Genomic DNA, 110,492 nt, shown 5'->3' with positions numbered 1-110,492 from the left:
CCGCCCGAGAGGTTTCGCGCATAAGCCTCGGCCTTGTCCGACAGGCCCACCAGTTCGAGAATCTCGTCCGTCCAGCGCTCGGATTTCGGCACGCCATAGAGTCCCGCCTGCATCTCCAGCGCCGCGCGGGGCGTGAAGAACGGATCCATGTTCAGCTCCTGCGGCATCACCCCGATCGCGGCGCGCGACTGGCGCGGGTTCACGTCCTGATCGAAACCCCAGATCACGACGCGCCCGTCGGTTTTCTTCACCAGCCCGGCAAGAATGTTGATCAGCGTCGACTTGCCCGCCCCGTTCGGGCCGAGAAGCCCGAAGATCGACCCCGCAGGGATCGACAGGTCGAGCCCTTTCAGTGCTTCTTTCGGTGCCTGCTTCTTGCCGCCTGCATAGGTTTTGCGCAGCCCGGTGACTTCGATTGCCTGCTGTTCCAACTTGCCCCGCCTTTCGCGATTGCTAGAATGAAGCCCAGATTTCAGGGCGCGGTTTTCGTGCCTTATATATACGGAGCATCCATGACTGCCACCCATTCGCCCAATGCCCCCGACGCACCCGAGACCGAGGTCGTCACCACCTGGAAGGTTGCCTGCGACGGCGGCGAGGGGGCACTCGGCCATCCGCGCGTTTGGCTGTCGATCCCGCGGGACGCCGGTTTCGTCGAATGCGGCTATTGCGACAAGAAATACGTGATCGACCGCGATCACGCGCATGACGATCACTGAACCTGTCTGAGTCGACAGGGAAGGACGGCGTTCAGCCGTCCTTTTTCTGTGCCGCGCGTTTCATGCGTTCAAGCAGCGCAGCCTTCGGGTCCTTCTTGCTGAAAGGCGTCTTGTCGGTGCCGTAGGCGTTATGCTCGGCATGTTTGGGCGTGTTCTTCGGCGGCTTCGCGCCGCCCATCTTGGAATAGTCCATAGCTCAAATCCTTTACGGTTGCCGCTTGAGATGGGGGATTTCGGGGGCTCTGGCAAGGGGCGCCACGCGTATCGCTCGGCGCGGCCGACCAGCCCGGGCCGCGCCCGACCTTCCCCCGGGAGGGCGCATTGGTGATGGAGCCCACAGTCTCTCTGCCCTACGGGCTTGCGAAATGAACTGCTCAAACCAGACGACAGCGAAGCGCGCACCCAAAGCTCGGGCGCGGCCCTTCACGCTGAGCGGTCGCCGATCCTCTTTCCCTCTGCACCCCCCTGTGGCACAACCGGGGCCAACGCGCGAAGGAGGGCTCCGCAATGGCATTCGGCAAAGGCTGTCACCTGCATCTGATCGACGGTTCGGCCTTCATTTTCCGCGCCTATCATGCGCTTCCGCCGCTGACTCGCAAATCCGACGGGCTGCCGATCGGGGCGGTCTCCGGATTCTGCAACATGCTGTGGAAATACATCGAGGACGCCAAGGGCTCCGACGCGCCGACCCACGCAGCCGTGATCTTCGACAAGGGCAGCCACACCTTCCGCAACGACCTCTACGATCTCTATAAGGCAAATCGCGACGAGATGCCCGAGGAACTGCGCCCGCAGATCCCGCTGACACGCGAGGCAACAAAGGCGTTCAATATCGCCTGCGAGGAACTGGCGGGCTACGAAGCCGACGACATCATCGCGACGCTCGCCCGGCAGGCCCGCGAGGCCGGCGGCCGCGTCACGATCATCTCGTCGGACAAGGATCTGATGCAGCTCGTCGGCGGCGGGGTCGAGATGTTCGACGCGATGAAGAACCGCGCGATCGGTGTCGAGGAGGTCGAGGCGAAGTTCGGCGTCGCCCCCGAGCGCGTGATCGACGTGCAGGCGCTCGCAGGCGACTCGGTCGACAACATCCCCGGCGCGCCCGGCATCGGCGTGAAGACGGCGGCGCTTCTGATCAACGAATTTGGCGACCTGGAGACTCTGCTCGCACGTGCCTCCGAGATCAAGCAACCCAAGCGCCGCGAGACGCTGATCGAGAAGGCCGAGCAGATTCGCCTCTCGAAGCAGCTGGTAACTCTAGACGATCAGACCCCCATCGAGTTCACGCTCGACGATCTGGAAATCCGCGAGCCCGATGTCGATACGCTGATGGGCTTTCTCAATGAGATGGAGTTCCGCACGCTGACCCGCCGCGTGGCCGAGAAATTCGGCGCCGAGCCGCCGCCCGCGCCCGTCGTCACCGACGTACCGGCAAGCCATGTCGACCCCGCGCCGGAGGTGGACCAGCCGCCCTTCGATCCCGACAGCTATGTCTGCATCCGCGATGCCGAGACACTGACGCAGTGGCTGGATGAGGCCCGCGCCAAGGGCTGGGTCGCGGTCGACACCGAAACCACGTCCCTCAATGACATGAAGGCCGAACTGGTGGGCGTGTCGCTGTGCACCGAAGCGGGCAAGGCGGCCTATCTGCCGCTCGCTCATATCTCCGGCGGCGATGATCTTTTCGGCGGCTCCGAACGTGTCGCCGGCCAGATGGACTTCAAGGAGGCGCTGGCGCTCCTCAAACCCGTGCTCGAAGACCCGGCGATCCTGAAGATCGGCCAGAACATGAAGTATGACTTCAAGATCTTCGCCCGGCTCGGGATCCGCGTGGCGCCGATCGACGACACGATGCTGATGTCCTACGCAATGTTCTCGGGGCTGCACGGCCACGGGATGGATACGCTCTCGGATCGCTATCTCAATCATCAGCCGATCCCGATCAAGGAACTGATCGGCACCGGCAAGAGCCAGATCACCTTCGACAAGGTCGAGATCGAGAAGGCTACCCGCTACGCCGCTGAGGACGCCGATATCACGCTGCGCCTCTGGCAGCAGTTCAAGCCGCGGCTGCATCGCGAACGCGTCACCACCGTCTACGAGACGCTGGAGCGTCCGATGGTGCCGGTGCTGGCCGATATGGAAATCGCGGGCGTGAAGGTCGACGCCTCGGTGCTGTCGCGCATGTCCAACGCCTTCGCGCAGAAGATGGCGCAACTCGAAGACGAGATCGCCGAGATCGCGGGCCAGCCCTTCAATGTCGGGTCGCCGAAACAGCTGGGTGAGATCCTGTTCGACACGATGGGCGTCGAGGGCGGCAAGAAGGGCAAGACCGGGGCCTACGGCACGGGCGCGGATGTGCTCGAAGACGTGACCACGATGGAAGACACCAACCCGCAGGCCGCGCGGCTGGCGGCACGTGTGCTCGACTGGCGGCAGATCTCGAAGCTGAAATCGACCTACACGGATGCGCTGCAGACCCATGTCCATCCCGAAACGGGCCGCGTCCATACCTGCTACTCGATCGCGGGCGCGAATACCGGACGTCTGGCCTCGACCGATCCGAACCTGCAGAACATTCCCGTGCGCTCCGAGGAAGGCCGCCGCATCCGCGAGGCGTTCGTGGCGCGCGAGGGCTGCAAGATCGTCTCGCTCGACTACAGCCAGATCGAATTGCGCATCCTCGCCCATGTGGCGGATCTTCCCGAGATGCGCGAGGCCTTCAAGGAAGGACTGGACATTCACGCCGCGACTGCCTCGGAGATGTTCGACGTGCCGCTCGACCAGATGACGCCTGAGATCCGCCGTCAGGCGAAGGCGATCAATTTCGGCGTGATCTACGGGATTTCCGGCTTCGGCCTTGCCCGCAACCTGCGCATCCCGCGGGCCGAGGCGCAGGGCTTCATCGACCGGTATTTCGAACGCTTCCCCGGTATCCGCAAATACATGGACGACACGGTGGCCTTCGCTAAGGAGCACAAATACGTCCAGACCCTGTTCGGACGTAAAATCCATACGCCCGATATTGGCGCGAAAGGCCCGTCGGCGGGCTTCGCCAAACGCGCCGCGATCAACGCGCCGATCCAGGGGGCTGCGGCCGATATCATTCGCCGCGCGATGGTGCGGATGCCCGAGGCGATCGACGGTCTCCCGGCCCGGATGCTGCTACAGGTGCATGACGAACTGATCTTCGAGGTCGAGGACGCCGCGATCGACGACCTGATCAAGACCGCCCGGGCCACGATGGAAGGCGCGGCGGAGCCGGTGATGAAGCTCTCGGTGCCTCTCGTCGTCGACGCGGGGCAGGGGGAGAGCTGGGCCGCCGCTCACTGAGCCGCGGGTTGACGCACGAGGATATTGGTCACGCGCCGCGCCAACGGCGCGACCAGCAGCACCGAAGGATAGGCGAACATCCAGCTCGAGAGCCAGCTTGCCGCCCAGAGCGCCGGAAAGTCCTCCACAAGCCCCGTCGCCCGGTAGGTCGCCACGCCCGAGACCAGAAATGACATGATCCCCGACAGGATCAGGCTGAAGACGAAATGGGCATAGCGCGCGGGGATCATCGGGTCTCCTTCTCGGGTCGGAAAATTCTCCGCTCGCATTTTGGTGATTGAACGTGAGGAAGCAACGCACAAACCTGTGTGCTGATCCGCGCGAACGAGTTGTCTCGCATTGACCCCGCCGCCGCGCAATGTTGAGACTGCGCATGCCTCCGGCGGGGATATTTGGACCAAGCCGAAAATGCGGGCATCGCGTTCGACTTGGCCCCAACATCCCCTGCGGAGCGTCCCAACCGCGCCTCAGGCGCCGAGATTCGAGAAAAGCGCCCATGCCCCACGATCATCACCACCACCACCATCTCGACGCCGATACGAGCGATAACCGTGTGCTCTGGGCGGTGGTCGTCAATGTCATCCTGACGGTCGCGCAGGTGCTGGGCGGGGCGATCGCTGGCTCGATGGCGCTGATCGCGGACGGGGTTCATAATTTCTCCGACGCGGCGGCGCTGGTGCTGGCCTTCGGGGCGCGCAAGCTGGCCAAGCGCGGCGCGGATGCCGCGATGAGCTTCGGCTGGTCGCGCGCCGAGGTCATCGCGGCCTTCGTCAATTACATCGCGCTGATCCTGATCTCGCTCTGGCTGATCGTGGAGGCGGTCGGGCGGATGATCGATCCGCCTCAGGTCGATGGCTGGATCGTGGTCTGGCTCGCGACGCTGGCGCTGATCGTCGATCTGGCGACGGCGGCGCTGACCTATGCGCTCTCCAAGCACAGCCTGAACATCCGCGCGGCTTTCCTGCATAATCTGGCCGATGCCGGGGCGTCGGTCGCGGTGATCGTGGGCGGTGTCGTGATCCTGCTCTACGACTGGAAGATGGTCGATCCGATCCTGACCATCGGCATCTCGCTCTTCATCCTGTGGCATGTCGCCACCGATCTGAAACCGGTGCTGCGCATCCTGATGCTCGGTGCGCCGCCCGAGAAGGACAGCACCGAGGTACGCCGTGCGCTGGGGGATGTCGAAGGCGTCGAGGGTGTCCACCACGTCCACCTGTGGCAGATCGACGAGCGGCGCGTCTCCGTCGAGGCGCATCTCGTGCTGGCGGAGGGGCGGAATTACGCAACCGTCATTGCGCGGGCCAAGGATATGCTGGCACACCAGTTCGGCATCCATCATGCTACGCTGGAGCCGGAAAGCGCGGATCTGGGCTGCGCCGACCACAAGGCACATGACGACCACGCGGCTCGCGATCACGACCATGCTCATGAGCACGGGGCGCACCCCGCGCATTGAGCGCGGGGCCTAGCTTAGCCAGTCCAGACTTTCCGGTGTGCTGCCCTTCGGCATGTACTCCGCCGAGACGTAGCCATCATAGCCTGCCGCATCGAGCGTCGCGAAGAAGCCCGCGAGATCGCTTTTGCCCGAACCGGGCGCGCCCCGGTCCGGCGCATCCGCGAATTGCACATGCGCCGCGCGATGCCCGTGCGCGGCCCAACAGCCCGCCAGATCGCCGGTCAGCATCTGCGCGTGATAGGCGTCGAATTGCAGATGTAGGTTCGGGGCAGCGACCGCGTCGAGCACTTCCGCCGCGAGATCGAAGCTGTCGAGGAAATAACCGGGCATGTCGGTCGGGTTGACCGGCTCGATCGTCAGGACCCGTTTCGGCGCGCGCGCCGTCGCCCATTTCAGGTTCTCGATATAGGTCGCACGGGCCTCCGCGCCCTCTGCCTTGCCCGCCATGATATGGATGACGCGCGGCTTCAGGATGTCGGCGAAGCGCATCGCGCGGTCGAAATCGCGGCGGAAGCGCGCTTCGCTGCCCGGTACCGCGGCGAAGCCACGATCGCCGCCGGTGTAATTCGGCGGCGGCACGTTCATCAGCACGAAGCTCAGGTCGTGACGGATCAGTTCGTGGCGCATCTCTTGCGCGGAAGCGTCGTAGGGAAACAGCACCTCGACCGCGTCGAAGCCGGCTTTTCTTGCCGCTTTGAAACGATCCATGAAAGGCAGTTCGGTGAAGAGGAACGTCAGGTTCGCGGCGAACTTCGGCACATCACAGCTCCGCGGCACGCATGATCGGGAAGAAGCTGCCAGCCGAGATCACACCGGTCCAATCTTCGCCCTCAAATTCGCGGGTCACGGCGAGATCGACGAGCCGGTAAAAGCTCTTGCGGTCGATCAACGCCTCCAGTCCGCGGCGCACATGCAGATAGGGGCGGGGCTCGCCATCCTCGCTATGTTCCACCCGGATCGCGTGGTCTGCATCGGCAAGAACCACGTCGCCCACATTGGTCGTGAAGCGAATCGACTGGTCGTCGCCCTCGCCCTCAGCGGTGAAATCGACGGCGATGAACGGCGCGTCCTCGACCCGGATGCCCACCTTCTCGACCGGGGTAACGAGATAGTATTTCCCGTCCTCCAGTTTCAGAATCGATGAAAACAGTCGCACCAGTGCCTCGCGGCCGATCGGCGTGCCAAGATAGAACCACGTCCCGTCGCGGCGGATCTCCATATCGAGGTCGCCGCAGAAGGGCGGATCCCACAAATGCACGGGCGGCGGGCCCTTTTTGCTGGCTTTCTTGGCTGCATCCGCAAGCCCATCTGCCGTGGGGGAAGAGGTCGAAACTGTCTGTTTGTGATCCGTCATGCAAATTTGGCCGTTGGTCGGAGCGTGGTTATCTGCTTTGCTGGCAAGATAGGCATCAACGGGGAGAATGTCATGGCCGAGCCCGAAAAGCTGATGGAAGATATCGAACGACTTGGCGGCAAGCTCGCACAGGCGCGCGCCTCGATCGACCGGCGATTCATCGGGCAGGATCAGGTGGTGGAGCTGGTTCTGGCGGCGATGCTGTCCGGGGGGCACGCGCTTCTGGTCGGCTTGCCGGGCTTGGGCAAGACGCTTCTGGTCGAGACGCTGTCGACCGTGATGGGGCTGGGATCGAACCGCATCCAGTTCACGCCGGACCTGATGCCCGCCGATATTCTGGGCTCCGAAGTTCTGGAAACGGCGCCCGACGGCAGCCGCGCGTTCCGCTTCCTCGAAGGCCCGGTCTTCTGCCAGCTTCTGATGGCGGACGAGATCAACCGCGCCTCGCCCCGGACTCAGTCCGCGCTCTTGCAGGCGATGCAGGAACGCGAGGTAACCATCGCCGGCGAGCATCGCCCGCTTGGCCCGCCCTTCCACGTTCTCGCCACGCAGAACCCGATCGAGCAGGAGGGCACCTATCCACTGCCCGAGGCCCAGCTCGACCGTTTCCTGGTTCAGATCGACGTCGATTACCCGGATCGCGAGACAGAGCGCTCGATCCTGCTGGCGACCACCGGTGTCGCGGCGGAGGGCGCGCATACCGTCTTCACCCCGGCCGAACTAATCGAGGCGCAGGGGATCGTGCGGCAGATGCCCGTGGGCGAGAAGGTTGTCGATGCGATCCTCGATCTGGTGCGGCTCTGCCGTCCGCGCGAGGCTGAGGCGCCCGACTTCATCCGCGATGCGCTGGCCTGGGGACCGGGGCCGCGGGCCGCGCAGGCGCTGATGCTGACCGTTCGGGCGCGTGCGCTTATCAATGGCCGACTGGCGCCGACGCTGGACGACGTGCAGGCAATGGCCCGCCCGGTGCTGATCCACCGCATGGCGCTGAGCTTCGCGGCCCGCGCCCGGGGCGAGACGTTGGGCGACCTGATCGACCGCGCCGTGGCAGAGGTCACCGGGCCGCGCGCCGCCGGGGCCGCCGCTTGAGCGTGACCTCCGATACCACAGCGTCGGGGCCCGCCCCCGCGCTGAGCCTGCGCCGCGAGGCGGAAGGGGCAGCCTCTGCGCTGCCTCCGCTGCTGGTCGCGGCGGAGCAGTTGGCGGCGACCGTTCAGATGGGGTCACATGGGCGCAGGCGCGCGGGATCGGGCGACGAATTCTGGCAATACCGCCCCGCCCATGCGGGCGACGAGCTGCGCTTCGTCGATTGGCGGCGCTCGGCGCGCTCGGATAGCCAATATGTGCGCCAGCGCGAATGGCAACTGGCGCAATCGGTGCATCTGTGGGTCGATGATGCGGCCTCGATGCGCTTCACCGGGGCCGAGAGCGGTCGCAACGCCCGCGTCACCAAGTCCGAGCGCGCGCGGGTGTTGGGCCTCGCGCTCGCGGTGCTGATGGTGCGCGGCGGTGAGCGCGTGGGGCTGACCGGCCCTCTCGCACCACCACGGCCCGGGCGCGCGCAGCTGATGGAGCTTGCGGGCCTTCTGTCGCGCGAGGCGGGCGTGCAGGATTACGGCGCGCCCGAAATCGCGGGCGTCACGCCGCAATCGCGCGTGGTGCTGCTGTCGGATTTCTTCGGTGATCTCGGCCCGATCGAGGCAGCGCTGGGGCGTCTGGCGGATCGAGGCGTGTCGGGCGTGATGATGCAGGTGCTCGATCCGGACGAAGAAGCCTTTCCCTATGATGGGCGCACGATCTTTCAGTCAATGACCGGCGCGCTGGTCCATGAGACGCGCAAGGCTGGCGATTTGCGTGCGCGTTATCTCGACCGGCTGGCCGCACGGCGCGATCAGCTCTCCACGCTTGCGCGCAGCGCGGGCTGGCAGTTCTCAACCCATCACACGGGCGATCCGGCGCAGGTGGCGCTGCTCTGGCTCTATTCCGCGCTCGAAAGGGGGCGCTGATGTGGATGCTCGGCCCCATCGGCTTCACCGCGCCCTGGCTTCTGCTGGGGCTCGCCGCGTTGCCGATCATCTGGCTGATCCTGCGCGCGGTACCGCCCGCGCCGATCCGCAGGCGCTTTCCGGGCGTCGCGCTGCTTTTGGGCCTCAAGGACGAGGAAGTGCAGGCCGCGCGCACGCCGTGGTGGCTGCTGGCGCTCCGTCTTCTGGCGCTGGCCGCCGCGATCATCGGTTTTGCCGGGCCGGTCCTGAACCCACAGCGGGTCGTGCCCGGAACCGGGCCGCTCCTGATCGTGGTCGACGGTAGCTGGGCCTCTGCCCGCGATTGGTCGCGCCGGGTGGAGCGGATGACGGCGGCGCTGAAGGACGCGCAGCAGGCGGGCCGTCCGGCAGCTGTAATTTCGCTGGCCGATCCGCCGCCCGCACAGGTGAGTTTCACGGATGCGGGCGCGCTGATCCAGTCGCTCCCCGGCATCCAGCCGCAGCCTTGGGCGCCGCAGAACTTCGACGCCGCAAACCTGCCGGGCGGGAATTTCGAGACGCTCTGGCTGTCTGACGGGTTGGCCCGCGACGGCCGGGCCGGTGTTCTGAGCGCGCTGGAGGCGCGCGGTCCGGTCAAGGTCTGGCAGCCGCAACTGCCGGTTCTGGCGCTGGGCGCGGCCCGGATCGAGGATGGCGCGCTCGTCGTGCCCGCGCTTGCCTCCAGTATTCCGCCCAACCCGCGCGATGTCGCCGCTGTAGGGCGCGATCCGGCGGGTGTCGAGCGCGAGCTGGCGAGCCAGCCGCTTCAGTTCACCGACAGCCGCGAAACAGAGCTGCGTTTCGATCTGCCGCCCGAGCTACGCAACCGGATTACCCGGATCGAGGTCACGGGCATGCGCTCGGCCGGTGCGGTGAGCCTGACCGATGACGCGGTCAAACGCCGCAAGGTCGCGATCCTCTCGGGTGCGCGCGACCGCGAGGGGCTGGAGCTGCTCTCGCCCACGCATTACCTGCATCAGGCGCTCGCCCCGACGGCGGACCTGATCGAGGGCACGCTTGCCGACGTGCTGACCGCCGATCCGGACGTGATCATCCTCGCCGATATGGCCGATTTGCCCGAACAGGCTAAACTGCAGGAATGGGTCGAGAAGGGCGGGCTGCTGATCCGCTTCGCAGGGCCGCGCATGGCCAATGCCAATCTCGACGCCGACATGTTGCTGCCGGTGCAGCTGCGTGCCGGAGGCCGCTCGCTGGGCGGCACGATGAGCTGGGGCGATCCGCGCGCGCTGGCGCCCTTCCCGGAAAACTCGCCCTTCACGGGGCTGACGGTGCCCGACGACGTGACGGTGAAGGCACAGGTCATGGCCGAGCCCGCGCCGGACCTGAGCGAACACACGATCGCCGCGCTGACCGATGGCACGCCGCTCGTCACCCGCGCCAAGATGGGGCAGGGGGCGGTCGTACTGTTTCACGTCACCGCGAATGCCGAATGGTCGACCCTGCCGCTGTCGCTGCTGTTCCCGCAGATGCTGGAACGGCTCGCGGTCTCTGCCCGGCCCGCCGCGCCGGAAGAGGCTGATCTCGCGGGCCAGACCTGGGTGCCGCAGAAGCTGCTCGACGGGTTCGGGCGGCTGCAGGATGCAGGCGCCGCCGCAGGTGTGCCGGGCGAGGAGCTGGCCAAGGCCGAGCCCGGGCCGAAGCTGCGCCCGGGCATCTACACCGCCGAGGATCGCTCGGTCGCGCTGAACGCCCTGCCGCGCGGCGCGACGCTTTCTCCCGCGAGCTGGCCTGCGAATGTCCCCGTCGAAGGGGCTTTCGAACAACGCGAAATGCCCTTGAAAGGCTGGCTTCTGGGGGCTGCGCTTGCGGCGCTTCTGCTGGACATCCTCGCGACGCTGGCGCTCTCGGGCAAGCTCTGGGGGCCGCGTGCGATGAAGGCCGCCGCTTTCGGGGCCGCCGTGATCCTCGCAAGCTTCGCGCCGCCGCAAGCCCATGCCGAGGATATGGATCCGGCGCGCGCGATCGAGGCTGCGTCCAACGTGGTTCTGGCCGCGATGCCCACCGGCGATGCCGAAGTCGACAGGGTTTCGATGGCGGGGCTGAAGGGCCTGTCGCAGGTTCTCAACCGGCGTACCACGGTCGAGCCTTCCGCGCCGATGATGGTAGATCTGAAGAACGACGATCTGGCCGTCTTTACGTTCATCTATTGGCCGATCACGGCAGATCAGCCTGCACCGAGCCCGATGGAATATGCCAAGCTGAACCGCTACCTGCGCGGCGGCGGGATGATCCTGTTCGACACGCGCGACGCCGATATCGCGGGCTTCGGCGAGGCGACGCCCGCAGGCAAACGTTTGCAGGCGCTGGCCGCGCCCTTGGACATTCCGCCGCTCGCGCCGATACCGGATGATCACGTACTGACCCGCACCTTCTACCTTCTGCAGGATTTCCCCGGTCGCTATGATGGCACGATCTGGGTGGAGGCTCCGCCAGCCGATGCCGAACGCGCCGAGGGGATGCCGTTTCGCAACCTCAATGACGGGGTGACGCCGGTGGTAATCGGCGGTAACGACTGGGCCTCGGCCTGGGCCGTCGACGATCGCGGGATGCCGATGTTCCCGGTGGGGCGCGGCCGCACCGGCGAGCGTCAGCGCGAAATCGCGGATCGCTTCGGGGTGAACCTGATCATGCATGTGCTGACCGGCAACTATAAATCCGATCAGGTCCATGTGCCTGCGCTTCTCGAAAGGCTGGGGCAATGAACGGGCTGTCGGTAATCTTCGCGCCGCTTCTGCCATGGCCTGTGATCGCGGGCGCGGCCGCTGTGGCGGCCGTTCTGCTGGCGCTGGCGCTCTGGCGCGGGCTTAAGGGCTGGGCGCTGCGGGCCTTGGCCGCGCTGGTGCTGCTGGCCGCGATCGCGCAGCCCTCCTTGCAGCGCGAACAGACCACGCCACTGTCGAATATCGTTTTGCTGGTCGACGACCGGTCCTCCTCGCAGAAGCTCTCGGATCGCGGGCAACAGACCGACCGCGCCGTGGCACGTCTGCAAGCGCAGCTCGATGCGATGCCTAATGTGGAGACGCGCCGGATCACCGTTCCGGACGGGGCCGACAATGCCGGCACCGAGCTGGGCGCGAGCCTCGCTGAGGCGCTGGCCGCCGAGCCGCGCGCCCGGGTCGCGGGGGCGCTGATGGTCACCGACGGGCAGTCCCATGACGCGCAGCTTGCCCCCGATCTGCCCGCGCCGCTGCAGGTGTTGCTGACCGGCAAGCGCAGCGACTGGGATCGTCGTATCCTGATCGAGACCGCGCCTTCCTTTGGCATTATCGGTGAGGAAACCGATATCCGTCTCAAGGTCGAGGATATGGGCGCCGTTCCCGAAAGCGCGGGCGGCGTGGCCGATCTGACGATCTCGATCGATGGCAAGGACCCGAAAAGCTACAAGGTGCGCACCGATCGCGATCTGGAACTGCCGCTGACGCTGACCCATGGCGGGCAGAACGTGGTGCAGTTCACGCTTACGCCGCTGGATGGAGAGCTGACCGACCGCAACAATGTCGCGACCGTGCAGATCAACGGCGTGCGCGACCGGCTGCGGGTGCTTCTGGTCTCGGGTCAGCCCCATGCGGGCGAGCGGACGTGGCGCAACCTTCTTAAGTCGGATGCGGGCGTCGATCTCGTGCATTTCACCATCCTGCGTCCGCCGGAGAAACAGGACGGCGTGCCGGTGACGGAGCTGTCACTGATCGCCTTCCCGACGCAGGAGCTGTTCGTCGACAAGATCGACCAGTTCGATCTGATCATCTTCGACCGCTACGGCGCACGGGGTATCCTGCCGTCGGCCTATTTCGACAACATCAAGGATTACGTCGAGCGCGGCGGCGCGATCCTCGTGGCCGCCGGTCCGGAATTCGCAACCGTCGAGAGCCTCTATCAGACGAGCCTTGGCGACATCATGCCCGCGCGCCCCACCGGCCGCGTCATGTCGGAAAGCTTTCTGCCGCGCCCGACCGATCTGGGCCTGCGCCACCCGGTGACCGCCGGGCTGGAAGGGGCACCTGCGCCCGAGGGCGAGGATACGGCCGCCGAGAAAGACGGCCCGCATTGGGGGCACTGGCTGCGCCAGATCGAACTGACGAACCCCACCGGCGAGGTCGTCATGTCCGGGGCCGAGGGCAAGCCGCTACTGGTGCTATCGCGCGAAGGCGAGGGGCGGGTGGCGCTTTTGGCGTCCGATCAGGCGTGGCTCTGGGATCGCGGCTATGACGGCGGTGGGCCACAGCTCGAATTGCTGCGCCGCATCGCGCATTGGGAGATGAAAGAGCCTGAACTGGAAGAGGAGGCACTCTATGCCGAGATCGATCCCGGCGCGCTTTCGATGCGGATCATCCGTCGCACGATGGAAGATACCGCGCCGCCGGTGACCGTGACGCTGCCCGATGGCTCGACGCAGGAAGTGCCGCTGACCGAGACCGCGCCGGGTCGCTTCACCGCGCGCTGGACCGCGCCCGAGGCAGGGCTCTACCGGCTCAAGGACGGCGATCTGGAGCGGGTGGTGGCGATGGGCCCCGCCAGCCCGCGCGAGTTCGAACAGACGATTGCCAGCGGCGATCCCCTCGCTGCTGTGGTCGATGCGTCGAATGGCGGCGTGACGCGGCTCGAAGACGGGGTGCCCGATATCCGCGAGGTGCGTGCGGGGCGACCCTCGGCAGGGCGCGGCTGGATCGGCATCACGCCGCGCGGCGCGACGGCCACCACCGATATCCGCGTGCAGCCGCTGATGCCCGCCTGGGTCTGGCTGCTCCTCGCAGCGCTGCTGACCGTGGGGGCATGGCTGATCGAAGGGTGGAATCGGCGCAGCGGTGGCGGCGGGCCGAGCGAAGCGTGACCCAAGCGGGGATTGCCCGGAGACCGCTCCGCGTGTAGCAGGTGTTAGCGGTATCGGAACGCGAAGACGGAGGAGAGGCCCCGATGATCCTGAGCTGTGGTGAGGCACTGATCGACATGCTCCCGCGCGAGAGCGCGCAAGGCGAGCCGGCCTTTGCGCCCTATCCCGGAGGAGCGGTGTTCAATACCGCGATCGCGCTGGGGCGGTTGGGGGCGCGCTCGGGTTTCCTGTCGGGGCTGTCGGAGGATCTGTTCGGGCAGATGCTGGTCCACTCACTCTCTGATAGCGGCGTCGATGCGGGGCTCTCGGTCCGCTCGGACCGGCCCACGACGCTGGCCTTTGTGACGCTCACCGACGGCCATGCGAGCTACGCCTTCTACGACGAGAATACCGCGGGTCGCATGCTGAAGATCGAGGATATGCCTGCGATCCCGGCAGAGGTGAAGGCGATGTTCTTCGGTGGCATCTCCCTGCCGGTCGAGCCCTGCGGCGCGGCCTATGAGGCGCTGATGCTGCGCGAGGCGGAGAGCCGCGTGACGATGATCGACCCGAATATCCGTCCCGGTTTCATCCGCGACGAGACGGCCTATCGCGCGCGGCTTGAACGGATGTTCGCCGTGGCCGATATCGTGAAGGTCTCGGACGAGGATCTGCGCTGGATCGAAGGGCCGGGCACCATCGCCGATCTCGCGCGCGGGCTGCTCGCCAAGGGGCCGAAGCTGGTCTTCGTCACCGAAGGCGCGACCGGCGCGCATGGCTTCTCGAAGCACTGCGAGGTGTTCGTGCCTGCGCGCAAGGTCGAGGTAATCGATACGGTCGGCGCAGGCGACACATTCAACGCTGGTGTTCTGGCGGCGCTGGATCGCGCCGATGCTCTCGACAAGCGCAAGCTTGCAGGAGCCGAGGAAGAATTGATCTCCGACTGCCTCAAGCTGGGCGTGGCCGCCGCTGCGGTCGTCGTCAGCCGGGCAGGGGCCAACCCGCCCTGGTCGGACGAGCTGGCATGAGGGCGCTGGTCCAGCGGGTCTCCGAAGCCTCGGTCACCGTCGACGGCAATCGCATCTCCGAAATCGGGCCCGGCCTTCTGATCCTGTGCTGTGCGATGCAGGGTGATGACGAGAAAGTGGCCGAGAAACTGGCAGAGCGGGTCTCGAAACTGCGCATCTTCAAGGACGAGGCGGGCAAGATGAACCGCGCGGTGGGTGATATTGGCGGCGCCTGTCTGGTGGTCAGCCAGTTCACGCTGGCCGCTGACACCTCGCGCGGCAACCGCCCCGGTTTTTCTGCTGCCGCACCGCCCGAAGAGGGCGATCGGCTGTATCGGCATTTCGCCCGGCACCTCGAATCTCTGGGCCTGCCGGTCCAGACCGGGGCGTTCGGCGCGGATATGAAAGTGGCGCTTCTGAACGACGGGCCGGTCACGATCTGGATGGACAGCGCCGACCGTCCGTGAACGTCGCTGGGGCAGTCTTGCTCCCCTGAAAATCGCGGGCTATTGCAGGCCATGGCCAAGCTCTACTTCCATTATTCCACGATGAACGCGGGCAAGAGCACGATCCTCTTGCAAGCCTCCCACAACTATATCGAACGCGGGATGGAGACGTTCCTCGTGACCGCGCGGCTCGACAATCGCGCGGGCGACGGGCGCATCGCGAGCCGGATCGGCATCGGTGCGGAGGCGGCCTGTTTCACCGAAGAGACCGATATGTTCGCGCTGATCGAGAAGCGCTTGGCGGACGGCCCCTGCGCCTGCATCTTCGTGGACGAGGCGCAGTTCCTGACCGAGACGCAGGTCTGGCAGATCGCCCGCGCGGTCGATGACCTGCGCGTGCCGGTGATGTGCTACGGGTTGCGCGTGGATTTTCAGGGCAAGCTGTTCCCCGGCTCGGCGGCGCTGCTGGCGCTCGCCGACGAGATGCGCGAAGTCCGCACGATCTGCCATTGCGGCAAGAAGGCCACGATGGTGGTGCGGATGGGCCCGGACGGACAGGCGCTGCGCGATGGCGATCAGGTGCAGATCGGTGGCAACGAGACCTATGTCAGCCTCTGCCGCCGTCATTGGCGCGAGGCGATGGGAGAGGCCTAAGCCTCAGATCTTCTCGACCACGACCGAGCCCACCGAATAGCCCGCCCCGAAAGAACAGATCAGTCCGATCTCGCCCGGTTTGAAATCGTCGGAATATTTCGAAAACGCGATGATCGAGCCGGCAGACGACGTGTTGGCGTAATCCTGCAGGATATTCGGCTGCTCGCCCGGCTCGGGATCGCGGCCAAGAACCTTCTTGCCGATGAAGTCGTTCATCGATTTGTTCGCCTGATGGAGCCAGAGGCGGTGCAGGTCCTCGGTCGCCACGCCAGTCTCGGTGAGGTGGTCGTGGATATGGCCCGCCACCATTGGCAGCACTTCCTTGAAGACCTTACGGCCCTCCTGCATGAACTGCATGTCGCGGCGGTCGGCCACGCCATCGGGCCGGGTGCGGCGCAGGAAGCCGTTATTGTTGCGGATGTTGTTCGAGAACTCCGTCGCGCAACGGGTGGAACGGATCAGGAAGCCATGTGGCGCATCCTCGCGCCGTTCGATTAGTGTCGCGGTCGCCACATCGCCGAAGATGAAATGGCAATCCCGGTCGCGCCACTCGAGATGGCCCGAGGTGATTTCGGGGTTCACGACCAGCGCGCGCCGCACGGAGCCGGTGCGGATCATGTCGGCGGCGGCCTGAATGCCGAAAGTGGCCGAGGAACAGGCGACGTTCATATCGAAAGCGAAACCGCCCGCGCCGAGAAGCTTCTGGATCTCGATCGCGATGGCGGGGTAGGCGCGTTCCATGTTCGAGGCCGCGCAGATCACCAGATCGACGTCCTCGCCCGTGCGGCCCGCCATCTTCAGCGCCTTGTGGCAGGCATCGAGCGCGATTTCCGCCATGATGCCGGGCTCTTCATCCGAACGCTGGCGCAGGCGCGGATACATGCGCGTGGGGTCCAGCACGCCTTCCTTGTCCATCACGTAGCGCTGCTCGATACCGGAGGCTTTCAGGATGAACTCGACCGAGCTATGCGGCTTGGCCTCGATCTCGCCTGCGGCAATGGCCTCTGCGTTCTCGGCGTTGAACAGATCAGCATAGGCGTTGAATGCTTCAACCAGTTCGGCATTCGTGATGACGTGTTCCGGCGTATAGACCCCGGTCCCGGTAATGACGGCTTGATGCATCGGATCCTCCTTGGCAGAGCCTCCCGCCAAGGAGGTGAAAGGTCAAGACGACACGCGATTGGGCGGCGTGTTGCCGTCACGAAAGGCGATGAGATTGTCGACCGCCATGTGGCCCATGTCGTCGCGCACCTCAAGAGCGGCGGTGCCCAGATGCGGAAGCAACGTGACGTTATCCATCTCGCGCAGGGCCTCGGGGACGTCGGGCTCGCGCTCATAGACGTCAAGGCCCGCGCCCGCGATCACATTGCCCTGCATCGCCGCCACCAGTGCCGCCTCGTCGACGATATCGCCGCGAGCGATATTGATGAGATGCGCATGCGGCTGCATCTTCGCGATCTCGGCGGCGCCGATCAGGTGATGCGTGGCGGGGCTCGCCGGCACCGCGATTACCACGAAATCGGAACTGGTGAGCAACTCGTCCTGGCTCAGATGCGTCGCGGGGAAGCCCGGGTCGACGGGGGTGCGCTTGGTGTAAGCCACCTCCATGCCGAAGCCGAAATGGCAGCGTTTCGCGATCGCCGTGCCGATGCGGCCCAGACCGATGATCCCGACTTTCTTGCCCGAGACGTGCTGGCCTAGGAATTGCGTCGGCGTCCAGCCGGTCCACTCGCCGCGCCGCACGAACCGCTCGCCCGCCGAGGCGCGCCGTGCGCTCATCAGGATCAGCATCATCGCGATATCGGCGGTGGCGTCCGTCACCGCGCCCGGCGTGTTGGTCACCGTGATGCCCTTCGCCTCGGCGGCGGCCACGTCGATATGGTTATAGCCGACCCCGAAGTTGGCCACGATCTTCGCGCGCGGGCTGCCCTCGAAGGCCGCCGCCGTCACCTTGTCGCCAAGCGTGACGAGAAGCGCGTCATACTCGGCCAGAGCCGCGCGGGTTTCCTCCTCGGTCATCGGCGCGGCCCCGTTGCGGAAGGTCACGTCGAATTCGCGCGCCACGCGGGCCTCGACTTCGTCGGTCAGCTTGCGGGTCACGAGGAGCTTCATCAATACATCCTCCCGCCGATCGGGACGTCCTTGTCGGGCGTCAGCAGCACGACCTCGCCCGCCTCGTCCGGCACGCCGAGCACCAGTGCCTCGGACATGAACGGCCCGATCTGGCGCGGCGGAAAGTTGACCACGCCGAAGACCAGCTTGCCGACCAGCTCCTCGGGCGCGTAATGCACCGTGATCTGGGCGGAGCTTTTCTTCACGCCGATCTCCGGGCCGTAATCGACCCAGAGCTTGATCGCGGGCTTGCGCGCCTCGGGGAAAGGCTCGGCCTGCGTGATCCGGCCGCACCGGATGTCGACCTTCATGAAGTCGTCGAAGGAGATGGTCATTTCCCCAGCTCCCGGTTGCGCGCGATATTCGCGGCGACCGCTTTGCGCATCAGGGGCGGCATGCCGGTCTCGGGGTCCATCAGAACCTCGAGCGCCGCTGCCGTGGTGCCGCCGGGCGAGGTGACGTTCTCGCGCAGCTTCGACGGGCTCTCGTCGCTATCCTCGGCCAATTGCCCCGCGCCGCCGACGGTCGCCTTGGCGAGCCGCAGCGCCAGGTCGGGATCGAGCCCCTCGGCCTCGCCCGCTGCCGCCATCACCTCGATCAGGTGAAAGACATAGGCCGGGCCCGAGCCGGAGACGCCGATTACCGCATCCATCTGGCCCTCGTTGTCGAGCCGCACGACCTGACCCACGCCGGTCATCAGCGCATCTGCCGTGTCCAGATCGTCGCTCGTCGCGTTCGGATTGCCGACGATCGCGGTCACGCCACGGCCGATCGCGGCGGGCGTGTTGGGCATGGCGCGCACCAGACGCGCCTGCTTGCCCAGCATCTTCTCGTAGCCCTCGATGGTGATCCCCGCGGCGACGGTGACGAACAGAGTATCGCCTTCGGCCATGGCCGACAGCTGCGGCAGCGCGTCGGCCATCATCTGCGGCTTCACCGCGACGAGGACGACAGCCGGGTTGTCGGGCAGTTCGGCGTTGAGATTCACGCCGGACTCTTTCAGCCAGTCGGATGGATTCGGATCGACCACCCAGACCGAAGCTGCGGGCAGACCGCCCTTCAACAGCCCCTGAAGGATCGCGCCGCCCATGCGTCCGCAGCCCAGAATGACGAGGCCGCGGTCGGAAATGTTATCAAAGCTCATGCTTCCCCCTTTGGTTCGGGGGGAGATTAGGCGCGCCCGTAGGCCTCCGCAATGGCCACCTGCATCGCGTCTTCGGGAGTGCGCTCGCCCCAGGTCGCCAGCTGGAAAGCCGGGTAGAACCGCTCGGAGGACACGACAGCCGCGCCGATCAGCCGGTCGATCTGCTCCGGCCCGGGCATCTGCCCGCCCGTTAGCACCAGCCCGTGCCGCCAGACCATCAGCCGCTGATCGGGCCAGAAGGTGAAGGCGCCGGTCCAGACCCGGTCGTTGATGCGGTTGAGAAGCTCGTAGAGCGCGCCCTCACGGGTCGCGGGCGGGTCCATCTCGAAAGTGGAGATCAGCCGCAGGGTTTCATCCATCGGCGACCAGGCGAGGGTGATCGAGTAAGTCCGCCACTGACCCTCGACCGCCATTGCGATCTGGTCATCGGTAACCCGGTCGAATTCCCATTCATGGGCTTCGGCCAGCGTCTCGACGATGTCGATTGGGTGGAGTTCCTCGGCGTACAGATAGTCTTCGCTCAGTGCCATGCTCGTATCCCCCTGCCTTTTAGATGCCCGGAGTGCAGCTCCCCTAGGGCTTGTCGGCTTTACAAGGAACGGCGGTAGCAGCCGCCTTTCCCTACAACATATCGTGTAGGCAGGTTTGCGTTCTGTAAAGCAATTTGTGGTGGATAAGCCGGGCGGGTGCCACGAAATCTGGGGATAGTTCATCCACAAAGCGGGGCCATTGTCTGGCTCTCTTCCGCTAAGTATTTGAGATCGCTTTGAAACGCAAAAAGCGCCCGAAGGTCGGGCGCTTTTTGAGGCGGTTTGGTGGAGCCTAGGGGGATCGAACCCCTGACCTCGTCATTGCGAACGACGCGCTCTCCCAGCTGAGCTAAGGCCCCGTACCGTGGCGTGGTATTTCGCGCAAGGCGCGGGCGTTGTCAAGCGGCCCGCCCGCGCCGCACGCTAAAATTTCTGCCGATCCGCTTTATGCGGGCACCGAGATTTTCGACTTCACGAAATTGACCAGATCGCCTGCCGGGCGCGCCCCTGCGGCACGGGCGACCTCGCGGCCTTTCGCGAACAGGATGAAGGCGGGAATGCCCTGAATCCGGTAGCGTTGAGTCGCGGTAGGGTTCACCTGCGTGTTGATCTTCGCGAGCCGCACATGCGGTGTCAGCTTCTCTGCGGCCATGTTGAACTGCGGCGCCATCGCCTTGCACGGGCCGCACCACGGCGCCCAGAAATCGACCAGCAGCGGCAGGTCGTCCTTCTCGGCCTTGGCGAGCGTCTTGAAATCTACTTCCGTCACCTTGTGCGAAACGAGCCATCCGCCGCAGGTGCCGCATTTCGGGTTCGCGCCCAGCTTCTCGGCGGGGACGCGGTTGGCCTGTCCGCAATCGAGGCAGGTCACACGATAGCTTTGAGAGGATTGGGTCATGTCACCCCTCCTTTACATTGGGTTGAAAGATATATCGGGAACCCACTTCGGCTTTGCAAGGAGACGACATGACGCGCTGGAAAGAGCTGAGCCCCGAACGCCAGATGGATCTTCGCGCCGCCTATGACATCGAAATGGCGCGGCAGACCAATACCTGCTCGATTGACGAGAAGATTGCGCGCTTCGCCGAATGGCTCGCGCCGCAGGGCGTCGCCTTCGGGATGGAAGACTCGGCAAAAGGCTGATCTCTCAGCGGCCCTTCAGGTAGAAGAACACGCCCGCCACGATTAGTGCAGCAATCACCGCCAGTGCGATCTTCCATGCCGACCACGGGCGATCCCCGCGCACGCGGCCCGTCTGGGCGTTGACGACGAAGCGGTAGGAGCGGCCGCGGAACTTGTACGCGGCGGTCCAGATCGGTAGCAGGATATGCTTGAAGGTTTCGGCCGAAAACTGCGGGTCCATCGCGCCGATCCGCTGCTCGTCGCCGCCGATATCGCGACGGATGTCGGTCTGGATGACGCGGATCATCTCTGCCTGCGCGGCATGATGGCCCTCTTGCAGTTGCACGGTGTAGCCCTCGGCGGTGAAGCCCGCGAGGTAATCGCGCCGGTAGGGTTCGAGTGCCGTCAAATCCCAAGGGCGCAGCGCCTGCACGTACTCGGGCGGCAGCGAGCGCGCGGCGTAGATCACCACATCGTCGAAATCGCGCGCGACCTGACCCGAGACCGGGGTCCAGCGGATGCGGCGGACCTGCTCGGTGCGGGGGCCCTTGTCGGTCTGCACCGTGCGCGTGACGTAGTAAGCATCGCCGCGCTGCCCGGAATAGCGCGTGCGGGTGGCGGCATCGAAGGTCCAGAAGGGCGCGTAGATGCCGGTCATGCGCCGGCCCTTGCGGGCATATTGCGACAGTCCGTTGGGCGCGAACCACAGCGAGCCGAGCCATTTCGAGAGCGCCGCGCGCGCCTGCTCCTCGGTCAGTTGGAAGGGGAGCACGCCTTGCGGCTTGATCAGCCGCGTCGTGCCGGTATCGACCACCACCGGCGTCGCGCAGAACGGGCATTCGGTCGCGTGCTCGCCATTCTGCAGCTCGATCGAGGCGCCGCAATTGGGGCAGGAGACGGTGCGGTGCTCCTCCATCTCCTGCGCGGGCAATTCGCGGGTCAGCGCATCGTCGAGCGGCAATTCGCGCAAACGGGCCTCACCGCGCCCGGTGGCGGAGGGAATGTCCTGCACATGGCCGCAGTGGTCGCAGACGAGCCGCGTCTGGCCCGGCGCAAACCGCAGATCAGCTCCACAGCTTTCGCAGTGATAGTGGCTCTCGCCGCGTGGGTCGGCAGGGGCGGCAGCTGCGCTCCGCCCCACTTTCGGGAAACCCAGCATCGGATCAGCTCGCAGCAGGCGGGGGCGGCGGCGGTGCGATGGTGAAGAGCTGCGCCAGTTCGGTCACGTCCTCGGCGCGCATCCAGCCGTTCTGACCCGGCGTCCAGACGAGACTGTCACGGGTGAGCGAGCCTTCCGAGACCATGCGTCCCAGATGGCCGCGCCCGAAGGGCCCCTGCGTCTGGCCGTTGACCGCGAGATGCCAGACCTTCTCGACCGGCGGCGGGGGAGGGGGCGGCGGTGCGGCGGCGGCGGGTTGTTGGCCCATCTGCCCCCACGGCCCCATCTGCTGACCCATCGCCATGCCCATGCCCGCGCCCATTCCGGCCCCCATCGCCGCGCCCATCCCGGCGGAGGCGCCCGAGCCCGGCTGCCCCATGGCCTCCGCGGCATTATATTGCATGTAGCGGTTCAGATCGCCCACGATGCCCATCGAGGTGCGCTTGTCGAGAACCGCCTCCACCGCTTCGGGAAGTGAGACGTTCTCTATGTAGAATTCCGGCAGCTCCAGCCCGTAATTCGCAATGGTGGGTGCGATCGCCTTGGTGATCACCTTACCCATGTCCGCGGTGTTCGCCGCCATGTCGAGGACCGGGATGCCCGAGCTGGCGATGGCGCGCGAAAACTCCTGCACGATCACGTTGCGCAGCTGGTAGCTGATCTCGTCCGAGGTGAACTCGCCATCGGTGCCGACGATCTCGGTCAGGAACTTGCCCGGATCGGTGACGCGCATCGAATAGGTGCCGAAGGCGCGGATGCGCACCGGGCCGAATTCGGGATCGCGCGCCATGACCGGGTTCTTCGTGCCCCATTTGAGGTCATTGAACCGCGTTGTGTTGACGAAATAGATCTCGGACTGGAAGGGCGATTTGAACCCGTGATCCCAATGCTGAAGCGTCGTCAGAATCGGCAGGTTGTTCGTCTCCAGCATGTAGAGGCCCGGCCCGAAGATATCGGCCAGCTGCCCCTCATGGACGAAGACGGCGGCCTGCCCTTCGCGCACGGTCAGCTTGGCGCCGTATTTGATCGCATGGCCCTCACGTTCGAACCGCCAGACCATCGTGTCGCGGGTGTCGTCGGTCCAGCCGATGACGTCGATGAATTCGCCCGAGAGGAAATCGAGAATGCCCATGGATGCGGTTCCTTCTTGGTTCTCAGCTTGCGCCGCCCAGCAATTCGGCGGCGATGGTGGTGACGATCGGGCGGGCCTCGCGCTCGGTCATGCCGGGCTTCAGGCGCGGATCGTAAAGCATCTGCAGCAGCAGCTCGTCATGCTTGGTCAGCAGCGAGAATTCCTCGTCATCGTTGAAGATCGAGGGACGCGCGCGCGGATAGTCATTCGCGAGGCCGAGCCCCTGAGCCAGCTCCTCGTGGATACAGCTGGTGCGCAGTTCCGGCGGGTGCTCGCCGCGGATCACCGCGACCGCGTCGGTATAGATCGGGCTGTCGCCCTCCGAGAAGGCGAAGACGACACAGTAGGTGGACAGCGGCAGGTTCGTGATCGCCTCGACTGAGCTTTCATCGATCCCCGGCACGAGTTGTCGCAGGCGCGGGCCGATTGCGCGACGCTCGTCTTCGTTGAGGAACAGCACGTGGAAATTGCCGCCATGCTTTACAACGCTGACCGGATGGCGCGAGGCGCTCGCGAGCTTGCCCGCATAGGCGCGCACTTCGGCGACATCCGAGGCGCGGTCGGCCTTGGGTATCGAAGCGCCGAAATCGACGTCCATCCGAACCGGTTTCTCCCAGCGCCGCAGCCGAGAGGGCGTCTGGCGGGCGACGAACCCGCCGCCCTGCGCCGCGTATTCGTCGTAGAGCGCGATATGGATAAAGTTCTGCACCAGTTGGCGCTGGTTGAACGGTGCATCGCGCGGCGCGACATCGGTGCGCAGCTGGCCGCGGCTTTCCATCTCGGCGGCGGTCTTGGCGAAATATGCAGACATCTCTCGCGACAGCGCGCTCTGCTCGGTGACCTTGGAGCGGTCGAGATCGGCTGGCGCGCTGGGCGGGCGCGCGGTCTTGTCCGGTGCGAGCGGCGAGCCGCCCAAGCCCGGCGTGCAGGCCGAAAGGGCCAGCGCCGCCAGCCCTGCAAGAACCGGGAAGGCCGCACGCATCCGCATCATCCCGCAGCTCCGCCGGCCTGTGCGGAGGATTTCGCCGCCGACAGGGTGTTGCGCAGCTTGTCTTCCATCTCGATCAGTTCCTTCTCGGCATCGGCCCGCTTGCGCTTGCCTTCGTCGGCGATGCGCAGGCTGTCTTCGATCGTGGCGACCAGATCGGCATTGGCCGCTTTCACCGCCTCGATGTCGAAAACGCCGCGTTCCATTTCGGTGCGGATCTCGGCATTGGCTTCGCGCAGGTTCTTGGCGTTGGCGATCAGCAGGTCGTTGGTGAGGTCATTCGCTTCGCGCACGGCGCCCGCCGCCTCGCGCGAGCGCTGGATCGTGACCGCCTGCGCCAGCTGAGTCTCCCAGAGAGGCACCGTGTTCACCAGCGTCGAGTTGATCTTGGTCACAAGGCTCTTGTCGTTTTCCTGGACCAGCCGGATCGAAGGCAGCGACTGCATCGTCACCTGACGCGTCAGTTTCAGATCATGCACCCGGCGTTCCAGATCGTCGCGCGCGGCGCGCAGATCGCGGACTTCCTGTGCCTTGAGTACTTTCTGATCTTCGGAAGCGGCTTCCATCTCTGTTTCTTTTGCAGGGATTTCCTGCGTGTCGAGCTGGGCCAGCTTTTCAACGCCCGCTGCAATGTAGAGGGCGAGCTCGTCGTAGAAATGCAGCGTCTTGTCGTAGAGCATATCGAGCGATTTGATGTCCTTGAGCAGGTTATGCTCGTGGCTCAGCAACTCGTCGGTGACGCGGTCGATCTGGCCCTGCACCTCCTCGAAGCGGGCGACAAAATTGCCAAACGGAGCGGCGCGGCCCAGCAGTTTCTCCCACCAGCTGCGCTTGCGGCGTACATCGAGTTCCGACACCGAGAAGCCGCGGATCGTGGTGACGATCTGGCGCAGGCTGTCCCCGGCGGGGCCGACATCCTTGTTCTTGACGCCCGAGAGCATTTCCTGGCTGATCGATTGCAGATCGGTCTGCGCGCGCGAACCGAAGCGGACGATCGAATTCGTGTCGCTCATGTCCAGCTCGGCCATGCGCTTGCGGATTTCCTCGGCGGTTTCCGGCGGAGCCTGATCGAGCGGGGTCACCGCCTCTGCCGGGCCCGGCTCGGGCAGCAGGGAGCCGCTGACACCTTCCACTTCGGTCATCAGCTCGGTCGCCTTCTGGCGGGTCGTCTCGGTCATCTCAGGGCCTCCTTGCGCCTGTCGGGACAGGTCCCGGGGTCACGTGTCACGTCACGCCTCGTCATGTCTTTCGGGTCGTCGGCACGACCCCTTCGCGCGCCAGCCGGTCGCGCAGAACGTCGATCTCGATTTCCAGCCCTTCGCGGCCGTCCTCCAGCATCTTCCTGGTGCGCGCGGTGAAATTCGCCTCCAGATCATCCAGCAGCGCCGCGTAATCGTCGCGTGCGGTCTGATCGCGGGTGTTGCGCCACAGGTCGGCGAACTTGATCGTCGCGTCGCGCGCGCCCTGCAGATAGACCGTCATGTAGCGCCGCGCCTGCGCCAGATCGCCGGGGTCTTCCTCGACCGCGCGGAACAGATCGCGGGCAGTGGTGGCGAATTGCTCGACCCGGCCGATCAGGACACGCTCGCCCGAGGGGGTGATCGCCTTGCGCATCTCTTCCAGATAGGCCTCGCCCTCCTTGACCACGCGGGCGACGCGCTCTTGCTGAAATTCGTCGACGCCGTCCATCCCCTTGTCCTTCAGCGGATCGAGACCGAAGGCCACGAGCGAGACAACGGTGCCGATCGCGCCGATCCCGGCGGCTCCGATCACACCGAGGCCGGGCGCTTGTGCGCCGATGGCGAGGCCCAGCCCATAGGCGACCGAGCCCAGAATCTTCCGAGGAAAGGCGGGCCGCTTGGCTGAGGCGCGGGCGACATAGGCGAATTCCGCCCGCAGCCCCTCGCGGATCGTCCAGGCGGCGCCCGCGATCAGCGCGAAAGCCGCGAGCGCGCGGGCCAAGGTGAGGGGCCCGCTGCCGAAAGCGCTCAGCAGAAAGGGCAGGGCGGCGGCCACGATCCAGAACGGACGGCCTTCCTGGGGGTGGCGAGCATCGGGACGGCGATGGGGAGGTATGCTTCGGGGATCGTGCAGGTCGGGCCCGCTGGCCGGGCCTTGGGGCGAGTATTTTCCGCCATAGCGTTGAGCCATCACACGCTCCCGGTGAACGCGACCGACAGCGTCAGCGCGATCATCAGCCAGAAAGCGATTCTTTTTTGCGCTTCGCGCGACATCGCCAGCCCCTGCCATCGGACGCGAATTCCGGCGTCCTGATAATATTTTATAAGCAGGCTGGCGGGTCTATGCCAGAGAGACGGTGTGAAATTCGCGTAAACCCGCCGAGGAAAAAAGTGAGGGGAAAACCACGGCGGTTTTCCCCTCACTCAAAGCGTGTTTTCGCCGGTCAGTCGCGGTTGCCACCACGCGGCTTGCCGCCGAAGGGCTTGCCGCCGGGTTTTCCGCCCGGCTTGGCGCCATGCGACTTGAAGCCGCCGGAACGTGCGGGCCGATCGCCGCGCGCGTCGCCGTGGGATTTGAACCCGCCCGAACGCGGTTTCCCGCCCGGTTTGCCACCATGCGATTTGAATCCGCCCGAGCGGGGCTTGTCGCCGCCACGGTCGTCGCGGTCCCGGCTGAAGCGCGCCTTGTCGCCGAACTTCCCACTGGGCTTGCCGCCGAACTTCCCGCCGGAGCGGTCATCGCGGTCGCGGTTGAAGCTGGGCTTGTCGCCACGCGGCCCACGATCCGGACGGTCTCCACGATCCTTCGAGAAACGCGGACCCCGATCGCCGCGCTCGCCTTCATCGCGATGCGACTTGAAGCCACCGGCCCGCGGCTTGCGTGGCCCGTCGCGGAACGGGCGATCCTCGCGCCCGCCCTCTTCGCGGTCCTTGCGGAAGCGCGGTTTGTCGTCGCGGCTACCCTCGTCGCGGTCCCGGTTGAAGCGCGGCTTGTCGCCACGCGGCCCGCGATCCGGGCGGTCGCCCCGGTCCTTCGAGAAGCGCGGCCCACGATCGCCGCGCTCGCCCCGATCTCCGCGGTCGCCCTCGTCACGATGCGACTTGAAGCCGCCCGTGCGCGGCTTGCGCGGACGATCCTCACGGCCGCCTTCGTCACGATCCTTGCGGAAGCGCGGCTTGTCATCGCGGCCGCCGTCATCGCGATCCCGCTTGAAGCGCGGCTTGTCGCCCCGGTCCTTGCGCTCGCCGCGCTCCGGGCGATCCCCACGCTCCTTGCGCTCGGGCTTCGCTTCGCCGCCCACCGGCTTGTCGTCGAGCAGGCCGCCCAGCTGGTCGCGCAGCATCTTGCGCTTCACTTCCATGACGTCGCCTGCCTTCATGTCCATCAGGCGGAACGGACCATAGCTGATCCGGATCAGGCGGTTCACCTGGAAGCCGATCTCGGTCATGGCGCGACGGATTTCGCGGTTGCGGCCTTCACGGATGCCCACGGTCAGCCACGCATTCGCGCCCTGCTGACGGTCGAGCGAGACCTCCATCGGCAGGAATTCTTCGCCGTCGATGGTTATGCCTTGGCGCAGCGGCTCGAAGCTCTGCTCGGTCGGGCGGCCATTCACGCGAACGCGGTATTTGCGCAGCCAGCCGGTCTCGGGCAGTTCCAGACGGCGCTTGAGGCCGCCGTCATTGGTCAAGAGCAGCAGGCCTTCGGAGTTGAGGTCGAGACGGCCCACGTTCAGCACGCGCGGCATGCCTTCGGGCATTTCGTCGAAAATCGTACGGCGGCCCTGTTCGTCCTTCTCGGTCGTGACCAGACCCAGCGGCTTGTAGTAAAGCCACAGCCGCGTCTCCTGCGGTGCGTCGATCGCCTTGCCGTCGATGGTGATCTTGTCCGAGGCCGCCACGTCGAGTGCGGGCGAGTCGATCTGCTTGCCGTTCACCGCGACCTTGCCGGCGAGGATCATCTTCTCGGCGTCGCGGCGCGAGGCCACGCCGGAGCGCGCGATCACCTTGGCGACGCGTTCTTTCGCACCGGACTTATCGGCGGATTTCGGGGCGGAATTTTCGGGAGCGTCGGTCATGTCCGGTTCCTTCTAGGGGAGGGGGCGCGCGAGTCGCTCGGGCGCGAAAGACCGCGATCTACACCTTTCCGAGGCGCGTGGGAAGCGTCTTGATAAGCGCGGGTTTGCAGGCGATGAAGAGCCATGGAATTCCGGTCTTTCATGCAACAGGCGCTGGCAGAGGCGCGCGAGGCGGCCAAGCGCGGCGAAGTGCCCGTCGGCGCGGTCGTCGTCTCCCCTGACGGTAGGGTGGTGGCCTCTGCGGGCAACCGCACGCGCGAGCTGGGCGATCCGACGGCCCATGCCGAGATTCTCGCGATGCGCGACGCCTGTGCGCAGATCGGCTCGGAGCGGCTGCCCGGTTACGACCTCTATGTCACGCTCGAGCCCTGTCCGATGTGCGCCTCGGCGATCTCTCAGGCCCGGATCGCGCGGCTCTATTATGGCGCGGCCGATCCGAAATCGGGCGGCGTCGCGCAGGGGCCGCGCATCTTCGCGCATCCGCAGAGCCACCACGTGCCGGAAATCTACGACGGCATCGGGGCGGCGGAGGCCGAGGCGCTCCTGAAGGATTTCTTCGCAGCGCGCCGCTGAGCCTCGCCCGTCTGGACGCGTCTACTTTCATGTGGCATATCAAGCGTATCGCAGGCCCGAGGGGCCGCGATCCCCTATATCGAAGACGACCAGAAGGAGCGGGAATGCGTTCGGCATTGCGTCTGCGCGAAGGTGGCCTTGCGGCCTATCAGCAAGAGATGAAATGGGTCGCGCTCGCCCTCGGCATCGCCTCCACCATTGCCATCGTGCAGAACTGGTACCCGCTCAACCTGTTTCTCAGCCTGCCATTCTGCCTGATCTGGGCCTATCACGCCTGGCTGCATACAGAGCGCCAGCTGAAATATCTCAACATCATGTTCACCGGTTTCTACCTCTACGGGATCGCGCGCTATTTCCTGATGTCGCAGGGGCAGGGCTGAGGCGCGGGTCTTGTAACCCCGTCGGCCAGCGGGGATAGTCGCGCAAGACATTCGGGGATGATTTCATGAGCGACGAGAACGACAAGATACTCGAACAGGCGCGCCAGTTCATCGAGGCGATCCCGCATTCCCGCGCGCTGGGCATGCAGATGGACGAGATCCGCCCCGGCTGCGCGACCCTCTCGATGCCCTATGACACGCGCTTCGTGGGCGATCCGCGCACCGGCGTGATCCATGGCGGCGCCGTCTCGGCGCTGATGGATACCTGCGCGGGCGCCGCCGTGATGAGCCATCCGCAGGCGGGCGCCTCTACCGCAACGCTCGATCTGCGCATCGATTACATGCGCCCCGCCACGCCCGGCCAGCGGATCACCGCGCGGGCCGAATGCTATCACGTCACCCGCTCGGTGGCCTTCGTGCGTGCGACCACCCATGACGAGGACGCGGAGCGCCCCGTGGCGACTGCCACCGGTGCCTTCACCGTCTCGCGCCCCGACAAACCCAAATCGGAGGGCCAGGCATGAGCCGTCCCAAGCCCGAACCCGTCCAGCAGGTCAAGCAGCGCCGTGACGGCGCGCTCAAGATGCTCGTCGAGGGCATTCCTTACGCGCAATTCCTCGGCATCGGTTTCGACCGGCGCGGCGACGAGCTGACCGGTGTTCTGTCCTATGATGACAAGCTGATCGGCAACCCGATGCTGCCCGCGATCCATGGCGGGGTGACGGCGGCCTTTCTAGAGGTCACCGCGATCATCGAGCTCAGCTGGTCCTACCTCTGGGACGATATCGAGGCGGGGCGGATCGATTTCGACGCGCTGACGCCCGAGAGCCTGCCGCGGCTGCCCAAGACGATCGACTTCACGGTGGATTACCTGCGCTCCGGCCTGCCGCGCGACGCCTATGCGCGGGCGCGGGTCAACCGCTCGGGGCGGCGTTACGCCAGCGTCCATGTCGAGGCGTGGCAAGACAACCGGACCCGGATCTTCGCGCAGGCGACCGGACACTTCCTGATGCCCGCGCGGGACGATACCTCCGCCAATGGCTGAGATTACCCATGCGCGGGTCCTGAAGATCGCGCTGCCCATCGTCCTCTCGAACGCTACGATCCCTATCCTCGGCGCGGTCGACACGGCCGTCGTCGGCCAGATCGGCCTGCCCGCGCCGATCGGGGCGGTGGGGATCGGAGCGGTGATCCTGTCCTCGCTCTACTGGATCTTCGGCTTCCTCCGGATGGGCACAACGGGGCTGGTGAGCCAGGCGCATGGGACGGGCGACACGGGCGAGGTGTCCGCCGGGCTGATGCGCGCGCTGATCATTGCGGGGATCGCCGGGCTGAGCCTCATCGTGCTGCAACTTCCGCTGTTCTGTGCCGCTTTTCAGCTTGCCCCAGCGAGCGACGAGGTCGAGGGTCTTGCCCGCGACTACCTGCAGATCCGCATCTGGGGCGCGCCGCTGACGATCTCGCTTTATGCCTTCACCGGCTGGTTGATTGCGCTGGAGCGCACGCGCGGGATCCTCTTGCTGCAGGTGGCGATGAACGCGTTGAACGTCGGGCTGGATCTTCTGTTCGTTCTCGGCTTCGGTTGGGGCGTGCAAGGCGTAGCCGGCGCCACGCTCATCTCCGAAATCGGCGGTGTGCTGCTGGCGCTTTGGCTGTGTCGCGCTGCCTTTGGGGGAGGGCTGTGGCGCGCGCGCGCGATCTTCGACCGCGTGAAACTGGCGACTATGGCGCGGGTGAATACCGACATCATGCTCCGCTCGATCCTGCTGCAGGCGAGCTTCACCTCCTTCCTGTTCCTCGGCGCGGGGCAGGGCGATGTGACCCTCGCGGCCAATCAGGTGCTGCTGCAATTCCTGCAGATCACGGCCTTCGCGCTGGACGGGTTCGCCTTCTCCGCCGAGAGCCTCGTGGGGCAGGCCGTGGGCGCGCATTCCGCGGCACGGCTGCGCCGGGCGAGCATCGTGTCCTCGCAATGGGGGATCGGTGGCGCGCTCGTGCTGGGCGCGGTCTTCCTGCTTGCAGGCCCCGCGATCATCGACCTGATGACGACCGCGCCGAATGTCCGCATCGAGGCGCGCGACTACCTGATCTGGATCGCTGCCGCCCCGCTGATCGGGGGGCCGGCCTGGATGCTCGACGGCATTTTCATCGGCGCGACCCTGACGCGCGAGATGCGCAACGCGATGGTCGTCTCGGTCGCGATCTACACGGTGGCGCTATTCGTGCTGATCCCGCTTTTCGGCAATCACGGGCTCTGGGCGGGGCTGATGATCCTCAACGCCACGCGCGGCCTGACGATGGGCCGGCTCTATCCCCGGGCCGAGGCGAAAGCTTCATCCGGGTAGAGGCGCGGCCCCTCTGACTGCGCCCCGCCTCTCCCTTCCCCTTGGGAGAAATATCCCGGGGGAGAGGGCGAAGCCCGAGGGGGCAGCGCCCCCTTCAGACAGTATCCAGGTAAAGCTCGGTCTGTTCCTGATCCGAGAGCTCCGCCATGTAATGCAGCTCCTGCCGCTTGGTCATGGCGAAATTGGTGATCAGTTCGCGGTCGAAGATGCGCGGCATGATCTCGCAATTCTGGAAGGCGTCGATCGCCTCTTCCCAGTCGGTGGGCATCTGCGGCAGGTCGAGCGCATAGGCGTTGCCCTTGATCGGCTCGGGCGCTTCCATCTTGTCTTCGATCCCGATCAGCGCCGCGCCCAGGATAGCGGCGATCATCAGGTAGGGGTTCACGTCGCCGCCCGCCACGCGATGCTCGATCCGGCGCGCCTGCGGGCCAGAGGCCGGGATACGCAGCGCCGAGGTGCGGTTCTCGTAGGCCCAGGCGATCCCAGTTGGCGCATGGGCGTCGGGCACCAGCCGGTCATAGCTGTTCTCATGCGGCGCGAAGATCAGCGCCGAGCCCGACATCGCAGCCAGGCAGCCGGCGACCGCGTGGCGCATCTGATCCGAGCCCTGCGGCGTGCCGTCGTTGAAGATGTTGTTGCCCTCGGCGTCGAGCACGGAGAAATGCATATGCATGCCGTTGCCGGGCCATTCATCGTACGGTTTCGCCATGAAGGACGCGGCGAAACCATGCGCGCGTGCCAGCCCTTTCACCAGCATCTTGAACAGCCAGCTGTCATCGGCGGCCTTCAGCGGGTCGGGTTGGTGGCTAAGGTTGATCTCGAACTGGCCGGGACCCGCTTCGGAGATCGCGGTATCGGCGGGAATATCCATCGCCTCGCAGGCGTCGTAGAGCTGGCTGAAGAAAATGTCGAACGCGTCGAGCGCGCGCAACGATAGCACCTCGCCGCCGGTGCGGCGTTTACCCGAGCGCGGCGAGGGCGGCACCCGCAGGGTCTTGCCGCTATCGTCGATCAGGAAGAATTCCAGCTCGGTCGCGACCACGGGGGTCAGCCCCAGAGCCTTGTAGCGTTCCACGACGCGGGCCAGCGCCTGCCGGGGATCGCCCGCATAGGGCGTGCCGTCCATGTGGAACATCCAGATCGGCAGCAGCGCCGTCGGCGCCGAGAGCCACGGCATCGGCAGGAAGCCCCGCTCTGTCGGCATCAGAAGGCCGTCGGCATCGCCGGACTCGAACACAAGCGGGCTGTCTTCGACATCCTCGCCCCAGATGTCGAGGTTCATCACCGAATAGGGAAAGCGCGTCCCTTCGGTGAAGACCTTATCGGCGAAGCGGGCTGGCAGGCGTTTGCCGCGCGCCACCCCGTTGAGATCGGCCGCCGCCACGCGGATCGTGCGAACGTCGGGATGGTCGTGCAGCCAGTTCATGTGTCACCTGATAATCTGCGGCCTGAACCGGAAGCGCTTGCGGCTTTCCTGCGGCAGATGGCGGTTCAGGCGGCGGTTGATCACCCCGAAGACCGCGATGACGCAGAGCGTGAGCAGGATGAAATAGAACGCCGCGATCGGGTAGGGGATGAAGGGATTGAAGGTCTTGTCCGCGAAATATTTCGCGTAATAGAGCGCGTCGCCCTCCTGCCGGAACGCCGGGAAGCCCGAGAAGAACACGAGCGTGGTGGCGTGGAACAGGAAGATCGCTTCGTTGGTGTAGGACGGCCAACCGAGCCGGAGCATCGTCGGCCATGTCACGCGGCGGAATTTGGTCCAGCCGGTCATGCCATAGGCGTCCGCGGCTTCCATGTCGCCTTTCGGAACCGAGCGCAGCGCGCCGTAGAAAATCTCGGCGGCATAGGCGGAGGTGTTGAAGAACAGCACGATCAGGGCGCCTGCCCAGGCCCGCGTGATCCAGTCCGTCGCGACCGTGATGCCGAGGATCGGGAAGCCAGCCCGGGGCAGCATCGCGAAGGCCTCGTAGGCGAGGAAAAACTGGATGAAGAGCGGTGAGCCGCGGAACAGGAAGATGAACCAGTCCGCGGGTTTGCGGAAAATTGCACGTTCGGAGTTCTTCGCCACTGCCAGCGTGGTCGCGAGGAAGAAGCCCGCCAGAAGCGCGAGGATGCCGAAATAGAGGTTCCAGATCATCCCCGAGCCGATCAGGGTGAATTGCTGGCACATGGTGAAATCGGAGCGCGGCAGCAGCCGCTCGCCGATGCCCACGGACCGCAGACCGTAATCCGCGATGGTCTGAATGCAGCTCATGCGCCCGCCTTTCTCAGCGCTTCACCGGCAGCCGTGGCCTGCCCGAAGGAGAGGCGGCGGTTGATGCGCGCCAGCACGATCTCGGAGAGCTTGGTCATCACCAGATAGAAGACCAGCAGCGCGAGGAAGTAGTAGAGCCGCCAGTCGGGGTGTGGATAGGAGTAGATCTGCGACTTGGTCGCGCCGAGTTCGCGCGCCCAGTAGACGATATCCTCGATGCCCAGAAGGAACAGCAGAGGCGTCGCCTTGATGAGGATCATCCAGAGGTTCGACAGTCCGGGGATCGCATAGGCCCACATCTGCGGGATCAATACGCGGCGGTTCACCTGCGCGCGGGTCATGCCGTAAGCCTCGGCGGTCTCCAGCTGCGCGCGCGGCACGGCCTGCATCGCACCGAACAGCACGTTCGCGGCGAACGCCCCGTAGACGATGGAGAAGGCCACCACGGCCAGCGCGAAGCCATAGGCCTCGTGGTAGAATTGTGGGGAGGTACCGAGCGGGATTTTCGCCGCGGCACAGACGTGGAACTCGTTGCCCGTCCAGGCGGGGCCGGGGTCGGGGCAGATTGCGCGCGATTTCAGGTATTCGAGCCCCTGGTCCATCGCGATCGGCACGAAGAGGAAGAAGATGATATCCGGCACACCGCGCACCATCGCGATATAGCCGCGTCCCAGAAGCTTCAGCGGTGCGAGGGTAGACCGCGCGGCGAGCGCGCCCCCGAAACCGAAGATCAGCGCCACCGGCGCCGTCACGGCCAGCAGGATCAGCACGATCCCAAAGGAGCCATAGAACATCATGTGCTTGCCCGTTGTCAGGTAGCACAGAAGCCAGGAAAGCCCGTGAAGGGCGGAAGGATCGGAACAGCTGTTGAGCATCTGGATCGGTCGGGGGGCGCGCCGCGTGACCCGCCCCCCGCTTTCTGGATCAGTTTTTGAAGGTCAGCGCTTTGTCGCCGAAATACTTCTTGATCATCTCGTTGAGCGAGCCATCGGCCTTCATTTTCGAGATCCCGTCATCGAGCTTGTTCTTGAGCTCGGTGTCGGACTTGCGCAGGCCGATGCCGATGCCCTTGCCCAGCGGCACGTCGTCGCCGACGAATTGCAGGTTGTCCTGACCGTCGAAGGGCTTGAGCGCGTCCTTGTCGGCGAAGACCGCGTCGGCCTCGCCGTTCTTCACCGCCGCGATCGTGTCGTCGAGCGTGGCGTATTCGGCGAGCGTCGCACCGCTTTCGGCGACACGGGCCGCCTGGATCGTGCCGGTCTGCGCCGCGACCACGGCGCCCTTGAGATCGACGTTCGGATCCATCGCGAGATAAGCGGAGGGCGCCGGCGGGTAGTAGGGCTGGGTGAAGTCGATCGATTTCTCGCGCTCGGCGGTGATCGACATGCCAGCGATGATGGTGTCGTAGTTGCCGCTCAGCAGGTTCGGGATGATCGAATCCCAGTCATTGGTGACCCAGGTGCAATCGAGGCTCTCCATCTCGCAGAGCTTGTCGCCCAGTTCGCGCTCGAAACCTGCAACTTCGCCGTTGTCGTCGATGTAGTTGTAGGGAGGGTAGGCGCCCTCGGTGCCCATGCGGACCGTTTCAGCCGCGGCAATGCCGGCCGACAGGCCGAGAATGGCGGCGGTCAGGATCAGTTTTTTCATCTTGGGTTCCCCGTTGTTTGTTCTTGGGTTGGTTCACGCCGGCGCGGTGGCCGACAGGAATTGTTGCAGGCGCGTCGATTTCGGCGCGCCGAACAGAGCCTCTGGCGGGCCCTCTTCCTCGATCTTGCCCTGGTGCAGGAAGACGACGTGGTCCGAGACGTCACGCGCCAGCCGCATGTCGTGGGTGACGAGGATCATGGTGCGGTGTTCGGCGGCGAGGTCCTTGATGACCTTCACCACCTCCTGCTGCAATTCGGGATCGAGCGCCGAGGTGGGCTCGTCGAAAAGAAGCGCCTTGGGCTCCATGCACAGCGCCCGCGCGATCGCCGCCCGCTGCTGCTGGCCGCCCGAGAGCTGCGCGGGCCAGGCGTCGCATTTGTCGCCGATGCCGACCTTCGCCAGCAATTCGCGCGCCAGCTTCTCGACCTTTGCCTTGTCGCGGCCCAGCACCGTCACCGGCGCTTCCATCACGTTCTGCAGGATCGTCATGTGGGCCCAGAGGTTGAACTGCTGGAACACCATCGACAGGTTCGTGCGGAAGCGGGTGACTTGCGCGCGGTCGGCGGGACGACGATTGAGTCCCTCGCCACGCCAGGCGACGTGCTCTCCCTCGAAGATCACGTCGCCTTTCTGGCTGTCTTCGAGCAGGTTGCAGCACCGCAAGAGGGTCGACTTGCCCGAGCCCGAAGAGCCGATCAGCGACACCACATGGCCGCGTGGGGCGGTGATCGAGACGCCCTTGAGCACCTCGAGCGAGCCGTAGCTCTTGTGAAGGTCACGGATTTCGATGACGGGCGCGTCTTGGGGCGCAGGCTCGTTTCGGGTCACGCAGGCAGCTTCTCTTTGTCCATCCGCGCAATCTGGCGCGATTTGGCCGATGATTGCAACTGCGTCTGCCCGGTTGACGATGGGGAAGGGGCCGAAATCACGAGCATCTGAGGAAAAAATATGCGTGAACCGGTCGCGCCTCCACGCCGGTCTGTCCCTCTAACTCAGCTTCGGCGGGCCTCGACGCGCTGCCGCGCCACCGCCGAATCGACATCGTTGACGCCCAGAAGCTTCGCCGCGAGACGGATCAGCGCATCCTCATGGGCGTCGCGCACCCCGTCGGCCAGCGCCACGTCCCACAGCGCCTCGATCACGCCGGTGCGGTCCTCGTAGGCGACCTTGTCCTTCAGCGCGCGGGTGAAGCGGACGGTATCGGGCGCACCCGCCTCGACCTCTTCGGCGCGCTTGCGCATCTCGGTCGCCTCGAAGCTCGAAAGCCCGTTGCGCTGCGCGAGAACCCGGTCGATCCGGATCTTCTCGTCTTCGGTATAGTTTTCATCCGACCGCGCGAGCCGCACCAGAAGTGCGCCTAGCGCCAATTCGCGATCTTCCCCCTCCATCGGATCGGGGGCGGGATCGTTGAGCATATCGAAAAGGCGTCCAAACATAAGCGTAGAGATAAGCGATGCGCGGCGCAGGGCAAGTCACGGATGCGAAAGCCCTGCGCACATCTCTCGCCTTCAGCCGACTTTCACGACCATCTTGCCGAAATTACGGCCCTCCAGCAGATCGTAAAGCGCCTGCGGCGCGGCCTCTAGGCCCTCCACCACCTGCTCCTTGTACTGAACTTTGCCCTCTTTCAGCCAGCCGGTCATCGCCTCCGAGAATTCCTGATAAAGCTCGATCGGGAAGCTGTCGAAGATGATGAAGCCCTGCACCTTCACCTTCATGCGCAGGATCGTCGACAGGATCTGCGGCCCGTGATCGGGTCCCTCGGGCAGGCCTTGCAGGTTATACCACGCGACCATGCCGCAGACCGGCATTCGCGCGAAGGGGTTGAGAAGCGGCAGCACGCCGTAAAGCACCTTGCCGCCGACATTCTCGAAATAGACGTCGATGCCGTTGGGGCAGGCCGCGGCCAGTTGTTCGGCGAAATCCTCGGCGCGGTGATCGATGCAGGCGTCAAACCCCAGCGTCTCGGTGACATGGGCGCATTTCTCGGCTCCGCCCGCGACGCCGACGACGCGGCAGCCCTTGATCTTGGCGGTCTGGCCGACCGTTGCGCCCACGGGCCCGGAGGCGGCGGCCACCACAACAGTCTCGCCCGGTTTCGGCTCGCCGATCTTCAGCAACCCCGCGTAGGCCGTGTAGCCCGGCATCCCGAGAATCCCCAAGGCCCAGCTCGGGTTCTCCGGCTCCGGCCCGAGATTGAGTACCTGCGTGCCATCCGAGACGAAGAAATCCTGCCAGCCTGAGGGCGAGAGCACGTAATCGCCCTTCGAGAAGCCCGCGACATCGCTCTCCATGACCTCGGCCACGACCTGACCGGTCATCACGCCGCCGATCTCGACCGGGGTGGCGTAGGATTTCGCGTCCGACATCCGCCCGCGCATATAGGGGTCGAGCGACAGATAGACGGTGCGCAGCAGCATCTCGCCCTTGCCCGCCTGCGGCACGGCCTCGGTTTCCAATTTCAGCGTGTTCTCGTTCGGCGCGCCTTTCGGGCGCTCGGCGAGGATGATCTTGCGGTTGGTGTCTTGGGTCTGAGCCATGAAAGCCTCCTGTTTGAGAGGCCAGCTAGCACGCGGTTCGCACGGGGAAAGGGGGCGCTGCCCCCTCGGACTTCGCCCTCACCCCCGGGATATTTCGACAAGCCCGAATGCCAGAGGTTTCCGGGGCGTCATCGGGCTTGCGGAAATATCCCTGGGATGAATTTCCGAAGGAGAGAAGGGACAGCGCCCCTTAGCTGCGCGCGGCTTTCTCGGCGATGCCGGAGGTGCCCTCGCGGCGCTCCAGTTCCGCCAGCACATCGGCCAGCTTCACGTCGCGTGCCGCCAGCATCACCAAGAGGTGATAAAGCACATCCGCCGCCTCGTAGGTCAGGTTTTCGTGGTCGCCCTTCGCTGCGGCGATGATAGCCTCCACCGCTTCCTCACCGAATTTCTCGGCGCATTTCTCCGGGCCCTTGGCCAGCAGCTTCGCGGTCCAGGAGGTGTCGGGATCGGCGCCCTTGCGGCTCTCGATGGTCGCGGCGAGTTGGTCCAGAATGCTCATTGCAGCCTCATCGGAATGCCCGCGGCGGCCATATATTCCTTGGCTTCGCGGATCGTGTATTCTCCGAAGTGGAAGATCGAGGCGGCGAGTACGGCCGAGGCGCCGCCTTTCGTCACGCCTTCCACCAGGTGATCGAGATTGCCGACACCGCCGGAAGCGATCACCGGCACGTCCACCGCGTCCGAAATCGCCTTCGTCAGCTCCAGATTGAAGCCTGCGCGGGTACCGTCGCGATCCATCGAGGTCAGCAGGATTTCCCCCGCGCCCTTCGCGGTCACGGTGCGGGCGAATTCCACCGCATCGATGCCGGTCGGCTTGCGGCCGCCATGGGTGAAGATTTCCCAGCGGCCCGGCTCCACGGTCTTGGCATCGATCGCGCAGACGATGCACTGACTGCCAAAGCGGTCGGCGGCCTCGGTGATGACGTTCGGATCGGCCACGGCGGCGGAGTTGAACGAGACCTTGTCGGCGCCTGCCAGCAGGAGTGCGCGTACGTCTTCATGGGTGCGCACGCCGCCGCCCACGGTGAGCGGCATGAAACATTGCTCGGCGGTGCGGGTCACCAGATCGAACATGGTGCCGCGGTTTTCATGGGTCGCGTGGATGTCGAGGAAACACAGCTCGTCCGCGCCTGCCGCGTCATAGGCCTTCGCGGCCTCGACCGGGTCGCCCGCGTCGATCAGGTTCACGAAATTGACGCCTTTCACGACGCGGCCATCGGCGACGTCGAGACAGGGAATAATGCGGGTCTTCAGCATGGGCGGCGCTCCTTTGGCGCTTTCATAACGCGCGGGTGCCGCGAGGCAAAGGGGCAGAGTGCTCAGATCGGCTCGACGGGGCAATGCGGCAGAAGGCGGCGCACCATCGCGGCGGAACACAGGTCAGTGGCGGGGGTGGTCACGGTGGCCGCGGCGCCTGCCGCGCCGTGCTGCAACGCCTCGTGGAAAGGTTTGCCGCGGGAGAGCGCGAGTGTGAAAGCCCCGACGAAACTGTCGCCCGCGCCCACTTTCGAGACGACATCGACCTTAGGCGCCACGGCAAACCAGCGCGCGTCCTTGGTGGCGAGCACGTTGCCATCCGAACCGCGCGCGACGATCACCGCATGTGCCAGTCCGCGCTGCACGAGGCTTTGCGCGAAGTCGGCGCTGTCGCTGCGCTCGGGCAGTTTGCGGCCCGCCAACTCCTCGGCCTCCAGTTCGTCCATCCGCAGAACGTCGGCGGGTTGCGCCTTGCTTTCCATCAACTGGTGCAGAGCCTTGCCGGAGGTGTCGAGGAAAAGCCGCGCCTTGGTCCGGGCCATCTTCGTCGCCAGCCGCGCGGGGAAATCCTCGGGCACGCCGGGCGGTTGCGAGCCGGACAGCACGACGATCCCGTCTTCAGGGGCGGCGCGCGCGATCCGGCTGAGCGCCTTGGCGACATCGCGCGCGCCCCAGTCCGGCCCCGGCATCACGAAGCGGTATTGCGCGCCCGTGCTCTGGTCGGTGGCAGTCAGGCTCATCCGCGTCTCGCCCGGCGCGGGGTAGGGGAAGACCGCGATCCCCGCCTCGGCGAGAAGCCGCATCACCCGATCCCCGGTGGTGCCGCCAAGGGCGACGAAGGCCGTGGAATTGCCGCCCAAGGCAGCGATCGCACGGCTGACATTCAACCCGCCGCCCCCCGGATCGGTCAGCGGCCGCGTGCAGCGCAGCTTGCGCTCGGGCGCGATTTCGGGGGTTTCGATCGACAGATCGACCGTCGGGTTGAGCGTGATCGTGAGGATCGAGGTCATCGCAGGCTCCGAAGCCGTAGTGGGTATCGGGATCATCGCAGCTAACGATCTGCGATCAAGGGGGCGTGCGGGATTGAGGTAGTGGGCGCCCGGACGGCGAAAGAACCGTCCGGACAATCGAAACGATGGATCAGACGTTGAGCTGATAGGTGATCGGGTGAAAGTGGAAGCCGGTGTCGAGTGCCTCGAGATGACCCACGCCGGGGAAGGGCATGTGGTAGCCGATGAAAGCCAGTTTGTCGGCGGCGACACGGCCCAGAAGCTCCTTGCGGGTCTTCGCGGCCATCTCCTTGTCCATGTCGTATTTCACTTCCCATTCCGGGCGCTGAAGCGACCAGACATAGTGGTTCGACGTGTCGGCAGCGAGCAGCAGACCTTTGCCGCCCGACTCCACCATGAAAGCCATATGGCCCGGCGTGTGGCCGAAGGCTTCGACCGCCGAGATGCCGGAGACGACCGAATCGCCACCCTTGAGGTAGCTCATCTTCTCGGCCAGCGGACGGACCTTGGCCTCGAACGTGTCGTTGCCCGCGTTCGACCAGTGGTCGAATTCCTTTTGACCGGTGATGTAGGCAGCATTGGCGAAGGTCTCGCCGCCATCGCCCATCAGCCCGCCGATATGGTCGCCATGCATATGGGTGATCACGACATGGGTGATGTCCTCGGGCGAATGCCCAGCGGCGGCGAGCGCCGAAGTGATCCCCTCGGGCGACAGGCCGGTGTCGAAGAGGATTTTCTCCGAGCCGGTCTCGATCAGGGTCGGGGTGAAGAAGTTAAGCGACTTGTCCGCAGGGATGTAATTGGCCTCAGAGAGCTTGGCGAAGTCCTCGGGGCTGGCGTTCATGCCGAAGATAGTCTGCGGCTCTTCCAGCTCGCGCGATCCGGCGAGCAGCGTGGTGATCGTCAGATCCCCCATCTGCATCCGACGATAGCGCGGGATCGCGGGCGGGGCTTCGTTCGCGCTTTGCGCGGCGGCGCCGGTCCCGGTCAGAAGCGCGGGGGCGGCGGGCAGGAAAGCGGCGGTTTTCAATGCTGTACGGCGGGTCATGAAGGTCCTGGTCATCGGGTCTCTCCCTCTCGATGGTTGATCTTCGCATGTCGAAGTCGAGCGCTTCGCGCCGCTCCCACAGACTCGTGAACGTAGCGTGAGTCGCTTCGGTTCACTCCCACCAGCGATCGATCGAAGAAATATCGCCGTCGGACCACCCGAGGTGATGCGCCAATTCGTGCACGAAAACATGGGTGACGAGGGCACCGAGGGGCTCGTTGCCGCGCGAGACCCACTCGTCGAGGATCGGACGTCGGAAGAGCCAGATCACATCCGCGTGGCCACCGGGGTCCATCACGGATTTCTCGGTCAACGGGATGCCGTCATAAAGCCCGGTCAGCTCGAAAGGGTCTTCGATGCCGAGATCGGCGAGCATCGCTTCGGATGCAAAGTCTTCCACCCGGATCGCGACGCCTTGCGCGGCGCGGGCAAATTCGGGCGGAAGCGCCGCGCGCGCGGCCTCGGCCAGCGCCTCGATCTCCTCGATGCCCGGCGCCGTGACATCCGCCCAATCGTAACCCTCGCCCATCGCCACCTCCAAGCCGCTCTGCACCTCTCGCATGGCCCCTCATATGGACAAACGCACCGCCTTGTGAAAGAGCAGGCGCCAACAGGAGTTTGCCCAGATGACCACCGTTACCCGTTTCGCCCCGTCGCCCACCGGCTATATCCATGTCGGCAACCTGCGCACCGCGCTGATGAACTACCTGATCGCCCGCAAGACCGGCGGTCAATTCATCCTGCGCCTTGACGACACCGATCAGGAGCGCTCGAAGCAGGAATATATCGACGCACTGAAGCAGGATCTCGAATGGCTCGGCATCGAGTGGGACCGGGAAGAGCGCCAGTCGCTGCGGCTCGACCGCTATGCCGAGGTGGCAGAACAGCTGAAGGCCGACGGTAAGCTTTATGAATGCTTCGAGAGCCCGACCGAGCTGGACCTCAAGCGCAAGAAACAGCTGAACATGGGTCGCCCGCCGGTCTATGACCGCGCCTCGATGCATCTGTCGGATGCCGAAAAAGACGCGCTTCGCGCCGAGGGCAAGGAAGGATACTGGCGCTTCAAACTGGAACTCGAGCGGATCGAGTGGAAAGACGGCATCCTTGGCGATCTGTCGATCGATGCGGCAAGCGTGTCCGATCCGGTGCTGATCAAGGCCTCGGGGCAGGTGCTCTATACCTTCGCCTCACCGGTCGACGACGCGGATATGGGCATCACCCATATCGTGCGCGGCGGCGATCACGTCACCAATACCGCGACGCAGATCCAGATCATCGAGGCGATCGGCGGCAAGGTTCCGAACTTTGCACACCATTCGCTACTGACCGGCCCGCAGGGCGAGGAACTGTCGAAGCGTCTTGGCGCGCTCTCGATCCGCGATCTGCGCGCCGAAGGGATCGCCCCCGAGGCGCTGCTGTCGATGATGGCGCGTCTGGGCTCGAGCCAGCCGATCGAGCTGAAGATGTCGATCGACGAGCTGGCCGACGGGTTCGATCTGAACCATTTCGGCTCGGCGCCCACGAAATTCGACCCGGCGGACCTGATCCCGCTGACCCGCGCGCGCAACCAGCACCTGCCGTTCTCGGCCGTGGCGGATCGTATCGCTGATCTCGGCATCCCCGAGGAGCAGCGCGAACGCTTCTGGAAGGTCGCCTCGCAGAATATCGACAAGCTCGACGATCTGAAGGGCTGGGCCGATCTGTGTCTGAACGGCGCGGAGCCGGAGATCGACGAGGAAGATCGCGACTTCATCGCGCAGGCCATGACGATGCTGCCCGCGCCGCCCTATTCCGACACCACGTGGAAGGACTGGACTTCTGAGGTGAAGGAGGCGACCGGGCGCAAGGGCAAGGGCCTGTTCATGCCGCTGCGCAAGGCCGTGACCGGCATGGCGCACGGGCCCGATATGGGCGAGCTGATGCCGCTTTTGCACAAGGTTCCGGCGCGCGGCTGACGGCTCCGCCGCAGGCTCGTGAGATCAATTCGAAAGGCGCGAGGGATTTTCCTCGCGCTTTTTGTTTGGGCAATTCGCGACCTCGTGAGGTCGTTTTCGGCGGCAAAGCGGCGGTTTTGGCGATTGGGGCTTGTCAGTCGCGCGGGGCCTCAGGTAATCGGAAGAAGTCGGATACGGGAGAATCCGGGGGTAACCTCGGTGCCGAAGGAGCAACCGCCCCGGTAAACTCTCAGGCAAAAGGACCGTGCCCGACGAAGGACTCTGGAGAGTGATGCTGCGTGCAATCGCGGCATCCGCCGAAGGGATAACGATCTCAGGCGTCTGCATCGCAGGCACGGACAGAGGGGGCATCGGGCGAGCCGGAGGGCTCATGAATCGATGCCGGATCATCCGGCTGAAGGGGAGGCCGCGATGAGCGAGTTGAAACGCACACCGCTATACGATCTGCATCTGGAACTGGGCGCCAAGATGGTGCCGTTCGCGGGCTACGAGATGCCCGTGCAATATCCGCTGGGCGTGATGAAGGAGCACCTGCACACCCGCGCCAAGGCAGGGCTGTTTGATGTCAGCCACATGGGGCAGGTGATCGTGCCGGGCGAAGGCGCTGCCGAGGCGTTCGAGGCGCTGGTGCCGGTCAGCCTGATGGGCCTGAAAGAGGGTCGCCAGCGCTATGCGATGTTCACCGATGAGAATGGCGGCATTCTCGATGACCTGATGGTGGCGAACCGAGGCGATCATCTCTTCGTCGTGGTGAACGCGGCCTGCAAGGAAGACGACATCGCGCATATGCGGGCGCATCTGGAATCGGTCGAGGAACTCACCGACCGCGCGCTTCTGGCGCTGCAAGGGCCTGCCGCCGAAGGCGTTCTTGAGACTCTCGTGCCCGGCACCGCCAAGATGCGCTTCATGGACGTGGGCGTCTATCACTGGAACGGGACGGAGCTTTGGATCTCGCGCTCGGGCTATACCGGTGAAGACGGCTACGAGATTTCCGTGCCCGCGGACCGCGCGGTGGAATTTGCCCGCAAGCTGCTCGCCGATGAGGCGGTCGAGCCGATCGGTCTCGGCGCGCGCGACAGCCTGCGACTGGAAGCTGGGCTTTGCCTCTACGGCCATGACATCGACACCACGACGACTCCGGTCGAGGGCAACATCGCCTGGGCGATCCAGAAGGTGCGCCGCAAGGGTGGGGAGCGCGAAGGCGGCTTCCCTGGGGCGGATCGCATCCTGAGCGAACTGGAAAACGGCCCGAGCCGCCTCCGTATGGGGCTTCGCCCCGAGGGTCGCGCGCCGATGCGCGAAGGCGTGGAAATCTTCGCCGGACCCGAGGGGGGTCAGCCTATCGGGCGTGTGACCTCGGGCGGTTTCGGCCCCTCGATCGAGGCACCGATGGCGATGGCCTATCTGCCCGCAGACACGAAGGAAGGCGCCACCGTCTATGGCGAGGTGCGCGGCAAGCGTCTGCCCGCCAGGGTCGTGGCGATGCCTTTCCGCCCTGCAACCTACAAACGCTGAACAACCAACCGGGAGACATTCCATGAAATTCACCGAAGACCACGAGTGGCTCAAGACCGAAGGCGACGTCGTGATCGTGGGCATCACCGAGCACGCCTCCGAGCAGCTGGGCGATGTCGTATTCGTCGACCTGCCCGATGTGGGCGACACGGTCGAGAAGGGCGACGAGATCTGCGTGATCGAGTCGGTCAAGGCCGCCTCCGACATCCTCGCGCCGCTCGACGGCGAGATCGTCGCGATCAACGAGAATCTGGCCGACAACCCGGCGCTCGTGAACGAAGACCCGCTGGGCAAGGCGTGGTTCTTCAAGATGAAACTCACCGACGCTTCCGCGCTCGACGGCTTTATGGACGAGGCCGCTTACAAAGACTTCATCGGGTAATATCCATGACCTTCACCCCCACGACTTACGACAGTTACGATTTCGCCAATCGCCGCCATATCGGCCCGTCACCGGCCGAGATGGAGGAGATGCTCAAGGCCGTGGGGGCGCCGGACCTCGACGCGCTGATCGCCGAGACGGTGCCGAAAAGCATCCGTCAGGCCGAGCCGCTGGGCTGGGCGCCGCTGACCGAATACGGGCTGCTGCAGAAGATGGAAGGCGTCGCGAAGAAGAACCGCGTGATGACCAGCCTGATCGGTCAGGGCTATTATGGCACCGTCACGCCGCCCGCGATCCAGCGCAACATTCTGGAAAACCCGGCTTGGTACACGGCCTATACGCCCTACCAGCCCGAGATCGCGCAGGGGCGTCTCGAGGCGCTTCTGAACTTCCAGACGATGGTGTCGGACCTGACCGGGCTGCCGGTCGCCAATGCTTCGTTGCTCGATGAGGCGACGGCGGCGGCGGAAGCCATGGCGATGGCGCAGCGCGTGTCGAAATCGAAGGCCACTGCCTTCTTCGTCGATGAGAATTGCCACCCGCAGACCATCGGCGTGATCCGGACCCGCGCGGAGCCGCTGGGGATCGAGGTGATCGTGGGCGCGCCCGAAACGCTCGAAGCCGAGAAGGTCTTCGGCGCGATCTTCCAATATCCGGGCACCTATGGCCATGTCCGCGACTTCACCGCCGAATGCGAGGCGCTTCATGCCGCGAAGGCCGTCGCCGTGGTCGCGACCGATCTGCTCGCGCTGTGCCTGCTGAAAGAGCCGGGCGCGATGGGTGCCGATATCGCCGTAGGCTCCGCGCAGCGCTTCGGTGTGCCGATGGGCTATGGCGGCCCGCATGCGGCCTTCATGTCCTCCACCGACGCGATGAAACGCGCGATGCCCGGGCGGATCGTCGGCGTCTCCATCGACAGCCGAGGCAACCGCGCCTACCGCCTGAGCCTTCAGACTCGCGAGCAGCATATCCGCCGCGAGAAGGCGACCTCGAATGTCTGCACCGCGCAGGCGCTTCTCGCCGTGATGGCGAGCTTCTACGCCGTGTTCCACGGTCCCGTCGGTCTGCGCGCGATCTCCGAACGTGTGCACCTGCTGACGGTGCAACTGGCCGAGGCGCTGAAAGCCGCAGGCGCCGTGGTAGAGCCCTCGAATTTCTTCGACACGATCACCGTCGAGGTGGGCGTGGGCCAGCAGGGTATCCTCGCCGCCGCCCGCCATCGCGGGATCAACCTGCGCAAGGTGGGCCGCGATCGGGTCGGTATCTCGCTCGACGAGACCAGCGATCCGGGCGTCGTCGCCAAGGTGCTCGACGCCTTCGGGATCACCGACCCCGCGCCGAAGGCGACGCAGCCCGCGGTGCCCGATGCGCTGCTGCGCGAGAGCGACTACCTCACCCATCCGGTCTTCCACATGAACCGTGCTGAATCCGAGATGATGCGCTACATGCGGAGGCTCTCGGATCGCGACCTCGCGCTCGACCGCGCAATGATCCCGCTGGGCTCGTGCACGATGAAGCTGAATGCAGCGGCAGAGATGATGCCGCTCACATGGCCGGAATTCGGCACGTTGCATCCGTTCGTGCCGCTCGATCAGGCGCAGGGCTATGCGGAGATGATCGACGATCTGACCGCGAAACTGTGCGAGATCACCGGCTACGATGCCTTCTCGATGCAGCCCAATTCGGGCGCACAGGGCGAATATGCAGGGCTTCTCACCATCGCCGCCTATCACCGCGCCAATGGCGACGATCAGCGCGATGTCTGCCTGATCCCGATGTCGGCGCATGGCACGAACCCGGCCTCGGCGCATATGGCGGGGATGAAGGTCGTCGTCGTGAAATCGGCGCCCAACGGCGACGTCGATCTCGAAGACTTCGAAGCGAAGGCTGCAGAGGCGGGCGACAAGCTCGCGGCCTGCATGATCACCTATCCCTCGACCCATGGCGTGTTCGAGGAGACGGTAAAACGCATCTGCGACATCACCCACGAATATGGCGGTCAGGTCTATCTCGATGGCGCGAACCTCAACGCGCTGGTGGGGCTGGTGAAACCGGGCGAGATCGGCTCGGATGTGAGCCACCTCAACCTGCACAAGACCTTCGCGATCCCGCATGGCGGTGGTGGCCCGGGCATGGGGCCGATCGGGGTGAAATCGCACCTCGCACCCTACCTGCCCGGCCACCCCGAGACCGGCGGCGAAGAGGGACCGGTGAGTGCCGCGCCCTATGGCTCCGCCTCGATCCTGCTGATCTCCTGGGCCTATATCCTGATGATGGGCGGGCCGGGCCTGACGCAGGCGACCCGCGTGGCGATCCTCGCTGCCAATTACATCGCTGCGAAGCTGAAAGAGGGCTACCCGATCCTCTTCATGGGCAATCGTGGACGTGTCGCGCATGAATGCATCATCGACACGCGGCCCTTCGCCGAGGTGGGCGTGACGGTGGACGACATCGCCAAGCGCCTGATGGATAACGGCTTCCACGCCCCCACGATGAGCTGGCCGGTCGCTGGCACGCTGATGGTGGAGCCTACCGAATCCGAGACCAAGGCCGAGATCGACCGCTTCATCACCGCGATGCTCTCGATCCGTGACGAGATCCGCGACATCGAGGCGGGCGAGATCACCCCCGAGGACAGCCCGCTGCGCCACGCGCCGCACACGGTCGAAGACCTCGTGGCCGATTGGGACCGGAAATACACCCGCGAGCAGGGGTGCTTCCCGGCAGGCGCCTTCCGCGTCGACAAATACTGGCCGCCCGTGGGCCGGGTCGACAACGTCTTCGGCGACCGCAACCTGATCTGCACCTGCCCGCCGGTCGAGAGCTACGCCGACGCGGCAGAGTAACCGCCAGCCAAAATGACGAAAGGCCGGAGCACCGCGCTCCGGCCTTTCTCTTCTTCTCGATAAAAATACCTAGGCGCGCCGGTTACTTCACAGGGTTGCGGTAGATCACGCGGCGCAGCGAGCCGGTCTTCGACCGCATCAGCATCGTCTCGGATTCGATATAGGTCGGCTCGCGCTTCACGCCCTTCACGATGGACCCGTCGGTCACGCCGGTCGCGGCGAAGATCACGTCCGAGCGCACCATGTCGTCGCGCGCATAGACCTTGTCGAGATCGGTGATGCCCGCCTTCTTCGCGCGGCCCCGCTCGTCGTCGTTGCGGAACAACAGCTTGCCCCACATCTGGCCGCCCATGCATTTCAGCGCCGAGGCTGCCAACACGCCCTCGGGCGCGCCGCCCGAACCCATATACATGTCGATGCCAGTGAAATCGGGCTCGGCGCAGTGAATGACACCCGCCACGTCGCCATCGGTGATGAGGCGGATCTTCGCGCCGGTCTCGCGAACCTCGGCGATCATGTTTTCATGGCGCGGACGGTCGAGGATGCAGACCGCAATGTCCTTGGTTTCGACGCCTTGCGCCTTGGCCAGTGCCTGAACGCGCTCGGTCGGGGTCATATCGAGCGAGACCACGTCCTTCTCGTAGCCCGGGCCGATCGCGAGCTTGTCCATGTAGACGTCGGGCGCGTGCAGCATCGTGCCGCGCGGCGCCATCGCGATCACGGTGAGCGCGTTGGGCATGTCCTTCGCAGTAAGCGTCGTGCCTTCCAGCGGGTCGAGCGCGATATCCACCTCGGGGCCGACGCCCTGGCCGACTTCCTCGCCGATATAGAGCATCGGCGCCTCGTCGCGCTCGCCTTCCCCGATGACCACAGTGCCCCGGATTTCCAGCTTGTTGAGCTGATCGCGCATCGCGTTCACCGCCGCCTGATCGGCGGCCTTCTCGTCGCCGCGACCGATCAGGTCGGCTGATGCATGAGCCGCCGCTTCCGACACGCGGGCGAGGCCCAGCGAAAGCATGCGGTCGTTGAAATCAATCGGAGGGGTCATTTAGGTCTTCCTGTCTGCCTGGGCGTTACGGGCTGCGGACAGGTAAAGCCTGTGGGAGACCGAAGGGCAACCCCGGGAGCGCTAACATGCGGGGCGAGCCCCTATCGCGGCGAAAAATGGCGCGCAAGCCGGGGTCTTATGCCGTTTGCGGTGTGAAAAGATACGGCGATGTAACCGGCGTGAGAGGATAGGGCGCGCCTTATGGTGCCGCCCGGCGTCAGATCAGCAGGAATGCGGTGCGCGGCGAAATGGCTCTCGCCGCGCGATGCTCAGACTTCTTCGATGCGGATTGCGACCGGCTCGCCCTCGACGACGCGGGTCGCGGGCAGCGCGTTGATCGCCGCGTCGATCGCGTCGCGCGTCGTCTTGTGGGTGACAATCAGCACCGGAGCCGAGGTGTCGGCATGGCCGTATTGGCGCATCCGGCTGATCGAGACGCCCGCCTCGCCCAGAACGGTCGCGACTTTCGCCAGCGCGCCGGGTTTGTCCGACAGCTGCAGGCGCAGGTAATAGGGTGCCGCAATCGCGGTCACGGCGGGGGTGGGGGCCTCGAGCTTGTCGGCGGGCTGGCCGAAGACCGGCAGCCGCAACCCGCGTGCGAGGTCCATCACGTCGCCCATCACGGCGCTCGCGGTCGGGCCTTCGCCCGCGCCTGCGCCACGCAGCACGATCTGGCCGACCGAGTCGCCTTCCAGCACGGTCATGTTCGTCCCGCCGGTCAGCTGTCCCAGTGGCGAGGTGGCGGGCACGAGGCACGGCGTCATGCGCTGCTCCAGCCCGCGGCCGGTCATCTGCGCGACGCCCAGCAGCTTGATCTTGTAGCCCATATCGCCCGCGCGGCGGATATCGTCGATCGAGATGCGCCCGATCCCTTCCAGCGTCACGTCGTCGAAGGCGACCTGCGTGCCAAAGGCGATGGCGGCGAGGATGGCAAGCTTGTGGCCCGCGTCGATGCCGCCCACATCGAGGTTCGGATCGGCCTCGAGATAGCCAAGCGCGCGCGCCTCCTCGAACACCGTGTCATAAGGCAGGCCAGCATCTTCCATCCGTGTCAGGATGTAGTTGCAGGTGCCGTTCATCACGCCCATCACGCGGCGGATGCCGTTGCCCGCAAGCCCTTCGGTCAGCGTCTTGATGACCGGGATGCCGCCTGCGACGGCGGCCTCGTAGCGGATCGTGCGGCCGAGGCTTTCGGCGAGTTCCGCCAGCGCCTGACCGTGATGCGCGAGCAGCGCCTTGTTCGCGGTGACCACGTCCTTGCCCGCTTTCAGCGCGGCTTCGGTGGCGTCCTTCGCGGGGCCTTCATGGCCGCCCATCAGTTCGACAAAGACGTCAATGTCGTCGCGCTGCGCGAGCGTCACCGCATCGTCTTCCCATGCATAGCTCGACAGGTCCGCATCGCGGTTCTTGGTGCGGTCGCGCGCCGAGACGGCGGTGATTTCGATCGGGCGGCCCGCGCGGGCTTCCAGCAGATCGGCATGGCGCTGCACGATCTTCACCACACCGATGCCCACGGTGCCGAGACCCGCGATGCCAAGACGCAAGGGTGCGGTATCGGAGACGGCGGACATAGGGACCTCATGAGCGAAACTTGGTGGTTTGCGCCCTGTTAGCGGGAAAGCGCAGGCAGGGCAACGCGGCGTGCGGCTTCAACCGCGCCGTGGCGAGATTTTATTGGCTGCGCATCGTGTCTGCGCGGGCGCGCAACGCATCGGCGCGCGCCTCCAGCTCGGGGGCCGGATCGGGGGTGAGAGGTTGATCGGTCAGGATCTCGTCCATCGGCAGCAGCGCCGGATAGCCCTCCGTCGACCGCTTCGAACAGGCGGTCAGCGAGGCCAGCAGGGCAAACAGGGCGATCAGGGCAGGGGCGCGCATGGTCTCTCCTCTCGGGACGCTGCCAAACTATTGCGCGCGCGGCCCCATTGCCAGTGCCGATTGGGCCGCAAATCGGGTTTGATATTGAACGCTTGTTCAGTTAGCGTCGGTATCATGGCACGCAAGACAGGCTCCCATTCAGAGATTACCGGCCCGAAGATCCGCGCCGAGGCGCAAAGGCTCTTTGCGCGGTACGGCTTTGCCGCCGTTTCGATGCGCCAGATCGCGGGCGCGGTGGGGGTGCAGGCGGGGGCTCTCTACCTCTATACGCCCGACAAGGAAGCGCTGCTTTTCGATCTGCTCAAGACCCATATGGACGAGTTGATCGCCGCATGGCGCGCCGAGCCTGCCGGGGGCGACGCCCATGCGCGGCTGGAGCGTTTTGTGCGCTTTCACATCCGCTTCAACCTCGAGCGGGCCGAGGCTGTGTTCCTCAGCTACATGGAACTGCGCAACCTGAGCCCGGAGAATTTCGCGGTGATCGAGGGGCTGCGCAAGACCTACGAGACCGAGCTGGAAGAGATCCTAAAGGCGGGGCAGGACGAAGGCGTGTTCCTAATCCCGGACACGAAACTCGCGACGATGGCGATCATCGCGATGCTGACCGGCGTGAATACATGGTTCCGCGAAGGCGGACGCCTGAGCCGCGCCATGGTCGCCGATATCTACTGGGATATGGTGCGCAAGTCCGTGGGCGCCTGAGCCATGTGAAAAGGCGGCCGAAGCCGCCCTCTCTTTATGCGATCGATTGCCCGATTTGACTCAGCCGGGCGACAGCGGAGCCTTCGGAGGATCGAATTTCAGGCTGTGAATACCGCCGAAGCCTTCCCAACCGCCGTTGAAGAACAGATCGCCGCCAACGGTCCAATGTTTGCCCATCAGCCCGCCCGTGCCGAACCAGCCACGGCTGCCATAGCCCATGCCCAGCTCGGCCATCGCGTCGTCCTGACCGGCGACACCCGCGAACTTGATCTTGCCCTGCACGGGCCCCGGGCCCATGCCGAGATGCAGCGAAAGTTTCGCCCCGTTGATGTCGCCATCCGGATCGAGGTCGTAATTCATCGCGCCGAACACCCCTTCAAGGCCGCTCGCGCCCGGGCCGAAGGTCCAGTTCAGACCCACAAACCCCTTTGTATCATTCGCCACTGCGGCGCTTGCGAGGCAAGCAGTCACCGCGGCAATCGTCATCATGCGTTTCATGGCACACTCCACACTTGGTGTTAACGCTGGCTTCAGCCTCACGCGGAAAATCACACCACGCAATGATTTGTGTCACTTTTGCGGGATTTCCTCTGCGCTGCGTCAGGCGCGCAACGCAGCCAGCGCCTCGGTCAGATCGAGTGCCCCGTCATAGATCGCGCGCCCCGAGATCGCGCCCGCGATCACGCCGGTGTCGCGCAGGGCGATCAGGTCGGGCAGGGAGGAGACCCCACCGCTCGCGATCACCGGGATCTCGACCGCGCGCGCCAGCGCCTCGGTCGCGGCGATGTTCGGTCCACCCATGGCGCCATCGCGCATGATGTCGGTGTAGATGATCGCGGCGACGCCCGCGTCCTCAAACGATTTCGCCAGATCGGTGACCATCACATCGGTCTCTTCCGCCCAGCCCTTGGTCGCCACTTTGCCGTTGCGCGCGTCGATTCCGACGGCCACCTGGCCGGGGAAGGCTTTCGCCGCCTCGCGCACCAGATCGGGGTTCTCGACTGCGACGGTGCCGAGGATCACCCGCGCAAGCCCTTTATCCAGCCAGCGCTCGATCGTCGCCATGTCGCGGATACCGCCGCCCAGCTGTGCGGGCACCTTGATGCGCGACAGGATCGCCTCGACGGCGGCGGCGTTTACCGGCTCGCCCGCGAAGGCGCCGTTGAGGTCCACCAGATGCACCCATTCGCAGCCCGCCGCCTCGAATTTGGCCGCCTGCGCCGCGGGGTCGTCGCCGAAGACCGTGGCCTTGTCCATCTCGCCATGCAGCAAGCGCACGCATTGGCCATCCTTGAGGTCGATCGCGGGGTAGAGGATCATCGGGGCTCTCCTGATTTGTCGCGTCGCCTCTTGCCACGGGTTCGCGGATTTTCCAAGCCTGACGCGGACGTCACGTCAGTCTTGCCGGGAATCGGTCTTGCATGGCCTGATGCGGCCAGCAGGCAAAAGGGAGGAGATTTGCCATGAAGACATTGATGATTGCAGCAGCGACTCTGGCACTGGGCGCAGGCGCGGCGCTGGCCGACCCGATCGAGGGCACCTGGAAGACGCAGCCCGATGACGGCGCCTATGCCTATGTGGACATCGCGCCCTGCGGTGCGAAATTCTGCGGTACCATCGTGCGCACCTTCAAGGGCGGCAGCGAGTACAAGTCGGAGAATCTCGGCAAGCAACTCGTGATCGGAATGGAGCCCCAGGGCGACAACAAGTACAAGGGCAAGGTCTGGCGTCCGTCGAACAACAAGATCTACCTCGGCAAGATTACCGTTCAGGGCAACGCGATGGCGCTGGCGGGTTGCGTGGCCGGCGGCCTCTTCTGCAAATCGCAGGACTGGCAGCGCGTGAAGTGACTTTTCTCCCCGGCCTTGCGCGGATGCGGCGGGCCGGGATTTCTCGCCGGACTTAGTCCGGGATCAGATCGGCATAGGCGAAGCCGTCGCGCATAACGGTTTCGCCCACCCGCACCGGGATCGCCGCGTCGAAGATCGGGCCCGCACTGACGGCGGTGTGAAACTCACCATTCTCGCCGCAGGGATCGACGCCTTCAGGTAGATCGGCCAGCAGGCTTTCATCGAAACGCCGCCCCGCGAAGCTTCGCTCGAGCTTGCTCGGGTCCACCGTCACCAGATGCGTGACGAACCCCGCCGCGATCATCTCACGCGCCAGCTGATCCGTAGGGCGCTGCCAGAGCGGAAACAGCGCTTCGACGCCGAGCGGCTTCAGCTTCTCGATCCGGTAATCGCGCACGTCTTCGAGGAAGAGATCGCCGAAGACCATCGTCTCTACGCCAAGCGCCTTCACCTGATCCATGGCAGAGGCCATCCGCGCCTCGTAATCCTCGTTCGAGCAGGGCCAGGGCAGCGGCACCTCGATCAGCGGCAGGCCCGTGGCCTTCGCCTGACGGCGCAGCAACTCATTGCGGGTGCCGTGCATCGCGACCCGGTCGAAAGCCTCGTTGGTCGTCGACAGCAGCGCCACGACATCCGCGTGGCCTTCGGTCCGGCAAGCATGCAGCGCCATCGCGCAATCCTTGCCCGACGACCACGACAGAACCGCCTTGGGGGCCATCAGGGCTTCCAGCCGAGGAAATTCGCGATCAGCCGCAACCCGGTCGCCTGCGACTTCTCGGGGTGGAACTGGGTGCCCACGATATTGTCACGGCCCACGATCGCGGTGATCTCCGCACCATATTCGGCATAGGCCAGACGGTGCTCAGGCTCGGCTACGTTGAAGTGGTAGCTATGCACGAAATAGGCGTGATCGCCGGTGTTGATGCCGCTCAGAACCGGGTGATTGTAGCCGACCACCAGATCGTTCCAGCCCATATGCGGGACTTTCATCGACGGATCGGAGGGTTCGATCTTCACCACTTCGCCGGGGATCCAGCCGAAGCCCTCGGTCTCGCGGAATTCCAACCCGCGCGTCGCGAGCATCTGCATGCCGATGCAGATCCCGAGGAAGGGGCGGCCCTTCACGGTCACCGCCTCCTCGATCGCCTGTGCCAGCCCCTCGAAGCGATAGAGCGCCGCGCTGCAGGACGGAAACGCCCCGTCGCCCGGCAGCACGATCCGGTCGGCGCGCGCGACGACGTCGGGCTCCGAGGTCACGACGATCGTGCCGTGACCCGTCTCGTTCGCCATGCGCTGAAACGCCTTCTCTGCCGAGTGAAGGTTGCCCGAATCGTAATCGACCAGTGCCGTGAGCATCAAAGCGCCCCTTTGGTCGAGGGCAGCACGCCGCCCATGCGCGGATCGGGCTCGACCGCCATGCGCAGGGCGCGGGCGACCGATTTGAACGCGGCTTCGGCGATGTGGTGGCTGTTGAAGCCATGCAGGCGGTCGATATGCAGCGTGATCCCGCCATGGGTGGCGAGGGCCTGGAAGAACTCGCGTACCAGCTCGGTGTCGAACGTGCCGATCTTCGGGGAGGGCATGTCGCAATTCCACACGAAGAACGGCCGCGCGGACAGATCCAGCGCGCAGGAGACCTGCGTGTCGTCCATCGCCAGTGCGAAATGGCCGTAGCGGCGAATGCCGCGCTTGTCGCCAAGCGCCTGCACCAGTGCCTGACCCAGCGCGATCCCGGTATCCTCGACCGTGTGGTGATCGTCGATATGCAGGTCGCCCTTCGCCCGCACGGTCATGTCGATCAGCGAGTGCCGCGCGAGTTGGTCGAGCATGTGGTCGAAAAAGCCCACGCCCGTTTTGTTGTCATACTGACCGGTGCCATCGAGATCGATCTCGACGCTGATCTCGGTCTCGGCGGTGTTGCGGCTGATCGTGGCCTTGCGCATTGGGCGCCTCCTTGAAACTCATCGCCTTATAGGCCGGGGCAGGGGGCGCGCTCAAGCAGGCTGCTGTCGATTGCGGGATCGGTGCGGCGGAAAAACAAAAGCCTCCCCGAAGGGAGGCTTTTTTGTATTGGAGCGGGCGAGGCGATTCGAACGCCCGACCCTAACCTTGGCAAGGTTATGCTCTACCCCTGAGCTACGCCCGCATCCTTGGGTATTTGACCGAACTGGAGCGGGCGAGGCGATTCGAACGCCCGACCCTAACCTTGGCAAGGTTATGCTCTACCCCTGAGCTACGCCCGCGCCGGTTCGGTGGAGGCGGATTTAGGGGATAGCGGCGTAGGCTGCAAGAGGAAATTTTGCGCGAAGGGGAAAATTTCTGCCTGACGTTTCGGCAGGCGGCAGTGAGGTGCGTTGGAAGCGCCTCGCGAGGTAAGAGGACCGCAAGCCGGCGGGCTCAGGATGCGCCAAGCGAGGGGGCTCTGCCCCCACTGGCTGCGCCAGCCCCCCCCCCCGGGATATTTGACCCAAGCCGAAAACGAAAAATGCCCGACTCGATCCGCAGAAGGGCGGGCGAGCCGGGCACTTTCGTCTTGGGCGGTCATCGGCGTCCCCGCCTGTTCCGCGATTCTTTGTTAACGCAGCTGTCGTTAAGACTTCGTTGCGCGCCTTCGGCTTGGTGGAAATATCCCGGGGGGCGCGCGGAACGCGAGCGGGGGCAGAGCCCCCTCCATGCATCAGGTCAGTTCAGCGCCCGCCAGCCGATATCGCGGCGGCAGAAGCCTTGGGGCCAGTCGATCGCATCGACCATCGCGTAGGCGCGGTCGCGCGCTTCCTGCAGGTTCGCGCCGCGGGCTGTCACGTTGAGAACCCGGCCGCCGCTCGCGACGATCTTGCCGTCTTTCTCGGAGGTGCCAGCGTGGAAGACCATGTGCGAGCCGTCCTCGGGCAGCGCGTCGAGGCCGCCGATCACCGAGCCTTTCTCATAGGCGCCGGGATAGCCCTGTGCCGCCATAACCACCGTCATCGCATGATCGGGCGCCCATTGCGCCTGCACTTCGTTCAGCCGCCCTTCCGCGCAGGCCAGCAGCAGGTCGAGCGCCTGCGCGCCGAGCCGCAGCATCAGCACCTGACATTCGGGATCTCCGAAGCGTACGTTGTATTCCACGAGACGCGGCTGGCCGTTCTCGATCATCAGACCGGCATAAAGGACGCCCTGAAAAGGGGTGCCGCGCTTGGCCATCTCGGCGACGGTGGGGCGGACGATCTCGTCCATCGCCTTCGCCTCGATCTCGGGGCTCAGGATCGGGGCGGGGGAATAGGCGCCCATACCGCCGGTATTCGGGCCGGTATCGCCTTCGCCGACACGTTTGTGATCCTGCGCGCCGCCCACGGCCAGCACGTTCTCGCCGTCACAAAGCACGAAGAGAGAGGCTTCCTCACCCTCCATGAATTCCTCGATCACGACTTCCGCGCCCGCGCTTCCGAAGGCGCCGCCGAAAATCTCGTCGATGCCGTTGAAGGCCTCATCGAGCGTCATCGCGACGATCACGCCCTTGCCGGCGGCCAGACCGTCTGCCTTGACCACGATCGGGGCGCCCTGTTCGCGGACATAGCCCTTCGCACCTTCCGCGCTGGTGAAGCGGGCATAGGCTGCGGTGGGCGCGTTGCAGGCGTCGCAAATCTCTTTGGTGAACGCTTTCGAGGCTTCCAGCTTCGCGGCCTCCGCCGAGGGGCCGAAGGTCAGGATGCCCTGATCGCGCAGCGCATCGGCCACACCCGCGGCGAGCGGCGCTTCCGGCCCGATCACCACGAAATCGATCGCATTCGCTTCGCAAAGTTCGAGCACCGCCGCCGCATCGCTCGGGTCGATCGCCGCGCAATCGGCGATCTGCGCGATCCCGGCATTGCCTGGGGCCACAATCAGCCGGTCGCATTTCGGATTTTGCTTGATCGCCCAAGCAAGTGCATGTTCGCGCCCGCCGCCGCCCAGAACCAGAATGTTCATCGCTCGCCCCCTTGGCCTTCGCTTTGCTGCCTTCTAAGCTGCGCGAAACCCCGAGGCAAGGCGCCCCGGACCAACGCGAAACAAGGCGGGCAGATGGACCTTCTCGACGACGAAAACGGCTCGAACGCGCATGACTACACGGTCTCCGAGATCTCGGGGGCGGTGAAGCGGGTGATCGAGGGGGAATTCGGCCGCGTCCGGGTGCGCGGCGAAGTAGGCCGTGTCTCGACGCCGCGCTCGGGCCATATGTATTTCGACCTAAAGGACGACCGCTCGGTGATCGCTGCCGTCAGTTGGAAGGGGCAGGTGGCGAAAATGCAGGTCCGCCCAGAGGAGGGGATGGAGGTCATCGCCACGGGCCGGATGACGACCTTCGCGGGCCAATCCAAATACCAGCTGATCGTCGACAATGTCGAGCCGGCGGGCGCAGGCGCGCTGATGGCGATGCTGGAGGCGCGGCGCAAGGCGCTGGCCGCCGAGGGGCTGTTCGATGCGGGCCGCAAGAAGCCGATCCCGTGGCTGCCGCGGGTGATCGGGGTGGTAACCTCGCCCTCGGGGGCGGTGATCCGCGACATCCTGCACCGCCTCGCTGACCGCTTCCCGCGCCATGTGCTGATCTGGCCGGTGGCGGTTCAGGGGCAGGCTTGCGCTCCGGAAGTGGCGCGCGCGGTGCGGGGCTTCAACGCGCTGGCGCCGGGCGGGAAAATCCCGCGCCCCGATCTGATCATCGTCGCGCGCGGCGGCGGCTCGATCGAAGACCTCTGGGGCTTCAACGAAGAGGCCGTGGTCCGCGCCGTGGCCGAAAGCGACATCCCGGTGATTTCGGCGGTGGGCCACGAGACCGATACGACGCTTGTGGATCACGCCGCCGACCGGCGCGCGCCCACGCCCACCGCCGCAGCTGAGATGGCGGTGCCGGTGCGCGCCGAACTGGCCGCGTGGCTGTCGGAGGCGCAGACGCGGATGATGCGGGCGGCGCGTGGGCGGCTCGATCAGCGGGGCCAGCGACTGCGCGATCTGGCCCGTGGTCTGGGCCGTCCCGAGGCGCTGACGCAACCGGCGAGGCAAAGCTTCGATCTCTGGGCCGAGCGGCTGGGGCCTGCGCTGCGCACGCTGGTTCTGCGCAAGAATACCCGTTTCGCGCCGCTGGCTGCGCAAATCTCGCCGAACCTGCTTCGGCGCTTCATCCGGGATCGGTCGCGGGAGATCGACGGACTGTCGGCGCGGCTCGCTCCGGCACCTGCGGCGCGGATGCGGCGCGCCAAGCAAGATCACACGCAGCTTGCGCGGCGGTTGGATGCGGCGCGGGTGCGGATGATCGGCGATGCGCAAAGGCGCAACCGCGAAGGGGCGGAGCGGCTGACGGGACTGGAAACCCGGCTGGAGCGCTGCCTGCCCGCACGGATCGAAGCGCAGCGCGAACGGCTCGAGCGGCTCGACCGGATGCGCCAGACGCTGGGCTATCGAGAGACGCTCAAGCGTGGTTATGCGGTGGTGCGTGGGCCCGACGGCGTGGTGACGTCTCAGGTGGTGGCGGAGAAACAGTCCGGTCTCGAGATCGAGTTCGCCGATGGCAAGCTCGCGGTCATTCCGGGCGGTGGCGGCAGTGCGACGCCGCCGAAGCCGAAGAAGAAAAAGCCCGATCCGGGACCGTCTCAGGGTAGCCTGTTCTGAAACCTATACGCCGACGTCCGGCCCCTGACAGATCAGCGGGTCGTGGCTTTCCGACAGGCTCACCAGTGGTTCCTGCGAGGGATCTCCCTTGAACTGCGCGACCAGCCCCTTCGCCGTGTCATAGAATGTCCAGCATTGCAGCGGCGCGTATTCGCCGTAATCGAAGCAGATATACTGCCCGTCCTGATACCAGTCACCTTCCTTGCATTCGCTTTCGGTGAAGGCCCAGATCACCTTGTGGCCGGGCTTGTATTGCTCGGACCCGTAGGGCTGGCCGAAGACCGAATAGGTGATGGTGCGCCCGACGGTGCGCTGATCGAACTGCTCTGCATTGAGAGGCGGACCGAGCGGGTCGGCCGCAGCTGACAGGTTCGGCGCGAAGGCCAGCATCAGGATCAGTATCGGCCGCATCGAGGGAGGCTCCGGCTGTTTCATTGACCCAACCTGCCAGATCGCAGCCCGCTTGCCTAGCGCGCGCTCGCCCCTTCGGCGCCGCGTGGCTTGTTCTGCTGCAGCGCCTTCACGCGCTTGTCCATGACGCGGCGCCAGAGCGGCGGGAACAGCGCCAGCGCCGCCATCGCGGGTAGGCTGCGCGGCAGGACGGGCCGTTGCGGCTCGGTCAGATCGCCAAGCCGAAGGGCGGGATATTCCCGCGCCGGATGCGCATGGTGATCCGAGTGGCGCGGCGCGTTGAGCATCCACAGCGAGGTGATCGGCGCGGGCGCGTCCCAGCTGTGATGCGCATCGACCGGATCGAAGCTGCCATCGCCCCGCCGCCGCCGCGACAACCCGTAATGCTGGACGTAATCGGCGAGCAGGATCTGCAGCTGCGCATAGGCGCAGAGCAGGATATAGGCCACCACGCCCTCGGCCCCGAAGAGCATCCCGAACAGCACCGCGAACCACAGCCCGCCCAGCAGATAGGACGGGTAGGGGCCGAGCCGCGCTATCCTCGCCTTGATCTGCGCGCTCAGCGGTGCTTTCGGATCAATCGCGGGCAGGCGGGCGAAGCGGTTGCGCTCCATCTCGTAGCCGCCGACGAAGCTGCCGATCCAGGCCCGGGGCGCAAAGGACCAGAAGCCCTCGCCAAGCTGTGCCGAGTTCGGATCGTCCGGCGTCGCGACGAAACGGTGATGGACCAGCCGATGCGCCGAAGTGTGATGGCCGAATAGCAACGAGATATAGACCCATTTGCCCAGCAGAAACAGCCGTTTGTCCGGCCGGTGGATCAGCTCGTGCGCGTTGGAATTCGACACCTGTCCGAAGAACAGCCCGAAGGCCAGCCAGACCGCGATCCAGCTCGGGCCCTCCAGCATCGTATGCCCTGACATCGCCGCCACGCCGAGCACGAGCAGCACGAAATGCACCACCGCCAGCGTCGTCGACAGCGCATCGGCCGCCGGGAATTCCGAGCCCTCCGGCGCATCTGGAGAGGGATGCTTCAGTGCCTCGTCGAGGAGGAACATGCACAGCGCGATCCAGATCAGCGCCGCCCAGGCCGCGAGCCCGCCGAAGACGCCCGCCACCAGCAAAAGCGGCACCGGCAGAAGCGTCACGACCGCGAAGCTGTCGACGCCCGGGATCTCGCGCGAGAGCCGCAGCAGATTTGCAAACGCACCGCGAAGGCGGCGCTTGCGCGTCGGGTAATTGCCTTGGGTCACGTGCTGCGGGTCCGGTTCGCTCGACATGGAAAGTTCCATCGTTTTGCGCCATTCTTTCGGCGATTTCGACCATTTTGTGACTCAGCTTGCGGGGGCGGGGCTTTTCTGCGCCAGATGTGGCGATGATGTCCGCAGCTCCGATCAGCCTCGTTATCGCCGCCGTCTTCGCGGCAATCTACCTCGTACGCCATGCGGGGGCGGGGGAAAGCAGCGCGAAAACCCTCGTGAAGACCGCCTCCGTCGTAGCGCTGATCCCGATGGCGGCCGCCCTGGGCGCGCCGCTTGCGATCCTCGCGGGGCTCGCCCTTGGTGCAGCGGGCGACTTCGCCCTGTCGCGCTCTGGCCAGCGCGCCTTCCTGATCGGCATGGCAGCCTTTGCGGCGGGGCATCTGGCCTATCTGATCGGCTTTCTCGAGATGGGCGCGCAGCCCTCGGCATGGACCATCCCTCTCATCGCCCTGGGGCTCTCGGCGGAGTTCTGGCTGCTGCCGCGGACGGGCGGGCTGTGCTGGCCGGTGCGGGCCTACATCTGGATCATCGTCGCGATGGCGGCGGTGGCGATGGGCCTGCCCGCGGGCTATCTGCTGGTGATCCTGGGTAGCCTCGCCTTCGTGCTTTCCGACCTGATCCTCGCGCTGGAGATGTTCGTGCTGCACGACGCCGAACGTAAGCGGATCGCGGCGCGCGCGCTCTGGGTGTTCTACTGGGGCGGTCAGGCGCTGATCGGCTGGGGCGCGGGATCGGGTTTTGCCGGGGGATAAGCCTTCCATCCGGGACTGCGATGAACTAGGTGGAGCGTAAGGAAAGGCCTGATCCATGTCGTTTTTCAAAAAGCTCAAATCGCGTCTGACGCGTTCTTCCTCAAAGCTCGAGCAGGGGCTCGAGGATATCGTCGCCGAGAATGCCTCCAGTGAAGACGAGGTCGCCGAGACGCCGGAACCTTCGGCGCCCGCGACGCCCGCAGAGACCTCCCCCGAGGCCGCGCCGCGGAGCCGTGCCGAACCGGGGCCGGAGCCCGAACCCGAACCCCGGCATGATGAGACGATCAACCTCCCCGATCCCACGCCGCCCGCACCCGGCTACGTGCCCGCGCCGGTGACCGAACCGGTCGAAGAGGAACACGCGCAGATCGCAAAGGCCCCGCTCGACGTCGAGCCCGCGCCCGAGCGTCCAAACCCCGAGCCGAAGAAGCCGAGCCTTCTGGGCCGCATCTTCGGCGGCGGAGAGGCGAAACCCGCCGAGCCGCGCCGTGTCCTCGATGACGAGATGCTGGAAAGCCTCGAAGAGCTGCTCATCGCCTCAGACATGGGCGTCGACACCGCGCTGCGCGTCTCGGCAAACCTTGCCGAGGGGCGGATGGGTCGCAAGCTCTCGGTTTCCGAGATCAAGGGGCTTCTGGCCCAAGAGGTCGCCCGGATCATGGAGCCGGTCGCGAAACCTCTGCCGCTTTACCCCAAGAAGCCGCAGGTCGTGCTGGTGGTGGGCGTCAACGGGTCGGGCAAGACCACGACGATCGGCAAGCTCGCCTCACAATTCCGCGCAGCCGGCAAGCAGGTCGTGATCGCGGCGGGCGACACGTTCCGCGCAGCCGCCGTCGAACAGCTGCAGGTCTGGGGCGATCGCGCCGGCGTGCCGGTCCTGACCGCGCCCGAAGGTTCCGACCCGGCTTCGCTTGCCTATGACGCGATGAAGAAGGCCGAGGCCGAGGGGGCGGACCTTCTGATGATCGACACGGCTGGCCGGTTGCAGAACCGCGCCGACCTGATGGAAGAACTCGCAAAGATCGTCCGCGTGATCCGCAAGGTCGACGAAACCGCGCCGCATAACACGCTTCTCGTGCTCGATGCGACGACGGGGCAGAACGCGCTGCAGCAGGTCGATGTCTTCCGCAAGATCTCGAACGTGTCGGGGCTGGTGATGACCAAGCTCGACGGCACTGCGAAAGGCGGCGTGCTGGTCGCGCTGGCCGACAAGTTCGGCCTGCCGATCCACGCGATCGGGGTGGGAGAGCAGCTCGACGATCTGGCGCCCTTCGATCCGGAAGAGTTCGCGCAGGCCCTCGTGGGCCTCGAAGACTGAACCCGCGATTGGGGGCGCCGCCCCCCCGCGCTTGCGCGCGCCCCCCGGGATATTTGTGCAAGCCCGAAGAGAGCCCTGCGCCTTTCCTCTTCCCCTTGGTCGAAATATCCCGGGGGTGAATGGCCCTGAGGCCAGAGGGGGCAGCGCCCCCTAGCGCCCGAGATCACGAAGGACTTCCTCTTGAGCGACTGGATCATCTCTGTCTCGGGCACCGAGACCGGCAAGCACCTCGCGCTGGGCCTCGCGCTGCTCGCGGCCTTTCTGCACGCGCTGTTCGGGGCGTTGCAGAAGGGGCGGCACGACCCGTGGCTCAGCCGCGCCGCGATCGATGCGAGCTACGGGATCATCGCGGCCCCTTTCGCGCTCTTCGTGGTGCCGTGGCCCGAGCCCTACATGTGGCCGATCTTCGTGGGCGTTTTCTTCATCCATGTCGGCTACAAGCTGCTGCAGGCGGCCTGCTACCAGCGTGGGGCCTATACGGTGGTCTACCCGGTCGTGCGTGGTACCGGGCCGCTTTTCGCGGTGATCGGGGCGGGGATTATCTTCGGAGAGCATTTCACGATCGGCCAATGGGCCGGGGTGGCCACGCTTCTTGCCGGGATCTACGGTCTTGCGATCTACAACCTGCGCAATGTGACGGTCGATCGAGAGACGATGGTGCCGGCGCTGATGCTCGCCGTGGCGACCGGTGCCTTCGTCGCGCTCTACACCACCTATGACGCCTATGGCATCCGCGCGACCGCCGATCCCTTCACCTTCCTGGCGTGGTTCTTCTTCATCGATGGCTGGTTCATGCCGATCTTCACCGCGCGGCGCTGGACGAAGCTGCCGAGTTCGGAAATGGTGCCGCTCATCAAGAGGGGTGTTATCGGCGCGATTGTTGCTTATTTCTCCTTTGGCTCGATCATGTTGGCGACACGGCTCGACAAGGTGGGCGAGGCGGCGGTGCTGCGCGAGACCTCGACGGTCTTCGCAGCCCTCATCGGCTGGCTCGTGCTGGGCGAGAAAGTTGGGCCGCGGCGTACGGCCCTGATGGCGCTGATCGCGGCGGGGGCCGTGATCGTTGAGATAGCAGGCAGGTAAAGGCAGATGGCAGAGAAAAAGATTTCCCCGTGGGTGAAAGCGGCGCTCGACTGGGGGCCGCTCATCGTCTTCTTCGTCGCCTTCAACCGGCTCAAGGACGGCACCTACACGATCCTCGGCACCGACTATTCGGGCTTCGTCGTGGCCACCGCGCTGTTCATCCCGCTGATCGCCGCCTCGACGCTGATCCTGTGGGCCTTGACGCGCAAGATCTCGGCGATGCAGATCGCTACGCTGGTTCTGGTGCTGATTTTCGGCGGGCTATCGGTCTGGCTGAACGATCCGACCTTCTTCAAGATGAAGCCGACCATCATCTACCTGCTCTTCGCGGGTATTCTCGGGGCGGGGCTGATCCGCGGCAAGGCGTGGTTGCAGCTGGTGATGAACGAGGCGATCCCGATGGCGCATGAGGGCTGGATGATCCTGACCAAGCGCTTCGTGGGGCTGTTCCTCGCGCTCGCGGTGGCCAACGAGATCGTCTGGCGCACGATGTCGGACGAGATCTGGGTCGATTTCAAGACTTTCGGCCTGCCGATCATCCTGATCGTCTTCATCATGTCGCAGACCAAGCTTTTCGAGCGCCACGGCATCGAAAAGGAAGAGGAGGACGAGGCGGAGAAGTAACTCCGACCTGTCCGCGCCCGCCGCGATCCGTTACACCTGTCGCGACTGCCAAAGCCGGAGCCTCTCATGAAAATCGCCACCTTCAACATCAACGGCATCAAGGCGCGCCATCAGGCGCTGGTCGATTGGCTGAAGGAGGCCGAGCCGGACGTGGTCCTGCTGCAGGAGATCAAGTCGGTCGACGAGGGCTTCCCCTGCGAGCTGTTCGAGGACCTCGGCTACGCGGTCGAGACACATGGGCAGAAAGGTTTCAACGGCGTTGCGATCCTGTCGAAACTGCCGCTGGAGGATGTGACGCGGGGGCTGCCCGGCGATGAGGGTGATGAGCAGGCGCGCTGGATCGAGGCGACCGTCGTCGGCGAGAAGGGCGCGGTGCGGCTCTGTGGCCTCTATCTGCCCAACGGCAACCCGGTGGAACTCGACGATGCGGGGCGACCTGTCGCGGGCGGCAAATACGCCTACAAGCTCGCGTGGATGGAGCGGATGCAGGCGCAGGCCGAGGCGCTGCTGGCGCTGGAAGAACCCTTCGTGATGGCGGGCGATTACAACATCATCCCGCAGGACGAGGATGCCGCGAAGCCCGAAGCGTGGCGCGGCGATGCGCTGGCGCTTCCGCAAAGCCGCGAGGCGTTCCGCCGTATCCTCAATCTTGGCTTCACCGAGGCCTTCCGTGCCCGGGTGCAGGGGCCGGGGCACTACTCGTTCTGGGACTATCAGGCGGGCGCCTGGCAGAGGAACAATGGCATCCGGATCGACCATCTGCTGCTGTCCCCGCAGGCGGCGGACCTGTTGCGCGATGTCGGCATCGACAAGGAAATCCGCGGCCGCGACAAGCCCTCTGATCACGTTCCGGTCTGGATCACGCTCGACGTCTGATCGCGATTGCCGCAACGTCATTTCCTCGGCCTCGCCGCGACTGTGCATAGTGGCGGCGAAAGAGAGGAGACCCCAGATGCAAGACCAGATCAGCCGGCACCCGGTGCCGCAACTCGCCGACATGCCAGAGGATATCCGCACGCGGATCGAGGCGGTTCACGAGAAGGCCGGGTTCATCCCGAACATCTTCCTCGCCCTGGCGCATCGCCCCGACGAGTTCCGCGCCTTCTTCGCCTATCACGACGCGCTGATGGAGCGGCCTGGCAACCTGACGATCGCCGAGCGCGAGATGATCGTCGTGGCGACTTCGGCGGCAAACGAGTGCCAGTATTGCGTGATTGCACATGGGGCGATCCTGCGCATCCGTGCCAAGAACCCGCTGATCGCCGATCAGGTCGCGGTGAATTACCGCAAGTCCGACATCACGCCGCGCCAGCGGGCGATGCTCGACTTCGCGATGAAGGTTAGCCTGCGGGCGCAGGAGGTCGAGGAGGCTGACTACGAAGCGCTGCGCTCCCATGGTTTCACCGATGACGATATCTGGGATATCGGCGGGATAACGGCGTTCTTCGGCCTGTCGAACCGGCTGGTGAACATGGCTTCGATCCCGCCGAACCCCGAGTTCTATGCGATGGGGCGCTGAGCGCCTCTGGTCTTCGCCCATCCGCGCGGTCTAGGGTCTGGCAAGATCAGACAGAGGGCCAGCTAGGAGGAACGCGCGATGGGCGAGATCTTGATCCGGAGCGCCGAGGTGGTCGTCACGATGGACGGCGCCCGGCGCGAGTTGAAGGGCTCGGATCTGCTGCTGCGCGACGGCCAGATTGCAGCTGTCGGGCCGGGGCTGGAAAGCATGGGCGAGGTGGTCGAGGCCAAGGGCTGCGTCGTCACGCCGGGGCTCGTGAACACCCATCATCACCTCTATCAGACGCTGACCCGTGCGGTGCCGGGCGGGCAGGATGCGCTGCTCTTTGGCTGGCTGCAGACGCTCTACCCGATCTGGGCGAAGATGGGTCCCGAGGAGATCCGCGTCTCGGCGCAGGTCGGACTGGCGGAACTGGCGCTGACCGGCTGCACCACCAGTTCCGATCACCTCTACATGTATCCGAATGGCGCGCGGCTGGAGGATACGATCCACGCCGCCGCCGAACTGGGCCTGCGCTTCCATCCCACGCGCGGCGCGATGAGCATCGGCGAGAGCGATGGCGGCCTGCCACCCGATAGCCTGGTCGAGCGCGAAGAAGCGATCCTGAACGACTGCATCCGGATCGTCGACGCGTTCCATGATCCCAACGAAGGTTCGATGTGCCGGGTGGGGATCGCGCCCTGTTCGCCGTTTTCGGTCTCGCGCGAGCTGATGCGCGACGCGGCGCTGCTCGCGCGCGACAAGGGCGTTATGCTGCACACCCATCTTGCCGAGAATGATGAGGATATTTCCTACAGCTTGGAGCAGTTTGGCTGCCGGCCGGGGCAATATGCCGAAGATCTCGGTTGGACCGGCGAGGATGTCTGGCACGCGCATTGCGTGAAGCTGGATGCGGGCGAGATCGACCTGTTCGCGCGCACGCAGACCGGGGTTGCGCATTGTCCGTGCTCGAATTGCCGTCTGGGCTCGGGCATCGCGCCGGTGCGCCAGATGCGCGATGCGGGGGTTAAGGTGGCGCTTGGCGTCGATGGCTCGGCCTCGAACGACGCTGGCTCCCTCATCGGCGAGGCGCGCATGGCGATGCTGCTGCAGCGGGTGCAAAACGGCGCCGACGCGATGGCCGCGCGCGAGGCGCTGGAGATCGCGACGCTAGGTGGCGCGCAGGTTCTGGGCCGTCCCGATTGCGGGGTACTCGCGCCGGGCAAGCGGGCAGATGTGGCAATCTGGGATGTCTCGGGGCTGGAGGCGGCAGGCGCGTGGGATCCGGTCGCGGCACTGGTACTCTGCGGGCCGCCCAAGGTGAAACACCTCTTCGTCGAGGGCCGTCAGGTGGTGCGCGACGGGCAGGTTGTGACGATCGACCTGCCGCGCGTGATCGAGACGCAGAACCGCCTCGCATCAGCGCTTATGGGCTGAATTTCTCGCGCCGCACGGCCCCGGCGGCGCTGGCGATCCGCAGCAGGCGGCGACGGTCGCCTGCAAGGGCAGACTCCATCAACCCCGAGAGGCCTCCGCGCGCCTTCAGATGCGGTGCGAGGTCGGAATGGCCGAGATCGGGGAAGATCAGGTGATCGACATTTGATGGGTGCGGGAAGGGCATCGCCTGCGCCAGATCGTCCTGCGCGCCGTGACACAGGATCGCCCAGCAGGTCGCGGGCGGAAGCGGAGTCGTCTCGCGCGCGAAGGTCGCGATCTGTCTCGTCCACTCGCTCCATCGAGCCTCCCCCGGCACGACGCCCGGTTTTACCGAGAATTGCGGAGACAAGGCCAGCACCACGTCAACCGGGAGCACCTCCGCTGCGACCAGCGCCGAGACCGCGCCCATCGACAGCCCAATGGCAGCGATCCGGGTCACGGGGCGGCGGCGCCGCACCTCTGCCAAGGCTGCACGCAGGGCTGGGGCGAAGCCAGGATCGTTCGTCCAGCTTCGGCTGTCGTCGCTGATGAACAGCGCCCGGCGTGGGAAGCCCAGCGTGCCGCGCCCCGTGGCGGTGGCGACGAATTCCGGTGCGGGCGGGCGGCTGGGGTCGTGTCCGATCGAGGCGAAGGAGATGACCAGATCGTCGCCGCCACCGTCAAGAAAATCGACCGTGAAAGGCGCGCGGGCGTAGATCCTCTCGAAGGCAGGATCGGTCAATGCAGCCGCTTGCCTGCGACCCAAGTTCCCGCGATGGCGCGGTCGTCGCCCATCATGATCGTCGGGAAGATCGCCTCCCAGATGTCATTCGCACGGTCGGCACGCTGCGAGATGGCAGGCGTCGAGGCGAGGTCGACCGCGATGAAATCCGCCTCCATTCCCGGCGCCAGCGCGCCGATCTTGTCGCTCATCCGCATCGACTTGGCGGAGCCTTGCGTCGCCAGCCACCAAAGCTGCGCGGGATGCAGCGGCTGATGCGTCAGCTGGCCGATCTCGTAAGCTGCGGCCATGGTGCGCAGCATCGAGAAGCTCGACCCGCCGCCGGTATCGGTGGCCAGCCCGATCCGCTGCCTCTCGGCAAGACGTGTCGGCCAGTCGAACAGCCCCGAGCCGATGAAGGTGTTAGAGGTCGGGCAATGGATCAGCGCCGCGCCGACCTCCTTGATCCGGTCGGCTTCGCGCGGCTCCAGATGGATCGCGTGGCCATAAAGCGCGTTCTCGCCCAGTAGATCATAGGTCTCGTAGGTGTCGAGGTAATCGCGCGCGGTGGGATATAGCTCGCGGACCCATGCGATCTCGTCCACCTGCTCGCTCAGATGGGTTTGCATCAGGCAATCGGGATGTTCCGCCCAGAGCGCCCCCAGCGCGGCCAGCTGATCGGCCGACGAGGTGGGCGAGAAGCGCGGCGTGATGACATAGCTCAGCCGGTCCACGCCATGCCATTTCTGCAAGAGGACTCGGCTGTCGTCATAGGCCGATTGCGGCGTGTCGCGCAAAGCCTCCGGCGCGTTGCGGTCCATGCAGGTCTTGCCCGCCGCCGCCCGCATCCCGCGCGCCTTCGCGGCTGCGAAGAAGGCTTCGACGCTGGCGGGATGGATCGTGCAATAGCTGCACATCGAGGTGGTGCCGTTCATCAGCGCCAGATCGAGATAGCGTGTCGCGATCTCTTCGGCATGGGCGGGATCGGCGAAGGAAATCTCCTCGGGGAAGGTGTAGGTGTTGAGCCAGTCGATCAGGCGCTTGCCCCAGCTCGCGACGATCGCAGTCTGCGGATAATGCACATGAGCGTCGACGAAGCCGGGCGACAGCAGATGATCGCCGTGGTCGGTGATCTCGGCCTGCGGATGATCCTCGCGCAGGTCGTCGGCCTCGCCTACGGCGGCGATAAGGCCGCCCTCGACCAGCACGCCACCGCGCCGGCGATGTGCAACCACTTCAGGCCCTTCGACGAGCGCGTCGCCGCGATATTCCAGAACCTGCCCAAGATGCAGTTCAGCCATCATTCTCTCCTGTCCGACGCGTCATGCTAGGGCGGGGCGGGGCGAAGGTAAATCTCTGCCGTGGCGGCGCTTATTTTTCGGCTCCGCCCCCTGTCCATCTGCGAGAAAACAGCTATGTTTCACGCGCGATCCGAACGGGGGCGATATGGCCGAAGCACTTGCCGAAGAGACAGAGCGCGAGGAAGAGGATTATCGGCTGAGCGGGGAGCTGGTCGAGGAAATTCTCGATGCCGTCGAGCAGGAAGATGCGGAGCGGTTGAGCGAGCTGCTCGAGCCGCTGCACGCCGCCGACATCGCCGACCTTATCGAACAGGTCTCCGGCCACGAGCGGCGCGAAATTCTGCGGCTCTGGGGCCGCCAGATCGACGGCGAGATCCTGACGGAGATCGACGAAGGCATTCGCGAGGAGGTTCTCGCAAGCCTGCCGCCGGAAGTCCTGGCCGACGCGGTGCGCGAGCTCGACTCCGATGACGTCGTCGACCTGATCGAGGACCTTGAAGAGCCGCAGCAGGAAGCGATCCTCGGCGCTCTCGACGAGACCGACCGGGCCGCGGTCGAGAAATCGCTGGGCTATCCCGAATATTCCGCCGGTCGTTTGATGCAGCGCGAGGTCGTGACCGCGCCCGAGCATTGGACAGTGGGCGAGACGATCGACTTCCTGCGGAAAGCGAAATGGCTGCCCGACCAGTTCTATCACGTGACCCTTGTCGATCCGGGGCACCACCCGATCGGAAATGTTACCTTGGGACGAATCCTGTCGGCCCCGCGTGCCTCGAAGCTGACCGATATCTGCGAGGAGGAATTCCGCAAGATCTCGGCCTATCAGGACGAGGGCGACGTGGCCTATGCGTTCAACCAGTATCACCTGATCTCGGCCCCGGTCGTGGACGAGGATGACAGGCTGGTCGGCGTGATTACCATCGACGACGCGATGTCCGTTCTCGACGAGGAACACGAGGAAGACATCCTCCGCCTCGCCGGTGTGGGCGACGAATCCGCGATCTCGGATACCGTTCTGGAAACCGTACGTCAGCGCCTGCCGTGGCTTTTCGTGAACCTGCTGACGGCGATCCTCGCCTCGGCGGTGATCTCGATCTTCGAGGGCACGATCCAGCAACTTGTGGCGCTGGCCGTCTTGATGCCGATCGTGGCTTCGATGGGTGGCAATGCGGGCACGCAGACCCTGACGGTCGCGGTGCGCGCGCTGGCGACCCGCGACCTGACCGACAGCAACGTCTGGCGCGTCGTGCGACGCGAAACCATCGTGGGGCTGCTGAACGGTCTCGCCTTCGCGGTGGTGATGGGAGCAGTTGCCGCCTTCTGGTTCTCGGGCGCGCAGCTTGGCATTGTGATCGGCTTGGCGATGGTCATCAATCTCGTTGTCGCCGCGCTGTCGGGCATCCTGATCCCGCTGGCGCTGGAGAAGCTCGGCGCGGACCCGGCGCTGGCCTCGGGCACGTTCGTCACGACAATGACCGATGTGGTGGGCTTCTTCGCCTTCCTCGGCCTCGCCTCCGTCGTGTTGCTATGAGCAAGGATCTCGCGCGCAAGGACGCTTTCGCGGCGCGCAAAGCCGCCCATGCGGCCGATGATGGAGCTGCGACGCGAGCGCTGACGGCGGCGCTGGAGCCCTTCGCGGGCAAGGTGCTGGCGGGCTATTGGCCGATCCGGACCGAGCCCGATCCGCGCCCTGCGATGATCGACCATGGCGGGCCGCTCTGTCTGCCGGTTGTGGTGGAGCAGGCGCAGCCCCTGGTCTTTCACCGCTGGACACCCGAGACCGAGATGATCGCGGGCGCTTTCGGGGCGCATGTTCCGGCGGAAGGCGAGGAGATCACGCCCGAGGTGCTGATCGTCCCGCTGCTGGCTTTCGACGCGCAGGGCTTTCGGCTGGGCTATGGCGGCGGTTTTTACGACCGCACGCTGGAGGGGCTGCGCGCCCGCGGCCCCGTCACTGCGATCGGTTTCGCCTTTGCCGCTCAGGAAGTTCCGCAGGTGCCCACCGAGCCGACGGATCAGCCGCTCGACATGATCGTGACCGAGGTGGGCATCCTACATTTCTGATTAGCCCATCCGCTCGGAGGCGTAGGCGCCGGGCGAGGCGGGGAAGACGACCGTCTTGTTGTCGTTCAGGAACACCCGGTGCTGGACATGGGCATGGATCGCGCGCGACAGCACCTGCGCCTCGACGTCGCGGCCCAGCGAGACGTAATCCGACGGGCTCTGCGCATGGGTGATGCGCACGGTGTCCTGCTCGATGATCGGGCCTTCGTCGAGATCGGCGGTCACGTAATGCGACGTCGCACCGATCAGCTTCACGCCACGCTCATAGGCCTGCTTGTAGGGGTTCGCGCCCTTGAAGCTCGGCAGGAAGGAGTGGTGGATGTTGATGATCCGGCCGGACATTTTCTGGCACAGCGCATCCGACAGAATCTGCATGTAGCGCGCCAGAACGATAAGTTCCGCACCCGACTCATCGACCACGTCGAGCAGGCGCTTCTCTGCCTCGGGCTTGTTCTCCTTCGTCACCTTGATGTGGTGGAAAGGCAGGTCATGGTTCACGACGACCTTCTGATAGGTCATGTGGTTGGACACCACGCCCACGATCTCGATCGGCAGCGCGCCGATGCGCCAGCGATAGAGAAGATCGTTCAGGCAATGGCCGAAATTCGACACCATCACCAGAACCTTCATCTTCTCGCGCGAGTCGCGCACGGCCCAGTCCATCTCGAACTCCTTGGCGACCGGCTCGAATGCAGCGCGGATCGCGTCCGCATCCTTGCCTTGCTCCGAGACGAAGCTCACGCGCATGAAGAACTGACCGGTCTTCTGGTCGTCATATTGATGCGAGTCGGTGATGTTGCAGCCCTGATCGGCCAACACATTCGCGATCCCCGCGACGATCCCCCGCGTGGAGGGGCAGGCAACGGTGAGAACGTAGGCGTCGGCAGTCTGGGTCATGTCGCATCCCTTTTGATCTTTCGCCCGGTTTCCTAGCGCGCCGGGGGTGGGGACACAATCACCCCGTGTCCGGGGAGGAGCGCGGGAGAAAGCGACGGCGTTGCGGTGAAAAGCGGCATCGCGTCGGGGGCGAGGCGCGCGGAGTCAGGCTGCAGCGTTTTCGCGCTGTGTGCCGCGCAGGGATTCGATCTCAAGGAAAACGCTGGAGACCTCGGGATGGGCCTCGTGGATTTTCTTCTGAACCTCCTCGACCGCGTGGAAGATCGCCTCGGGCGACAGGCCTTTTTGCATTTTCAGTTCGATATTCACCAACACCTGCTCGGGGGCGAAATGCATTGTCAGAAGCCGTTTGACCTCCGCGACTTCGTCGAAACCGGTCGCGATCTCCCGGATCGATTTGCGCACGTCGCGGTCGGCGGCTTCGCCCATGATCAGCGCGCGAGTCTCGTAAACCAGAATGATGGCGACCACGATCAGGATGAGCCCGATCACGATCGAGGCTGCGCCGTCGAAGAACGGGTTCTCGAAGGTCTCCGAGAGATAGACGCCAAGCGCTGCAGCGAGGATACCCAGAAGCGCCGCACTGTCTTCGGCGACGACGACGAAGATCGACGGATCCTTGGAGCGGCGGAACGCCTTGAAATAACCTTCCCCCGGTTTGCGTTGCTTCAGGAGCTGGCGGATCGCGATCACCCAAGAGGTGCCCTCGGCAAAGAACGCCACGAGCAGGACGCCGTAGTTCCAGATGGGCTTCTCGATCGGCTCTGGATGCTGGATATGGACCATGCCCTCGTAGACAGACAGCCCGCCGCCGATCGCGAAGAGCAGCATCGCGACAACGAGCGACCAGAAATACAACTCTTTGCCATAGCCGAACGGATGTTTCTCGTCCGGCTCCTTGCGGCTGCGCTTGTGGCCCAGAAGCAGCAACCCCTCATTGCCGGTATCGACCACCGAGTGGAACGCCTCCGCCAGCATCGACGAACTGCCCGTGAACGCCGCGGCCACGAATTTCGCGATGGCGATCAGAAGGTTCGCTGCGAGCGCGCCATAGACGGCAATCGGCTTTTCTTCGGAGGCTTGGGCTTCGGCCATGAACGGAATCCTGGATCGGGGCGCGAGACGGGGAGGAACGACCTCGCGCCGGTGTCGTCGTGCTGGATCAACACGGTGCGGGCAGGCCGGTTCCCGAACCGCCCGCGTGCGAGGTCAGATGCCGCAGCCGATCGCCTTCGCGAAACGCGCGGGCGAGGTGTCGTCAGCGATGCGTCTCCATGCCACGGTTTGCTTGGGCGTGACCGAGAGAGACAGCAGACCCGACCAGTCGAAACTGGCGACGATCATCTCCGGCCCGGCGCCGCAATCGCGCAGGCCGCCCATGATCGTGTCCGAGCCGAAGTGGTGATTGGTGAATCTCCCGCCCGCGAAGCTCGGGTGCAGCGCGCCGTTGCGATATTCGAAAATCCGCAAGACGCCCAGCCGATGCGGCGCGTCGATCAGCGCGATGTCGAGATGTCCGTTGCCATCGAAATCCGCGACGCCGATGGGCGCGAGCCAATGGTTCGGCTCTCCCACGAAATCGGTCGCGGCGAGGAACTTCGGTTTGCCGGATTTTACCGTGAGCACGAGGAGCCGCGAACCCAGCCGGAGATGCGATTGCACCACGATCACCTCGTCGATCCCGTCGCCGTCGAGATCGCTCAGGCGTGGTGCCGTGTCCTCATAGACGAGATCGGGATCGAGGCGCAGGTCGTAGGTCAGCGTGCTGTGGCCTGAGAACAGCCCCTTGGCGTCGCCTGCCTTGCGGGTCACGTCGATCTGGAGATTCGTGAATTCATGCTCGGGGCCGAGTGCGTGGTGACCGTAGCGATCCGTGGGCTCGGTGAACCGCGCGGCGACCGACATTTCGGCCCGCGCGGGCAGGGCGGCAGCGGTGACCAGCGCAAAGGCGAGGGTCACCGCGCGGCGCATCAGATCTGCTTTTCGGGAAGGTTGACGATCAAGCCGTCGAGTTCGTCTGTGACCTTGATCTGGCAGGTCAGGCGCGAGGTGACGGGATCGGGTTCGTACGCGAAATCAAGCATGTCTTCTTCCATCGGATCGCGCGGAGGCAGTTTCTCGATCCAGTCCTTGTCGACATAGACGTGGCAGGTGGAACAGGCGCAGGCGCCACCGCAATCGGCGTCGATGCCGGGCACGCCATTGTCGCGCGCGCCTTCCATCACGGTCATGCCGGGCTTCACGTCGATCTCGTGACGGGTGCCGTTGAATTCGACATAGGTGATTTTCGCCATAGCTCGGGGCCTCTTGTTCGTGATCAAAACGCGAATGCCGGCGGGGCCGGTCGCAAGTGATCTAAGCTGCTTTCGGCGATTTGGCCAGAGGTGGGCGGTCACGGGCAAGGGATTGCCGCGGCGTGGATATTGGCTACTCTGCGCGCCGAGGCAGGCGGAGACGAGAATGCGGCAGATCGCTGAAAACTTCGGCACGGCGCGTGCGATGCTGGTCGCGCTGGGTGTTGCGATGGGGCTGGCGGGCTGTCAGCCCGGCACGCAGGGGGCGTACGCTACTCCGAAGGACCCGCCCGCCAAGACGCTCGCCCATGTGCTGCAAAGCCGTCCGTCCGCTGATGATGCGCGGGGCTGCTTCACCGAACTCAAAGGCCCTGCCAAGGTCGAGACGGTGACTGGACAGGTAGAGGTGATCCCCGAACAGCGCGATCCGAAGACCGGCAAGGTCACGCAGCCCGCGATCTACCGCGAATTGAGCGGCCAGAAGCTCGTCGATAGCGGCAAGCCGCGCTATTTCGAATCCGTTTGCTCGGAGGATCTGACGCCCGCTTTCGTTGCGATGACGCAGCGTGCGCTGGCGCTGCGCGGGCTCTATTCCGGCCCCGCCGACGGCAAGCTGGACCCGGCGACGGGCCGCGCGATCGCGGCCTATCAGGCGCCGCGCGGCCTCGACAGCCCGACGCTCTCGGTGCGCGCAGCACAGGAACTCGGCCTCTATATCTGGTCGGACTGAGCCCTCTCACGCCGCCATCGCGGCGCCGCACAGCCCTCTGCGCAGGCGGCGGGCTTGTGCCGGTCGGCGGAACCGTCTCTAACCGGGGATCAAGGGATCAGGGGGCACCATGCGAAAGTTATTCGGCAGTAACCTGCGCTTCATGCGCGACAACGCCCGCTGGCTCGGCGCGGGTTTCCTGCTGACGCTGTTCTCGTCTTTCGGGCAGACTTTCTTCATCGGCCTGTCGGGCAATGATATCCGGGCGACATTCGGCCTGTCGGGCGGCACCTTCGGCGCGCTCTACATGGTGGCGACGCTGGCCTCGGCCTCGACGTTGCCCTTCCTCGGGCGCACGCTCGATCTGATGCCCGGCTGGAAGGTGGTGCGCTTCACCATCCCGCTGCTGGCGCTGGCCTGTGTCGGGATCACGCTCGCGCCGAACCTGATCTTCCTGACTCTCGCGATCTACATGCTGCGGCTCTTCGGGCAGGGCATGATGACCGAGATCGCTTTCACCGAGATCGGTCGCTGGTTCGTCGCGAGCCGCGGCAAGGCGATGTCGCTGGTCGTTCCGGGCCAACCCTTCGGCTCCGCGGTGTTGCCGATTCTCGTGGTGTTGGTCGCGCAGGCGAGCGGCAACTGGCACCTCGCATGGTGGCTCTCGGCGGCGTTGCTGGTGGTGATCGCATGGCCGCTCCTGATGCACCTGATGCAGGTCGAGCGGGTGCCCAACGCCACCGAGGTGCAATCGAGCGCATCGGGCACAGCGCGCGACTGGACCCGCGCGGAGGTGATCCGCGATCCGGTCTTCTACATGCTGCTGGCAGGGCTGCTCGCACCGCCCTTCATCGGTACGGTGATTTTCTTCCATCAGGGCTACCTGACGGAGTTGCGCGGCTACTCCCCGCTCGCCTTCGCCGCGGCCTTTCCGGTGATGTCGGCGGCCACTGTGGGCTTCGGCTTTGTCTGCGGCGGGCTGATTGACCGGTTCGGCGCGCTGCGCCTGCTTCCATTTGTACTGGCGCCGCTGACGCTGGCCTCGCTGACGGTCGCGCTCGTGACGCCGGTCTGGGGCGTCTATGTCTTCATGGGCCTTCTGGGCATGTCGAACGGGTTCACAGGGACGCTGATGGGCGCGCTCTGGCCCGAGGTTTACGGCGTGAAAAACCTGGGCGGCATCCGCGCGATCATAGTGGCCTCGATGGTGCTCTCGACCGCAGTGGGGCCCGGGATCACCGGCGTGCTGATCGATATGGGGGTGGAGCTTCCGACCCAGATGCTGGGCATGGCGCTGTGGTGCGTGATCGCCGCCGGAAGCCTGACCATTGCCGCCCGTCGGGTGCAGGCGCGCGAAGCGCAATGAAAAAGGCGCCCTGCGGGGCGCCTTCTCATTCGTCTTGAACGGTGCGGATCACTCCACGGGGAGTGCCACGAAACGCGGCTCGCCGGCGCGGCGGATCAAGAGCAGGATCGACTTGCGCCCGGCCTCTTTCGCCGCCTGCACGCGCTCTTCGAAATCGCCGACCGCGGAGACAGGTTTCTGTCCGACCTCGGTGATCAGGTCACCGACACGCAGGCCCTTCTCGAAGGCCGAGGAAGTCTCGTCGATCTGCTTGATGACGAGGCCGTTCGCTTCTTTGGTCAGGCCCATCTCGGTGCGCAGGTCATCGGTGAGCGGCGTCACGGTCAGGCCGAGCATGTCCTTCTCGACCTCCTGCGGGGCCTGAACGGCTTTCGGGGGCTGCTCGCCCTCGGCGGCCTCACGGCGGCCCAGCGTCACCAGAAGCGTCTTGGTCTCTCCATCGCGAAGCACGGTCACGCGGACTTTCTCGCCCACCGGAGCATCGGCCACGCGGCGCACCAGATCGCGGGTGTTCTTGACCTCGCCGCCATCAAACGAGGTGATCACGTCGCCCGACTGGATACCGGCTTCCTTGGCGGGGCCGTCCGGCACTTCCGAGACCATCGCGCCTTCCGGCTTGGGCAGGCCCATCGCCTCGGCCATGTCGGCGGTGACGTCCTGGATCTTCACGCCTAGCCAGCCGCGCCGCGTCTCGCCGTATTCCTTGAGCTGTTCGACAACCTTCTGGACCACGTTCGATGCCATCGAAAAGCCGATCCCGATCGAGCCGCCATTGGGCGACAGGATCGCGGTGTTCACGCCGACGACCTCACCTTGCATGTCGAAGAGCGGGCCGCCGGAGTTGCCGCGGTTGATCGCCGCATCGGTCTGCAGGTAGTCGTCATAGCTGCCCGAGAGCTCGCGGTTGCGCGCGGAGATGATCCCGGCCGAAGCGGAGAAGCCCTGGCCCAGCGGGTTGCCCATCGCCATCACCCAGTCGCCCACCCGCACGGCGTCGCTGTCGCCGAAGGCCACGAAGGGCAGGGGGGAGTCGCTCTCGACCTTCAGCAGAGCGATGTCGGTTTTCGGGTCGGTGCCTACGAGTTTCGCATCGAGCCGCTTGCCCGAAAAAAACTCGATCTCGATCTCGTCTGCATCTTCGATGACGTGGTTGTTGGTGACGATGTAGCCGTCTTCCGAGATCACGAAGCCCGAGCCGAGCGCGTTCGAGCGGCGCGGTGCGCCCCGCCCGTTCGGGCCATTTGGCCCGTTCGGGTTCGGCAGGCCGAAATCGCGGAACAGATCCTCGAAGGGCGAGCCGGGCGGAAAATTCGGCATGTTGCCGGTCGGTGCGGCCACCGTGGTCGAGGTGGTGATGTTTACCACCGAATTGGACACCTGATCGACAAGTTCTGCAAAGCTTTCGGGGGCGGCGCGGGCATAGGCCGGCGCGGCCAGCGGTGCGAAGGCGAGCGCGACGGCAAGCGTCGCGGCGCTGAATCCGGCGCGCAGAGTCGATCCGGGTCCGGTGAGGAAATTCATGTAGCTCTCCCTTGCTTCGCCGGTCCGGAGGCCGGCGCGATGCTCTCTTTGAGTTGAAATGTAGGAGCAGCGAGGGACGAAGGGAAGTTATTCGCCAAAATTCACGACAGGAAATTGCGTCGCAGGGGGGCGAAGCGGGCGCTCTCTTGCGCCTAAGATGCGGGGAACTGAGCGGTTATCCGAAGACGCGCAGCGCCCAGAGGATCGCCACGCCCGCTGCCAGAGTCGCAAGGCCAAGCGTGCGCCGCTGCCCCGCCGACATGGCGCGCAGCGCGTCCAGCGCCTGCTCGATACGTGAAGGGGCCAGCGCAAGCGCCAGCCCCTCGATCACAAGGACCAGTCCTAGACCGGTCAAAAGCATCGCCATCACTGGCCGACCTGGCTCGCAGATTCGTTGCCCCGGCTTGCACCGGTTTCGGGCCCCGGGTTCTCCCCGATCGAGCGCAGGAAGCGCCCGTAATCGAAGTAGAGGCTGTCGGGCTGCGTCACCAGCGACGAAGTCTGCGTCTTCATCGACTGCGCGTAGAATTGCAGCGCGCGGACGAATGCGAAGAACTGGCGATCCTTGCCATACGCATCCGCATAGACCTTGTTGGCCTGCGCATCGGCTTCGCCGCGCACGATCTCGGCCTGCTTCTTGGCCTCGGACGTGACCTCGACCGCAGTACGGTCGGCGGTTGCGCGGATGCGCTGTGCGGCCTCGGCGCCGCGGGCGCGCTCGTCTGCGGCCTCGCGCTCACGCTCTGCCCGCATCCGGCCATAGGTGGAGGCCAGGTTCTGCTCGGGCAGGTCGGTGCGGGTCAGACGCACGTCGATCACGTCGACGCCCAGCGAGAGCGCCTCGCGCCGTGCCAGATCGCGGATCCGGTTCATCAGCGGCGTCCGGTCGTCCGACAGCACCGCCGTCGAGGGGACCGAGCCCAGAACTTCGCGGATCGCGTTGTTCAGGATGCCATCGATGCGGCTCTTGGCGATCTGCTCGCCGCCCCCGCCCACGGCTTCGCGGAATTTTACCGCATCGACAATGCGCCAGCGCGCGAAGGCGTCGACCACGAGACGGCGGTCGTCCTCGGGTGTGACTTCGAGCGGTTGCGTGGTGAGGCTCAGGATGCGGTCGTCATATTTGACGATCGTATCCACGATCGGGATCTTGTAACCGAGACCCGGCTCCGTCTTCACCTGCTGCACCTCACCGAAGCGCAGCACGAGGGCTTTTTCACGCTCGTCCACCACGAAGACCGAGTTCAGCCCGAGGAAGATCAGAACAACGAGAACGGCAATTGCGATAGGTCCGCGCATCAGTTGCTTCCTCCATTGTTGGCGGTCGATTTGGTGGTGCTGGGTGCCGAGCTGTTCGACGTCGAGCTGGAGTTCTTGCGCAACTGGTCGAGCGGCAGGTAGGGCACAACCCCACCGGCGCCGTCCTTGGTGTCCACGACAACCTTGTCCACATTTTGCAACAGCTTGCCCATGGTCTCGTAGAACATCCGGCGCTTGGTCACTTCGGGCGCTTTCTCGTATTCCGTCAGGATCGAGTTGAAGCGCGCGGCGTCACCTTCGGCTGCGTTCACGATCTGCGCGCGGTAGCCTTCGGCCTCTTCCTTGACCTGAGCGGCCTCACCACGGGCACCTGCCGTCACCTTGTTGGCATAGGCGTCGGCCTCTTTCTCGAGGCGGTCCCGCTCCTGCTGCGCGGCCTGCACTTCGCGGAAGCTGTCAATCACCTCGCGCGGCGGATCGGCGCGGTTGAAGTTCACGCGGACGATGTTGATGCCCGCATCGTAGCTGTCGAGCGTCTTTTGCACCGCCGTGCGCAGATCGGCCGCGATCTCGCCACGCGCGGTCGACAGGATCGGCGCGAGGTTCGAGCGCGCGATGATGTCGCGCATCGCGGATTCGGAGACCGCGCGGATCGTGTCCTGCGGATCGCCGAGGTTGAACAGGTATTTCGCCGGATCGCTGATGTTCCAGACCACCTGGAACTCCAGATCGACGATGTTCTGGTCGCCGGTCAGCATGAGGCCGGTATCGTTCGTGCCGGCACGGCCGGAGCCGATATCAACGGTCTGTTCGCGGGTCACCGGAACCTTGGTGTAGGTGAGGAAGGGCCACGGCGCGAGATTCAGGCCGGGGCCCTTGGTCGCGTGGTAGCGCCCGAACATGAGCTCCACCGAGCGTTCTTCAGGGTTTACCTTGTAGAGCGAGGAGCCGAGCCAGATCGCCACCACGGCCACGAGGCCTATGATCACGGCGATCTTGGTCGGGAAGGGGGGCTTGCCGCCTCCGCCGCCATTGGGACGGTTGGGGCGATTGCCTCCGCCCTTGCCGCCCATCAGCACGCGGAGCTGCTCGGAGCCCTTGCGCATGAATTCCTCGATTTCGGGGATCTGGCCGCCCTCACCGGGACGTCGCTGACCGGGGCGTTTGTCTTCGCGGTCGTCATCGCGGTCGTCGCCGCCACCGCCTCCGCCGCCCCAGGGGCCTCCGTTGCTCATATGCTCCTCACCTTTCCGTTATCTTCTCGGACAGTTGGGTATCTTTTCCGTGATTTCAATAATGTCTTACCGGGTTCCGCATGGTCACGAGCTCTTCGCCCATCGTCGGGTGGACCGCGCAGGTCGCGTCGAACTGTTCCTTGGTCGCCCCCATCTTGACGGCGATGCCGACCATCTGGATCAATTCGCCCGCTTCGGGCGCGACGATATGGCAACCCAGCACGCGGCGCGTTTCGCGACACACGATCAGTTTCATCAACACACGCGCGTCGGAGCCCGCAAAGCTCGAGCGCATCGGCCGGAAGCTGGAGACGTAGACCTCGGCATTGCCGCGCTCCTCGGCCTCTTCCTCGGTGATGCCGACGGTGCCGAATTCGGGCTGGGTGAAGACGGCGGAGGCGACCAGTTCGTGGTCCGAGGGCCGGGCGTTCGCGCCGAAGACGGTGTCGGCGAAAGCGTGGCCCTCGCGGATCGCGACCGGGGTCAGGTTGATGCGGTCGGTCACATCGCCCACGGCGAAGATCGAGGGCACGTTGGTCTGCGACCATTGGTCGACCATGACCTCGCCGCGCTCGCCCAGTTCCACGCCTGCTGCTTCGAGGCCGAGCCCCTCGGTGTTCGGCGTGCGACCCGTCGCGTAGAGCACCGCGTCGAACTCGTCCTCGCGCCCGTCGCCGCAGGTCACTTTCAGGCAGTTCTCGGTCTTCTCGATCTCGGTTATGACGACATGGGTGTGAATTTCGATGCCGCTCGCCTGCATCTGGTCGACGATCAGGTCGCGTGCCTCGCCGTCGAAGCCGCGCAGCAGCGGCGAGCGGTTGTATTGCGTGACCTGCACGCCCAATCCGTTGAGGATGCAGGCGAATTCACAGGCGATATAACCGCCGCCGACGATCAGGATGCGCTCAGGCAAGGTGTCGAGCTTGAAGATGTCGTTCGAAGTCATCACCAGGTCGCAGCCCGGGAACTCGGGTACGAAGGGCCGTCCGCCGACCGCGACGAGGATGTGCTTGGTGGTGATCTTCGTGCCATCGGCCAGCGTGACCTCATGCGGGCCCGAAACCGTCGCGCGCTGGTCAAAGACCTTCACGCCCGCGTTTTCCTGTCCCCGGCGGTAGATCGCTTCGAGCCGGTCGAGCTCCGCATCCAGCTTGCCGCGGAACCCGGGCCAGTCGAATTGACCTGCATCGGCGCTCCAGCCATAGGCGCGCGCCTCCTCGATGGCCGCCGGCGCGGTGGAGGCGAAGACCATCAGTTTCTTCGGGACGCAGCCGCGAATGACGCAGGTGCCGCCCATCCGGTATTCCTCGGCCAGCGCGACGCGCGCACCGTGACCGGCGGAAATCCGGGCCGCTCGCACCCCGCCCGAGCCGCCGCCGATGACGAAGAGATCATAGTCGAAGCTCATGGGAGGCCTTCCTTCCTTGTGGTCCTTGCGCATTGGCTTAGCGGTCCATGCGCTCAGGAGCAAGGCGGGGGAGGGAGGGTGAGGCGCGCGGAACGGGGATGCGGCGCAGCTTTGCATCCCCGGGCGCGCGCCGCGCGGATCAATCCATGTCGCGGAAGATATTCTCGTCCTCGGCGAACTCGATGGTCTCGTTGGCGACCGTGCCCTCATTGATGTCGCGGATCTCGACCTTGCCGTCGGTGCCGCCGATGATGACCTTGTCGCAGATGTCGATGAAGAGGCCGTTCTCGACGACGCCGGGAATCTGGTTCAGCACCAACGCCAGCTGACGCGGGTTGCCAATGCGGTTGAGGTGCAGATCGACGATATAATTGCCCTCGTCGGTCACGAAGGGCTGCTGACCGTTCAGGCGCAGTGAAGTCTGGCGGCCCATTACATCCATCGAGTCCAGCAGTTCCTCGATCAGCGCGCGGGTGACCTGCCAGCCGAAGGGGACGACCTCGACGGGCAGGGGGAAGGCGCCCAGATGGTTCACTTCCTTGGAGGCGTCGGTGATGACGATCATCTGGTCCGACGCGGTGGCCACGATCTTTTCCTGCAGCAGCGCGCCGCCGCCGCCCTTCACGAGGTTCAGGTCGGGGTCGAATTCGTCCGCCCCGTCGATCGTGATGTCGAGCCATTTCGCCTCGTCGAGGGCCACGACCTTGATGCCGACCTGACGCGCGAGATCGGCGGTGCGGGTCGAGGTCGGAACCCCGATCAGTTGCAGGCCTTCATCGCGAATACGCTCGCCAAGGCAGCGCACCATCCAAGCGGCGGTCGAGCCGGTGCCGAGGCCCACGCGCATCCCGTCTTCGACGAAGTCAACGGCACGGCGGGCGGCGGCGAATTTCGCCTTGTCGATCGGGGAGAGGTCGGCAGCCATTTGGCACTCCATTCATGGGCAGTCTGAGTTGCGGATGCTTATAGGCAATCCGGGGCGTTCAGGCGAGCGCTTTGTCGATCCTTGCTAAGCGCAGGAGGAATTGTCGCATCCCGCCCGCCATTAGCCGCGCGGCATCGGATCGGGAGTCGGTGCCGTGCCTGATCCGCGAAGGCGTGGTCATTGCCGAGCGTCCTTTCGCCCGTCAGGTTGCGCGAAACTCCTCCATGTCGCGTCAACGATGTTGCTTTTGCGCGTGACGGGGTCGTTTTGGGGCTGTTGGTCGGCGGGCGAAACCGGCAGTCTGGGCCCAAATCAGGGCAGGGAGGTCGCATGTTTCTGAGCGTATTCGACATCTTCAAGATCGGCGTCGGTCCGTCCTCGTCGCATACGATGGGGCCGATGGTGGCGGGCGCGCGGTTTCTCGACGCGCTCCGGGCCTCGCCCTTCACCGCGCATGGGGTGCGGGTACGGCTGCACGGCTCGCTCGCCTTTACCGGCAAGGGCCATGCGACGGACCGCGCGGCGATCCTCGGGCTCGCGGGCGTGGTGCCCGAGAGCTACGATAACGATCTGGCCGAGAAATTGCTGGCCGCGAATGCGCGCGATCACCTGTTGAAGCCTGACGGATTGCCGCCGCTGGCCTTCGACCCCGAGGCCGATCTGATCTTCGACTACGACACGTCGCTGCCCGGCCACGCCAACGGCATGGTGATCGAGGCGCGCGACGCGCAGGGCGACGTGTTGATGCACGAGGTCTATTACTCGATCGGCGGTGGCTTCGTGCGCACAGAAGCCGAACTGGCCGCGGTCGACGATGCGGCCCGCGACGCGCCGAGCCCGGTGCCGTTTCCCTTCAAGACCGCCGAGGAAATGCTGGCGATGGCCCATGCCTCCGGGCTGAGCATCGCGCAGATGAAGCGGCGCAACGAGGCGCGCTTCCGTGGTCCGAAGGAGATCGACGAGGGTCTCTCGAAAATCTGGGTCACGATGCGCGATTGCATGGAGCGCGGATTGACGAGCGAGGGCGAATTGCCAGGCGGGTTGCGGGTCAAGCGCCGTGCCAAGGCGATCCATGAGAGCCTGAAGGCGGATTGGGGCCAGAACCTCGCACCGCCGCACCAGATCAACGACTGGATCTCGGCCTATGCGATGGCGGTGAACGAGGAAAATGCCGCCGGCGGGCAGGTCGTCACTGCACCTACGAACGGAGCGGCGGGTGTGCTGCCTTCGGTGATCCGCTACTGGCTCGATCATGTGCCTTCCGCATCCTCCGCGAAAATCCCCGATTTCCTGCTGACCGCGGCGGCGGTCGGCGGGCTGATCAAGACCAACGCGTCGATCTCGGGCGCCGAATGCGGCTGTCAGGCTGAAGTCGGATCGGCGGCGGCGATGGCGGCGGCGGGACTGGCCGCCGTGCTGGGAGGCACGCCTGAGCAGATCGAGAACGCGGCCGAAATCGCGCTGGAGCACCACCTCGGCATGACCTGCGATCCGGTAAAGGGGCTGGTGCAGGTGCCCTGTATCGAGCGCAACGGTCTGGGCGCGATCAAAGCGGTGTCGGCGGCTTCGCTGGCGCTGCGCGGAGACGGCACGCATTTCGTGCCGCTGGACGCGGCGATCGAAACGATGCGCCAGACGGGCCGCGACATGCACGAGCATTACAAGGAAACGAGCCTGGGTGGGCTAGCGGTGAACGTGCCGAACTGCTGAGGATGCATTATCCGTGCTGAGGGCCTCGCCCGATCGCGGGTGGGCGCTCACGCGATAGGTGGCGGGTACTTAATTGTGCCATTTCTCCCCAAGACCGAGCGCGCGCAGGTTGCGCGAAAGCGCCCTGGGGGGCGGTCGGGCGCGGCCCGGGGTGGTCGCCCGGGCGGGCCATCACTTCGAGGGAAGCCACCAAAACACGCTCCCCCTTGACTTTTAGCGCCATCACGCGCATTTAGCCCACATCGCCGCGCTGCCGCGTGAGCAAGCCGCGCCCGAGAGAGGCGCACCGGCGATACCTCCCGAGTTCCCATTCACGCAGGGTTCTGACACGCGAGACCGGACCACGCGGGACTAGCCCGCCTGTCCCGAGGTCTGCGTCAACCTGCGCTCCGGACACTCCCGTCCGGGCTGATCGCCGTGCGCATCCCCGCGTGGGAGCCTCGGCCATAAAGGATAGGCATTGTCCGATTTCTCTTCGCTGGGGCTCTCCCCGGCCATTCTCAAGTCGCTCGCACGCGCCAAATTCACCCAGCCGACCCCGATTCAGGAAAAGGCGATTCCGCTGGTTCTTGCGGGCCATGACGTGCTGGGCCTCGCCCAGACCGGCACCGGCAAGACGCTGGCATTCGGCCTGCCGCTCATCGACAAACTGATGGCGCAGCCGGGCAAACCTTCGCCCAAGACCTGCAAGGCGCTGATCCTCGCGCCGACCCGCGAACTGGTGAACCAGATCGCCGACAACCTCTCGGGGCTCGTTCAGGGTACCAAGATGAATGTCGCCACCGTCGTCGGCGGCCAGTCGATCAACCGTCAGATCACCATGATGCATCGCGGCAACGACATTCTCGTCGCGACCCCGGGCCGTCTGATCGACCTTATGGATCGCGGCGCGGTCGACCTGCGCTACACCCGCCATCTGGTGCTCGACGAGGCCGACCAGATGCTCGACCTCGGTTTCATCCACGCGCTTCGCAAGATCGCATCGCGCCTTGGCACCCCGCGCCAGACGCTGCTGTTCTCGGCCACGATGCCGAAGCAGATGGAGGAGATCTCGCAGGCCTACCTCACCGATCCCAAGCGCGTGCAGGTCTCGCCGCCCGGCAAGGCCGCCGACAAGATCACCCAGTCGGTGCACTTCCTCGACTCCAAGGCCGAGAAGGCCCGCAAGCTGCGCGATATCCTCTCGGCCGATATGGGCGCGCTGACGCTCGTTTTCGCCCGCACCAAGCATGGCGCGGAAAAGCTGATGAAGAGCCTGCGCGCCGACGGCTACAACGCGGAATCGATCCACGGCAACAAATCGCAAGGCCAGCGTGACCGCGCGATCAAGGGCTTCCGCGATGGCAAGGTCAACGTGCTGGTCGCGACCGATGTGGCTGCGCGCGGGATCGACATTCCGGGCGTGTCCTATGTCGTGAACTTCGACCTGCCGGACGTGCCGGATGCCTATGTCCACCGTATCGGGCGCACCGCGCGCGCCGGTCGCGAGGGCGAGGCGATTGCCTTCTGCTCGCCGGACGAGGCGGATAACTTCTTGCAGATCGAAAAGCTGATGAAGATCGAGATCCCGACCGCGAGCGGCGAACGCCCGTCCGAGGCCGTGCGCCCCTCCGCGCGCGCAGGTCGTGGCCGCGGTCGCGGCGGTCAGCGCTCCGGCGGCAACAAGGGTCGCGGCGGCAAGCCCCAGGGCAAACCGCAGGGGCAGGGGCAAGGCCAGGTTCAAGCTCAGGCCCAAGCGCGCTCGAAACCGCGCGCGGAAGCCAAGCCCAAGGTCGACGCCGGCGGCAACGCTACGCCGAAGCGGCGTCGCCCGCGTCGGCGCAACGCAGGCGCTGCATGAAATTGACACCGGGCCGCATCGCAAGATGCGGCCCGTTTCAGTTCGACCGTCCGGTCTATGTGAGGCGCGTCCGAACGATCCAACCGAAACGCATCCACTGCCTTCACCTGCATCGCTTCAATGTGATGTCTAACGCCGCGGCGAAGCCGTTTGCAGAAAAATCGAAAACGCCCACTTTCGGAATGGAAACGTAGAAATTCGCCTTCCCGCCTGCCGCCTCGACTCGTTTTAGCGCGTTGATCGCAAGCTTGTCGGTCCGTTCATCCACCCAGGCATATTGTCCGGTCGAACGCAGACGGAATTTGCTCTGCCCGATGGTGATGGTCATTCCGCCAGAGCGCGGCAGCCGTCGGTCGGCATAAACGGACACCTCCGGTTGCCTCCCCGAATGCTTCGTAACCGCGACGTAGAGAAGCGAGCCATTCAGCAGAATGCGCCGATCATTCGCGGTCGCGACCCAGCAGGTCTTGATGGTTCCGTTTCTCTCTTCGAAAACGCTCCACTTCCCGACATTGCCGATGCTATCGGCGGCGTGAGATGGCGAGAGCGCACCGAGAGCAATCAGGGCGGCGCAGGAAAGTACTCTGAGAAGAAGGCTCATGCGCGTTCCTCCGACCAACGCCATCTACCTCGCCCCATAAGGGCAAGGTAATGATAGGATAATTTTAGTTAGTTGCGCCGAGTTATGTGCCGGGGCGCCTAACGGGAGAACTGGTGTTCTCGCGGCTTGGAGGCTCACCCCACCTCGGCGAACACCTTCTTCAGCGCCGTCTCCAGCTTCTCAAACATCTCGTCCATCTGCGGCTCGGTCAGGATGAACGGCGGACACAGCACCACCGATTGCCCCAAGGGTCGGCAGATCAGCCCCTGATCGGTGCAGGCATTGGCGATGCGTTCCGAGACCGAGAGCGACCCGTCGAACGGGGTCTTGCTCTCGCGATCCTTCACGGCCTCCAGCGCCCACATATAGCCCACACCGCGAAGTTCGCCGATATTGGGGTTTTGCGCGATCTGGGCGAGGCCCTCTTCCAGTCGCGGGCTCAGGCGGCGTACATTCTCGGCCAGCCCCTCGTTCATCACCACGTCGATCGCTTTCAATGCGATCGCGCAACCGACCGGGTGGCCCGAGGCGGTGAATCCGTGGGGGAATTCCTCGATCGCCTCGGAGGCGGCTTGCAGGCGGGCTGACAGTTCCGGGCCGAGGATCACCGCACCCATCGGGAAGAACCCGGCGGTGAGGTTTTTCGACGAGATTATCGCGTCGGGCTGGAAGTCATAGGTTTCGCAGCCCCATGTGTTGCCGGTGCGCCCGAAGCCGCAGATCACCTCGTCCGAGATCAGCGGGATGTCGTATTTCTTGAGAATCTTCGCGACCGCCTGGAAATAGCCCTTCGGCGGCGTGATCACCCCGCCCGCGCCCATCACCGGCTCCGCGAAGAAGCCCGCGATCGTGTCCGCGCCTTCCTTGATGATCGTCGCTTCCAGCTCGTTCGCGAGGCGCTGGGTGAATTGCTCCTCCGTCTCGCCGGGTTGCCCTTCGCGCCAGTAATGCGGGCAGGTGAGATGCAGAAACCCCGGCAGCGGCAGGCCGAAGACCGAATTATAGGGCTTGCCCGTCATCGAGGCCGAGACCGCCGTGACCCCGTGATAGGCGTTCTTGCGGGTCAGGATCTTGCGCTTCTGCGGTTTGCCCTCGGCGGCGTGCAGGAACCACAGCATCTTGACCATCGTGTCATTCGCCTCGGAGCCGGAATTGGTGTAGAACACCTTGCCGTCGCCGAAAGGCGAGACCTCGATCAGCTTCTCGGACAGCATCACCGTCTGGTCCGACATCCGCCCGAAGAACGCGTGATAGCCCGGGAAGCGCGCATATTGCGCCTGCGCCGCCGCGATCAGCCCTAGATGGTCGAACCCGGCGACCATGTTCCAGAGCCCGGAATTCGCATCGAGATATTTCCGCCCCTCGGTGTCGAAGATGTACGGCCCCTCGCCATGGGTCACGACGACCGCGCCGCGATCGTGGATCGTGGGCAGATCGGTGAAACCGTAGAAGCTATGCGCATGGGCGCGGGCCTGCCAGCTTTGGTCTTTCATCTCGCGACTCCTCCGGGATGGGCGATGGATGGAAGCGAGGCTATCCGCGGCGCGGTCGGCGTCAATGCTCTACGATGTCCCATGGTTGCGCGCGGCTTGCGTACCGGGGCGGGGCAGGGCAGTCTGCGCGGCAAGACTTATCGCCTCCCCGACTACGGAGCCTCCCATGCCCGCCGCCCATCCCCGCATCAGCCTCTGGGCGGTCGAGGTCTTCGTGGCCACGGCAGAGGAAGGCGCGACTACCGCCGCCGCGCGCCGCCTCGGCGTTTCGGCCTCGGCGGTCAGCCAGCAACTCGCAGGTCTGGAAAGCGCTTTGGGCGCGGAGCTTGTGGACCGTTCGGCCCGGCCGTTCGCGCTGACGGCTGCCGGGCGGGCTTTCCTGCCTCATGCCGAGGCGATGTTGGACGAATTGGCGCGGGGCCGCGCCGGGGTGGGCCAAGCCGATCCGGCGGGGCTCACGAGTTTCCGACTGGGCATGATCGAGGATTTCGAGGCCGAGGTGACGCCGCTCCTGCTGGCGGGGATGGCGGATGAGCTCAGCACCTGCCGGTTCGAGCTGGAAACCGGGCCGAGCCACCGCCTGCTGTCGAAGCTCGAAGCGCGCGGTCTGGATGTCGCCGTCGCCGCCGAGCCGCAGGGCGCCGCGCTCGACGGGATCGAGCTGCATCCGCTTCTGACGGAACCGTTCCTCGCCATCCATCCCGCCGATGCGCCTGCGCAGAGCGATCCGCCGCTGCCGCTGATCCACTATTCCCAGCGCACGCTGATGGGCCGACAGATCGCCACGCATCTCGCGCAAACGGGCAAGGCGCCGCCGCATCAACTGGAACTCGACAGCTACCCAGCGATCCTTGCGCTGGTCGCGGCAGGGCGGGGTTGGACGATCCTCACGCCCTCGGCGGTGCGCCATGCGCCGCGCGCGGGGCTGGCGCTCTCGCCGCTCGACGGGCCGCCTTTGACCCGGCGGATCGTGCTGGCGGCGCGCGACGGGATGATGGCGGATTGGCCTGCGAAAGTGGCGGGCCGACTGCGGACGCTGCTGCAAGAACGCGTGGTCGAACCGGCTCTAGCGGAAGCGCCGTGGCTGGAGGAGACGTTGCGGGTCGAGGCGGGCTAGGGCGGCTCAGCCGATCCCCAAACCGGCCAGCGCGGCAGCGAATTCCTCGCGCGGCAGCATCATCAGTGCCGGGCCTTCCATCACGATCCTCACGGGGCCCGTCGCGCGGTTCGAGGTGCCGACCCGCTCGGCGGGGGTAAAGCCGATCCCGTCGAGCGGCCAATGGAGCCCTTCCGAGCGCGCCTTTACCTCGCCGAAAGGAAACAGTGATACGCGCGTGCCTTCCGCCAGATCGAGCGAGAGCGACGGAGGGCAGCGGAAGATCACCTCCTCCTCAGCAAGCATCACCACCCGATGCGGCGTGCGGATCAGGTCGGTCATCGCGGCCAGCGTGTGATCCAGCCGCATCCCCGTGAAACCGAGCGCGAGGATGAACGGTGCCTCAATCCGTTGCAGGGATTTCGCGAAATCGGTGCTGTCCTGCTCGGCCACCTGATGGACGCGTGGGCCCAGCGATGCCCGTGCCGCATCCGACAGAGAATCCAGATCGCCGATCACCGCTTTCGGGGTCAGGCCCATCGCCAGCGCGCGATCTCCGCCACCATCGGCGGCCACGAGGCAGGGGGCGATTGTCAACGCTTCGTCAACATCCGCCTGTTTGATCGCGCCGGCGCCGAGAAGCGAAACCCCGGTTGACGAATGGACAATACTGCTAATCATGGATTGATTGATGACGATTGTGGCAAAGAAAGACAATCGAGACCGGTAAAAAACCTTTCAAATGCCTTCTTTCGTCCACGCGAAAGAACCAGTTGGACAGGAATGTCGACGCATTGAGGTCCAATAGAAAGCGAGTGGTCCATGGTTGGTGCGAGCAAGATCCTGACCGTATCCTACGGCACCTTTTCGTGCACCTTGGAAGGATTTGACGAGCCTTTCAACACGATGAAGGCGATTGCGGAGTATTTCCGCGATCTGGCCGCCGACGACCGGTATTTCGGCGCAGAGCCGCCCCAACCCGATGCGGAGATGCTTCACCGTATCGCGGAGCGGGAGATTCAGCGCCGGGTCGAGGCAAAAATTCAGGAAAACGGCGTCGTGCTGCGCCAGCAAGACACGCTCCTGGGTGGCGAGGCTGCAGCCGACGAGGCGCCCGCGCCCGCTCAGGAAGAGCCGCTTGTGACGTCGGAAGCGCCGCAAGAAGCCGCGCCTGCCGCCGAAACGCCCGCGCAGCCGGAGGTCGCCGAGACGCCCGAGCCGGTGGCAGCGCCCGAACCGGTCGCAGAGCAGCCCGAAGCCGAGGTTGCGGCGCAGCACGCCGAGCCCGAAGCAGGCTTCGCGCAGCCGGAAACCGTTGCCGCCAAGCTGCAGCGTATCCGCGAAGCCGTCGCCCGTGCTCGCGAGGTTCAGGCCGACAGCTTCTCCGAGGAAGACGAACCCGTTTCCGCCCCCGAGGCGCTTCTGGGCCGCTTCGAGGCTGAACCGTCGAGCGAAGCCGAGGATTTCGGCTACGACCTTGACATCTCCGGCCCGCTGAGCGCCGAGGAAATCGAACCCGAAGCCTCCGAGCCTTCGCAGCCCGAGGCCGAGATGCCCGAAGAAGACGTGGCAGAAGAAGCGGCGGAGGTCGCGCTCGAACAGGCCGCGGAAGACATCGAAGCGGCTGAAGCCGAAGAGCCCGTCGCCGAGCAGGATGAGGCTGACGCGGACGAAGACGAAGACGAGGAAGCCGACACGGACTTCAACACGAGCGACGATCAGATGCAGCGCCGTCAGGCGACCCGCCGCGCGCGCCGTTCGGCCAAGCGTGCCAAACGCATCGCGGCGCTCAAGGCCGCTGCGGACGAACTCGGCGCGACCGAAGAGACCGACGCCGATCAATCCGAGGACAGCGCCGAGGCGGCCTCGGCAGATGTCACCCTCGACACCGAAACGCCGGTCGACGCACCCGCCACGCCGCGCTTGCGTGCCCGCGTGATCAAGGTGCGCCGCCGCGAAACCATCGAGTCTGCGGAAGCAGCATCGGCCGCTACTGACGAGGGTTCGGAGCAGACCGAAGACGGTGCCACCGCCGAAGTTGCCACCACCGACGTCCAGGAAGATCAGGCGACCCCGGCCGAGGCGCAGGTCGAAGCCGAGGCCGATGCGGCGCAAGAACAGCCTGAAGTCGCCGCAGAGGCCGAGCAGGAGGTGGAAACCGAGGCAGAGCTGGAAGCAGAAGCGGAGGATGACGACCTCGCCGCGCGACTGGCTGCGGAACTGGGCGACGCCTCGTCGGAGGCAGGCCCGGCGCCGAAGGCAGAGCAGCCACGCGCCCGGGACGATGCCGATCACGGCAGCCGTGTGCCTGGCGGCCTGTCGCCGGAAGCCGAAGCCGATCTCATGCGCGAGCTCGCGGCACTGCAGATGGAGAACCTCTTCACCGGGTCCGAGATCGAGACCGACGACGAGGCTCCGCAAGAGGCCGTCGCGCAGGGCGAAGTGGCCGAAGACGACGCGATGCCGGAAATCGACCTGTCCGAACTGGAAGACGAGTCGGTCGACGCCCCGCTGGTTCTGACGCAGGACGATGCCGAGGCGCCCGAGGCGGAAACGCCTGAGGCACACATGGAGACCGCGTCGCTCGACGCGCAGGACGTGCTGGTTCTGGGCAACACGATCATCGAGGCCGAGGAAGCCGAGGTCGAGGCGATGTCGGAAGATGACGCCATGGCGGAAGCGGAGGAAGATACCCGCGCCGACACTTTCGCTGCCGAGGCATCGGAAGAAACCGAAGCCACCGGGACCGCAGACGCGGAAGACACGGAAGAAGCGCAGGCCCCGACCGAGCTCGCCGCGCGCGAGGTCGCGTCGCTTTCCGAAAGAGAGACCGACCGTGAGGCGGAGATGGATCGTCTCCTCGCCGAGGCCGACAAGCAGGCCGAAGGTGTCGAGACGCGCCGCCGCTTCTCCGCGATCGCGCATCTCAAGGCCGCCGTGGCTGCGACCGTCGCGGATCGTCTGGCCAAGGGGCAGGACACCGCGAAAGGCGGCGTCGAGGACGAGGACGGGTCCGAGCCATATCGTGCCGACCTGACCCAAGCCGTGCGCCCGCGTCGCCCGGTCAGCTCGGGCGAGACGGGTTCGCGTCGCCCCGAACCGATGCGACCGGCGCCGCTGGTACTGGTCTCGGAACAGCGCGTCGATGCGGAAGAAGAAGCCGCCGATGAGCAGCCCGCGCCTCAGCCCGCCGCCGCGATCCGCCCGCGCCGTGTCTCGGCAAGTAAGTTCGCCGCTGGCGGAGCGGACGAGGCCGAAGCCATGCCGATGAACCCCGAGCAGGCGACGAGCTTCGCCGAATTCGCCGAAAGCCTTGGTACGCAGGGTCTCTCCGACCTGCTGGAAGCCGCTGCGGCCTATACCTCGGCCGTCGAAGGGCGTCCGCATTTCTCGCCGCCGCAGATCATGCGCAAGCTGTCCTTCATGGACGATGCGGTTGATGTGCCGCGCGAGGAGCGGATGCGTGTCTTCGGGCGTCTGCTGCGTCAGGGCAAGATCACCAAGGTGAAGCGCGGCCAATACGCGATTACCGAAGCCTCGCGCTACTGGGACGAGGCGAAGATGGCCTCGGGGCAGTAACCCCGGCGAAAGATCAGAAAAGGGCGGTCCTTCGGGGCCGCCCTTTCTTATTGGATCAATAGAGCCGTGCGCGCAGGCATTGGATCAGCACGCGCGCGCCGGGGGCGATCAGCTCGTCGGGAAAGTCGTAATCGGGATTGTGCAGGGCCGGGCGGTCGCCTGCGCCCAGAAGCGCCATCGCCGCGGGTCCGTGATCGGCAAAACGACCGAAATCCTCGGAGGCGCGCATCGGTAGATCGGTCTCGGTGGTCTCGATCCCCTCGGCCTGAAGCGCCCCCCGCAGGATGCCATTCGCTTCGGGGGCGTTTTCGCAATGGCGAAAGATATCATGATAGGTGATCTCGCGCTCCAGCCCGAGCGCATCGGCGGCGTCACGCACCATCGCCTCGGCCTTGTCGACTAGCCCCGCCATCCCCGCATCGCGCTGGGTGCGCAGGGTCGCCCAAAGCTCCGCCGCGCCGGGGGCGACGCCGAAGGCAGGCTCACCGAGCCGCGCATGGGTGACGGTGACGCGCGCGAAATCGGGATCGCTTTGGTGCAACGCGTTGCCGAGCGCCGTTAGATCGGTCAGCAGCCGGGCCAGTGCCGGGGCAGGGGAACGACCGCTTTCTGGTAACGAAGCATGAGCGGTCCAGCCGGTGAGCGTGATCTTCATGCCGCGCGAGGCGCAGTTCATTACCCCGTCCTGCAGCGCCGCCGTTCCGAGAGGGACGCCCGGCATGTTGTGCAAGGCGAAGGACAGGTCGGGCGCGATCTCGACAAAGCGCGGATCGGCAATCACGGCTGCAGCCCCTGCGCCGGTCTCTTCGGCCGGTTGGAACAGCAAGACCGCGCGGCCACGGGCGGGACGATTGCGCGACAGCCAGCGTGCGACTCCCGCGAGAATCGCCATATGCCCGTCATGGCCGCACAGATGCCCTTTGCCGGGAAAGTTGGAGCGGTAGGGCGGCGTGCCGGTCTCGTGGATCGGCAGCGCGTCCAGTTCGCAGCGCAACAGGATTGTGGGTCCGGGCTCCGCGCCGTCGTAGATTGCGGCGACCCCGTGCCCGCCAAGCTCGGTCAGCGTCCGGTCGGGTGCGGTTGGCAGCAGCATCGCGACGACCCGCGCGGCGGTGTCGCGTTCCTCGCCCGAAAGCTCGGGATCCTGATGCAGACGATGCCGCCACGCGGTCAATTCCGTGATGTCGGAATTGGTTAGGCTGTCGGGCGGGAGGGGGGAAGGCGCGCTGGTCATGAGACTAACCTGCCCGTTTTCCGGCGCGCCCGCCAGAGGGTGTCACTCGCGCGGTGGATCATCCGGATCGTCTTTGCCGACACCTTTGAAGATCGGCTTGAGCGGCGCGATCCAAAGCACGCCGAGCACGACATAGACGCAGAACTCCGCCCAGATCGGCAGCCGTCCCCAGCGCGCGCCCGCCCAGTTCACCACCGTGACGGCGACGACGACATAGGCGGGCAACCCCACGACGAGGGCCAGAAGCGAGAGGCGGCGACGGGCCTTGTAGCTCAGCGCCATTGGATCAATCCGCGAAGGGGTCGGTCACGAGGATCGTGTCGTCGCGCTCGGGCGAGGTCGAAAGCATCGCGACCGGGCAGTCGATCAGCTCCTCGATCCGGCGAACATATTTGATCGCGGCGGCCGGAAGATCGGCCCAGCTGCGCGCGCCTTCGGTCGATTCGGCCCAGCCTTCGATCTCTTCATAGACGGGGATGCAGCGCTTTTGCTCTTCCGCGGCGGTTGGCAGATAGTCGAGCTTCTCGCCATCGAGTTCGTAGCCGGTGCAGATTTTGATCGTTTCGAACCCGTCGAGCACGTCGAGCTTGGTCAGCGCGATGCCGTTCACGCCCGAGATCGCGCAGGTCTGACGCACCAGGGCCGCGTCGAACCAGCCGCAGCGACGCTTGCGGCCCGTGACGGTGCCGAATTCATGGCCGCGCGTGCCGAGGCGGTTGCCGTCCTCGTCGTCCAGCTCGGTCGGGAAGGGGCCTTCGCCTACACGGGTGGTGTAGGCCTTGACGATCCCGAGCACGAAATCGATCGCGCCCGGGCCCATGCCGGTGCCGGCCGCAGCCTGACCTGCGACCACGTTCGACGAAGTCACGAAGGGGTAAGTGCCGAAGTCGATATCCAGCAGCGAGCCCTGGGCGCCTTCGAAGAGGATACGCTTGCCCTGCTTGCGCTGCTCGTTGAGTACTTTCCAGACGGGGGCCGCGTATTTGAGGATCTCGGGGGCGACTTCCTTGAGCTTGGCAATCAGCGCGTCGCGGTCGATCGCTTCGATACCGAGCCCCTTGCGCAACGGATCGTGGTGCTGCAGCGCGCGGTCGACGCGGGCCTCCAGCGTCGCGTCATCGGCGAGATCGGCCACGCGGACCGAACGGCGCCCCACCTTGTCTTCGTAGGCCGGGCCGATACCGCGGCCGGTGGTGCCGATCTTGGTGCCTTTCGAGGCCGCTTCCTCGCGGGCGCGGTCGAGTTCGCCGTGAATCGGCAGGATCAGCGGGGTGTTCTCCGCGATCATCAGCGTCTCGGGGGTGATCTCCACCCCCTGGTCGCGGATCTTCTCGATCTCGGCGAGCAGGTGGAACGGGTCGAGCACGACGCCGTTGCCGATCACCGAGAGTTTGCCGCCCCGCACCACGCCCGAAGGCAGTGCGTTGAGCTTGTATACCTTGCCGTCGATCACGAGCGTATGGCCCGCGTTATGACCGCCCTGAAAACGCGCGATCACGTCCGCGCGCTCGCTGAGCCAGTCCACGATCTTGCCTTTCCCCTCGTCACCCCATTGGGCGCCGACGACGACGACATTGGCCATTGCTCTCTCCTTGGCAGGTGTAAAACCGCGCGAGGTATAGCGGCTGAGCGCGCGGGGCGAAAGACCGCATTTGCGAGAGGCGATCGCTCTATCCATACGCCTCGCGCAGGCGGGCAGCGCAGGAGCCTCCGGCGGGGATATTTGGGCCAATACGAAAGTCAAAGCGCGCGTGTAGGCCGGGCGTGGGCCGATTTGACCCCGCGAAAGCCGAAAATCCGCCTATGCGGCCTTGCGCCCTCAGCCTCATCCGCCTAGATAGGCGCGTCGCAAGAAAGAAGGCCCGGACCCGTTCATGGAAAACGTCGTTCTCTCGATCCACCTGATCCTCGCGCTGCTGCTGATTGGCGTGGTGCTCCTGCAACGCTCCGAAGGGGGTGGTCTCGGCATGGGGTCGTCCAACAGCTCCGGCGGTGGCGTAGGCGGGTTGATGACCGGTCGGCAGGCCGCCAATGCGCTGACCCGCGTGACCTGGGTTCTGGCCGCCGGCTTCTTCGCGACCTCGGTGACGCTGACGGTTCTGGCCGCGCAGAAAGCGGGCACCGGCTCGGTGGTCGACACCGCTGCGCCCCAGCAAAGCGCGCCGGCGGATACCGCGCCGGCCAATGACACGACCGGTTCGACGCCCTCGCTCGACGTGGTGATGCCGCCGCCTGCCAGCGGTTCGGACGCCTCGAGCGGCGGAAACGCGGGCGAGACCACGACGGATACGCAAAGCGGTCCGGTCACGCCGCCCGCCGCCAACTAAGCCGTCACTTCAGTCAACCATCGGTTCGCACCCACAAAAACTTGCGGGTGCGTCCTATCCAAACTCAATAGCTTGCGGTCTGGTTGCGGGCAGGCCGCGAATCGTGTAAGCATTAAATCCCGTGATCCTGACCCTCTTGGGGCAGGGAAACCATTCGAATTTCGCAGATCACGGGGGTCTTCATGGCACGTTATGTCTTCATTACCGGCGGCGTCGTCTCGTCGCTCGGAAAGGGTTTGGCATCCGCCGCCCTGGGGGCATTGCTGCAAGCACGCGGCTTTTCGGTTCGGCTGCGCAAGCTCGACCCCTATCTGAACGTTGATCCGGGCACGATGAGCCCGTTCGAGCATGGCGAGGTTTTCGTCACCGATGACGGGGCGGAGACCGATCTCGACCTTGGTCACTACGAACGATTCACCGGGGTTTCGGCCCGCAAGACCGACTCGATCTCCTCGGGGCGCATCTACACCAACGTGCTCGAGAAGGAGCGCCGCGGGGAGTATCTGGGCAAGACGATCCAGGTGATCCCGCACGTGACCAACGAGATCAAGGATTTCCTCGATGTCGGCGATGACGAGGTCGATTTCATGCTGTGCGAGATCGGCGGTACGGTGGGCGATATCGAAGGTCTACCCTTCTTCGAAGCGATCCGTCAGTTCAGCCAGGACCGACCGCGCGGTCAGGTGATCTTCATGCATCTCACGCTGCTGCCCTATCTGGCGGCGTCCGGCGAGCTGAAGACCAAGCCGACGCAGCACTCGGTCAAGGAACTGCGCTCTATCGGCCTCCAGCCCGACGTGCTGGTCTGCCGCTCGGAGCAGCCGATCCCCGACAAGGAGCGCGGCAAGATCGCGCTGTTCTGTAACGTGCGCCCCGAGGCGGTGATCCCCGCCTACGATCTCAAGTCGATCTACGAGGCGCCGCTGGCATATCACCGCGTCGGTCTCGATCAGGCGGTGCTTGACGCGTTCGGCATCTCTCCCGCGCCGAAGCCGGAGCTGAGCCGCTGGGAAGACGTGATGGACCGTCTCGATCATGCCGAGGGCGAGGTGCGCGTCGCGATCGTGGGCAAATACGTTCAGCTCGAAGACGCCTACAAGTCGATCGCCGAGGCGCTGACCCATGGCGGGATGGCGAACCGGGTGCGCGTGAAGGCCGAATGGATCGACGCCGAGATTTTCGAGAACGAAGATCCGGCACCTTATCTGGAAAACTACCACGCGATCCTTGTGCCCGGTGGCTTCGGTGAGCGCGGCACCGAGGGCAAGATCCGCGCCGCCCAATTCGCGCGCGAAAAGGGCGTTCCTTACCTGGGCATCTGTCTGGGTATGCAGATGGCCGTCATCGAGGCCGCGCGGAACCTCGCGGGCGTCAATGATGCGGGCTCGGAAGAGTTCGATCACGAGGCGGGCAAGAAGCGCTTCACCCCGGTCGTCTATCACCTCAAGGAATGGGTGCAGGGCAACCACAGGGTCGAGCGCAAGGTCACCGACGACAAGGGCGGCACCATGCGCCTGGGCGCCTACACGGCGGCGCTGAAGGAGGGCTCGAAGGTCGCCGAGGTCTATGGCGCGACCGATATCGAGGAGCGTCACCGCCACCGCTATGAGGTCGACATCAAGTATCGCGAGCCGTTGGAGAAATGCGGGATGACCTTCTCCGGCATGTCGCCCGATGGCCGCCTTCCCGAGATCGTCGAGCACAAGGATCACCCGTGGTTCATCGGCGTGCAGTTCCATCCCGAGCTGAAATCGAAGCCCTTCGCTCCGCATCCGCTGTTCGCGGGCTTCATCAAGGCCGCGTTGGATCAGAGCCGGTTGGTGTGATCCCGGCTTCCCCCTGAAATCGAGAAAGCCGCGCCTATCCCTGCGCGGCTTTTTTCTTTTTCTTCTTGGAGGTTTTCGGTGCGGGTTTCCCGGTCTGACCGCCGCCGCGTGCGGGGTCGATATGCCGGGCCAGTTCGGTCGGATCGAGGCGGATCAGCGCCTGTATATAGCCCGAGGCCGCGTCGAGGAGTTCACACAAGGCCGCCGCCCGCGGATCGGCGCTGCGGGCCTCCAGGGCGGATAGGTGATCACGTGCGGGGCCGATCACGCGACGTTCGCGCTCGGCCAGCATCAGCCGCGCCAGTTCCCACGGCTCGGTCGGGGCGACGAAGTAATCCTTGCGCGAGCCGGGGGACCGGGCCGCCTGCACGAGGCCCGCATCGCGCAATTCCTTCAACGCGGTCGAGACGTTGGAGCGCGACAACCCAAGCTGCGCGACCAAATCGTCGGCCGAGGGCGCTTGAGCCGCGCGCCAGATCGCGCCGAGGCAGCGGCCGGCGGGGCGGGAAAATCCGAAACGGGGGGCGAGTTCGGCGAAGGCTTCGGGCAGTTCGGTATCACTCATGCATTCATCCTCTCCCGCCTGTCTCCGCCGCCGGGTTACGCGCCGGGCCGGCGCGCCGCGGACAGTCCCGCGATCAGCGCGGCCTCTCCGTCGCCCAAAGTGACCTGCGCGCCCTGCGCTTGCAAGCCACGGGCGCAAATTTCCGACCAGCCGGGGGCGGAGGCGGAGGACAGCGCCAGCACGGTCTGGCCCAGCCACCACGGTTTCGCCGCGGCGAGTTCCGCGCCCAGCACGGCGCCGGCGGCGCGCGGGGTGTGGCGTCCAAGGCTGAGCGGGGCCAATTCGCGGGCGAGGCGTTCGGGGCGCGAAAGCGTATCGGCGAGAGCTGCGTCGAACCCGTCGCCGGCTTCGAGCGGTGCGCCGAGCGCGGCCAGCATCGCGGCGGAGCCTGCGCGCATCGCGCTGACGACTTCGCCCGCCGAGATATGCGCCCAGATCGCGCTTGCGCCGCAAATCCAGATCACGCCATCGAATTGCGGGATGCCTGCGAGGATACCGGCGATTCGGGCGGCCTCGGGGGCCGTGATCTCGGTGCCGTCGCTGTCTTGGATGAGGCCGGGCAGGGCGGGGTAGCTTTGCCCGCCGATCTCGGTTAGCGGCAGCGCTCCGTCGGGGCGAGGCGTGCAGGGAAGCGCGCGAAGGTCAGGGCCTGCAGTGGAGGCCGCCACGATGGCAGCAGCCCCTTCAGGCAAGAGCGGGCGCGCGGCGGGCCCGGTTTTGCGGTCGGTCACCGCCCCGTCCGACACATGTGCGGCGCGCCAGCGCCCGAATTCTTCCGTGAGTGCGATCCAATCAGCCATGGCGCATCAGATCGCATGGAGGTGGTGCGGGATCAACCCCGCGACAGGCAGGCGGTGATCGTGTCCGCCATTCCTTGCATCAGGTCCTCATAGAGACCGGGGCCATAGGTCAGCGCGGTGCCGGAAGGATCGAGCGATTTGCCGAGCCTCACCGGCGTCCCATCGACGAGGATTTCGACCATTTTCGGGTCGTGGTTCGCTTCCGGGAAGGCGCAGACGGCTTCCTTGGCCGACGCCTCTTCGCGCAGGCTCACCAGATGGGCGGCCCCCGGGGTGGAGGCATCGCTCGGGGAAAGCGCGCCCATGATGGTCAGCCCGTAATGATCGGCGAGATAGCCGTACGCCGCGTGATAGACGAGGAAAGGCTTGTCCGCGATCGGCGCGAACTCGGCCTTGAGCTTGGCGTCGAGCGCCTCGATCCGCGCTTGCGCGGCTTCGGCGTTGGCCGCGTAGGTCTCGGCATGTTCGGGATCGGCCTTGGAGAGGTCTTCGGCGATCAGACCGAGCCAGAGCTTCGCATTGTCGGGGTCGAGCCAAGCATGCGGATCGGTCATCTGGTCGACTTCGGCGTGGTCCCCATTCCCGGCCTCGGCGTGATCCGCGTCGGCGTCGACGCTGTGATCATGCGGGTCCGGCACCGAGAAGCTGCGCAGGGTCGTGCCGGGCGCGTGAAGCAATTCGACCGACTGGCCCTTCACTCCCACGCCGTCGATCGCGCGTTCGAGCCACGGGGTCAGCCGCGGGCCGACCCAGAAGACGAGGTCCGCGTCTTGCAGATCGCGCGCCTGGCTGGGCTTCAGTTGATAGTGATGCGCGTCGGAATTCTGGCCGAGCAGAACCTCCGGCTGCCCCAGATCGCCCATCACCTGCGCGACGAGTGACTGCACCGGCGGAACATCGGTCACGACACTGGGCGCCTCGGCTTGGGCGAGGGCGGGCAGTGCGGAAAGGGCGCTCACGAGAACGGGAAGGGTGGGGCGCATCTGATGTCTCCTGTCCGCTTGATCCGAGGGGCGGAAAATGTATGTTATAAAATCACTCGTCAAGAAGAAATGTGATAAGGTAACATGCTCGTGGGTTCTTCGACCTCTTCCGCAAAGGCTTTCACGCCGCATGACCACAGCCGATGCGCCGGCGCGACGCTGGCGCGCGCCGAGGCTGTCGCCGCCGAAAAGGGCGCGCGGCTGACTCCTGTGCGTAAGCGTGCACTGGAAATACTGCTGGAAGAACATCGGGCTATGGGGGCCTACGAAGTGCTCGACCGGCTCGCGGCGGATGGGTACGGCAAGCAGCCGCCCGTCGCCTATCGCGCGCTGGAATTCCTTGTCGAGCACGGTCTCGCGCATCGCGTGCGTCGCCTCAACGCCTTCGCCGCCTGCATGAGCCCGGGCGAAAAACATGCGCCGGTTTTCCTGATCTGCCGCAACTGTGGCGAAGTCGCCGAGGCCGGCCCCGAAGAAGGGGCCGACGAGGTGCGTCACGCGTTGCAGGGCGCAGCCGAGCGGTTGAATTTCCATGTCGAGCGGGCCACCGTAGAGGCGCTGGGGCTCTGCCCCAACTGCGCCGCCGAGGAGGCGCAATGAGCGAGTTGATCACGGCGCAGGGTCTGAGCGTGCGCCATGGCGAGGTCGAGGTGCTTCACGGCGTCGACTTCACGATTTCCTCGGGCGAGATCGTTACCGTCGTCGGGCCCAACGGGTCGGGGAAATCGACGCTGATCCGCGCCCTGATTGGGTTGGAGCGTGCCGCGCGGGGCAAAGTGAACCGTCAGGCCGGGCTGCGGATCGGTTACGTCCCGCAAAAGCTGCATGTCGATGCGAGCCTGCCGCTGACCGTGCGCCGGTTCCTGTCGCTACCCAAGCGCGTCTCGAACGCCCGCGCCGAGGCCGCTTTGGAGCGCACCGGCGTTCCGCATTTGGGCGGGCGGCAGATTTCGCGGCTCTCGGGCGGGCAGTTTCAACGTGTGCTTCTGGCGCGCGCCCTGCTGTCCGAGCCGCAGGTCCTGATCCTCGACGAGCCGACGCAGGGGCTCGACCAGCCCGGCACGGCGGGGTTCTACAAGCTGATCGAGGAGGTCCGTCAGGAAACCGGCTGCGCGGTGCTGATGGTCAGTCACGATCTGCACGTCGTGATGTCGGCCTCGGACAGGGTGATCTGCCTCAACGGCCATGTCTGCTGTCAGGGGACGCCGAAGGTGGTGGCCGAGGCGCCGGAATATCGCGCGCTATTCGGGATGGGCACGCAAGGGGCCTTCGCGCTCTATCAGCACAGCCACGATCATGGCGAGCATGCGGATCACGCAACCTGCAGCCACGATCACGATCACGCCGACGACGCGGCGAAGGACGGCACTCAAACGCACGGGCAGGCGCATGTTTGACGATTTTCTTTTCCGCGCGGCGTTGGCCGGGATCGGCCTGACCTTCGCGACCGGGCCTCTGGGCTCTTTCGTTGTGTGGCGGCGCATGGCCTATTTCGGCGATGCGACCGCCCATGCGGCGATCCTCGGCGTGGCACTTAGCTTCGCCTTCGGCATCTCGGTCTATCTCGGCACGCTTGGCGTGGCGCTGGCGATGGCGCTCACCGTCGCGCGGCTCTCGGGGCGCGGCCATGCGATGGACACGCTCTTGGGGGTGCTCGCCCATTCCGCGCTGGCCTTCGGCCTCGTCGCGGCGTCGCTGCAATCGGGGCTGCGGGTCGATCTGTCGGCTTGGCTGTTCGGCGACATACTCGCCGTGTCGCGCAGCGATCTGGCCGTGGTCTGGGGCGGGGCCGCAGTGGTCGCAGCGCTGCTGGCATGGCGCTGGCAGGGGCTGCTGACCGCGACGATCAACGACGAGCTGGCGATGTCTTCCGGGCTCGACCCGCGACGCGAGCAGATGGCATTGACCATCGCGCTGGCGCTGACCGTGGCGGTGGCGATCAAGATCGTCGGTGCGCTTCTGATCGCGGCGTTGCTGATCGTCCCGGCGGCTACGGCGCGGCAATTTGCGCGCGGGCCGGAGGCGATGGCGGCGGGCGCGACCGGGGTGGGGATCGCCTCGGTGCTGCTCGGGCTTTGGGGCTCGTTGCAGTTCGACACGCCTGCGGGTCCGACGATCGTGGCGGCCTCCGCTGTGCTCTTCGTGCTGTCCCTGCCGCTGCGTCGCGCGCGCTAAGCCGCGCTGCCGCTTGCCAATTCCCGTCCCGCGCGGTGAGATGCGCGACAAAGGAGCCTCGATGGATCATCGCAGTTTCAAGACCCCGTCGCAGATTTTCGTCGACCTAGCGGCGGGCAACCCGCAGCGCCGCATGGCTTTCGATCCGGCGCAACGACGCGCGGCGCTGCAGGCGCTCTCGCGCGCGATCCATGATTGCGAGGCGGAGATCCTCGCCGCGCTGGCGGAGGATTTCGCCAAGCCCGAGGCCGAAATTCGCCTGACCGAGATCCTGCCCGTTCAGGCGGAGATTTCGCACGCGTTGCGCAATCTGAAAACGTGGACGAAAGTGCGTCGGGTGCGCCCGACCCGTGCGATGTTGGGCACCCGCGCGCGGATCGTGCCGGAGCCGAAGGGCACCGCGCTGATCATCGCGCCGTGGAACTACCCGCTGGCGCTGTCGCTCGGGCCGCTGGTTTCGGCCATCGCGGCGGGCTGTGCCGCGATCGTCAAACCCTCAGAGCTGGCCCCGGCCAGCGCCGCCGTGATCGCGCAGATCGTCGACGAGGCGCTACCTGCCGATCTCGTGCGTGTGGTGCAGGGCGGGGTCGAGGTCAGTCAGGAACTGCTAGAGCAACCTTTCGATCATATTTTCTTCACCGGCTCGCCGCGGGTGGGCAAGATCGTGATGGCGGCGGCGGCGAAGCATCTCACCTCCGTGACGCTGGAGCTGGGCGGCAAATCCCCGGTCATCGTCGGCCCCGGCGCCGACCTGAAAAAGGCCGCGCGGATGATCGCCTGGGGCAAGTTCGCGAATGCCGGTCAGACCTGCATCGCCCCCGATCACGTCTATGTCGCCAAGCAGATCGAAGCCCCGTTCCTGGCCGAGCTGAAAGCCGCGATTGCGCGGATGTATGGCAAGACGGAAGAGGCGCAGGCGGCCACGCGCGATCTCGCGCGGATCATCAACCCGGATCATTTCGCCCGGCTCATGGGCATGATCGAGAGCGCGCAGTCAGCGGGCGCAAAGGCGCTGACCGGCGCAACCGGTGAGGCGCAGAGCCGCTATATCGCGCCGACCGTCCTGATGGGCACCGATCCGTCGATGACGGTCGAGCAGGAAGAGATTTTCGGTCCCGTCCTGCCGGTCATTCCCTTCGACGATGCGGTGGATGCGGTGACGCGGATCGAGGCCGGGCCGAAGCCGCTCGCCCTTTACATCTTCGAGCGCGACCGCGGCTTGATCGACCGATTGCGCCGCGCAACCAGTTCCGGCGCGGTGGGCATCAATGTCGCGCTGGTTCATTACCTGCACCAGAACCTGCCCTTCGGCGGGATCGGCAATTCGGGCGTGGGTGCGGCGCATGGCCATTGGGGCTTCGAGGCATTCACTCATCTCAAACCCGTGCTCGAGAACCGTTTCGCGCCGCTTGCGATGCTGATGCCGCCCTATCGCAGCGGACGCATGGCGAAGCTCGCCCAGAAATTTCTGCGCTAAGGCTGACTGCGGATTTCACGCGTGATCGCGTTCCGCCACAAGCCCGTGTAATCGCTCCGGTTGGCGAGATCGCGCCCTAGTTGAACTCCTGTGATCAATAAGAAACAGGGGATTCACCAATGGCATCAACCGAAACGATGGCGGGAGGAGGCAAGCTGCGGCGGGACGCCGGGGTCATCGGGCTGCTCTTCGCCTCCACGACGTCGATGATCGGCTCGGGCTGGCTCTTCGGGGCCTATCACGCCTCGAAAATCGCTGGGCCGCTCTCGGTCTGGTCCTGGGTGGTCGGGGCGGCGATCATCATGCTGATCGCGCTGTGCTTCGCCGAACTCTCCACGATGTTCTCCAAATCCGGCGCGCTGGTCCATATGAGCCACGCGAGCCACGGTGCGACCTTGGGCAGGCTCTGGGGCTGGATGCTGTTTCTCAGCTATGCGCCGGTGCCTGCGGTCGAGGCCGAGGGGATCGTGACCTATGCGAACAATTACCTGCCCTATTTTCTGCGCGGAGACGGGACGGGCACGCTGACGCTGGTGGGCTTCATCACCTCCGCGCTTCTCCTGAGCGTTCTGGCGCTGCTGAACTTGCTGGCGATCAAGGCGCTGCTGAAGGTTAACAATACGGTGACGTGGTGGAAGATCGCGGTGCCTCTGATCACCGTGGTCGGCCTGATCGCGGCTTCGTCCCATTGGGGCGTCTGGCATGCGGCTCCGGGCACCTACAAGGCGCAAGGCATGTTCACCGCGATTCCGGCCGCAGGGATCGTGTTCTCGTTCCTCGGCTTTCGCACGGCGATCGACTTGGGCGGCGAGAGCGCCAATCCCGGCCGCAATATCCCGATGGCTGTGATCGGCTCGGTCATTCTTGCCGCGATCGTCTATATCCTGCTGCAAGTGGCCTTCATCATGGCCCTCTCGAAGGGCGATCTGGCGAATGGCTGGTCGTCTCTGAGCTTCAAAGGTTCCGCGGGTCCCTTCGCCGGTCTCGCCGCGACGCTCGGCATGGGCTGGCTGGCGCTTCTCCTCTACGTGGACGCCTATATCTCGCCCGGCGGGACGGGGCTGATCTACGTCACTGGCGGCTCGCGCATCCTCTATGCCGTGGGAGATACCGATAGCGGGCCGAGCGCGCTGACGCATACCACCCGTCACGGCGTGCCGTGGCTGGCGGTTGCGGTGATGTGGGCCGTGGGCGTTTTCTTCCTGCTGCCCTTCCCGGCGTGGCAATTGCTGGTGGGCTATATCAGCTCGATCACGGTTCTGACTTATGGCCTTGGTCCGATCGTGCTGATGGTGCTGCGCCGGTCGCAGCCCGATGCCGAGCGTGCGTTCCGTCTGAAAGGGGCGGAGTTCCTTGCACCACTGGCCTTCATTGCCTCGAACCTCGTGATCTACTGGACCGGGTTCTACACCGACTCGATCCTGTTCGGGATGCTGCTCGTGGGCTTCGCCATCTACGCGCTCGTCTTCCACGCCGTACAGAAGAAACCCGCCTCCGAGTTCGGCTGGCGCCATATCGGCTGGCTTGCACTGTGGTTCGGCGGGCTCTGGATCATCACCGCGCTCGGCACTTCGGATCACGCGCTGGGGGTGCTGAACTTCTGGGGTGGGATGGCCCTCGTCGCGGTGTGGTCGCTGGTCGTGATCTGGTTCGCGCTGCGCGCGGCACTTCCGGCGGAAGAAACCGGGGCGCTGATGGAGCGGATCCAGCGCGGCAACTGAGCCGGTCCGAGAGGCCAAAAAGGCGCGCGAGAAAATCTCGCGCGCCTTTTCTTATTTGCGTTTCCCCTTCCAGCGGCGATGAATCCAGAGCCATTGCTCCATGTGCTTGAGGATCATCTCCTCCAGCCCGTCATTGAGGGTCTGGGTCATCGTTTCGGGGTCGGTATGGGGCACGGGCTTGTCAGCGTAGATCCTGAAGCTGAGTCCGTCGGGCTGGCGGATCGCGTAGATCGGCACCAGATCGGCCTTCATCTTCAGCGCCATTTCCGCCGCAGACAGAGGTGTGAAGGCGGGCAGGCCGAAGAAGCTCAATTCCGCGCCCTTGCTGAAATGCTGATCGAAGCCGAAGGCGACCATCCCGCCATCGCGCAGGAACTTTATCATGTCGCCCAAACCCCGGCGCGAGCGCGAGAACAGCGGCTCGGCGATGGCGGAAATGGTCGAGACATATTGTTCGTTGAAGAGCGGGTTGTTCATCGGGCGGTAGATCGCGCCGACCCGGTAGCCGCGCCCTGCAAGCGCCGCGCGCCACGCGTCGTAATTGCCGAAATGGCCCGCAGCCAGAACGACCGGACGCCCCTCGCGATGGGCGGCTTCCAGCGTCTCGGCCCCGGGGCCTTCGATCGGCAGATCGCGCACGCGGGCCACGAATTCCTCGCCGGAATAGATCTCCGCCAACATGCGGCCCAGATTGTCGGGCATCTCGCGCTGCAGCCGCTTGATCTCGTCCTCGGACAGATCAGGACAGGCGATCGCCAGGTTCTCGCGGATTTTGCGGGTGAAGCCAAGGACCGGCGCGAGCCGCGCCACCATCCGCCCCGCCGCCGGGATGCGCCGCTCGTAGGGTAGCCGCTGGACCAGCCGCATCACCGCCACGAAAAGGGCATTCGAGACGCGGTCGGACAAGGTGGGTTCGCGGTACTTCATCGTGTCGGGTGTCAGGCTCTGGCTTGGCGCGCAGCTCGGCGCTCACGCGACCAGACATAGAGGCCAGCCCCTACGATCACAAGCGCCCCGGCGATCGTGAACCCGTCGGGAAACTGTCCGAACATCAGCCAGCCCCAGAAGGACGCGAACAGCAGACCCGAATAGCCGAACGGTGCCAGCGTCGAGGCCTCGGCCAGCGCGAAGGCGCGGATCAGCAGAAATTGCGAGAGGCTACCCGCAAGCCCGAGGCCGAGGAAAACCCACAGATCGGAGAGCGCGATCGGCTGCCATATGAAGGGCAGGGCGAGCGAGGAAAGCGCAAGCCCGGTATAGGCGGACCAGAGCTGCGAGGTGGCCGCGCTATCGCCGCGCAGGTAGCGCGTCAGCAGCACCGCGCCCGCGAAGCTGAAGGCGGCGAGTAGCGCCAACAGTGCTGCCGGATGAAAGCCCGCGAAACCCGGGCGCAGGATGATCATCGCGCCGATAAACGCGGCCGCGATGCCGAAGATGCGGTGTGGGCCCAGCCGCTCGCCCAGAAACAGGGCGGCGCCGAGCGTCACGATCACGGGGTTCAGATCGCCAAGCGCGGTCGCGGTGGCCAGCGGGACATGTTTCAGCGCGTAGAAGAACGAAACGATCGCACCCATCTGGAACAAGGCCCGGCCCAGTTGGAACTTCGGCTGTGCGCTGCGAAGCCTGCGCGGCAGGCTGCCGCGATAGATGACCGCCAGCACGGCGGCATTCACCGCGAAGCGCGCCCAGACGATCAGAAGCGGGTGGTAACCTTGCCCGAGAAGTTTCGCAAAAGCGTCCATCAGAGTCAGCATCGAGAACGCGCCGAGCATCAGCGCGATCCCCATCCCGGGGCGATCGCCCTCGGGAAGCAAAGAGGGGGCCACGCCGGGCCCCCTCGCTGTCGCTTTCAACCCGGGCAGAGCCATCAGAGTAGGCTCTTGACCTTCTCGGCCACGGCCTCGGGGGTGATCCCGAACTTCTCGTAAAGCTCGCCTGCCGGGGCGGAGGCGCCGAAGCCCTCCATGCCCACGAAACCGGCTTTCGCCTCGCGGCCACGCTCGCCCAGAAGCCAGCGGTCCCACGGCTGGCGCACGGCGGCCTCGACCGCCACGCGGACCGAGTTCGGCGGCAGCACGCGCTTGCGGTAGGCCTCGTCCTGCTCGGCGAACAGCTCCATGCAGGGCATCGAGACGACACGGGTACCGATCGCTTCCTTCTGCAGCATCTCGCGAGCTTTCAGCGCGATTTCCACTTCCGAGCCGGTCGCCATCAGGATCACCTGACGCTTGCCATCGGCTTCGGCCAGAACATAGGCGCCGCGCGCGGTGAGGTTCTGCGGCTTGTACTCGGTGCGCAGCGTCGGCAGACCCTGACGCGACAGCGCCAGAACCGAGGGGGTGCCCTCCTGGTTCATCGCGATTTCCCACGCCTCGGCGGTCTCGATGACATCGGCGGGGCGGAAGGTCAGCGTGTTCGGCGTCGCGCGGCAAATCGCGAGATGCTCGACCGGCTGGTGCGTCGGGCCGTCTTCGCCCAGACCGATCGAGTCATGGGTCATGACATAGACGGTCGGCACTTTCATCAGAGCCGAGAGACGCATCGCGCCGCGCGCGTAGTCGGTGAAGCAGAAGAACGTGCCGCCATAAGGGCGCACGCCGCCATGCAGCCACTGACCGTTCATAGCGGCGGCCATGCCATGCTCGCGGATGCCGTAGTGGATGTAGCGACCCTTGCGGTTCTCCGCGTTGAAGACCGTCATGTCCTTCGACTTCGTGAGGTTCGAGCCGGTGAGGTCGGCCGAGCCGCCGATGGTCTCGGGGCAGGCGGCGTTGATCACGCCCAGAACCATTTCGGACGCCTTGCGGGTCGCGACCTTCGGTTTGGCCTCGGCCTGTTCCTTCTTGAACTTGCGGATCGCACCGGTCAGCTTCTTCGAGACGCCGCCTTCCATGATGCGCGTGAACTCGGCCTGCTTGGCCGCCGAGAGCTTGCCGAAGCGCTCCTCCCATTCGGCGCGCTCTGCTGCGCCGCGGGTGCCGATCGCTTCCCATTGCGACTTCACGTCGGCGGGGATTTCGAACGGACCGTGATCCCAACCGTAGATCGCCTTGGTGCGCGCGATCTCCTCGTCGCCCAGCGGCGAGCCGTGGGCGGAGTAGCTGTCGGCCTTGGTGGGGGCGCCGAAGCCGATGATGGTCTTGCAGTCGACCAGAACCGGACCCTTGGCTTGCTTCGCCTTGGTCAGCGCCTCATCGATGGCAACCGGATCGTGGCCGTCACAGGCGAAGACAGTCCAGCCCGACGCCTCGAAGCGCTTGCGCTGGTCGGTCTTGTCCGACATCGACACGCGGCCGTCGATGGTGATGTCGTTGTTGTCCCACAGCACGATCAGGTTCGACAGTTCCTGCATCCCGGCAAGGCCGATGGCCTCCTGGCTGATGCCTTCCATCAGGCAGCCGTCGCCTGCGATGACCCAGGTCCGGTGATCGACGAGCTTCTTGCCCCATTGCGCGCGCAGCGCCTCTTCGGCGATGGCCATGCCGACCGAGGTCGCGAGGCCCTGGCCGAGCGGCCCGGTGGTGGTTTCCACCGCGTCGAGCAGGAAATTCTCGGGGTGGCCCGCGGTCAGCGCGCCCGACTGGCGGAAGTTCTTGATCTGGTCGAGCGTGACCTGCTCATCGCCGCAGAGATAGAGCAGCGAATAGATCAGCATCGAGCCGTGGCCGGCCGAAAGGATGAAGCGGTCGCGGTCAGCCCATTTCGGGTTCTTCACGTCGAATTTCAGGTGGTTCTGGAACAGAACGGTCGCCACGTCGGCCATACCCATCGGCATGCCGGGGTGACCGGAATTGGCGGCCTGCACCGCATCCATCGCCAATGCGCGGATCGCGGAGGCAAGTTTCCAATGCTCAGGATGGGCGGCGCGCAGCTCTTCGATTTCCATGAAACGTCCTTTCGCGGGGCAGCAGTTGGATGGGTCCGCGCCCCTGATAGCAGGGATCGGCCCAAGATCAAGCGTGGCCCACAAGTGCTTGGGGCAAAAGGGTGGGCTTGCCCTGTCGCAAAGGGTTAGACTGATCGAAATCCGCAGCCGGGCCGCGATTCGGCCATGGCAAGCGAAAAACATGAGGACGAGGAGGCGTGCATGAGTGATAT

At 65.4% G+C, this 110,492-nt stretch carries 110 protein-coding genes, 3 tRNA genes and 1 riboswitch (2 of these 114 running past the window's edge); of the genes, 46 read left to right on the top strand and 67 right to left on the bottom strand.

Annotated elements, in window-relative coordinates:
• Positions 1 to 431, bottom strand: partial view of an ABC transporter ATP-binding protein gene (locus tag B6V76_RS06810; RefSeq protein ID WP_075776179.1) — the beginning only. The gene continues 502 nt to the left of window position 1, outside the view; only the first 431 of its 933 coding nucleotides appear in the window; it begins with the start codon at positions 429 to 431; its stop codon lies beyond the left edge, outside the window.
• An 81-nt stretch (positions 432 to 512) separates the two neighbouring features.
• On the opposite strand from B6V76_RS06810, the gene B6V76_RS06805 reads away from it, so the two are divergent.
• Entirely contained in the window at positions 513 to 719 is a 207-nt protein-coding gene (locus B6V76_RS06805) for a zinc-finger domain-containing protein (protein WP_088727021.1), read from the top strand.
• 31 nt (positions 720 to 750) lie between these two features.
• Here the strand turns inward: B6V76_RS06805 and B6V76_RS19880 are convergent, their stop codons facing one another.
• Positions 751 to 912 carry a hypothetical protein gene (locus tag B6V76_RS19880; protein WP_166504559.1) on the bottom strand — a complete coding sequence of 54 codons (162 nt, stop codon included), beginning with the start codon at positions 910 to 912 and terminating at the stop codon, positions 751 to 753.
• Positions 913 to 1,226: 314 nt separating this feature from the next.
• Here B6V76_RS19880 and polA point away from each other — a divergent pair, with 314 nt between their 5' ends.
• Positions 1,227 to 4,052 carry a DNA polymerase I gene (gene polA, locus B6V76_RS06800; protein WP_075776177.1) on the top strand — a complete coding sequence of 942 codons (2,826 nt, stop codon included), beginning with the start codon at positions 1,227 to 1,229 and terminating at the stop codon, positions 4,050 to 4,052.
• On the opposite strand, the gene B6V76_RS06795 is transcribed toward polA, so the two are convergent.
• Positions 4,046 to 4,282: a DUF2798 domain-containing protein gene (locus B6V76_RS06795; protein ID WP_075776176.1), complete on the bottom strand. Its 237-nt coding sequence runs from the start codon at positions 4,280 to 4,282 to the stop codon at positions 4,046 to 4,048. The genes polA and B6V76_RS06795 overlap by 7 nt on opposite strands.
• A gap of 266 nt (positions 4,283 to 4,548) precedes the next feature.
• Here B6V76_RS06795 and B6V76_RS06790 point away from each other — a divergent pair, with 266 nt between their 5' ends.
• Positions 4,549 to 5,511 (top strand): cation diffusion facilitator family transporter, encoded by a 963-nt coding sequence (locus B6V76_RS06790; protein ID WP_088727020.1) that lies wholly within the window; start codon positions 4,549 to 4,551, stop codon positions 5,509 to 5,511.
• Between the two features lie 9 nt (positions 5,512 to 5,520).
• Here the strand turns inward: B6V76_RS06790 and B6V76_RS06785 are convergent, their stop codons facing one another.
• Positions 5,521 to 6,270 (bottom strand): TIM barrel protein, encoded by a 750-nt coding sequence (locus tag B6V76_RS06785; protein WP_088727019.1) that lies wholly within the window; start codon positions 6,268 to 6,270, stop codon positions 5,521 to 5,523.
• A gap of 1 nt (position 6,271) precedes the next feature.
• Entirely contained in the window at positions 6,272 to 6,865 is a 594-nt protein-coding gene (locus B6V76_RS06780; RefSeq protein WP_088721933.1) for a DUF1285 domain-containing protein, read from the bottom strand.
• Positions 6,866 to 6,937: 72 nt separating this feature from the next.
• Here B6V76_RS06780 and B6V76_RS06775 point away from each other — a divergent pair, with 72 nt between their 5' ends.
• The 7 genes from B6V76_RS06775 (at position 6,938) to B6V76_RS06745 (ending at position 15,824) form a co-directional block, all read left to right on the top strand.
• Positions 6,938 to 7,954, top strand: coding sequence for a MoxR family ATPase (locus tag B6V76_RS06775; protein WP_078519704.1), 1,017 nt, complete (start codon positions 6,938 to 6,940; stop codon positions 7,952 to 7,954).
• Entirely contained in the window at positions 7,951 to 8,871 is a 921-nt protein-coding gene (locus tag B6V76_RS06770) for a DUF58 domain-containing protein (RefSeq protein ID WP_240497813.1), read from the top strand. The genes B6V76_RS06775 and B6V76_RS06770 overlap by 4 nt, the downstream gene beginning before the upstream one ends.
• The gene (locus B6V76_RS06765; protein WP_088727018.1) at positions 8,871 to 11,612 is read left to right on the top strand and encodes a DUF4159 domain-containing protein; all 2,742 of its coding nucleotides are present in this window, start codon (positions 8,871 to 8,873) and stop codon (positions 11,610 to 11,612) included. The genes B6V76_RS06770 and B6V76_RS06765 overlap by 1 nt, the downstream gene beginning before the upstream one ends.
• Positions 11,609 to 13,738, top strand: a complete 2,130-nt coding sequence (locus B6V76_RS06760) for a hypothetical protein (protein WP_088727017.1) — start codon at positions 11,609 to 11,611, stop codon at positions 13,736 to 13,738. The genes B6V76_RS06765 and B6V76_RS06760 overlap by 4 nt, the downstream gene beginning before the upstream one ends.
• Before the next feature lie 83 nt (positions 13,739 to 13,821).
• Positions 13,822 to 14,745: a carbohydrate kinase gene (locus B6V76_RS06755; RefSeq protein ID WP_088721930.1), complete on the top strand. Its 924-nt coding sequence runs from the start codon at positions 13,822 to 13,824 to the stop codon at positions 14,743 to 14,745.
• The gene (gene dtd, locus B6V76_RS06750; RefSeq protein ID WP_075776168.1) at positions 14,742 to 15,191 is read left to right on the top strand and encodes a D-aminoacyl-tRNA deacylase; all 450 of its coding nucleotides are present in this window, start codon (positions 14,742 to 14,744) and stop codon (positions 15,189 to 15,191) included. The genes B6V76_RS06755 and dtd overlap by 4 nt, the downstream gene beginning before the upstream one ends.
• A gap of 51 nt (positions 15,192 to 15,242) precedes the next feature.
• Positions 15,243 to 15,824 (top strand): thymidine kinase, encoded by a 582-nt coding sequence (locus B6V76_RS06745; protein WP_075776167.1) that lies wholly within the window; start codon positions 15,243 to 15,245, stop codon positions 15,822 to 15,824.
• Between the two features lie 3 nt (positions 15,825 to 15,827).
• Here B6V76_RS06745 and B6V76_RS06740 read toward each other — a convergent pair whose 3' ends face one another.
• The 7 genes from B6V76_RS06740 to B6V76_RS06710 form a co-directional block, all read right to left on the bottom strand.
• A complete protein-coding gene (locus B6V76_RS06740) occupies positions 15,828 to 16,946 on the bottom strand; it encodes a beta-ketoacyl-ACP synthase III (RefSeq protein ID WP_088727016.1) in 1,119 nt (372 codons plus the stop codon).
• Between the two features lie 42 nt (positions 16,947 to 16,988).
• Positions 16,989 to 17,936, bottom strand: coding sequence for a D-glycerate dehydrogenase (locus B6V76_RS06735; RefSeq protein ID WP_088719074.1), 948 nt, complete (start codon positions 17,934 to 17,936; stop codon positions 16,989 to 16,991).
• Complete coding sequence (locus B6V76_RS06730) at positions 17,936 to 18,271, bottom strand: tRNA-binding protein (protein WP_075776164.1); 336 nt, start codon at positions 18,269 to 18,271, stop codon at positions 17,936 to 17,938. The genes B6V76_RS06735 and B6V76_RS06730 overlap by 1 nt, the downstream gene beginning before the upstream one ends.
• The gene (gene proC / locus B6V76_RS06725; RefSeq protein ID WP_088719073.1) at positions 18,268 to 19,080 is read right to left on the bottom strand and encodes a pyrroline-5-carboxylate reductase; all 813 of its coding nucleotides are present in this window, start codon (positions 19,078 to 19,080) and stop codon (positions 18,268 to 18,270) included. The genes B6V76_RS06730 and proC overlap by 4 nt, the downstream gene beginning before the upstream one ends.
• Positions 19,081 to 19,106: 26 nt before the next feature.
• Positions 19,107 to 19,610 carry a YbjN domain-containing protein gene (locus tag B6V76_RS06720; protein ID WP_088719072.1) on the bottom strand — a complete coding sequence of 168 codons (504 nt, stop codon included), beginning with the start codon at positions 19,608 to 19,610 and terminating at the stop codon, positions 19,107 to 19,109.
• A gap of 283 nt (positions 19,611 to 19,893) precedes the next feature.
• Positions 19,894 to 19,969, bottom strand: a tRNA-Ala gene (locus B6V76_RS06715).
• An 86-nt stretch (positions 19,970 to 20,055) separates the two neighbouring features.
• The gene (locus B6V76_RS06710) at positions 20,056 to 20,508 is read right to left on the bottom strand and encodes a thioredoxin domain-containing protein (protein WP_078539752.1); all 453 of its coding nucleotides are present in this window, start codon (positions 20,506 to 20,508) and stop codon (positions 20,056 to 20,058) included.
• Between the two features lie 68 nt (positions 20,509 to 20,576).
• Here B6V76_RS06710 and B6V76_RS19875 point away from each other — a divergent pair, with 68 nt between their 5' ends.
• The gene (locus B6V76_RS19875) at positions 20,577 to 20,753 is read left to right on the top strand and encodes a hypothetical protein (RefSeq protein ID WP_166504558.1); all 177 of its coding nucleotides are present in this window, start codon (positions 20,577 to 20,579) and stop codon (positions 20,751 to 20,753) included.
• A gap of 4 nt (positions 20,754 to 20,757) precedes the next feature.
• Here the strand turns inward: B6V76_RS19875 and B6V76_RS06705 are convergent, their stop codons facing one another.
• From B6V76_RS06705 to B6V76_RS06680, 6 genes are all read right to left on the bottom strand, one after another.
• On the bottom strand, positions 20,758 to 21,891 hold the full coding sequence (locus B6V76_RS06705; RefSeq protein WP_233243023.1) for a zinc ribbon domain-containing protein: 1,134 nt from the start codon (positions 21,889 to 21,891) through the stop codon (positions 20,758 to 20,760).
• 4 nt (positions 21,892 to 21,895) lie between these two features.
• A complete protein-coding gene (locus B6V76_RS06700) occupies positions 21,896 to 23,023 on the bottom strand; it encodes an SPFH domain-containing protein (protein WP_075776160.1) in 1,128 nt (375 codons plus the stop codon).
• Between the two features lie 22 nt (positions 23,024 to 23,045).
• Positions 23,046 to 24,014, bottom strand: a complete 969-nt coding sequence (locus B6V76_RS06695; protein WP_346426008.1) for a DUF2927 domain-containing protein — start codon at positions 24,012 to 24,014, stop codon at positions 23,046 to 23,048.
• Complete coding sequence (locus B6V76_RS06690) at positions 24,011 to 25,189, bottom strand: toxic anion resistance protein (RefSeq protein WP_088727015.1); 1,179 nt, start codon at positions 25,187 to 25,189, stop codon at positions 24,011 to 24,013. Before B6V76_RS06690 ends, B6V76_RS06695 begins: the two co-directional genes overlap by 4 nt.
• A 61-nt stretch (positions 25,190 to 25,250) precedes the next feature.
• Positions 25,251 to 26,162, bottom strand: coding sequence for a 5-bromo-4-chloroindolyl phosphate hydrolysis family protein (locus B6V76_RS06685; protein WP_088721926.1), 912 nt, complete (start codon positions 26,160 to 26,162; stop codon positions 25,251 to 25,253).
• Between the two features lie 253 nt (positions 26,163 to 26,415).
• A complete protein-coding gene (locus tag B6V76_RS06680) occupies positions 26,416 to 28,050 on the bottom strand; it encodes a pseudouridine synthase (RefSeq protein ID WP_088727014.1) in 1,635 nt (544 codons plus the stop codon).
• A 123-nt stretch (positions 28,051 to 28,173) separates the two neighbouring features.
• Between B6V76_RS06680 and B6V76_RS06675 the strand changes: the two genes are divergently transcribed.
• The 5 genes from B6V76_RS06675 to B6V76_RS06655 all read left to right on the top strand — a co-directional run bounded on the left by B6V76_RS06675 (position 28,174) and on the right by B6V76_RS06655 (position 31,348).
• Positions 28,174 to 28,623 (top strand): nucleoside deaminase, encoded by a 450-nt coding sequence (locus tag B6V76_RS06675; RefSeq protein ID WP_088727013.1) that lies wholly within the window; start codon positions 28,174 to 28,176, stop codon positions 28,621 to 28,623.
• Positions 28,624 to 28,727: 104 nt separating this feature from the next.
• Entirely contained in the window at positions 28,728 to 29,003 is a 276-nt protein-coding gene (locus tag B6V76_RS06670; RefSeq protein WP_075776154.1) for a peptidase, read from the top strand.
• Positions 29,004 to 29,068: 65 nt separating this feature from the next.
• Positions 29,069 to 29,527, top strand: coding sequence for a PaaI family thioesterase (locus tag B6V76_RS06665; RefSeq protein ID WP_075776153.1), 459 nt, complete (start codon positions 29,069 to 29,071; stop codon positions 29,525 to 29,527).
• Positions 29,524 to 30,048: a PaaI family thioesterase gene (locus tag B6V76_RS06660; protein ID WP_075776152.1), complete on the top strand. Its 525-nt coding sequence runs from the start codon at positions 29,524 to 29,526 to the stop codon at positions 30,046 to 30,048. Before B6V76_RS06665 ends, B6V76_RS06660 begins: the two co-directional genes overlap by 4 nt.
• Complete coding sequence (locus B6V76_RS06655; protein ID WP_088727012.1) at positions 30,041 to 31,348, top strand: MATE family efflux transporter; 1,308 nt, start codon at positions 30,041 to 30,043, stop codon at positions 31,346 to 31,348. The genes B6V76_RS06660 and B6V76_RS06655 overlap by 8 nt, the downstream gene beginning before the upstream one ends.
• Before the next feature lie 94 nt (positions 31,349 to 31,442).
• Here B6V76_RS06655 and B6V76_RS06650 read toward each other — a convergent pair whose 3' ends face one another.
• The 12 genes from B6V76_RS06650 to B6V76_RS06595 form a co-directional block, all read right to left on the bottom strand.
• Positions 31,443 to 32,774, bottom strand: a complete 1,332-nt coding sequence (locus B6V76_RS06650) for a glutamine synthetase family protein (protein ID WP_088719065.1) — start codon at positions 32,772 to 32,774, stop codon at positions 31,443 to 31,445.
• A gap of 3 nt (positions 32,775 to 32,777) precedes the next feature.
• Complete coding sequence (locus B6V76_RS06645; RefSeq protein WP_075776149.1) at positions 32,778 to 33,605, bottom strand: ABC transporter permease subunit; 828 nt, start codon at positions 33,603 to 33,605, stop codon at positions 32,778 to 32,780.
• On the bottom strand, positions 33,602 to 34,480 hold the full coding sequence (locus B6V76_RS06640; RefSeq protein ID WP_075776148.1) for an ABC transporter permease subunit: 879 nt from the start codon (positions 34,478 to 34,480) through the stop codon (positions 33,602 to 33,604). The genes B6V76_RS06645 and B6V76_RS06640 overlap by 4 nt, the downstream gene beginning before the upstream one ends.
• A gap of 49 nt (positions 34,481 to 34,529) precedes the next feature.
• The gene (locus B6V76_RS06635; RefSeq protein WP_088727011.1) at positions 34,530 to 35,252 is read right to left on the bottom strand and encodes a transporter substrate-binding domain-containing protein; all 723 of its coding nucleotides are present in this window, start codon (positions 35,250 to 35,252) and stop codon (positions 34,530 to 34,532) included.
• Between the two features lie 33 nt (positions 35,253 to 35,285).
• Positions 35,286 to 36,080, bottom strand: a complete 795-nt coding sequence (locus B6V76_RS06630; protein ID WP_088719064.1) for an amino acid ABC transporter ATP-binding protein — start codon at positions 36,078 to 36,080, stop codon at positions 35,286 to 35,288.
• Between the two features lie 164 nt (positions 36,081 to 36,244).
• Positions 36,245 to 36,667, bottom strand: coding sequence for a TerB family tellurite resistance protein (locus B6V76_RS06625; protein WP_240496911.1), 423 nt, complete (start codon positions 36,665 to 36,667; stop codon positions 36,245 to 36,247).
• Between the two features lie 93 nt (positions 36,668 to 36,760).
• Entirely contained in the window at positions 36,761 to 37,792 is a 1,032-nt protein-coding gene (locus tag B6V76_RS06620) for an NADP-dependent oxidoreductase (protein WP_088727010.1), read from the bottom strand.
• Positions 37,793 to 37,982: 190 nt separating this feature from the next.
• Positions 37,983 to 38,294 (bottom strand): phosphoribosyl-ATP diphosphatase, encoded by a 312-nt coding sequence (locus B6V76_RS06615; protein ID WP_075776143.1) that lies wholly within the window; start codon positions 38,292 to 38,294, stop codon positions 37,983 to 37,985.
• Positions 38,291 to 39,052: an imidazole glycerol phosphate synthase subunit HisF gene (gene hisF, locus B6V76_RS06610; protein WP_078603953.1), complete on the bottom strand. Its 762-nt coding sequence runs from the start codon at positions 39,050 to 39,052 to the stop codon at positions 38,291 to 38,293. The genes B6V76_RS06615 and hisF overlap by 4 nt, the downstream gene beginning before the upstream one ends.
• A 62-nt stretch (positions 39,053 to 39,114) precedes the next feature.
• The gene (locus B6V76_RS06605; protein ID WP_088727009.1) at positions 39,115 to 40,062 is read right to left on the bottom strand and encodes a 1-phosphofructokinase family hexose kinase; all 948 of its coding nucleotides are present in this window, start codon (positions 40,060 to 40,062) and stop codon (positions 39,115 to 39,117) included.
• A gap of 130 nt (positions 40,063 to 40,192) precedes the next feature.
• On the bottom strand, positions 40,193 to 41,125 hold the full coding sequence (locus B6V76_RS06600; protein WP_088727008.1) for an MBL fold metallo-hydrolase: 933 nt from the start codon (positions 41,123 to 41,125) through the stop codon (positions 40,193 to 40,195).
• Positions 41,126 to 41,222: 97 nt separating this feature from the next.
• Complete coding sequence (locus B6V76_RS06595; protein WP_088727192.1) at positions 41,223 to 41,639, bottom strand: metallopeptidase family protein; 417 nt, start codon at positions 41,637 to 41,639, stop codon at positions 41,223 to 41,225.
• Positions 41,640 to 41,736: 97 nt separating this feature from the next.
• On the opposite strand from B6V76_RS06595, the gene gltX reads away from it, so the two are divergent.
• From gltX to gcvP, 4 genes are all read left to right on the top strand, one after another.
• Positions 41,737 to 43,065, top strand: a complete 1,329-nt coding sequence (gene gltX, locus B6V76_RS06590; protein WP_088724682.1) for a glutamate--tRNA ligase — start codon at positions 41,737 to 41,739, stop codon at positions 43,063 to 43,065.
• Positions 43,066 to 43,229: 164 nt separating this feature from the next.
• A riboswitch (glycine riboswitch) is annotated at positions 43,230 to 43,320 on the top strand.
• 156 nt (positions 43,321 to 43,476) lie between these two features.
• On the top strand, positions 43,477 to 44,580 hold the full coding sequence (gcvT, locus tag B6V76_RS06585) for a glycine cleavage system aminomethyltransferase GcvT (RefSeq protein WP_088727191.1): 1,104 nt from the start codon (positions 43,477 to 43,479) through the stop codon (positions 44,578 to 44,580).
• Positions 44,581 to 44,602: 22 nt separating this feature from the next.
• On the top strand, positions 44,603 to 44,962 hold the full coding sequence (gene gcvH / locus B6V76_RS06580; RefSeq protein ID WP_088727007.1) for a glycine cleavage system protein GcvH: 360 nt from the start codon (positions 44,603 to 44,605) through the stop codon (positions 44,960 to 44,962).
• A 5-nt stretch (positions 44,963 to 44,967) separates the two neighbouring features.
• Complete coding sequence (gene gcvP, locus B6V76_RS06575) at positions 44,968 to 47,808, top strand: aminomethyl-transferring glycine dehydrogenase (protein ID WP_075776137.1); 2,841 nt, start codon at positions 44,968 to 44,970, stop codon at positions 47,806 to 47,808.
• A gap of 82 nt (positions 47,809 to 47,890) precedes the next feature.
• Here gcvP and glpX read toward each other — a convergent pair whose 3' ends face one another.
• The 3 genes from glpX to B6V76_RS06560 form a co-directional block, all read right to left on the bottom strand.
• On the bottom strand, positions 47,891 to 48,856 hold the full coding sequence (glpX, locus tag B6V76_RS06570) for a class II fructose-bisphosphatase (protein WP_088727006.1): 966 nt from the start codon (positions 48,854 to 48,856) through the stop codon (positions 47,891 to 47,893).
• Positions 48,857 to 49,125: 269 nt separating this feature from the next.
• The gene (locus B6V76_RS06565; RefSeq protein ID WP_088721918.1) at positions 49,126 to 50,427 is read right to left on the bottom strand and encodes a homoserine dehydrogenase; all 1,302 of its coding nucleotides are present in this window, start codon (positions 50,425 to 50,427) and stop codon (positions 49,126 to 49,128) included.
• A 100-nt stretch (positions 50,428 to 50,527) separates the two neighbouring features.
• Positions 50,528 to 50,731, bottom strand: a complete 204-nt coding sequence (locus tag B6V76_RS06560; RefSeq protein WP_088721917.1) for a hypothetical protein — start codon at positions 50,729 to 50,731, stop codon at positions 50,528 to 50,530.
• A 114-nt stretch (positions 50,732 to 50,845) separates the two neighbouring features.
• Between B6V76_RS06560 and B6V76_RS06555 the strand changes: the two genes are divergently transcribed.
• The gene (locus tag B6V76_RS06555) at positions 50,846 to 51,433 is read left to right on the top strand and encodes a TetR/AcrR family transcriptional regulator (RefSeq protein ID WP_088727005.1); all 588 of its coding nucleotides are present in this window, start codon (positions 50,846 to 50,848) and stop codon (positions 51,431 to 51,433) included.
• A gap of 60 nt (positions 51,434 to 51,493) precedes the next feature.
• On the opposite strand, the gene B6V76_RS06550 is transcribed toward B6V76_RS06555, so the two are convergent.
• Complete coding sequence (locus tag B6V76_RS06550) at positions 51,494 to 51,931, bottom strand: hypothetical protein (RefSeq protein WP_088727004.1); 438 nt, start codon at positions 51,929 to 51,931, stop codon at positions 51,494 to 51,496.
• Positions 51,932 to 52,033: 102 nt separating this feature from the next.
• Complete coding sequence (gene hisA, locus B6V76_RS06545) at positions 52,034 to 52,753, bottom strand: 1-(5-phosphoribosyl)-5-[(5-phosphoribosylamino)methylideneamino]imidazole-4-carboxamide isomerase (RefSeq protein ID WP_075776131.1); 720 nt, start codon at positions 52,751 to 52,753, stop codon at positions 52,034 to 52,036.
• 143 nt (positions 52,754 to 52,896) lie between these two features.
• Between hisA and B6V76_RS06540 the strand changes: the two genes are divergently transcribed.
• Positions 52,897 to 53,283: a DUF2147 domain-containing protein gene (locus B6V76_RS06540; protein ID WP_088727003.1), complete on the top strand. Its 387-nt coding sequence runs from the start codon at positions 52,897 to 52,899 to the stop codon at positions 53,281 to 53,283.
• A gap of 52 nt (positions 53,284 to 53,335) precedes the next feature.
• Here B6V76_RS06540 and B6V76_RS06535 read toward each other — a convergent pair whose 3' ends face one another.
• The 6 genes from B6V76_RS06535 to purD all read right to left on the bottom strand — a co-directional run bounded on the left by B6V76_RS06535 (position 53,336) and on the right by purD (position 57,231).
• Positions 53,336 to 54,001, bottom strand: a complete 666-nt coding sequence (locus B6V76_RS06535; RefSeq protein WP_240497033.1) for an adenine nucleotide alpha hydrolase — start codon at positions 53,999 to 54,001, stop codon at positions 53,336 to 53,338.
• A complete protein-coding gene (gene hisH / locus B6V76_RS06530; protein ID WP_075776128.1) occupies positions 54,001 to 54,639 on the bottom strand; it encodes an imidazole glycerol phosphate synthase subunit HisH in 639 nt (212 codons plus the stop codon). Before hisH ends, B6V76_RS06535 begins: the two co-directional genes overlap by 1 nt.
• On the bottom strand, positions 54,639 to 55,226 hold the full coding sequence (gene hisB / locus B6V76_RS06525; RefSeq protein ID WP_088719051.1) for an imidazoleglycerol-phosphate dehydratase HisB: 588 nt from the start codon (positions 55,224 to 55,226) through the stop codon (positions 54,639 to 54,641). Before hisB ends, hisH begins: the two co-directional genes overlap by 1 nt.
• Before the next feature lie 128 nt (positions 55,227 to 55,354).
• Positions 55,355 to 55,429 (bottom strand) — tRNA-Gly (locus B6V76_RS06520).
• 22 nt (positions 55,430 to 55,451) lie between these two features.
• A tRNA-Gly gene (locus B6V76_RS06515) sits at positions 55,452 to 55,526 on the bottom strand.
• Positions 55,527 to 55,965: 439 nt separating this feature from the next.
• Positions 55,966 to 57,231, bottom strand: coding sequence for a phosphoribosylamine--glycine ligase (purD, locus tag B6V76_RS06510; protein WP_088727002.1), 1,266 nt, complete (start codon positions 57,229 to 57,231; stop codon positions 55,966 to 55,968).
• Positions 57,232 to 57,324: 93 nt separating this feature from the next.
• Here purD and xseA point away from each other — a divergent pair, with 93 nt between their 5' ends.
• Complete coding sequence (gene xseA / locus B6V76_RS06505) at positions 57,325 to 58,905, top strand: exodeoxyribonuclease VII large subunit (RefSeq protein WP_088727001.1); 1,581 nt, start codon at positions 57,325 to 57,327, stop codon at positions 58,903 to 58,905.
• Between the two features lie 3 nt (positions 58,906 to 58,908).
• Here xseA and B6V76_RS06500 read toward each other — a convergent pair whose 3' ends face one another.
• Both B6V76_RS06500 and B6V76_RS06495 read right to left on the bottom strand, forming a co-directional pair.
• The gene (locus B6V76_RS06500; RefSeq protein WP_240497812.1) at positions 58,909 to 59,316 is read right to left on the bottom strand and encodes a hypothetical protein; all 408 of its coding nucleotides are present in this window, start codon (positions 59,314 to 59,316) and stop codon (positions 58,909 to 58,911) included.
• A gap of 56 nt (positions 59,317 to 59,372) precedes the next feature.
• Complete coding sequence (locus B6V76_RS06495; protein ID WP_088727000.1) at positions 59,373 to 60,593, bottom strand: alkane 1-monooxygenase; 1,221 nt, start codon at positions 60,591 to 60,593, stop codon at positions 59,373 to 59,375.
• Positions 60,594 to 60,688: 95 nt separating this feature from the next.
• Between B6V76_RS06495 and B6V76_RS06490 the strand changes: the two genes are divergently transcribed.
• The 7 genes from B6V76_RS06490 to B6V76_RS06460 all read left to right on the top strand — a co-directional run bounded on the left by B6V76_RS06490 (position 60,689) and on the right by B6V76_RS06460 (position 67,287).
• Positions 60,689 to 61,327, top strand: a complete 639-nt coding sequence (locus B6V76_RS06490; RefSeq protein ID WP_088726999.1) for a lysoplasmalogenase family protein — start codon at positions 60,689 to 60,691, stop codon at positions 61,325 to 61,327.
• Positions 61,328 to 61,382: 55 nt separating this feature from the next.
• Positions 61,383 to 62,645, top strand: coding sequence for a signal recognition particle-docking protein FtsY (gene ftsY / locus B6V76_RS06485; RefSeq protein WP_075776123.1), 1,263 nt, complete (start codon positions 61,383 to 61,385; stop codon positions 62,643 to 62,645).
• A 180-nt stretch (positions 62,646 to 62,825) separates the two neighbouring features.
• Entirely contained in the window at positions 62,826 to 63,728 is a 903-nt protein-coding gene (locus tag B6V76_RS06480) for an EamA family transporter (protein WP_075776122.1), read from the top strand.
• A 6-nt stretch (positions 63,729 to 63,734) separates the two neighbouring features.
• Positions 63,735 to 64,352, top strand: a complete 618-nt coding sequence (locus B6V76_RS06475; protein ID WP_088726998.1) for an inner membrane-spanning protein YciB — start codon at positions 63,735 to 63,737, stop codon at positions 64,350 to 64,352.
• 66 nt (positions 64,353 to 64,418) lie between these two features.
• The gene (xth, locus tag B6V76_RS06470; protein ID WP_088726997.1) at positions 64,419 to 65,228 is read left to right on the top strand and encodes an exodeoxyribonuclease III; all 810 of its coding nucleotides are present in this window, start codon (positions 64,419 to 64,421) and stop codon (positions 65,226 to 65,228) included.
• 76 nt (positions 65,229 to 65,304) lie between these two features.
• Complete coding sequence (locus B6V76_RS06465; RefSeq protein ID WP_088726996.1) at positions 65,305 to 65,871, top strand: peroxidase-related enzyme; 567 nt, start codon at positions 65,305 to 65,307, stop codon at positions 65,869 to 65,871.
• Between the two features lie 78 nt (positions 65,872 to 65,949).
• On the top strand, positions 65,950 to 67,287 hold the full coding sequence (locus B6V76_RS06460; RefSeq protein WP_088726995.1) for an 8-oxoguanine deaminase: 1,338 nt from the start codon (positions 65,950 to 65,952) through the stop codon (positions 67,285 to 67,287).
• Here B6V76_RS06460 and B6V76_RS06455 read toward each other — a convergent pair.
• Together B6V76_RS06455 and guaD are read right to left on the bottom strand one after the other, a co-directional pair.
• A complete protein-coding gene (locus B6V76_RS06455) occupies positions 67,277 to 68,008 on the bottom strand; it encodes a hypothetical protein (RefSeq protein WP_088726994.1) in 732 nt (243 codons plus the stop codon). The two genes, B6V76_RS06460 and B6V76_RS06455, sit on opposite strands and share 11 nt — an antisense overlap.
• Positions 68,005 to 69,288, bottom strand: coding sequence for a guanine deaminase (gene guaD, locus B6V76_RS06450; protein WP_088726993.1), 1,284 nt, complete (start codon positions 69,286 to 69,288; stop codon positions 68,005 to 68,007). The genes B6V76_RS06455 and guaD overlap by 4 nt, the downstream gene beginning before the upstream one ends.
• A gap of 145 nt (positions 69,289 to 69,433) precedes the next feature.
• Between guaD and mgtE the strand changes: the two genes are divergently transcribed.
• Positions 69,434 to 70,819: a magnesium transporter gene (gene mgtE, locus B6V76_RS06445; protein WP_075776115.1), complete on the top strand. Its 1,386-nt coding sequence runs from the start codon at positions 69,434 to 69,436 to the stop codon at positions 70,817 to 70,819.
• Positions 70,816 to 71,352: a 5-formyltetrahydrofolate cyclo-ligase gene (locus B6V76_RS06440; protein WP_088726992.1), complete on the top strand. Its 537-nt coding sequence runs from the start codon at positions 70,816 to 70,818 to the stop codon at positions 71,350 to 71,352. Before mgtE ends, B6V76_RS06440 begins: the two co-directional genes overlap by 4 nt.
• Here the strand turns inward: B6V76_RS06440 and purU are convergent, their stop codons facing one another.
• The 4 genes from purU to B6V76_RS06420 all read right to left on the bottom strand — a co-directional run bounded on the left by purU (position 71,353) and on the right by B6V76_RS06420 (position 74,543).
• The gene (gene purU, locus B6V76_RS06435) at positions 71,353 to 72,249 is read right to left on the bottom strand and encodes a formyltetrahydrofolate deformylase (RefSeq protein WP_075776113.1); all 897 of its coding nucleotides are present in this window, start codon (positions 72,247 to 72,249) and stop codon (positions 71,353 to 71,355) included.
• 144 nt (positions 72,250 to 72,393) lie between these two features.
• Entirely contained in the window at positions 72,394 to 73,344 is a 951-nt protein-coding gene (locus B6V76_RS06430) for a cation diffusion facilitator family transporter (RefSeq protein WP_088726991.1), read from the bottom strand.
• Between the two features lie 114 nt (positions 73,345 to 73,458).
• On the bottom strand, positions 73,459 to 74,220 hold the full coding sequence (locus B6V76_RS06425; protein ID WP_088726990.1) for a VCBS repeat-containing protein: 762 nt from the start codon (positions 74,218 to 74,220) through the stop codon (positions 73,459 to 73,461).
• On the bottom strand, positions 74,220 to 74,543 hold the full coding sequence (locus B6V76_RS06420) for a 2Fe-2S iron-sulfur cluster-binding protein (protein WP_075776110.1): 324 nt from the start codon (positions 74,541 to 74,543) through the stop codon (positions 74,220 to 74,222). Before B6V76_RS06420 ends, B6V76_RS06425 begins: the two co-directional genes overlap by 1 nt.
• Positions 74,544 to 74,709: 166 nt before the next feature.
• Between B6V76_RS06420 and B6V76_RS06415 the strand changes: the two genes are divergently transcribed.
• Positions 74,710 to 75,273: a peptidoglycan-binding domain-containing protein gene (locus tag B6V76_RS06415; protein ID WP_077701156.1), complete on the top strand. Its 564-nt coding sequence runs from the start codon at positions 74,710 to 74,712 to the stop codon at positions 75,271 to 75,273.
• 109 nt (positions 75,274 to 75,382) lie between these two features.
• On the top strand, positions 75,383 to 76,618 hold the full coding sequence (locus B6V76_RS06410; protein ID WP_088726989.1) for an MFS transporter: 1,236 nt from the start codon (positions 75,383 to 75,385) through the stop codon (positions 76,616 to 76,618).
• A gap of 48 nt (positions 76,619 to 76,666) precedes the next feature.
• Here B6V76_RS06410 and B6V76_RS06405 read toward each other — a convergent pair whose 3' ends face one another.
• The 6 genes from B6V76_RS06405 to rpiA all read right to left on the bottom strand — a co-directional run bounded on the left by B6V76_RS06405 (position 76,667) and on the right by rpiA (position 82,967).
• Positions 76,667 to 78,139: a DegQ family serine endoprotease gene (locus B6V76_RS06405; protein ID WP_088726988.1), complete on the bottom strand. Its 1,473-nt coding sequence runs from the start codon at positions 78,137 to 78,139 to the stop codon at positions 76,667 to 76,669.
• A gap of 175 nt (positions 78,140 to 78,314) precedes the next feature.
• Positions 78,315 to 78,506, bottom strand: coding sequence for a DUF2065 family protein (locus B6V76_RS06400; protein ID WP_075776108.1), 192 nt, complete (start codon positions 78,504 to 78,506; stop codon positions 78,315 to 78,317).
• Positions 78,506 to 79,441 carry a protease modulator HflC gene (locus B6V76_RS06395; protein WP_166504572.1) on the bottom strand — a complete coding sequence of 312 codons (936 nt, stop codon included), beginning with the start codon at positions 79,439 to 79,441 and terminating at the stop codon, positions 78,506 to 78,508. Before B6V76_RS06395 ends, B6V76_RS06400 begins: the two co-directional genes overlap by 1 nt.
• Positions 79,438 to 80,634 carry an FtsH protease activity modulator HflK gene (gene hflK / locus B6V76_RS06390; RefSeq protein WP_075776107.1) on the bottom strand — a complete coding sequence of 399 codons (1,197 nt, stop codon included), beginning with the start codon at positions 80,632 to 80,634 and terminating at the stop codon, positions 79,438 to 79,440. Before hflK ends, B6V76_RS06395 begins: the two co-directional genes overlap by 4 nt.
• 55 nt (positions 80,635 to 80,689) lie before the next feature.
• A complete protein-coding gene (gene gor, locus B6V76_RS06385; RefSeq protein WP_088719033.1) occupies positions 80,690 to 82,042 on the bottom strand; it encodes a glutathione-disulfide reductase in 1,353 nt (450 codons plus the stop codon).
• Between the two features lie 139 nt (positions 82,043 to 82,181).
• Positions 82,182 to 82,967, bottom strand: a complete 786-nt coding sequence (gene rpiA / locus B6V76_RS06380; RefSeq protein WP_075776105.1) for a ribose-5-phosphate isomerase RpiA — start codon at positions 82,965 to 82,967, stop codon at positions 82,182 to 82,184.
• A 330-nt stretch (positions 82,968 to 83,297) separates the two neighbouring features.
• Between rpiA and B6V76_RS06375 the strand changes: the two genes are divergently transcribed.
• Positions 83,298 to 84,677 (top strand): L-serine ammonia-lyase, encoded by a 1,380-nt coding sequence (locus B6V76_RS06375; protein ID WP_088719032.1) that lies wholly within the window; start codon positions 83,298 to 83,300, stop codon positions 84,675 to 84,677.
• Between the two features lie 460 nt (positions 84,678 to 85,137).
• On the top strand, positions 85,138 to 86,517 hold the full coding sequence (locus B6V76_RS06370) for a DEAD/DEAH box helicase (protein WP_088726986.1): 1,380 nt from the start codon (positions 85,138 to 85,140) through the stop codon (positions 86,515 to 86,517).
• 103 nt (positions 86,518 to 86,620) lie between these two features.
• On the opposite strand, the gene B6V76_RS06365 is transcribed toward B6V76_RS06370, so the two are convergent.
• Entirely contained in the window at positions 86,621 to 87,118 is a 498-nt protein-coding gene (locus tag B6V76_RS06365; protein WP_088726985.1) for a hypothetical protein, read from the bottom strand.
• A 134-nt stretch (positions 87,119 to 87,252) separates the two neighbouring features.
• Positions 87,253 to 88,611: an aminotransferase gene (locus B6V76_RS06360; RefSeq protein ID WP_088726984.1), complete on the bottom strand. Its 1,359-nt coding sequence runs from the start codon at positions 88,609 to 88,611 to the stop codon at positions 87,253 to 87,255.
• 166 nt (positions 88,612 to 88,777) lie between these two features.
• Between B6V76_RS06360 and B6V76_RS06355 the strand changes: the two genes are divergently transcribed.
• Positions 88,778 to 89,728 carry a LysR family transcriptional regulator gene (locus B6V76_RS06355; protein ID WP_075776100.1) on the top strand — a complete coding sequence of 317 codons (951 nt, stop codon included), beginning with the start codon at positions 88,778 to 88,780 and terminating at the stop codon, positions 89,726 to 89,728.
• Between the two features lie 6 nt (positions 89,729 to 89,734).
• On the opposite strand, the gene B6V76_RS06350 is transcribed toward B6V76_RS06355, so the two are convergent.
• Positions 89,735 to 90,388 (bottom strand): thiamine diphosphokinase, encoded by a 654-nt coding sequence (locus tag B6V76_RS06350; protein ID WP_088727190.1) that lies wholly within the window; start codon positions 90,386 to 90,388, stop codon positions 89,735 to 89,737.
• 141 nt (positions 90,389 to 90,529) lie between these two features.
• Here B6V76_RS06350 and B6V76_RS06345 point away from each other — a divergent pair, with 141 nt between their 5' ends.
• Positions 90,530 to 93,286 (top strand): hypothetical protein, encoded by a 2,757-nt coding sequence (locus B6V76_RS06345; protein ID WP_088726983.1) that lies wholly within the window; start codon positions 90,530 to 90,532, stop codon positions 93,284 to 93,286.
• 55 nt (positions 93,287 to 93,341) lie between these two features.
• Here B6V76_RS06345 and B6V76_RS06340 read toward each other — a convergent pair whose 3' ends face one another.
• Genes B6V76_RS06340 through B6V76_RS06330 form a run of 3 tightly spaced genes read right to left on the bottom strand, consistent with a single transcriptional unit; the run spans position 93,342 to position 96,102 of the window.
• The gene (locus B6V76_RS06340) at positions 93,342 to 94,520 is read right to left on the bottom strand and encodes an amidohydrolase (RefSeq protein WP_088726982.1); all 1,179 of its coding nucleotides are present in this window, start codon (positions 94,518 to 94,520) and stop codon (positions 93,342 to 93,344) included.
• A 42-nt stretch (positions 94,521 to 94,562) separates the two neighbouring features.
• Complete coding sequence (locus B6V76_RS06335; protein WP_075776097.1) at positions 94,563 to 94,802, bottom strand: DUF2842 domain-containing protein; 240 nt, start codon at positions 94,800 to 94,802, stop codon at positions 94,563 to 94,565.
• A 4-nt stretch (positions 94,803 to 94,806) separates the two neighbouring features.
• Positions 94,807 to 96,102, bottom strand: coding sequence for an adenylosuccinate synthase (locus B6V76_RS06330; RefSeq protein WP_075776096.1), 1,296 nt, complete (start codon positions 96,100 to 96,102; stop codon positions 94,807 to 94,809).
• A 292-nt stretch (positions 96,103 to 96,394) separates the two neighbouring features.
• Here B6V76_RS06330 and secG point away from each other — a divergent pair, with 292 nt between their 5' ends.
• Both secG and B6V76_RS06320 read left to right on the top strand, forming a co-directional pair.
• The gene (secG, locus tag B6V76_RS06325; RefSeq protein ID WP_088721892.1) at positions 96,395 to 96,847 is read left to right on the top strand and encodes a preprotein translocase subunit SecG; all 453 of its coding nucleotides are present in this window, start codon (positions 96,395 to 96,397) and stop codon (positions 96,845 to 96,847) included.
• Between the two features lie 182 nt (positions 96,848 to 97,029).
• Complete coding sequence (locus B6V76_RS06320; RefSeq protein ID WP_075776094.1) at positions 97,030 to 98,673, top strand: CTP synthase; 1,644 nt, start codon at positions 97,030 to 97,032, stop codon at positions 98,671 to 98,673.
• Between the two features lie 34 nt (positions 98,674 to 98,707).
• Here the strand turns inward: B6V76_RS06320 and B6V76_RS06315 are convergent, their stop codons facing one another.
• From B6V76_RS06315 to B6V76_RS06305, 3 genes are read right to left on the bottom strand one after another with little or no spacing between them, the layout of a single operon-like run.
• Positions 98,708 to 99,238 (bottom strand): MarR family transcriptional regulator, encoded by a 531-nt coding sequence (locus B6V76_RS06315; RefSeq protein WP_075776093.1) that lies wholly within the window; start codon positions 99,236 to 99,238, stop codon positions 98,708 to 98,710.
• A gap of 35 nt (positions 99,239 to 99,273) precedes the next feature.
• Positions 99,274 to 100,038, bottom strand: a complete 765-nt coding sequence (locus B6V76_RS06310; protein WP_088726981.1) for a 2-dehydro-3-deoxygalactonokinase — start codon at positions 100,036 to 100,038, stop codon at positions 99,274 to 99,276.
• Positions 100,039 to 100,070: 32 nt separating this feature from the next.
• A complete protein-coding gene (locus B6V76_RS06305) occupies positions 100,071 to 101,021 on the bottom strand; it encodes a zinc ABC transporter substrate-binding protein (RefSeq protein ID WP_088726980.1) in 951 nt (316 codons plus the stop codon).
• An 84-nt stretch (positions 101,022 to 101,105) separates the two neighbouring features.
• Here B6V76_RS06305 and B6V76_RS06300 point away from each other — a divergent pair, with 84 nt between their 5' ends.
• The 5 genes from B6V76_RS06300 to B6V76_RS06280 all read left to right on the top strand — a co-directional run bounded on the left by B6V76_RS06300 (position 101,106) and on the right by B6V76_RS06280 (position 106,394).
• Positions 101,106 to 101,621: a Fur family transcriptional regulator gene (locus tag B6V76_RS06300; RefSeq protein ID WP_088719023.1), complete on the top strand. Its 516-nt coding sequence runs from the start codon at positions 101,106 to 101,108 to the stop codon at positions 101,619 to 101,621.
• The gene (locus B6V76_RS06295) at positions 101,618 to 102,418 is read left to right on the top strand and encodes a metal ABC transporter ATP-binding protein (RefSeq protein ID WP_088726979.1); all 801 of its coding nucleotides are present in this window, start codon (positions 101,618 to 101,620) and stop codon (positions 102,416 to 102,418) included. The genes B6V76_RS06300 and B6V76_RS06295 overlap by 4 nt, the downstream gene beginning before the upstream one ends.
• Complete coding sequence (locus tag B6V76_RS06290) at positions 102,411 to 103,196, top strand: metal ABC transporter permease (protein ID WP_088719021.1); 786 nt, start codon at positions 102,411 to 102,413, stop codon at positions 103,194 to 103,196. Before B6V76_RS06295 ends, B6V76_RS06290 begins: the two co-directional genes overlap by 8 nt.
• Before the next feature lie 61 nt (positions 103,197 to 103,257).
• On the top strand, positions 103,258 to 104,673 hold the full coding sequence (locus B6V76_RS06285; protein ID WP_088726978.1) for an aldehyde dehydrogenase family protein: 1,416 nt from the start codon (positions 103,258 to 103,260) through the stop codon (positions 104,671 to 104,673).
• A gap of 119 nt (positions 104,674 to 104,792) precedes the next feature.
• Positions 104,793 to 106,394 (top strand): APC family permease, encoded by a 1,602-nt coding sequence (locus B6V76_RS06280; protein WP_088726977.1) that lies wholly within the window; start codon positions 104,793 to 104,795, stop codon positions 106,392 to 106,394.
• Between the two features lie 51 nt (positions 106,395 to 106,445).
• On the opposite strand, the gene B6V76_RS06275 is transcribed toward B6V76_RS06280, so the two are convergent.
• Genes B6V76_RS06275 through tkt form a run of 3 tightly spaced genes read right to left on the bottom strand, consistent with a single transcriptional unit; the run spans position 106,446 to position 110,280 of the window.
• Positions 106,446 to 107,321, bottom strand: coding sequence for a lysophospholipid acyltransferase family protein (locus tag B6V76_RS06275; RefSeq protein ID WP_075776085.1), 876 nt, complete (start codon positions 107,319 to 107,321; stop codon positions 106,446 to 106,448).
• Between the two features lie 11 nt (positions 107,322 to 107,332).
• The gene (locus B6V76_RS06270) at positions 107,333 to 108,220 is read right to left on the bottom strand and encodes a DMT family transporter (RefSeq protein WP_158275080.1); all 888 of its coding nucleotides are present in this window, start codon (positions 108,218 to 108,220) and stop codon (positions 107,333 to 107,335) included.
• 41 nt (positions 108,221 to 108,261) lie between these two features.
• The gene (gene tkt, locus B6V76_RS06265) at positions 108,262 to 110,280 is read right to left on the bottom strand and encodes a transketolase (protein WP_088726976.1); all 2,019 of its coding nucleotides are present in this window, start codon (positions 110,278 to 110,280) and stop codon (positions 108,262 to 108,264) included.
• Positions 110,281 to 110,481: 201 nt separating this feature from the next.
• On the opposite strand from tkt, the gene B6V76_RS06260 reads away from it, so the two are divergent.
• Positions 110,482 to 110,492, top strand: partial view of a hypothetical protein gene (locus tag B6V76_RS06260; RefSeq protein WP_088726975.1) — the 5' portion only. Its footprint extends 565 nt past the window's final position; only the first 11 of its 576 coding nucleotides appear in the window; its start codon is at positions 110,482 to 110,484; its stop codon lies beyond the right edge, outside the window.

The organism is Thioclava sp. IC9 (assembly GCF_002213225.1).
GTDB lineage: Bacteria > Pseudomonadota > Alphaproteobacteria > Rhodobacterales > Rhodobacteraceae > Thioclava > Thioclava nitratireducens.
The sequence above is the reverse complement of the archived record's forward strand: the minus strand, read 5'-3'. Positions and strand labels throughout refer to the sequence as shown.

Bases quoted from the DNA above. Each gene is read 5' to 3' on its own strand.
- B6V76_RS06805 (WP_088727021.1), top strand. From the start codon at position 513: ATGACTGCCACCCATTCGCCCAATGCCCCCGACGCACCCGAGACCGAG.
- B6V76_RS19880 (WP_166504559.1), bottom strand. From the start codon at position 912: ATGGACTATTCCAAGATGGGCGGCGCGAAGCCGCCGAAGAACACGCCC.
- polA (WP_075776177.1), top strand. From the start codon at position 1,227: ATGGCATTCGGCAAAGGCTGTCACCTGCATCTGATCGACGGTTCGGCC.
- B6V76_RS06795 (WP_075776176.1), bottom strand. From the start codon at position 4,282: ATGATCCCCGCGCGCTATGCCCATTTCGTCTTCAGCCTGATCCTGTCG.
- B6V76_RS06790 (WP_088727020.1), top strand. From the start codon at position 4,549: ATGCCCCACGATCATCACCACCACCACCATCTCGACGCCGATACGAGC.
- B6V76_RS06780 (WP_088721933.1), bottom strand. From the start codon at position 6,865: ATGACGGATCACAAACAGACAGTTTCGACCTCTTCCCCCACGGCAGAT.
- B6V76_RS06775 (WP_078519704.1), top strand. From the start codon at position 6,938: ATGGCCGAGCCCGAAAAGCTGATGGAAGATATCGAACGACTTGGCGGC.
- B6V76_RS06765 (WP_088727018.1), top strand. From the start codon at position 8,871: ATGTGGATGCTCGGCCCCATCGGCTTCACCGCGCCCTGGCTTCTGCTG.
- B6V76_RS06760 (WP_088727017.1), top strand. From the start codon at position 11,609: ATGAACGGGCTGTCGGTAATCTTCGCGCCGCTTCTGCCATGGCCTGTG.
- B6V76_RS06755 (WP_088721930.1), top strand. From the start codon at position 13,822: ATGATCCTGAGCTGTGGTGAGGCACTGATCGACATGCTCCCGCGCGAG.
- dtd (WP_075776168.1), top strand. From the start codon at position 14,742: ATGAGGGCGCTGGTCCAGCGGGTCTCCGAAGCCTCGGTCACCGTCGAC.
- B6V76_RS06745 (WP_075776167.1), top strand. From the start codon at position 15,243: ATGGCCAAGCTCTACTTCCATTATTCCACGATGAACGCGGGCAAGAGC.
- B6V76_RS06740 (WP_088727016.1), bottom strand. From the start codon at position 16,946: ATGCATCAAGCCGTCATTACCGGGACCGGGGTCTATACGCCGGAACAC.
- B6V76_RS06735 (WP_088719074.1), bottom strand. From the start codon at position 17,936: ATGAAGCTCCTCGTGACCCGCAAGCTGACCGACGAAGTCGAGGCCCGC.
- B6V76_RS06730 (WP_075776164.1), bottom strand. From the start codon at position 18,271: ATGACCATCTCCTTCGACGACTTCATGAAGGTCGACATCCGGTGCGGC.
- proC (WP_088719073.1), bottom strand. From the start codon at position 19,080: ATGAGCTTTGATAACATTTCCGACCGCGGCCTCGTCATTCTGGGCTGC.
- B6V76_RS06720 (WP_088719072.1), bottom strand. From the start codon at position 19,610: ATGGCACTGAGCGAAGACTATCTGTACGCCGAGGAACTCCACCCAATC.
- B6V76_RS06710 (WP_078539752.1), bottom strand. From the start codon at position 20,508: ATGACCCAATCCTCTCAAAGCTATCGTGTGACCTGCCTCGATTGCGGA.
- B6V76_RS19875 (WP_166504558.1), top strand. From the start codon at position 20,577: ATGACGCGCTGGAAAGAGCTGAGCCCCGAACGCCAGATGGATCTTCGC.
- B6V76_RS06705 (WP_233243023.1), bottom strand. From the start codon at position 21,891: ATGCTGGGTTTCCCGAAAGTGGGGCGGAGCGCAGCTGCCGCCCCTGCC.
- B6V76_RS06700 (WP_075776160.1), bottom strand. From the start codon at position 23,023: ATGGGCATTCTCGATTTCCTCTCGGGCGAATTCATCGACGTCATCGGC.
- B6V76_RS06695 (WP_346426008.1), bottom strand. From the start codon at position 24,014: ATGATGCGGATGCGTGCGGCCTTCCCGGTTCTTGCAGGGCTGGCGGCG.
- B6V76_RS06690 (WP_088727015.1), bottom strand. From the start codon at position 25,189: ATGACCGAGACGACCCGCCAGAAGGCGACCGAGCTGATGACCGAAGTG.
- B6V76_RS06685 (WP_088721926.1), bottom strand. From the start codon at position 26,162: ATGGCTCAACGCTATGGCGGAAAATACTCGCCCCAAGGCCCGGCCAGC.
- B6V76_RS06680 (WP_088727014.1), bottom strand. From the start codon at position 28,050: ATGACCGACGCTCCCGAAAATTCCGCCCCGAAATCCGCCGATAAGTCC.
- B6V76_RS06675 (WP_088727013.1), top strand. From the start codon at position 28,174: ATGGAATTCCGGTCTTTCATGCAACAGGCGCTGGCAGAGGCGCGCGAG.
- B6V76_RS06670 (WP_075776154.1), top strand. From the start codon at position 28,728: ATGCGTTCGGCATTGCGTCTGCGCGAAGGTGGCCTTGCGGCCTATCAG.
- B6V76_RS06665 (WP_075776153.1), top strand. From the start codon at position 29,069: ATGAGCGACGAGAACGACAAGATACTCGAACAGGCGCGCCAGTTCATC.
- B6V76_RS06660 (WP_075776152.1), top strand. From the start codon at position 29,524: ATGAGCCGTCCCAAGCCCGAACCCGTCCAGCAGGTCAAGCAGCGCCGT.
- B6V76_RS06655 (WP_088727012.1), top strand. From the start codon at position 30,041: ATGGCTGAGATTACCCATGCGCGGGTCCTGAAGATCGCGCTGCCCATC.
- B6V76_RS06650 (WP_088719065.1), bottom strand. From the start codon at position 32,774: ATGAACTGGCTGCACGACCATCCCGACGTTCGCACGATCCGCGTGGCG.
- B6V76_RS06645 (WP_075776149.1), bottom strand. From the start codon at position 33,605: ATGAGCTGCATTCAGACCATCGCGGATTACGGTCTGCGGTCCGTGGGC.
- B6V76_RS06640 (WP_075776148.1), bottom strand. From the start codon at position 34,480: ATGCTCAACAGCTGTTCCGATCCTTCCGCCCTTCACGGGCTTTCCTGG.
- B6V76_RS06635 (WP_088727011.1), bottom strand. From the start codon at position 35,252: ATGAAAAAACTGATCCTGACCGCCGCCATTCTCGGCCTGTCGGCCGGC.
- B6V76_RS06625 (WP_240496911.1), bottom strand. From the start codon at position 36,667: ATGCTCAACGATCCCGCCCCCGATCCGATGGAGGGGGAAGATCGCGAA.
- B6V76_RS06620 (WP_088727010.1), bottom strand. From the start codon at position 37,792: ATGGCTCAGACCCAAGACACCAACCGCAAGATCATCCTCGCCGAGCGC.
- B6V76_RS06615 (WP_075776143.1), bottom strand. From the start codon at position 38,294: ATGAGCATTCTGGACCAACTCGCCGCGACCATCGAGAGCCGCAAGGGC.
- hisF (WP_078603953.1), bottom strand. From the start codon at position 39,052: ATGCTGAAGACCCGCATTATTCCCTGTCTCGACGTCGCCGATGGCCGC.
- B6V76_RS06605 (WP_088727009.1), bottom strand. From the start codon at position 40,062: ATGACCTCGATCCTCACGATCACGCTCAACCCGACGGTCGATCTGTCG.
- B6V76_RS06600 (WP_088727008.1), bottom strand. From the start codon at position 41,125: ATGACCAGGACCTTCATGACCCGCCGTACAGCATTGAAAACCGCCGCT.
- B6V76_RS06595 (WP_088727192.1), bottom strand. From the start codon at position 41,639: ATGGGCGAGGGTTACGATTGGGCGGATGTCACGGCGCCGGGCATCGAG.
- gltX (WP_088724682.1), top strand. From the start codon at position 41,737: ATGACCACCGTTACCCGTTTCGCCCCGTCGCCCACCGGCTATATCCAT.
- gcvT (WP_088727191.1), top strand. From the start codon at position 43,477: ATGAGCGAGTTGAAACGCACACCGCTATACGATCTGCATCTGGAACTG.
- gcvH (WP_088727007.1), top strand. From the start codon at position 44,603: ATGAAATTCACCGAAGACCACGAGTGGCTCAAGACCGAAGGCGACGTC.
- gcvP (WP_075776137.1), top strand. From the start codon at position 44,968: ATGACCTTCACCCCCACGACTTACGACAGTTACGATTTCGCCAATCGC.
- glpX (WP_088727006.1), bottom strand. From the start codon at position 48,856: ATGACCCCTCCGATTGATTTCAACGACCGCATGCTTTCGCTGGGCCTC.
- B6V76_RS06565 (WP_088721918.1), bottom strand. From the start codon at position 50,427: ATGTCCGCCGTCTCCGATACCGCACCCTTGCGTCTTGGCATCGCGGGT.
- B6V76_RS06560 (WP_088721917.1), bottom strand. From the start codon at position 50,731: ATGCGCGCCCCTGCCCTGATCGCCCTGTTTGCCCTGCTGGCCTCGCTG.
- B6V76_RS06555 (WP_088727005.1), top strand. From the start codon at position 50,846: ATGGCACGCAAGACAGGCTCCCATTCAGAGATTACCGGCCCGAAGATC.
- B6V76_RS06550 (WP_088727004.1), bottom strand. From the start codon at position 51,931: ATGAAACGCATGATGACGATTGCCGCGGTGACTGCTTGCCTCGCAAGC.
- hisA (WP_075776131.1), bottom strand. From the start codon at position 52,753: ATGATCCTCTACCCCGCGATCGACCTCAAGGATGGCCAATGCGTGCGC.
- B6V76_RS06540 (WP_088727003.1), top strand. From the start codon at position 52,897: ATGAAGACATTGATGATTGCAGCAGCGACTCTGGCACTGGGCGCAGGC.
- B6V76_RS06535 (WP_240497033.1), bottom strand. From the start codon at position 54,001: ATGGCCCCCAAGGCGGTTCTGTCGTGGTCGTCGGGCAAGGATTGCGCG.
- hisH (WP_075776128.1), bottom strand. From the start codon at position 54,639: ATGCTCACGGCACTGGTCGATTACGATTCGGGCAACCTTCACTCGGCA.
- hisB (WP_088719051.1), bottom strand. From the start codon at position 55,226: ATGCGCAAGGCCACGATCAGCCGCAACACCGCCGAGACCGAGATCAGC.
- purD (WP_088727002.1), bottom strand. From the start codon at position 57,231: ATGAACATTCTGGTTCTGGGCGGCGGCGGGCGCGAACATGCACTTGCT.
- xseA (WP_088727001.1), top strand. From the start codon at position 57,325: ATGGACCTTCTCGACGACGAAAACGGCTCGAACGCGCATGACTACACG.
- B6V76_RS06500 (WP_240497812.1), bottom strand. From the start codon at position 59,316: ATGCGGCCGATACTGATCCTGATGCTGGCCTTCGCGCCGAACCTGTCA.
- B6V76_RS06495 (WP_088727000.1), bottom strand. From the start codon at position 60,593: ATGTCGAGCGAACCGGACCCGCAGCACGTGACCCAAGGCAATTACCCG.
- B6V76_RS06490 (WP_088726999.1), top strand. From the start codon at position 60,689: ATGATGTCCGCAGCTCCGATCAGCCTCGTTATCGCCGCCGTCTTCGCG.
- ftsY (WP_075776123.1), top strand. From the start codon at position 61,383: ATGTCGTTTTTCAAAAAGCTCAAATCGCGTCTGACGCGTTCTTCCTCA.
- B6V76_RS06475 (WP_088726998.1), top strand. From the start codon at position 63,735: ATGGCAGAGAAAAAGATTTCCCCGTGGGTGAAAGCGGCGCTCGACTGG.
- xth (WP_088726997.1), top strand. From the start codon at position 64,419: ATGAAAATCGCCACCTTCAACATCAACGGCATCAAGGCGCGCCATCAG.
- B6V76_RS06465 (WP_088726996.1), top strand. From the start codon at position 65,305: ATGCAAGACCAGATCAGCCGGCACCCGGTGCCGCAACTCGCCGACATG.
- B6V76_RS06460 (WP_088726995.1), top strand. From the start codon at position 65,950: ATGGGCGAGATCTTGATCCGGAGCGCCGAGGTGGTCGTCACGATGGAC.
- guaD (WP_088726993.1), bottom strand. From the start codon at position 69,288: ATGGCTGAACTGCATCTTGGGCAGGTTCTGGAATATCGCGGCGACGCG.
- mgtE (WP_075776115.1), top strand. From the start codon at position 69,434: ATGGCCGAAGCACTTGCCGAAGAGACAGAGCGCGAGGAAGAGGATTAT.
- B6V76_RS06440 (WP_088726992.1), top strand. From the start codon at position 70,816: ATGAGCAAGGATCTCGCGCGCAAGGACGCTTTCGCGGCGCGCAAAGCC.
- purU (WP_075776113.1), bottom strand. From the start codon at position 72,249: ATGACCCAGACTGCCGACGCCTACGTTCTCACCGTTGCCTGCCCCTCC.
- B6V76_RS06430 (WP_088726991.1), bottom strand. From the start codon at position 73,344: ATGGCCGAAGCCCAAGCCTCCGAAGAAAAGCCGATTGCCGTCTATGGC.
- B6V76_RS06425 (WP_088726990.1), bottom strand. From the start codon at position 74,220: ATGCGCCGCGCGGTGACCCTCGCCTTTGCGCTGGTCACCGCTGCCGCC.
- B6V76_RS06420 (WP_075776110.1), bottom strand. From the start codon at position 74,543: ATGGCGAAAATCACCTATGTCGAATTCAACGGCACCCGTCACGAGATC.
- B6V76_RS06415 (WP_077701156.1), top strand. From the start codon at position 74,710: ATGCGGCAGATCGCTGAAAACTTCGGCACGGCGCGTGCGATGCTGGTC.
- B6V76_RS06410 (WP_088726989.1), top strand. From the start codon at position 75,383: ATGCGAAAGTTATTCGGCAGTAACCTGCGCTTCATGCGCGACAACGCC.
- B6V76_RS06405 (WP_088726988.1), bottom strand. From the start codon at position 78,139: ATGAATTTCCTCACCGGACCCGGATCGACTCTGCGCGCCGGATTCAGC.
- B6V76_RS06400 (WP_075776108.1), bottom strand. From the start codon at position 78,506: ATGGCGATGCTTTTGACCGGTCTAGGACTGGTCCTTGTGATCGAGGGG.
- hflK (WP_075776107.1), bottom strand. From the start codon at position 80,634: ATGAGCAACGGAGGCCCCTGGGGCGGCGGAGGCGGTGGCGGCGACGAC.
- gor (WP_088719033.1), bottom strand. From the start codon at position 82,042: ATGAGCTTCGACTATGATCTCTTCGTCATCGGCGGCGGCTCGGGCGGG.
- rpiA (WP_075776105.1), bottom strand. From the start codon at position 82,967: ATGGCTGCCGACCTCTCCCCGATCGACAAGGCGAAATTCGCCGCCGCC.
- B6V76_RS06375 (WP_088719032.1), top strand. From the start codon at position 83,298: ATGTTTCTGAGCGTATTCGACATCTTCAAGATCGGCGTCGGTCCGTCC.
- B6V76_RS06365 (WP_088726985.1), bottom strand. From the start codon at position 87,118: ATGAGCCTTCTTCTCAGAGTACTTTCCTGCGCCGCCCTGATTGCTCTC.
- B6V76_RS06360 (WP_088726984.1), bottom strand. From the start codon at position 88,611: ATGAAAGACCAAAGCTGGCAGGCCCGCGCCCATGCGCATAGCTTCTAC.
- B6V76_RS06355 (WP_075776100.1), top strand. From the start codon at position 88,778: ATGCCCGCCGCCCATCCCCGCATCAGCCTCTGGGCGGTCGAGGTCTTC.
- B6V76_RS06350 (WP_088727190.1), bottom strand. From the start codon at position 90,388: ATGATTAGCAGTATTGTCCATTCGTCAACCGGGGTTTCGCTTCTCGGC.
- B6V76_RS06345 (WP_088726983.1), top strand. From the start codon at position 90,530: ATGGTTGGTGCGAGCAAGATCCTGACCGTATCCTACGGCACCTTTTCG.
- B6V76_RS06340 (WP_088726982.1), bottom strand. From the start codon at position 94,520: ATGACCAGCGCGCCTTCCCCCCTCCCGCCCGACAGCCTAACCAATTCC.
- B6V76_RS06335 (WP_075776097.1), bottom strand. From the start codon at position 94,802: ATGGCGCTGAGCTACAAGGCCCGTCGCCGCCTCTCGCTTCTGGCCCTC.
- B6V76_RS06330 (WP_075776096.1), bottom strand. From the start codon at position 96,102: ATGGCCAATGTCGTCGTCGTCGGCGCCCAATGGGGTGACGAGGGGAAA.
- secG (WP_088721892.1), top strand. From the start codon at position 96,395: ATGGAAAACGTCGTTCTCTCGATCCACCTGATCCTCGCGCTGCTGCTG.
- B6V76_RS06320 (WP_075776094.1), top strand. From the start codon at position 97,030: ATGGCACGTTATGTCTTCATTACCGGCGGCGTCGTCTCGTCGCTCGGA.
- B6V76_RS06315 (WP_075776093.1), bottom strand. From the start codon at position 99,238: ATGAGTGATACCGAACTGCCCGAAGCCTTCGCCGAACTCGCCCCCCGT.
- B6V76_RS06310 (WP_088726981.1), bottom strand. From the start codon at position 100,038: ATGGCTGATTGGATCGCACTCACGGAAGAATTCGGGCGCTGGCGCGCC.
- B6V76_RS06305 (WP_088726980.1), bottom strand. From the start codon at position 101,021: ATGCGCCCCACCCTTCCCGTTCTCGTGAGCGCCCTTTCCGCACTGCCC.
- B6V76_RS06300 (WP_088719023.1), top strand. From the start codon at position 101,106: ATGCTCGTGGGTTCTTCGACCTCTTCCGCAAAGGCTTTCACGCCGCAT.
- B6V76_RS06295 (WP_088726979.1), top strand. From the start codon at position 101,618: ATGAGCGAGTTGATCACGGCGCAGGGTCTGAGCGTGCGCCATGGCGAG.
- B6V76_RS06290 (WP_088719021.1), top strand. From the start codon at position 102,411: ATGTTTGACGATTTTCTTTTCCGCGCGGCGTTGGCCGGGATCGGCCTG.
- B6V76_RS06285 (WP_088726978.1), top strand. From the start codon at position 103,258: ATGGATCATCGCAGTTTCAAGACCCCGTCGCAGATTTTCGTCGACCTA.
- B6V76_RS06280 (WP_088726977.1), top strand. From the start codon at position 104,793: ATGGCATCAACCGAAACGATGGCGGGAGGAGGCAAGCTGCGGCGGGAC.
- B6V76_RS06275 (WP_075776085.1), bottom strand. From the start codon at position 107,321: ATGAAGTACCGCGAACCCACCTTGTCCGACCGCGTCTCGAATGCCCTT.
- tkt (WP_088726976.1), bottom strand. From the start codon at position 110,280: ATGGAAATCGAAGAGCTGCGCGCCGCCCATCCTGAGCATTGGAAACTT.